General features: G+C 45.2%; 101 protein-coding genes, 1 tRNA gene and 1 other RNA gene (2 of these 103 running past the window's edge). 51 read left to right on the top strand and 52 right to left on the bottom strand.

Translation table 11 applies throughout. The features are described from left to right. Nucleotides 1-105, top strand: the final stretch of a protein-coding gene (gene fcrX, locus IX91_RS03975; protein WP_004744501.1) for a ferric iron uptake transcriptional regulator FcrX. Its footprint begins 345 nt before the window's first position; the window shows 105 of its 450 coding nt (coding positions 346-450); its start codon lies off the left edge, out of view; its stop codon occupies nt 103-105. A gap of 132 nt (nt 106-237) precedes the next feature. Here fcrX and glnS read toward each other — a convergent pair whose 3' ends face one another. Beyond that, complete coding sequence (gene glnS, locus IX91_RS03970) at nt 238-1,908, bottom strand: glutamine--tRNA ligase (protein WP_004744500.1); 1,671 nt, start codon at nt 1,906-1,908, stop codon at nt 238-240. Between the two features lie 246 nt (nt 1,909-2,154). Then, the gene (gene nagE / locus IX91_RS03960; RefSeq protein ID WP_004744498.1) at nt 2,155-3,729 is read right to left on the bottom strand and encodes an N-acetylglucosamine-specific PTS transporter subunit IIBC; all 1,575 of its coding nucleotides are present in this window, start codon (nt 3,727-3,729) and stop codon (nt 2,155-2,157) included. 482 nt (nt 3,730-4,211) lie between these two features. On the opposite strand from nagE, the gene nagA reads away from it, so the two are divergent. The 5 genes from nagA (at nt 4,212) to IX91_RS03935 (ending at nt 11,858) form a co-directional block, all read left to right on the top strand. Next, a complete protein-coding gene (nagA, locus tag IX91_RS03955; protein WP_004744497.1) occupies nt 4,212-5,348 on the top strand; it encodes an N-acetylglucosamine-6-phosphate deacetylase in 1,137 nt (378 codons plus the stop codon). A gap of 2 nt (nt 5,349-5,350) precedes the next feature. After that, nucleotides 5,351-6,565, top strand: a complete 1,215-nt coding sequence (gene nagC, locus IX91_RS03950) for a DNA-binding transcriptional regulator NagC (protein WP_004744496.1) — start codon at nt 5,351-5,353, stop codon at nt 6,563-6,565. 86 nt (nt 6,566-6,651) lie between these two features. Beyond that, nucleotides 6,652-8,235, top strand: a complete 1,584-nt coding sequence (locus IX91_RS03945; RefSeq protein WP_004744495.1) for a cation:proton antiporter family protein — start codon at nt 6,652-6,654, stop codon at nt 8,233-8,235. 214 nt (nt 8,236-8,449) lie between these two features. Then, a complete protein-coding gene (asnB, locus tag IX91_RS03940) occupies nt 8,450-10,114 on the top strand; it encodes an asparagine synthase B (protein ID WP_004744494.1) in 1,665 nt (554 codons plus the stop codon). A gap of 352 nt (nt 10,115-10,466) precedes the next feature. Next, the gene (locus IX91_RS03935) at nt 10,467-11,858 is read left to right on the top strand and encodes a peptide MFS transporter (RefSeq protein WP_004744493.1); all 1,392 of its coding nucleotides are present in this window, start codon (nt 10,467-10,469) and stop codon (nt 11,856-11,858) included. A gap of 69 nt (nt 11,859-11,927) precedes the next feature. Here IX91_RS03935 and IX91_RS03930 read toward each other — a convergent pair whose 3' ends face one another. Continuing rightward, nucleotides 11,928-14,579: a beta-N-acetylhexosaminidase gene (locus IX91_RS03930; protein WP_004742980.1), complete on the bottom strand. Its 2,652-nt coding sequence runs from the start codon at nt 14,577-14,579 to the stop codon at nt 11,928-11,930. Between the two features lie 405 nt (nt 14,580-14,984). On the opposite strand from IX91_RS03930, the gene IX91_RS03925 reads away from it, so the two are divergent. Both IX91_RS03925 and IX91_RS03920 read left to right on the top strand, forming a co-directional pair. After that, on the top strand, nt 14,985-15,848 hold the full coding sequence (locus IX91_RS03925; protein ID WP_004742981.1) for a TraB/GumN family protein: 864 nt from the start codon (nt 14,985-14,987) through the stop codon (nt 15,846-15,848). A 114-nt stretch (nt 15,849-15,962) separates the two neighbouring features. Continuing rightward, nucleotides 15,963-16,391, top strand: a complete 429-nt coding sequence (locus tag IX91_RS03920) for a hypothetical protein (RefSeq protein ID WP_004742982.1) — start codon at nt 15,963-15,965, stop codon at nt 16,389-16,391. A gap of 422 nt (nt 16,392-16,813) precedes the next feature. On the opposite strand, the gene IX91_RS03915 is transcribed toward IX91_RS03920, so the two are convergent. Then, nucleotides 16,814-16,890: transfer RNA gene (locus IX91_RS03915), tRNA-Pro, on the bottom strand. Between the two features lie 358 nt (nt 16,891-17,248). Between IX91_RS03915 and IX91_RS25620 the strand changes: the two genes are divergently transcribed. The 3 genes from IX91_RS25620 (at nt 17,249) to rluF (ending at nt 19,258) form a co-directional block, all read left to right on the top strand. Then, entirely contained in the window at nt 17,249-17,389 is a 141-nt protein-coding gene (locus IX91_RS25620) for a DUF3149 domain-containing protein (protein WP_004742983.1), read from the top strand. 158 nt (nt 17,390-17,547) lie between these two features. Continuing rightward, nucleotides 17,548-18,129 carry a DNA endonuclease SmrA gene (smrA, locus tag IX91_RS03905; protein ID WP_004742984.1) on the top strand — a complete coding sequence of 194 codons (582 nt, stop codon included), beginning with the start codon at nt 17,548-17,550 and terminating at the stop codon, nt 18,127-18,129. Nucleotides 18,130-18,223: 94 nt separating this feature from the next. Further along, nucleotides 18,224-19,258 (top strand): 23S rRNA pseudouridine(2604) synthase RluF, encoded by a 1,035-nt coding sequence (rluF, locus tag IX91_RS03900; RefSeq protein WP_004742985.1) that lies wholly within the window; start codon nt 18,224-18,226, stop codon nt 19,256-19,258. Between the two features lie 350 nt (nt 19,259-19,608). On the opposite strand, the gene upp is transcribed toward rluF, so the two are convergent. Next, nucleotides 19,609-20,235, bottom strand: coding sequence for a uracil phosphoribosyltransferase (gene upp / locus IX91_RS03890; RefSeq protein ID WP_004742987.1), 627 nt, complete (start codon nt 20,233-20,235; stop codon nt 19,609-19,611). Between the two features lie 178 nt (nt 20,236-20,413). Here upp and purM point away from each other — a divergent pair, with 178 nt between their 5' ends. From purM to IX91_RS03865, 5 genes are all read left to right on the top strand, one after another. Continuing rightward, entirely contained in the window at nt 20,414-21,454 is a 1,041-nt protein-coding gene (gene purM / locus IX91_RS03885; RefSeq protein ID WP_004742988.1) for a phosphoribosylformylglycinamidine cyclo-ligase, read from the top strand. Nucleotides 21,455-21,456: 2 nt separating this feature from the next. Beyond that, nucleotides 21,457-22,098 (top strand): phosphoribosylglycinamide formyltransferase, encoded by a 642-nt coding sequence (gene purN / locus IX91_RS03880; protein ID WP_004742989.1) that lies wholly within the window; start codon nt 21,457-21,459, stop codon nt 22,096-22,098. 119 nt (nt 22,099-22,217) lie between these two features. After that, nucleotides 22,218-22,871 carry a tellurite resistance TerB family protein gene (locus tag IX91_RS03875; protein WP_004742990.1) on the top strand — a complete coding sequence of 218 codons (654 nt, stop codon included), beginning with the start codon at nt 22,218-22,220 and terminating at the stop codon, nt 22,869-22,871. Nucleotides 22,872-22,989: 118 nt separating this feature from the next. Further along, nucleotides 22,990-23,196 carry a YaeP family protein gene (locus IX91_RS03870; protein ID WP_004742991.1) on the top strand — a complete coding sequence of 69 codons (207 nt, stop codon included), beginning with the start codon at nt 22,990-22,992 and terminating at the stop codon, nt 23,194-23,196. Next, nucleotides 23,196-23,387: a DUF4250 domain-containing protein gene (locus IX91_RS03865; RefSeq protein WP_004742992.1), complete on the top strand. Its 192-nt coding sequence runs from the start codon at nt 23,196-23,198 to the stop codon at nt 23,385-23,387. Before IX91_RS03870 ends, IX91_RS03865 begins: the two co-directional genes overlap by 1 nt. Before the next feature lie 63 nt (nt 23,388-23,450). On the opposite strand, the gene IX91_RS03860 is transcribed toward IX91_RS03865, so the two are convergent. Together IX91_RS03860 and purL are read right to left on the bottom strand one after the other, a co-directional pair. Then, nucleotides 23,451-23,801, bottom strand: coding sequence for a DUF3622 domain-containing protein (locus tag IX91_RS03860; protein ID WP_004749861.1), 351 nt, complete (start codon nt 23,799-23,801; stop codon nt 23,451-23,453). 439 nt (nt 23,802-24,240) lie between these two features. Then, nucleotides 24,241-28,137 (bottom strand): phosphoribosylformylglycinamidine synthase, encoded by a 3,897-nt coding sequence (purL, locus tag IX91_RS03855; protein WP_004743066.1) that lies wholly within the window; start codon nt 28,135-28,137, stop codon nt 24,241-24,243. Between the two features lie 315 nt (nt 28,138-28,452). Here purL and mltF point away from each other — a divergent pair, with 315 nt between their 5' ends. Both mltF and IX91_RS26935 read left to right on the top strand, forming a co-directional pair. Next, nucleotides 28,453-29,985 (top strand): membrane-bound lytic murein transglycosylase MltF, encoded by a 1,533-nt coding sequence (mltF, locus tag IX91_RS03850; protein ID WP_038197892.1) that lies wholly within the window; start codon nt 28,453-28,455, stop codon nt 29,983-29,985. Between the two features lie 207 nt (nt 29,986-30,192). After that, entirely contained in the window at nt 30,193-30,327 is a 135-nt protein-coding gene (locus IX91_RS26935; RefSeq protein WP_004743068.1) for a hypothetical protein, read from the top strand. Nucleotides 30,328-30,370: 43 nt separating this feature from the next. On the opposite strand, the gene tadA is transcribed toward IX91_RS26935, so the two are convergent. From tadA to IX91_RS03815, 7 genes are all read right to left on the bottom strand, one after another. Further along, nucleotides 30,371-30,922, bottom strand: a complete 552-nt coding sequence (tadA, locus tag IX91_RS03845; protein ID WP_050809756.1) for a tRNA adenosine(34) deaminase TadA — start codon at nt 30,920-30,922, stop codon at nt 30,371-30,373. A 93-nt stretch (nt 30,923-31,015) separates the two neighbouring features. Next, nucleotides 31,016-32,572 (bottom strand): AbgT family transporter, encoded by a 1,557-nt coding sequence (locus IX91_RS03840; protein WP_004743070.1) that lies wholly within the window; start codon nt 32,570-32,572, stop codon nt 31,016-31,018. A gap of 335 nt (nt 32,573-32,907) precedes the next feature. Further along, entirely contained in the window at nt 32,908-34,467 is a 1,560-nt protein-coding gene (locus IX91_RS03835; protein WP_004749853.1) for an AbgT family transporter, read from the bottom strand. A 271-nt stretch (nt 34,468-34,738) separates the two neighbouring features. Continuing rightward, entirely contained in the window at nt 34,739-35,158 is a 420-nt protein-coding gene (locus tag IX91_RS03830; protein ID WP_004743235.1) for a prepilin-type N-terminal cleavage/methylation domain-containing protein, read from the bottom strand. Continuing rightward, nucleotides 35,148-36,392 (bottom strand): hypothetical protein, encoded by a 1,245-nt coding sequence (locus IX91_RS03825; protein ID WP_050809757.1) that lies wholly within the window; start codon nt 36,390-36,392, stop codon nt 35,148-35,150. The genes IX91_RS03830 and IX91_RS03825 overlap by 11 nt, the downstream gene beginning before the upstream one ends. Then, on the bottom strand, nt 36,389-37,039 hold the full coding sequence (locus IX91_RS03820; RefSeq protein ID WP_004743233.1) for a PilW family protein: 651 nt from the start codon (nt 37,037-37,039) through the stop codon (nt 36,389-36,391). The genes IX91_RS03825 and IX91_RS03820 overlap by 4 nt, the downstream gene beginning before the upstream one ends. Next, a complete protein-coding gene (locus IX91_RS03815) occupies nt 37,017-37,526 on the bottom strand; it encodes a GspH/FimT family pseudopilin (protein WP_004743232.1) in 510 nt (169 codons plus the stop codon). Before IX91_RS03815 ends, IX91_RS03820 begins: the two co-directional genes overlap by 23 nt. A gap of 151 nt (nt 37,527-37,677) precedes the next feature. Here IX91_RS03815 and IX91_RS03810 point away from each other — a divergent pair, with 151 nt between their 5' ends. Then, a complete protein-coding gene (locus IX91_RS03810) occupies nt 37,678-38,061 on the top strand; it encodes a type IV pilin protein (RefSeq protein WP_236642851.1) in 384 nt (127 codons plus the stop codon). A 44-nt stretch (nt 38,062-38,105) separates the two neighbouring features. Here the strand turns inward: IX91_RS03810 and dnaJ are convergent, their stop codons facing one another. After that, nucleotides 38,106-39,248, bottom strand: a complete 1,143-nt coding sequence (gene dnaJ, locus IX91_RS03805; RefSeq protein ID WP_004743230.1) for a molecular chaperone DnaJ — start codon at nt 39,246-39,248, stop codon at nt 38,106-38,108. A gap of 246 nt (nt 39,249-39,494) precedes the next feature. Continuing rightward, nucleotides 39,495-41,414 (bottom strand): molecular chaperone DnaK, encoded by a 1,920-nt coding sequence (dnaK, locus tag IX91_RS03800; RefSeq protein ID WP_004743229.1) that lies wholly within the window; start codon nt 41,412-41,414, stop codon nt 39,495-39,497. 96 nt (nt 41,415-41,510) lie between these two features. Here dnaK and IX91_RS03795 point away from each other — a divergent pair, with 96 nt between their 5' ends. Both IX91_RS03795 and IX91_RS03790 read left to right on the top strand, forming a co-directional pair. After that, the gene (locus IX91_RS03795) at nt 41,511-41,849 is read left to right on the top strand and encodes a hypothetical protein (protein ID WP_038550281.1); all 339 of its coding nucleotides are present in this window, start codon (nt 41,511-41,513) and stop codon (nt 41,847-41,849) included. A gap of 26 nt (nt 41,850-41,875) precedes the next feature. Beyond that, entirely contained in the window at nt 41,876-42,217 is a 342-nt protein-coding gene (locus IX91_RS03790) for a four helix bundle protein (RefSeq protein WP_004749172.1), read from the top strand. Nucleotides 42,218-42,325: 108 nt separating this feature from the next. On the opposite strand, the gene IX91_RS03785 is transcribed toward IX91_RS03790, so the two are convergent. Next, on the bottom strand, nt 42,326-43,603 hold the full coding sequence (locus tag IX91_RS03785; protein WP_004744364.1) for a dicarboxylate/amino acid:cation symporter: 1,278 nt from the start codon (nt 43,601-43,603) through the stop codon (nt 42,326-42,328). Nucleotides 43,604-43,887: 284 nt separating this feature from the next. After that, nucleotides 43,888-44,484, bottom strand: coding sequence for a nucleotide exchange factor GrpE (gene grpE / locus IX91_RS03780; RefSeq protein ID WP_004744365.1), 597 nt, complete (start codon nt 44,482-44,484; stop codon nt 43,888-43,890). A 144-nt stretch (nt 44,485-44,628) separates the two neighbouring features. On the opposite strand from grpE, the gene nadK reads away from it, so the two are divergent. The 3 genes from nadK to bamE all read left to right on the top strand — a co-directional run bounded on the left by nadK (nt 44,629) and on the right by bamE (nt 48,124). Then, nucleotides 44,629-45,513, top strand: a complete 885-nt coding sequence (gene nadK, locus IX91_RS03775; protein WP_004744366.1) for an NAD(+) kinase — start codon at nt 44,629-44,631, stop codon at nt 45,511-45,513. A 412-nt stretch (nt 45,514-45,925) separates the two neighbouring features. Further along, nucleotides 45,926-47,590: a DNA repair protein RecN gene (gene recN, locus IX91_RS03770; RefSeq protein ID WP_004744367.1), complete on the top strand. Its 1,665-nt coding sequence runs from the start codon at nt 45,926-45,928 to the stop codon at nt 47,588-47,590. A gap of 174 nt (nt 47,591-47,764) precedes the next feature. Further along, nucleotides 47,765-48,124 carry an outer membrane protein assembly factor BamE gene (gene bamE / locus IX91_RS03765; protein WP_004744368.1) on the top strand — a complete coding sequence of 120 codons (360 nt, stop codon included), beginning with the start codon at nt 47,765-47,767 and terminating at the stop codon, nt 48,122-48,124. Nucleotides 48,125-48,457: 333 nt separating this feature from the next. On the opposite strand, the gene IX91_RS03760 is transcribed toward bamE, so the two are convergent. Further along, nucleotides 48,458-48,811 (bottom strand): RnfH family protein, encoded by a 354-nt coding sequence (locus IX91_RS03760; RefSeq protein WP_004744369.1) that lies wholly within the window; start codon nt 48,809-48,811, stop codon nt 48,458-48,460. After that, nucleotides 48,801-49,244 carry an SRPBCC family protein gene (locus IX91_RS03755; protein WP_004744370.1) on the bottom strand — a complete coding sequence of 148 codons (444 nt, stop codon included), beginning with the start codon at nt 49,242-49,244 and terminating at the stop codon, nt 48,801-48,803. The genes IX91_RS03760 and IX91_RS03755 overlap by 11 nt, the downstream gene beginning before the upstream one ends. A gap of 118 nt (nt 49,245-49,362) precedes the next feature. Between IX91_RS03755 and smpB the strand changes: the two genes are divergently transcribed. The 3 genes from smpB to IX91_RS03745 all read left to right on the top strand — a co-directional run bounded on the left by smpB (nt 49,363) and on the right by IX91_RS03745 (nt 51,693). Next, on the top strand, nt 49,363-49,848 hold the full coding sequence (smpB, locus tag IX91_RS03750) for an SsrA-binding protein SmpB (protein ID WP_004744371.1): 486 nt from the start codon (nt 49,363-49,365) through the stop codon (nt 49,846-49,848). A 67-nt stretch (nt 49,849-49,915) separates the two neighbouring features. Continuing rightward, nucleotides 49,916-50,282: a transfer-messenger RNA gene (gene ssrA, locus IX91_RS25615) on the top strand. Nucleotides 50,283-50,448: 166 nt separating this feature from the next. Continuing rightward, a complete protein-coding gene (locus IX91_RS03745) occupies nt 50,449-51,693 on the top strand; it encodes an integrase domain-containing protein (RefSeq protein ID WP_004744372.1) in 1,245 nt (414 codons plus the stop codon). Nucleotides 51,694-51,974: 281 nt separating this feature from the next. On the opposite strand, the gene IX91_RS03740 is transcribed toward IX91_RS03745, so the two are convergent. Beyond that, nucleotides 51,975-53,240, bottom strand: a complete 1,266-nt coding sequence (locus tag IX91_RS03740; protein ID WP_004744373.1) for a NupC/NupG family nucleoside CNT transporter — start codon at nt 53,238-53,240, stop codon at nt 51,975-51,977. Nucleotides 53,241-53,303: 63 nt separating this feature from the next. Further along, a complete protein-coding gene (locus tag IX91_RS03735; RefSeq protein WP_004744374.1) occupies nt 53,304-54,512 on the bottom strand; it encodes an adenosylhomocysteinase in 1,209 nt (402 codons plus the stop codon). A 181-nt stretch (nt 54,513-54,693) separates the two neighbouring features. Between IX91_RS03735 and IX91_RS03730 the strand changes: the two genes are divergently transcribed. The 3 genes from IX91_RS03730 (at nt 54,694) to IX91_RS03725 (ending at nt 57,113) form a co-directional block, all read left to right on the top strand. Further along, nucleotides 54,694-55,575 carry a LysR family transcriptional regulator gene (locus IX91_RS03730; RefSeq protein ID WP_004744375.1) on the top strand — a complete coding sequence of 294 codons (882 nt, stop codon included), beginning with the start codon at nt 54,694-54,696 and terminating at the stop codon, nt 55,573-55,575. A gap of 176 nt (nt 55,576-55,751) precedes the next feature. Beyond that, the gene (locus tag IX91_RS27010) at nt 55,752-55,958 is read left to right on the top strand and encodes an FHA domain-containing protein (RefSeq protein WP_138922201.1); all 207 of its coding nucleotides are present in this window, start codon (nt 55,752-55,754) and stop codon (nt 55,956-55,958) included. A 144-nt stretch (nt 55,959-56,102) separates the two neighbouring features. Continuing rightward, nucleotides 56,103-57,113 (top strand): exonuclease/endonuclease/phosphatase family protein, encoded by a 1,011-nt coding sequence (locus IX91_RS03725; protein WP_236642849.1) that lies wholly within the window; start codon nt 56,103-56,105, stop codon nt 57,111-57,113. A gap of 106 nt (nt 57,114-57,219) precedes the next feature. Here IX91_RS03725 and IX91_RS03720 read toward each other — a convergent pair whose 3' ends face one another. The 12 genes from IX91_RS03720 to IX91_RS03660 all read right to left on the bottom strand — a co-directional run bounded on the left by IX91_RS03720 (nt 57,220) and on the right by IX91_RS03660 (nt 67,611). After that, the gene (locus tag IX91_RS03720; RefSeq protein WP_004744377.1) at nt 57,220-58,092 is read right to left on the bottom strand and encodes a GIY-YIG nuclease family protein; all 873 of its coding nucleotides are present in this window, start codon (nt 58,090-58,092) and stop codon (nt 57,220-57,222) included. A gap of 1,030 nt (nt 58,093-59,122) precedes the next feature. After that, complete coding sequence (locus IX91_RS03710; protein WP_004744379.1) at nt 59,123-59,872, bottom strand: hypothetical protein; 750 nt, start codon at nt 59,870-59,872, stop codon at nt 59,123-59,125. Further along, entirely contained in the window at nt 59,859-60,605 is a 747-nt protein-coding gene (locus IX91_RS03705) for a hypothetical protein (protein WP_004749171.1), read from the bottom strand. Before IX91_RS03705 ends, IX91_RS03710 begins: the two co-directional genes overlap by 14 nt. A gap of 1 nt (nt 60,606) precedes the next feature. Continuing rightward, nucleotides 60,607-61,530 (bottom strand): ABC transporter ATP-binding protein, encoded by a 924-nt coding sequence (locus tag IX91_RS03700; protein ID WP_004744381.1) that lies wholly within the window; start codon nt 61,528-61,530, stop codon nt 60,607-60,609. A 1-nt stretch (nt 61,531) separates the two neighbouring features. After that, nucleotides 61,532-62,287, bottom strand: a complete 756-nt coding sequence (locus tag IX91_RS03695) for a nucleotidyltransferase domain-containing protein (RefSeq protein ID WP_004744382.1) — start codon at nt 62,285-62,287, stop codon at nt 61,532-61,534. Then, a complete protein-coding gene (locus tag IX91_RS03690) occupies nt 62,262-63,002 on the bottom strand; it encodes a CPBP family intramembrane glutamic endopeptidase (RefSeq protein ID WP_004744383.1) in 741 nt (246 codons plus the stop codon). Before IX91_RS03690 ends, IX91_RS03695 begins: the two co-directional genes overlap by 26 nt. Further along, nucleotides 62,999-63,253, bottom strand: coding sequence for a PqqD family protein (locus IX91_RS03685; RefSeq protein ID WP_004744384.1), 255 nt, complete (start codon nt 63,251-63,253; stop codon nt 62,999-63,001). The genes IX91_RS03690 and IX91_RS03685 overlap by 4 nt, the downstream gene beginning before the upstream one ends. A 237-nt stretch (nt 63,254-63,490) precedes the next feature. Continuing rightward, nucleotides 63,491-63,817 carry a MazG nucleotide pyrophosphohydrolase domain-containing protein gene (locus tag IX91_RS03680; protein WP_004744385.1) on the bottom strand — a complete coding sequence of 109 codons (327 nt, stop codon included), beginning with the start codon at nt 63,815-63,817 and terminating at the stop codon, nt 63,491-63,493. A 2-nt stretch (nt 63,818-63,819) separates the two neighbouring features. Next, the gene (locus IX91_RS03675) at nt 63,820-64,338 is read right to left on the bottom strand and encodes a hypothetical protein (protein WP_004744386.1); all 519 of its coding nucleotides are present in this window, start codon (nt 64,336-64,338) and stop codon (nt 63,820-63,822) included. Then, on the bottom strand, nt 64,328-65,344 hold the full coding sequence (locus IX91_RS03670) for a pyruvate kinase (RefSeq protein WP_004744387.1): 1,017 nt from the start codon (nt 65,342-65,344) through the stop codon (nt 64,328-64,330). The genes IX91_RS03675 and IX91_RS03670 overlap by 11 nt, the downstream gene beginning before the upstream one ends. Next, nucleotides 65,341-66,453, bottom strand: coding sequence for a radical SAM protein (locus IX91_RS03665; protein ID WP_004744388.1), 1,113 nt, complete (start codon nt 66,451-66,453; stop codon nt 65,341-65,343). The genes IX91_RS03670 and IX91_RS03665 overlap by 4 nt, the downstream gene beginning before the upstream one ends. Nucleotides 66,454-66,462: 9 nt before the next feature. Beyond that, nucleotides 66,463-67,611, bottom strand: coding sequence for a radical SAM/SPASM domain-containing protein (locus IX91_RS03660; protein WP_236642848.1), 1,149 nt, complete (start codon nt 67,609-67,611; stop codon nt 66,463-66,465). Nucleotides 67,612-68,272: 661 nt separating this feature from the next. Between IX91_RS03660 and IX91_RS03655 the strand changes: the two genes are divergently transcribed. Next, nucleotides 68,273-69,511 (top strand): zinc-binding metallopeptidase family protein, encoded by a 1,239-nt coding sequence (locus IX91_RS03655; RefSeq protein WP_004744390.1) that lies wholly within the window; start codon nt 68,273-68,275, stop codon nt 69,509-69,511. Nucleotides 69,512-69,537: 26 nt separating this feature from the next. Here IX91_RS03655 and IX91_RS03650 read toward each other — a convergent pair whose 3' ends face one another. The 6 genes from IX91_RS03650 to IX91_RS03630 all read right to left on the bottom strand — a co-directional run bounded on the left by IX91_RS03650 (nt 69,538) and on the right by IX91_RS03630 (nt 73,830). Then, nucleotides 69,538-69,876: a TIR domain-containing protein gene (locus IX91_RS03650; RefSeq protein WP_004744391.1), complete on the bottom strand. Its 339-nt coding sequence runs from the start codon at nt 69,874-69,876 to the stop codon at nt 69,538-69,540. Between the two features lie 498 nt (nt 69,877-70,374). After that, a complete protein-coding gene (locus IX91_RS03645; RefSeq protein ID WP_456243274.1) occupies nt 70,375-70,782 on the bottom strand; it encodes a YagK/YfjJ domain-containing protein in 408 nt (135 codons plus the stop codon). Nucleotides 70,783-71,170: 388 nt separating this feature from the next. Then, nucleotides 71,171-71,344: a helix-turn-helix transcriptional regulator gene (locus tag IX91_RS25705; RefSeq protein WP_004744393.1), complete on the bottom strand. Its 174-nt coding sequence runs from the start codon at nt 71,342-71,344 to the stop codon at nt 71,171-71,173. Nucleotides 71,345-71,352: 8 nt separating this feature from the next. Beyond that, nucleotides 71,353-71,568: a helix-turn-helix transcriptional regulator gene (locus IX91_RS03640; RefSeq protein ID WP_004744394.1), complete on the bottom strand. Its 216-nt coding sequence runs from the start codon at nt 71,566-71,568 to the stop codon at nt 71,353-71,355. Nucleotides 71,569-71,677: 109 nt separating this feature from the next. Continuing rightward, complete coding sequence (locus IX91_RS03635; protein WP_004744395.1) at nt 71,678-72,598, bottom strand: hypothetical protein; 921 nt, start codon at nt 72,596-72,598, stop codon at nt 71,678-71,680. 224 nt (nt 72,599-72,822) lie between these two features. Beyond that, nucleotides 72,823-73,830, bottom strand: coding sequence for a tetratricopeptide repeat protein (locus tag IX91_RS03630; protein WP_038197384.1), 1,008 nt, complete (start codon nt 73,828-73,830; stop codon nt 72,823-72,825). Between the two features lie 477 nt (nt 73,831-74,307). Between IX91_RS03630 and uhpT the strand changes: the two genes are divergently transcribed. From uhpT to IX91_RS03590, 8 genes are all read left to right on the top strand, one after another. After that, a complete protein-coding gene (uhpT, locus tag IX91_RS03625; RefSeq protein WP_004744397.1) occupies nt 74,308-75,705 on the top strand; it encodes a hexose-6-phosphate:phosphate antiporter in 1,398 nt (465 codons plus the stop codon). 137 nt (nt 75,706-75,842) lie between these two features. Next, entirely contained in the window at nt 75,843-76,451 is a 609-nt protein-coding gene (uhpA, locus tag IX91_RS03620) for a transcriptional regulator UhpA (protein ID WP_004744398.1), read from the top strand. Further along, complete coding sequence (gene uhpB, locus IX91_RS03615) at nt 76,451-77,950, top strand: signal transduction histidine-protein kinase/phosphatase UhpB (RefSeq protein WP_004744399.1); 1,500 nt, start codon at nt 76,451-76,453, stop codon at nt 77,948-77,950. The genes uhpA and uhpB overlap by 1 nt, the downstream gene beginning before the upstream one ends. 5 nt (nt 77,951-77,955) lie before the next feature. Then, on the top strand, nt 77,956-79,296 hold the full coding sequence (gene uhpC, locus IX91_RS03610; protein ID WP_004744400.1) for an MFS transporter: 1,341 nt from the start codon (nt 77,956-77,958) through the stop codon (nt 79,294-79,296). A 105-nt stretch (nt 79,297-79,401) separates the two neighbouring features. Then, entirely contained in the window at nt 79,402-80,610 is a 1,209-nt protein-coding gene (gene manA, locus IX91_RS03605) for a mannose-6-phosphate isomerase, class I (protein ID WP_004744401.1), read from the top strand. A gap of 375 nt (nt 80,611-80,985) precedes the next feature. Further along, the gene (locus IX91_RS03600) at nt 80,986-82,590 is read left to right on the top strand and encodes a BCCT family transporter (protein WP_004744402.1); all 1,605 of its coding nucleotides are present in this window, start codon (nt 80,986-80,988) and stop codon (nt 82,588-82,590) included. A gap of 120 nt (nt 82,591-82,710) precedes the next feature. Next, nucleotides 82,711-83,136, top strand: a complete 426-nt coding sequence (locus IX91_RS03595; protein ID WP_004744403.1) for a VOC family protein — start codon at nt 82,711-82,713, stop codon at nt 83,134-83,136. Between the two features lie 97 nt (nt 83,137-83,233). After that, a complete protein-coding gene (locus IX91_RS03590) occupies nt 83,234-84,385 on the top strand; it encodes an amidohydrolase (RefSeq protein ID WP_004744404.1) in 1,152 nt (383 codons plus the stop codon). On the opposite strand, the gene lhgO is transcribed toward IX91_RS03590, so the two are convergent. Continuing rightward, nucleotides 84,369-85,601, bottom strand: coding sequence for an L-2-hydroxyglutarate oxidase (lhgO, locus tag IX91_RS03585; protein WP_004744405.1), 1,233 nt, complete (start codon nt 85,599-85,601; stop codon nt 84,369-84,371). The two genes, IX91_RS03590 and lhgO, sit on opposite strands and share 17 nt — an antisense overlap. A 198-nt stretch (nt 85,602-85,799) precedes the next feature. Here lhgO and IX91_RS03580 point away from each other — a divergent pair, with 198 nt between their 5' ends. Then, complete coding sequence (locus tag IX91_RS03580; RefSeq protein ID WP_004744406.1) at nt 85,800-86,759, top strand: L-threonylcarbamoyladenylate synthase; 960 nt, start codon at nt 85,800-85,802, stop codon at nt 86,757-86,759. A gap of 212 nt (nt 86,760-86,971) precedes the next feature. Here IX91_RS03580 and IX91_RS03575 read toward each other — a convergent pair whose 3' ends face one another. Together IX91_RS03575 and IX91_RS03570 are read right to left on the bottom strand one after the other, a co-directional pair. Further along, entirely contained in the window at nt 86,972-87,310 is a 339-nt protein-coding gene (locus tag IX91_RS03575; RefSeq protein WP_004744407.1) for a hypothetical protein, read from the bottom strand. Between the two features lie 9 nt (nt 87,311-87,319). Then, nucleotides 87,320-89,674 carry a S8 family serine peptidase gene (locus IX91_RS03570; RefSeq protein WP_004744408.1) on the bottom strand — a complete coding sequence of 785 codons (2,355 nt, stop codon included), beginning with the start codon at nt 89,672-89,674 and terminating at the stop codon, nt 87,320-87,322. A 449-nt stretch (nt 89,675-90,123) separates the two neighbouring features. Here IX91_RS03570 and IX91_RS03565 point away from each other — a divergent pair, with 449 nt between their 5' ends. Next, nucleotides 90,124-91,779, top strand: a complete 1,656-nt coding sequence (locus IX91_RS03565) for a mechanosensitive ion channel family protein (protein ID WP_004744409.1) — start codon at nt 90,124-90,126, stop codon at nt 91,777-91,779. Between the two features lie 116 nt (nt 91,780-91,895). Beyond that, complete coding sequence (locus IX91_RS03560) at nt 91,896-92,879, top strand: nuclease-related domain-containing protein (RefSeq protein WP_004744410.1); 984 nt, start codon at nt 91,896-91,898, stop codon at nt 92,877-92,879. Here IX91_RS03560 and IX91_RS03555 read toward each other — a convergent pair. Further along, nucleotides 92,862-94,553 carry a class I SAM-dependent methyltransferase gene (locus tag IX91_RS03555; protein ID WP_004744411.1) on the bottom strand — a complete coding sequence of 564 codons (1,692 nt, stop codon included), beginning with the start codon at nt 94,551-94,553 and terminating at the stop codon, nt 92,862-92,864. The two genes, IX91_RS03560 and IX91_RS03555, sit on opposite strands and share 18 nt — an antisense overlap. A 168-nt stretch (nt 94,554-94,721) precedes the next feature. Here IX91_RS03555 and IX91_RS03550 point away from each other — a divergent pair, with 168 nt between their 5' ends. Together IX91_RS03550 and IX91_RS03545 are read left to right on the top strand one after the other, a co-directional pair. Further along, entirely contained in the window at nt 94,722-95,492 is a 771-nt protein-coding gene (locus IX91_RS03550) for a 1-acylglycerol-3-phosphate O-acyltransferase (RefSeq protein ID WP_004744412.1), read from the top strand. 136 nt (nt 95,493-95,628) lie between these two features. Continuing rightward, a complete protein-coding gene (locus IX91_RS03545; RefSeq protein ID WP_004744413.1) occupies nt 95,629-96,960 on the top strand; it encodes an MBL fold metallo-hydrolase RNA specificity domain-containing protein in 1,332 nt (443 codons plus the stop codon). 59 nt (nt 96,961-97,019) lie between these two features. Here the strand turns inward: IX91_RS03545 and IX91_RS03540 are convergent, their stop codons facing one another. Further along, nucleotides 97,020-97,880, bottom strand: coding sequence for an MBL fold metallo-hydrolase (locus tag IX91_RS03540; protein WP_004744414.1), 861 nt, complete (start codon nt 97,878-97,880; stop codon nt 97,020-97,022). Nucleotides 97,881-97,989: 109 nt separating this feature from the next. On the opposite strand from IX91_RS03540, the gene IX91_RS03535 reads away from it, so the two are divergent. Beyond that, entirely contained in the window at nt 97,990-98,883 is an 894-nt protein-coding gene (locus tag IX91_RS03535; protein WP_004744415.1) for a LysR family transcriptional regulator, read from the top strand. Nucleotides 98,884-99,005: 122 nt separating this feature from the next. Beyond that, a complete protein-coding gene (locus tag IX91_RS03530; protein WP_004744416.1) occupies nt 99,006-100,283 on the top strand; it encodes a hemolysin family protein in 1,278 nt (425 codons plus the stop codon). 254 nt (nt 100,284-100,537) lie between these two features. Here the strand turns inward: IX91_RS03530 and IX91_RS03525 are convergent, their stop codons facing one another. After that, entirely contained in the window at nt 100,538-101,806 is a 1,269-nt protein-coding gene (locus IX91_RS03525; RefSeq protein WP_004744417.1) for an O-acetylhomoserine aminocarboxypropyltransferase/cysteine synthase family protein, read from the bottom strand. A gap of 232 nt (nt 101,807-102,038) precedes the next feature. Here IX91_RS03525 and IX91_RS03520 point away from each other — a divergent pair, with 232 nt between their 5' ends. Then, a complete protein-coding gene (locus IX91_RS03520; RefSeq protein ID WP_004744418.1) occupies nt 102,039-102,764 on the top strand; it encodes a DUF3581 domain-containing protein in 726 nt (241 codons plus the stop codon). Nucleotides 102,765-102,912: 148 nt separating this feature from the next. Beyond that, nucleotides 102,913-103,452 (top strand): hypothetical protein, encoded by a 540-nt coding sequence (locus tag IX91_RS03515; protein WP_004744419.1) that lies wholly within the window; start codon nt 102,913-102,915, stop codon nt 103,450-103,452. 5 nt (nt 103,453-103,457) lie between these two features. On the opposite strand, the gene IX91_RS03510 is transcribed toward IX91_RS03515, so the two are convergent. Then, nucleotides 103,458-104,435, bottom strand: coding sequence for an ion channel (locus IX91_RS03510; protein WP_004744420.1), 978 nt, complete (start codon nt 104,433-104,435; stop codon nt 103,458-103,460). Between the two features lie 144 nt (nt 104,436-104,579). Then, nucleotides 104,580-105,464, bottom strand: coding sequence for a LysR substrate-binding domain-containing protein (locus tag IX91_RS03505; protein ID WP_004744421.1), 885 nt, complete (start codon nt 105,462-105,464; stop codon nt 104,580-104,582). A 104-nt stretch (nt 105,465-105,568) separates the two neighbouring features. On the opposite strand from IX91_RS03505, the gene IX91_RS03500 reads away from it, so the two are divergent. Together IX91_RS03500 and IX91_RS03495 are read left to right on the top strand one after the other, a co-directional pair. Beyond that, entirely contained in the window at nt 105,569-106,819 is a 1,251-nt protein-coding gene (locus IX91_RS03500) for a D-amino acid dehydrogenase (protein WP_004744422.1), read from the top strand. A gap of 314 nt (nt 106,820-107,133) precedes the next feature. Further along, entirely contained in the window at nt 107,134-108,672 is a 1,539-nt protein-coding gene (locus IX91_RS03495) for an alanine/glycine:cation symporter family protein (protein ID WP_004744423.1), read from the top strand. Between the two features lie 159 nt (nt 108,673-108,831). Here the strand turns inward: IX91_RS03495 and IX91_RS03490 are convergent, their stop codons facing one another. The 4 genes from IX91_RS03490 to guaB all read right to left on the bottom strand — a co-directional run bounded on the left by IX91_RS03490 (nt 108,832) and on the right by guaB (nt 114,776). Then, nucleotides 108,832-109,428, bottom strand: coding sequence for an acetate uptake transporter (locus IX91_RS03490; protein ID WP_004744424.1), 597 nt, complete (start codon nt 109,426-109,428; stop codon nt 108,832-108,834). A gap of 240 nt (nt 109,429-109,668) precedes the next feature. Continuing rightward, entirely contained in the window at nt 109,669-111,351 is a 1,683-nt protein-coding gene (locus tag IX91_RS03485; RefSeq protein ID WP_004744425.1) for a glycoside hydrolase family 19 protein, read from the bottom strand. A gap of 291 nt (nt 111,352-111,642) precedes the next feature. Further along, nucleotides 111,643-113,196, bottom strand: coding sequence for a glutamine-hydrolyzing GMP synthase (gene guaA / locus IX91_RS03480; RefSeq protein WP_004749243.1), 1,554 nt, complete (start codon nt 113,194-113,196; stop codon nt 111,643-111,645). A gap of 116 nt (nt 113,197-113,312) precedes the next feature. Next, entirely contained in the window at nt 113,313-114,776 is a 1,464-nt protein-coding gene (gene guaB / locus IX91_RS03475) for an IMP dehydrogenase (protein ID WP_004746284.1), read from the bottom strand. 231 nt (nt 114,777-115,007) lie between these two features. Between guaB and xseA the strand changes: the two genes are divergently transcribed. Beyond that, nucleotides 115,008-115,343, top strand: the start of a protein-coding gene (gene xseA / locus IX91_RS03470) for an exodeoxyribonuclease VII large subunit (RefSeq protein WP_004746283.1). 996 nt of this gene lie beyond the right edge of the window; 336 of the gene's 1,332 nt are visible here — the first part of the coding sequence; it begins with the start codon at nt 115,008-115,010; its stop codon lies beyond the right edge, outside the window.

Genomic DNA, 115,343 nt, shown 5'->3' with positions numbered 1-115,343 from the left:
GCCCAGTACAATGTTATTTTGACTAACCACAGCCTATACCTTTACGGTAAATGTGCTGACGGTAGCTGCAAAGACAACCCAGACGCGCATAAGTCGAAGAAATAATTTCGTCTTAACAGCCAACTTTAAAACGTCAGCCAAAAGCTGGCGTTTTTTATTGCCTGCTATTTAATACCAATCGCCATCAATAAAAAAGCCAGTCACGAGGACTGGCTTTCAAACTAGAGTGCAATACGATTACTTAGCTTCGATTTTCGCCCAAGTATCGCGAAGACCTACAGTACGGTTAAACACTAAAGTCTCTGGCTTCGAGTCTTTAATATCCGCACAGAAGTAACCCATACGCTCAAACTGGAAACCCTTCTCAGCTTGCGCTTGAGCGAGGCTTGGCTCAACAAAACCATTCAGCTTAACAAGTGACTCAGGGTTGATTGTCTCAGCAAAGTTATCCGCTGCTGCTGGGTTTGGCACAGTGAACAAGCGATCGTATAGACGAATCTCAGCTGGAAGACCTTTATCAGCAGACACCCAGTGAATAACACCCTTCACTTTACGGCCGTCAGCTGGGTTCTTACCTAGCGTGTCTGCATCGTAGCTACAGAAGATAGTGGTAATGTTACCCTCTGCATCTTTTTCGATACGCTCAGCTTTGATCACGTAAGCACCACGTAGGCGCACTTCTTTACCCAGAACCAGACGCTTGTACTTCTTGTTCGCTTCTTCACGGAAGTCTTCACGCTCAATCCAAACTTCGCGAGTGAACGGTACTTCGCGCTCGCCCATCTCAGGTTTGTTTGGATGATTTGCTACCGTCAAAGACTCTACTTTGCCTTCTTCGAAGTTCTCGATAACGATCTTAACCGGATCAAGCACAGCCATTGCGCGAGGTGCGTTTTCGTTCAAGTCATCACGAATACAAGACTCAAGAGAACTCATCTCAATCATGTTGTCTTGCTTGGTAACACCAATACGTTTACAGAACTCACGAATAGAAGCAGGCGTGAAGCCGCGACGACGTAGACCAGAAATAGTCGGCATACGCGGATCGTCCCAACCATTCACTAGTTTCTCAGTGACAAGTTGATTTAGCTTACGCTTAGACATCACCGTGTACTCTAGGTTTAGGCGACTAAACTCGTACTGGTGAGGTTGGCAATCAATAGTGATGTTCTCTAGTACCCAGTCATACAGACGACGGTTATCTTGGAACTCAAGCGTACACAGTGAGTGGGTAATGCCTTCTAGTGCATCCGAAATACAGTGCGTAAAGTCGTACATTGGGTAGATGCACCACTTGTCACCCGTTTGGTGGTGCTCAGCAAAGCGCACACGGTAAAGAACAGGATCGCGCAGCACAATGAAAGAAGATGCTAGATCAATCTTTGCACGTAGACACGCTTTACCTTCTTCGAACCCACCGTCACGCATCTTCTCAAATAGTGCTAAGTTTTCTTCAGGTGTGCGATCACGGTACGGGCTTGGCTTACCAGGCTGGGTAAGTGTGCCACGATACTCACGGATCTGCTCAGGACTTAGCTCTTCAACGTACGCTAAGCCTTTGTTAATTAATTCCACTGCGTAACCGTATAGCTTATCGAAGTAGTTTGATGAGTAACATACGTCCCCATCCCACTCGAAGCCTAACCAGCTCACATCATTCTTAATTGACTCAACGTATTCAACGTCTTCTTTTTCTGGGTTAGTGTCATCAAAACGTAGGTTACACTTTCCCTGGTAGTCCTGAGCAATACCAAAGTTTAAGCAAATTGACTTAGCGTGACCGATATGCAGATAGCCGTTTGGCTCTGGCGGGAAACGAGTATGCACGCTAGTGTGTTTACCATCCGCTAAATCTTTATCAATGATTTGGCGAATGAAATTCGATGGACGAGCCTCAGCTTCACTCATCTATAGCACCTCAATTGTTTTAGTATTGTTCAGATAATTCTTACTTAGACGATTCAAATGACCGTCAAGTACATAGCGTCTAATGATCCACAATTATGGTGGATTACACAACAATATCTCGAAGCAAAACGTCTTTTTTTTCTCTGTATGGTTAATAAGCTAGCAGGGATCAGTTTCGAAACCCTCAAAACGCAAGAAAGCCTCCCGAAGGAGGCTTTCATCACTTTCTTAGTTTACGTGTCGTAATTAAGGAAGTTTTACATCAGATAGGTCTTCGTTAGCACCGATTGCTTTCATTTCGCCAGCAACGATTTCAGCTAGAGGACCAAGGATAACTTGAAGGTTGTTCTCACCTAGCTTAACAACACCTTTCGCACCAAGCTTCTTAAGTACAACTTCGTCAGCTACAGAGCGGTCTTTTAGAGTAAGACGTAGACGAGTGATACAAGCGTCGATTGAAGTTAGGTTGTCATGACCACCTAGAGCTTTTAGGTATTGACGCGCTAGGTCGCCGTTTTTCGCTTCACCAGCAGGAGCAGCACCTACTTCTTCGTCGTCATCTTCACGACCTGGCGACTTCAGGTTGAATGCGCGGATTGCGAAGCTGAAAGTGAAGAAGTATAGAGCACCGAAACCTAGACCGATTAGTAGTAGAGTTACCGGCTTAGTTGCTAGACCCCAGTTAAGGATGAAGTCGATTAGACCTGCAGAGAAGCCGAAGCCGTGCAGAGTACCAAACATGTTAGCAACAACTAGAGATAGACCTGTAAATACTGCGTGCATTGCGTATAGCGCAGGTGCAAGGAATACGAACATGAACTCTAGAGGCTCTGTGATACCAGTTAGGAAAGAACAGAAACCTACTGAGAATAGTGCACCACCAACTTGGCTACGTTTTTCAGCAGGAGCTGCTAGGTACATAGCTAGAGCTGCACCAGGTAGACCGAACATCATTACTGGGAAGAAACCGTTCATGAATACACCAGCAGACTTATCGCCGCCGAAGTAACGGTGTAGGTCACCAGATTTAACTGTTTCAGTTACTTCTTTAACAGTTGCAGTGATTTCTGGAGTTACAGAGTTAGCAAACTCAAACGTGTGAGATTGACCAGCAACAAGAGTCTTAGCTAGAGCTGGGTCTACACAAAGTTGCTGTAGAGCAGGAAGTGCTTGACCAGCAGCTTGAGCGCCAGTTACTAGAACTTCTTGACACGTACCCATACCGAACCAGAAGTAAGAGTTAAGAACGTGGTGAAGACCTACAGGGATAAGTGCACGGTTAAGAGTACCGTATACGAACTGACCAATAGCACCAGAAGTAGAAACTGCGTGTGCTAGTGCGTCAAGACCACCTTGGATTGTTGGCCATACAACACCAGAGATAGCACCTGCAACTAGCGCGAATAGACCAGCCATGATTGGTACTAGACGTTTGCCAGAGAAGAATGCCAACCACTCAGGAAGACGTGTAGCATGGAAAGCGTTGTAAGAGTGACCAGCGATAATACCAGCGATGATACCACCGAAGAATGACATGTTAACGTCAGCGTTGATTGTTGTTGCTGTCGCCGTAAGTACGAAGTAAGCAACCGCACCCGCTAGACCTGCAGCACCTTGACCGTCTTTAGAAAGACCAATCGCGATACCTAGACCGAATAGTAGTGGAAGTTGACCAAAGATAGCGCCACCAGCTTGCGCCATAAATGGAATGTCTAATAGGTCACCTTGACCCAAACGTAGTAAGAGCGCCGCAACTGGAAGCGTTGCGATAGGAAGCATAAGAGCTTTACCTAACTTTTGCGCATATCCAAGAATATTCACCTTAAGTTCCCCCTATAGGATTTTGTATTTTGGCTGAGCCACTTTTTTTAGCCGCTCAATTTAGTCCTGCTCAGTTTATGACATTAATTTTGCTCCGCAAATTAAAACCTCATCATTTGTGATCATAATCACCAGAAACAGGTGATCCGGAAGGTTTTTGCTAGCGAGATCATAAAACTTATTTTACAATACAAAAAAATAGCATTCATTGAGTCAGTTTCGCGGTACTCTTACAGTACTAACAAGGCCAAAGTGATTGTCTGGCTTAGTAATAGCACCTAACGCCAATGCGACGTGAATCACTTACCATTGAAGCATTCACCATGATGCTTACATAATATTGAGAACTCATTTTTTCGTTTGCTAAAGATATTTTGCGATCTAATTGAAGCTTACAAATAAAGTACAACTATGTAGTGAAACGCAGCTTCAATAGATAACCGAAGGCATTAAGATTCTAAACTTATAAGGATTAGCTAACCATGTATGCGCTAACTAACTGTAAAATTTATACCGGCAGCGACGTCCTCGTTGAACATGCGGTAATCATTAACAACAACCTGATCGAATCAGTTTGCCCAATCTCAGAGCTTCCTTCAGACATTGAAAAAAGAGATCTAAACGGCGCAAACCTAAGCCCAGGCTTTATTGACCTGCAGTTAAATGGTTGTGGTGGCGTGATGCTAAACGACGAGATTACCGCTGAAACTATGCAAATCATGCATGAAGCGAATCTTAAGTCTGGTTGTACAAGCTTCCTTCCAACGCTAATCACTTCATCTGACGAAGACATGCGCCAAGCAGTAGCTGCTGCGCGCGACTATCACGCTCAGTATCAGAATCAATCTTTGGGTCTGCACCTTGAAGGTCCATACCTGAATGTGATGAAAAAAGGCATTCACAGTGTCGATCATATCCGTCCTTCTGAAGACAGCATGATCGACTTCATGTGTGAAAACACAGACGTCATTGCAAAAGTAACACTGGCTCCAGAACACAATGACCCGGCACATATCGAGCGCTTAAAAGCCGCGGGTATTGTGGTATCAATTGGTCACACAAACGCCACTTATGCCGAAGCCCGTAAAGGCTTTGACGCAGGTATCTCATTTGCCACTCACTTATTCAATGCAATGACGCCAATGGTAGGCCGTGAACCAGGTGTTGTAGGCGCAATCTACGATACCCCTGACGTTTATGCGGGCATCATTGCTGACGGCTTCCACGTAGACTATGCAAACATTCGTATCGCTCACAAAATTAAGGGCGAAAAATTAGTATTAGTGACCGATGCCACAGCTCCTGCAGGCGCTGACATGGATTACTTTATTTTTGTTGGTAAGAAAGTATATTACCGAGATGGTAAGTGTGTTGATGAAAACGGCACACTTGGCGGCTCAGCACTAACAATGATTGAAGCAGTTCAAAACACGGTTGAGCACGTCGGTATCGCACTGGACGAAGCACTGCGCATGGCTACTCTGTATCCTGCGAAAGCAATGGGGTTGGAAGAGCAACTAGGCCGAGTTAAAAAAGGCATGGTGGCTAACCTTACCGTATTTGATCGTGACTTCAATGTTCAGGCGACAGTTGTTAACGGACAATACGAGCAAAATTAAGAATGAATGGCGGACAAATAGGTAACGTAGATTTAGTAAAACAACTAAATAGTGCAGCTGTTTACAGGCTGATCGATCAGCAAGGTCCAATTTCGAGGATTCAAGTTGCTGATGTTAGCCAACTGGCGCCTGCCAGTGTTACAAAAATTACCCGCCAACTTCTAGAGCGCGGCCTGATTAAAGAGGTCGCGCAACAAGCTTCTACAGGGGGACGCCGAGCGATCTCTTTGACAACAGAAGTTGAGCCTTTCCACTCAGTAGCGATTCGACTCGGTCGTGACTACCTTCAGTTCAGTTTGTACGATTTGGGCGGCAAAGAGCTTGCCTCAGATTACAACGAGTTCTTCTATACAACCCAAGAAGAACTGGTCGAAGGGTTACTTTCCCAGTTAAAAGCCTTTATTCAAGATAACCAGACCAATATCAATCAACTTATTGCGATTGGTGTTGCCTTGCCTGGCCTCGTCAATCCAGAAACTGGCGTGGTTGAATACATGCCAAATATCTCGATTGACAACCTTGCGCTATCTGAGCTGATTCATAATACCTTCCATGTACAATGTTTTGTTGGTAACGACGTTCGTGGTATGGCGCTTGCTGAACACTACTTTGGCGCTAGCCAAGATTGCCAAGATTCCATTCTTGTCAGTGTTCACCGAGGGACAGGCGCGGGTATTATCGTTAACGGTCAAGTATTCCTGGGCTTTAACCGCAACGTCGGTGAAATCGGTCATATTCAAATTGATCCCCTTGGCGAGCAATGCCAATGTGGCAACTTTGGCTGTCTAGAAACTGTAGCCGCTAACCCAGCGATCGTTGAACGAGTCAACAAGCTGATCAAACAAGGTTATGAATCAAGCTTAACTGAACTTGAAACCATCAGCATCTCTGACGTCTGTGAGCATGCCAATATGGGTGATGAACTGGCTAAACAGAGCTTAGTACGTGTTGGTAACCAATTGGGTAAGGCAATTGCGATTACGATCAACTTGTTTAACCCGCAAAAGATTGTGATTGCTGGCGACATTACTCAATGTGAAGAGATTCTTTTCCCAGCGATTCGCCGTAACGTTGAGAACCAATCTCTCACCACTTTCCACACAGATTTACCAATTGTTGCCTCGCAAATTGATAAGCAGCCTACCCTAGGTGCATTCGCAATGATAAAACGCGCAATGTTAAACGGAGTTCTGCTACAAAAATTGTTAGAAGATTAATCTTCTCCCCCCAGTAAGCAACTAATTGAGTTAGAATAACGGGCTACGATATGTAGCCCGTTTTTTTAGGACGAAACAAAACTAATATGGAACTGATCTTGATTTCAGCGGCGTTTCTCGCCGGATTTATTGCACTGAAATGCAACCTCCCCCCACTGGTTGGCTTTTTATTGGCAGGCTTCGGGCTGCACGCTTTCGGCTTTCAGTCTAACGACACCATCATCACACTTGCTGATCTCGGTGTAACACTGCTTCTTTTTACTATTGGTCTGAAGCTCGATATCAAGACCCTACTCTCTAAAGAGATCTGGGCAGGTGCGACCTTACACAATCTATTGTCCACTGCACTCTTTAGTGTTGCGCTGTTCTGTTTCAAATTCTTAGGGGTCAGTTCGCTAGCGGCGATGTCTATCGATCAAATCGTCTTGCTTGGATTTGCCCTATCCTTCTCCAGTACCGTCTTTGCTGTGAAGTCACTGCAAGAGAAAGGGGAGATGAATGCTACCTACGGCACCATTGCGATTGGTATTCTGGTCATGCAGGACATCTTCGCCGTTGTGTTCCTAACCGCTTCAACGGGCAAACTTCCAGAATGGTACGCTATTGCGCTATTTGCCTTACCATTACTCAGACCTCTATTCTTCAAAATGCTTGATTGGGTCGGCCACGGAGAAATGCTGGTACTTCTAGGGATTTTCTTTGCCCTAGTTGCAGGTGCGGGTCTATTCGAATTAGTCGGCATGAAGCCAGATCTCGGCGCTCTTATCCTTGGCATGTTACTCGCCGGACATAAGAAAGCGTCGGAATTATCTAAATCTCTATTCAACCTAAAAGAACTATTCCTAGTCTGCTTCTTCCTAAATATCGGCTTATCCGCTCAGCCAACGCTTTCTGGCTTTGCACTCGCAATTTTGTTCATGTTGCTACTGCCACTAAAAGGGATTCTCTACTTCTTAGTGCTTAATGCATTTAAGTTTCGCGTGCGCACCTCTCTACTTGCGTCATTAAGCCTATTTAACTTCAGTGAGTTTGGTCTTATCGTTGGTGGATTAGCCTTTAAAATGGGCTGGATGAGCGGTGATATTCTGGTCGCCCTTGCCATTGCTGTTTCAATTTCGTTTGTACTAGCCGCGCCACTGAGTCGCCACGGTCACTCGCTTTATCAACGCTCAGGTCGTTGGTTACGCGAACATGCAGCAGAAAACCTCAACATCCGCGATCAACTGATCAGCCCAGGTCATGCTCAAGTTCTGATCCTTGGCATGGGTCGAATTGGTACTGGTGCTTACGACGAACTGAGAAATCGCTATGGAAAAATCAGCTTAGGTATCGAAGTTCGCGAAGATGCGGCCCATCAACACAAAGCTCACGGTAGAAACGTAATTGAAGGCGATGCTACCGACCCTGATTTTTGGGAACGCATATTAGACGTAGCCAACGTAAAACTCGTATTACTTGCGATGCCGCACCACCAAGGTAACCAAATCGCTTTAGAACAACTACAGCGTAAAAACTTCCAAGGTCAAATCGCCGCAATTGCAGAATACCCAGATCAGCTAGATGCGTTGGTTGAGGGTGGTGTGGACGCTGCATTTAACATCTACAGTGAGGCAGGTAGCGGTTTTGCGAGGCATGTCTGCGATCAACTCAAACCCAACTTCTCTAAATAATCTCAGTCAAAAGGCAGCAAATCGCTGCCTTTTTTGCCTCCACCGAACAAAAAAAAAGCAACACTTAGACTTCATTCACCAAAACTACCATTTAATTAAATAAAATTTAATAACAACCGAGTTCATTAAACTTTTTCATCAAACACGGTTGATTTTTTTAATCAGAATGGCAAATTGAACTCAACAAGTTAATTTTATTTTAAAGGGAAGTTGTATGTGTTCGATTTTCGGTATTCTTGACATAAAGAGTGATGCAGAAGCGCTACGCCCTGTTGCTTTAGAAATGTCGAAGAAGCTTCGCCATCGTGGCCCTGACTGGTCTGGTATTTATTCTTCAGAGAAAGCAATTCTAGCTCACGAGCGTTTGGCGATTGTTGGTCTAAATAGTGGTGCGCAGCCTCTATATAGCTCTGATAAAAAGCACATCCTTGCGGTCAATGGCGAGATCTACAACCACAAAGAAATTCGTGCGCGCTACGAAGGAAAATACGACTTCCAAACCGATTCTGACTGTGAAGTGATCCTAGCTTTGTATCAAGATCTCGGTGCAGATCTTCTAGAAGAACTTAACGGTATTTTCGCTTTTGTTCTATACGATGAAGAGAAAGATACCTACCTCGTTGGTCGTGACCATATCGGTATTATTCCTCTATACCAAGGTTACGATGAGCACGGCAACTATTACATAGCATCAGAAATGAAAGCGCTCGTACCAGTATGTAAAACAGTAAGCGAATTCCCTCCAGGTTGCTACTACAGTAGTGGGGATGCAGAGCCACAGCGTTACTACATTCGTGACTGGAACGAGTATGCTGCAGTTCAAGGTAACAGCACCAGCAAAGAAGAACTGACTGAAGCGCTAGAAGCTGCGGTTAAGCGTCAACTAATGACAGACGTTCCTTATGGTGTACTTCTATCTGGTGGTCTAGATTCTTCAATCACTTCTGCTGTTGCTAAGCGTTTTGCTGCTATGCGTATCGAAGATGATGAAAAGTCAGAAGCATGGTGGCCACAGCTACACTCATTTGCGGTTGGCTTAGAAGGTGCACCAGATCTGAAAGCAGCCCGTGAAGTCGCAGACAAGATCGGTACTGTTCACCATGAGATGACCTACACGATTCAAGAAGGCTTAGATGCCATCCGTGACGTTATCTACCACATTGAAACCTACGACGTAACCACCATCCGCGCTTCGACACCTATGTTCCTTATGGGCCGTAAGATCAAAGCAATGGGTATTAAGATGGTTCTTTCTGGTGAAGGTGCCGATGAAATCTTCGGTGGCTACCTCTACTTCCATAAAGCGCCAAACGCAAAAGAGTTCCATGAGGAAACAGTACGTAAGCTACTAGCACTCAACATGTTTGACTGTGCTCGTGCTAACAAATCGCTGGCTGCGTGGGGTGTTGAAGGTCGAGTACCATTCCTAGATAAAGAATTTATCGACGTGGCAATGCGTCTAAACCCTGAAGACAAGATGTGTGGCAACGGTAAGATGGAAAAACACATCCTCCGTGAGTGCTTCGAGCATTACCTACCAGACTCAATTGCATGGCGTCAGAAAGAGCAGTTCTCTGATGGTGTAGGTTACAGCTGGATCGATACGCTAAAAGAAGTGGCAGAAGCGAAAGTCTCTGATCAACAAATGGAAACAGCAGCCTACCGCTTCCCATACAACACGCCAACAACAAAAGAAGGCTATGTATACCGCGAGATCTTTGAAGAGCTATTCCCGCTTCCATCAGCAGCAGAATGTGTCCCAGGAGGCCCATCGGTAGCTTGTTCGTCAGCTAAGGCTATTGAATGGGATGAGTCATTCAAGAACATGGCCGATCCATCAGGTCGAGCAGTTCAAAGCGTTCATAACGACTCTTACTAATCAAAAACAAACTTAAAAGAGGCTCATAGAGCCTCTTTTTTTTCACCGCAAGCTTCTTCAATTGATGAAAATCAACCCATTTGGTTACTTACCAACCAACCCTTGTCAATATTGCCTACTTCTCATTACTCTTTGATGTGACAGCGTATTGTAAAAACAACAATCTCGATTTTGAAAACTAAGTTTGTAGCACGTCATTTTTTGAGCAATTAAAGGAAATACTTCTGTCAATTCAAGGATTTAAACAAAAACCATAAATGCCACTTATAGTTTAGAGCATTGCAGATAGATCCACTAAGGAGTATACGTAACAACAAATAAAAATCTTTAATAAATCACATTAGTAAAATTTATGACAAACCAACATCAACAAATCCTTGGCCACCCTCGTGGTCTATTCCTTTTGTTTGGTACTGAGCTGTGGGAGCGTTTTTCCTACTACGCAATGCGTGCCATTCTTGTTCTTTATCTGACAGATACAACCCTTAACGGCGGCTTGGGCTGGTCGACTAAAGATGCTCTCGATCTGTATGGCATCTATACTGGACTCGTTTACATTACGCCAATGATCGGTGGCTGGTTAGCGGATAACTACCTAGGTCAACGCCGCTCAATTCTAATGGGTGGTGCTCTAATGGCTATTGGCCAGTTCACGCTAGCACTGCCAGCTGAAATGGTCGGCATGAGTGCTGTTCACAGCTTCTACCTTGGTTTGGCACTGCTGATTGCTGGTAATGGTCTCTTTAAACCAAACATCTCAACTATGGTTGGTGACCTGTATGAAGAGGGAGACAACCGTCGTGACGGCGCATTCACTATCTTCTACATGGGTATCAACTTGGGTGCACTTATTGCTGGTGTTGTTTCAGGCTCTGTCACCAATGAATTTGGCTGGAAAGCGGGCTTTGTTGTCGCGGGCATAGGTATGGTCATTAGCCTTATCATGCAAATGACGATGGCGAAATCTTGGTTGGGCGAAATTGGTACTGTACCTGCTGCTGCTCGTGACTTAGAAAATAAAAAATCGGCACAAAAACAGCCTTTAACTAAGCAAGAAGTTGATCGTTTGAAGGTTATTCTAGTTATGGGGCTATTTGTCATCGTATTCTGGGCAGGCTTTGAGCAAGCTGGCGGCCTGATGAATATCTATACTCAGCAGTACACAGATCGCATGATCGGTAGCTTTGAAGTGCCTGCCGCTTGGTTCCAGTCACTTAACCCATTCTTTATCATTACTTTAGCGCCTTTACTTGCCGCTTTCTGGGTTAAGCTAGGTAAAAAAGAGCCGAATTCACCGGTCAAATTTGCCTTGGCTCTGTTCTTCTTGGCACTAGGCTTCCTATGTATGGTGGGTGCTGTTATGGAGCAAGGTGGCGATACAGCCGTTAAGACCTCTATGCTGTGGCTCGTCGGTGCATTCTTCTTCCATACTCTGGGTGAGCTTTGCCTATCACCAATCGGTCTATCACTGGTAACAAAACTAGCACCACTTCGCCTTGCATCACTGATGATGGGTGCATGGTTTGGTTTCAACGCCATTGCTAACTATGTCGCAGGTTTAATTGGTTCTCATGTAGGTGAGCTAGGTGCAATGTCTATCTTTGGTGGCATCGCCATTGCCGCAACCGTTTCTGGTGTCATCCTATTAATGTTCTCAAATACATTAGTTCGTTGGATGCACGGTGCTGAGTCTCCAATCAGCAATGCAGAACAAGTTGAAGAGCAACAAGCTCAAGTTGCTTGATAGTAAAAATAAAAAATGCCCGACCAAATCAATGGTCGGGCATTTTTGTTTTTATGGGAAATTAATCCGCTATTTCACGCTAGTCACACGACTGACCTTGTCACCCATCGCTGACACCGAGCGGATGAAGACTTCACCAGTTACATTTGGACGAGCATTGTCTGCGTAAGTTAGCCAGTTTTTGCCGTCTAGAGAGTATTGAAGCTTCACACCAGGGAACTGAACGTTCATTGAAAGCGTTCCATCTTCTACTTTCGCACCTGGTACAGGTAGGCGGTAGTCGATACCTGATTTCTCTAGCTTCGCCAGTTCACGTTGACCAAGTAGGTTGGCAAAGCGGTTGTAATCTTGGTTTAGCGCCGCTTTGTCGACTAAGTTAGAGTTTTGCGAGTACTCAACACCCACTTTGTAGTCGTTTTCCCAATCTGCACGGTGCCATGCACGCTCCGCCGCTGCAAGTACGCGAGGGAATACCATGTACTCGTATTGCTCGTCGTTACGTACTGTCTCAGACCAAAGCTGTGCCGATAGACCGTAGAAAGGTTTCGCTTCGATTTCACCTTTACCAGTAAAGCCGTTACCATCGCGGTCTACAGAGGTTTCTGCGTTCTGAGGCATGTTCTCTGGTGCAAAGCCAAACATCTTACGAGTATCAGTTGCACGTGTTGCCCAGTAGTAACCACGCTCTTTCGGGTCCACTTCGTATGGCATGTCCATGTAAACGTAGTCAGGGTTAGAAACGATCACGTCGTAACCTTTCTTAGACCACTCATACACTGATGATGTACCACCCCAGTAAAGAACGTCCCAGAAGTTAACACGTGTGTTTTCTGTTGCGAACGCTTTCTCACCTTCGCTGTACTTAAGACCATCTTGCCATGCTTGGAAGTTTGCAATGCCCTTCTCTGCCACAATCTTCGATACTTCTTCCGCAAAATGGCTTGGCAGATGAGCAAAGTCGCTTACCATACCGTCTGTAATTAGCGTCTGACATTGTGGAGACTGTGCGAATGGCTTGTCTTGTTTAGATAGGTCAATCGTACCCTTCCAGCTTACTTTGTCTTCAGCGTTCACATCTTGGAAACCAGCACCTAGCTTGATGTTCTTCGCTTCATCACCACCGAAGTGCCATGTTGTTAGTGGCGCACCAGCCTTGGCGTGCATTGCTGCCACTTCTGAAATCACCTTATCCACAAAGCGAGTTGAAGATTCCATACATGGGTTGATGAAGCTTTGCTTGTTGTAGAACTGAACCGTCGTTACGTTCGATGTATCTTGAGGATCCATCAGGCGGTACTCGTTCGCTTCCGCTTCTTTACCTTCTTCCATTAGGCGGTCGTAACGTGCTTCCATTGATACCACTGCTGCACGAGCGTGCGCTGGCATATCGATTTCAGGAATCACTTCGATGTTACGTGCTTTCGCGTACTTCAAGATATCCACGTAGTCTGCTTTGCTGAAGAAGCCAGAACCAAAGTTGTCTGATGTTGGACCAGAGCCAAGCTGAGGCAGTAAACAGCTTTTCTCTTCCAAATCGAAACAACGGTTAGCACCCACTTCAGTCAGCTCAGGCAGACCCGGGATTTCTAAACGCCAACCTTCATCATCCGTTAGGTGAAGGTGTAGTTTGTTCATCTTGTACGCTGCCATTTGGTCAAGCGTTGCGAGGATTGCGTCTTTAGAGTGGAAGTTACGAGCCACGTCCACCATCACACCACGGTAATCAAAACGCGGCGCATCTTTAATAGACAGTTGTGGTAGAGAATCAGCATTTTGGCTATCTACCAGGCCAAAGATAGATTGTACCGCGTAGAAAGCACCTGCTTGGTCAAACGCTTTAATCGCAATACCGTCGCCTTTGATGCTCATTTCGTAAGCACCAGATTTCGCTAATTCACCAGTGAAGTCTGCAGGAACAACAGTGATGCTTACAGGAAGATCACCACCAACGTCCACACCTACCACTTCTGCACGATCTTGAATTGCTGCGTATTGAGTCGCATCGAATGCGTCTTTAGGCAGCGCAATACCCGCCGCGATATCTACCGTACCTTTACCTGCTTCAACAGACATTGGCGTTGGTAGTAACGTGGTTGATACGTCTTGTTTTGCTAGGTCTTCGTTCTTCTCGAAACGAGACACAGCGTTTGCAAATACGTTGTTGTCATCTGGCGTACGTTTTAGGTTGTTAACCTCAAGGCCTGTCACGAAAGATGCAACGTCTTCTGTGTTAAGAGAAGCGATCATCTTAGGCTCTGCATTTGGTGCAGCAACGAAAGCGCCTGGCATGAAGTCAGTTTCAAATAGCTGCCAGTATTCAGCAACAAGAGGAAGCACAACCTCTTCACCCGCAGCAAAACCATCAAACTTATCGGTTGGTTCTAGTTTGTGTAGGTCACCCGTTACGCGAGAGATTTTGAACTGCTCGTTTTCAACATCCAAAATCAGACGAATGCTGTGGAAGTAAATAGCCCAATCTTTAGAGTCAACCGCTTCACCTTGGTTAACTAGCGTCATGTTTACTTTGTTACAAGACGCCCACTCAGCCCCCATGTCTTGACATGCAAGACCTTCATTTGCGCCGTGGTTAGTTAGCACTTCATATTGAATATCTAGATTGTTCGCCAGTGAGTTAACAACACTTTGCTCATTAGATTGAAACGAAGAACAACCTGATAATGTAGTGATAACCGACGCCGCGATCAGACTCTGTTTAAACATCTTACTTACCCCAAAACGTAAATTAAGCCGAAAAAAGTTGGCTCTAAAACTAAGATGCAAACAACATATCGCGAGTTATTTTTCATCGTAAAATTAATCATCACCGAAAGTGATCAGATTCAAACTTTACATTTTCAAGTTAAATTTAAGCGATAAAAAACATAAACTTATCCAACTCGTCAATTTCGACGTAGTTAATTTAACGAGATTACTGAGAACCAAATCACAGCTTTCGGGTGCAAAACACAATTTAAAGTGAAGAAAGATCACAACACGGCATTTGTTATCGTAATATCTAAAGATGACTTGGATACGAAAACGTGATGTTGTACTCACTTTTTCCTCGTCAAACTCCGTTGAAATAACGGATTTCAACAATTTTTCCGCATCGGTAAGGATCCATTAATGCGTAAATTACTTCTCTTACTATTGGTGTTGTCAGCAAGCATCCAAGCCGAGCCTCTCATCTGGAACATTGAAAAAGGTGGGCTGCAATACACAGTCATAGGCTCTGTTCATGTTGGCGATAAGAGTATGTATCCCTTACCTGAAATAGTCTTCAACCGACTTAAGACAAGCCAAGGCTTGATCGTTGAAACCGACGTTCGCCAAAACGGGGGGATTAAGTACCCGCCAACAACGCTACTATCTAAAGATGTGCTTTCAACAGCTCAACAAAACGAACTCATCGGTATTTCTAATTTGTTAGAGATGAACGCAAATGAACTGTTACACACTCCGCCATGGGCTGCTGCTCTCGCCATTCAGATGAGGCAAATTGAATACCTTGGTTACTCTGCCGCAGATGGGGTAGATGTTAGGCTCGCATACAAAGCTAACTTATGGGAAAAGCCTGTGATAAGCCTTGAGTCCCTGCAATTTCAAATTGATTTACTGACTGGGCAGAAAGAATCTGGCAAAGAGCTATTGATCAGCGCTATCGAGGAGTTCGATCATTCTGAAGATGCGACACATTGCCTAATCGAAAGCTGGAAAGCGGGTGATATGAGTAAACTAGAAGAATTTGCCTCACTAACACAAATGTCTCCGGATTTTGAAAAATCATTTCTTATCGACCGCAACCTTGATTGGGCAGAAAAACTTTCCAACCCCAAATGGTTACCTAAATCTAAAGGGTCATATGTCATTGTCGTTGGAACCCTACATTTATTAGGTGAACAAAGCGTGTTGAAGCTACTGAAAGATGAAGGTTTTAAAGTAACACAGCTATCAAAGAGCAAAACGTCAAACTGCGAGTTTAAATACTAAAGCTGCTTATTAACTGTGACCGATCGATACATTAATTTTGCAGCGTTTTAACATACTTAGGACGTGGCAAGATGGTACGCTTGAATCAAACTTACCAAATAAACTGAATCATCAATGTCGAAAGAATCAAAAGCTTTAGGCTACTTTCTTGCTTCCTTAAGCTTATTTTCCGCGCATGCCTTTGCCAAAGCCACATGTACCATAGAATATTACCAACCTATTGATATAGCTTCAGAGACAAAAGGTGGTGTTCTGGATAGAGAAAGTGGTCAAATTCTTATTAAAGAAAAGCCGCCCATGCGCTGTGCTAATGTGACTTTTACTACATCTCATACTCGTGATCGCGTTGCTAATCAAATGCAAGGCAGCTTTGAAGCCATCTATTTTGACAATCAGAAAGGCCAGTCACACTCCATCTCTTTTAACCAAGATGAGGTGCAAGCTGGCTATATTCGCATCGGGCCAAATAATCCCGTTGAGGCATACATCTGCTTTACGACGTCAGAAACACCAATCAAAGAGATCAGTTGTGATGTGAATTAGCGAGAAACGAGAAATCTTGGAGGGTTGGCATTCTGTGTCAGCCCTTTTTATTTCAATAAATTAAGCTGTCATCCTCAAGAGCGAAGAATGAGTGAGTTGGGGATCTCTTAAAGCAAGTCGATGACTCATGGAGATTCCCTACTCCTTCCTTCGTCACTCTAGGGAATGACGGATAACTGGATAACTGGATAACTGGATAACTGGATAACTGGATAACTGGATAACTGGATAACTGGATAACTAAATCTGCTCCACTTTCTATTCCGGAGTCAATTCTAGTTGTCCAGCAGGGCGCAGCCCGATCCCATTTTCCAAAAGCGCAGCGTTCCTTAGGACGCAGTCCGTTCCCGCTTTCCATAGGGCGTAGCCCGTTCCTAAATACGAAAAAGGCTCTGCATTTCTGCAGAGCCTTTTTCTATATATGGTCGGTGAAGAGGGATTCGAACCCCCGACCCTCTGGTCCCAAACCAGATGCGCTACCAAGCTGCGCTATTCACCGAAATGTTGACTTGGAAACTCGCGTTACGAGAGGGTCGCCCTCTGGTCCGCTATTCCAAAACCCCGAGATGCGTTACCTAGCACGCTCTTCACGAGATGTTTATTCGAGCTCATTGCCCGTCAACGAAGGCGTATAATACGGATTCTGATTTCTAACGCAAGCCATTTTAAGTAACTTTTTCAATTTTATTGTCCGTTTGTATAAAACATCATCTAACACGTATAAAGTGTGAGCAAAAACACATCAACAAGAACAAATCCGCAACCTAATAACAACAATTGATCCAGATCAGTGTTGCATATTTAACCGTGTTTTACCTTAACCCTTGTCATCTCACTTTGTACTCTTTGGAGGAACTATGGACTTTTGGCTTGATCTCCTATTTGGTAATGCGGTAGGTCTATCTTCAATGATTGTCATCTTTGGCGCCTTCGGTCTAATGCTGTTCTACGGCGGTTACTTCATCTACAAAGTGATGAACGACAAATCTCCTCACTAGAATCGCTTAGCCCTATTCATAGAATAGACATTCGCTATGCACCGAAGTAGATACCTTGTCTGCTTCGGTTTTTTATTTCTCATCTAGCAAACTCTTGATCCCCCCCTTACCTTCACAGGTATAATGTTGATATTGATTTACTACTCTGAGATGTAGCTATGTCTCATGATGATGACCTAAGCCTATTTCAACAAATGATGGGCGATGTAAAACCTCTTCAGCAAGATACGACCGAACATAAAAAGCAACATCAGGTAACCGATGCACAACTTGCTAAGCGTGAGGCCGCCATCTGGTTAACAGAAGAAGACCCTGAATATCTGTCCATCGATCATGCTGAGATGATAAAGCCAGACGATATTATCGAGTTCAAACGTGATGGCGTCCAAGACGGTGTGTACAAAAAGTTACGTCTTGCTAAATACCCAATACAAGCAAGACTCGATTTACACAAACGTACCCTCGAACAAGCACGCGATGAAGTGGTTAAGTTCTTAAAGCAATGTATGCGGATGGATATTCGTACCGTGGTCATTGTTCATGGCAAAGGTGAGCGTTCTAACCCACCAGCACTGATGAAGAGTTTTGTCTCTCAATGGCTGATGCAAATTAAAGAAGTGCAATGTGTTCACAGTGCCCAGCGCTTCCATGGTGGCACCGGTGCCGTGTACGTCTTACTGCGAAAAAGCGCCGAGAAAAAAATCGAAACTCGTGAACGCCACCAAAAACGACTGGGTTAACGCGTAGCACAGTGCTAGAATGCGCGCCCTCTATGTGCTGATTTATTGGTCAGCACACCTTTAAACCGCCGTTGTGAAACGTTAGGAGAACAACATGTCACAAGATAACGCTAAACGCCTCAATAAGTTTATCAGCGAAACAGGTTTTTGCTCACGCCGTGAAGCTGACCGCCTCATCGAGCAAGGCCGCGTCACCATTAATGGTAAAGTACCTGAAATGGGCACCAAGGTTCAGCTAGGTGATGACGTCCGAGTTGATGATAAGCCAATCGCAGCTGCCACTGATAAACCTGTTTACATCGCACTCAATAAGCCGACGGGTATTACCTGTACCACAGAACGTGATATTCCGGGTAATATCGTTGACTTCATCGGCCACAAGAAACGTATTTTCCCGATTGGTCGCTTAGACAAACCTTCAGACGGGTTGATCTTCTTAACCAACGACGGCGATATCGTAAACAAGATTCTTCGCGCCGGTAATAACCACGAAAAAGAGTATGTGGTTCGCGTAGATAAGCCGATCACTGAAGAGTTTATTAAGCAGATGTCTTCAGGGGTGAATATCCTCGATACCATCACTCTTCCTTGTACTGTGACTAAAGAGACTAAATTCTCGTTCCGCATTGTGCTTACTCAAGGTCTCAACCGCCAAATCCGTCGTATGTGTGAAGCATTAGGCTATGAAGTATTCAAGCTTCGCCGTGTACGCATTATGAACATCTCGCTTGATGGGATTCCTAATGGACAATGGCGTTACCTAACAGATGCGGAAGTAGCCGAGATTCTGGTAATGTGTGAAGACTCTAGCGGCACTGAAGAGGCATCCAAAGTAGATAGCAAGGGTAAACGCATTCGCAAAGCGACTGATGCTAAGCTGTTTGATAGCCGCGAAGAAAACCAAGACTCTAAAGCGCGTCGTAATCAAAAGAATCGTACTTTTAAAGGCCGTAACGCCGATGAGTTCCGCCATGCACCAAACTCGAAGAAAGGCCGCGATAGTGGTAACAACTCAAGCGACTCAAAAGCCAAGCCAAATAAAGGTAAGACTTTCTATAAGCCTTCCAGTGATAAATCACAGCGCCCTGCAAAACCACGCTCTGGCGGCACTTTGAGTTTGAAGAAGTAAGCTGGAGAGCTGGAGAGCTGGAGAGCTGGAGAGCTGGAGAGCTGGAGAAATTTTTCGAGGGTTGGCACTTAATGCCAACCCTTTTTTATTTCAAAGGTTAGCTTGTCATCCTCAAGAGTGAGGTACGAACGAGTTGGGGATCTCTTCAAGCTAGTCGCTGACTTATTGAGATTCCCTACTCCTTCCTGCGTCAGTCTAGGGAATGACGAAATATCACCTTGCTCTTCCCCTAGCAGGGCGAAGCCCGCTCCCGTTTTCCAGCAGCGCAGCGATCTAAAGGACGAAGTCCGTTCCATAAAACAAAAGAGGAGCCAATCGGCTCCTCTTGTCATTCACTTAGCATCTTCAGCTTATACTGTACCGAAGATCTTATCGCCTGCGTCGCCAAGACCAGGAACGATGTAGCCTTTGTCGTTTAGCTTCTCATCGATAGCAGCTGTAAATAGCTCAACATCAGGGTGCGCTTTTTCAAGTGCTTCAATACCTTCAGGTGCAGCAACAAGCACAAGAACTTTAATCGATTTACAACCTTTCTCTTTAAGCAGATCGATTGTTGCGATCATTGAACCGCCAGTCGCTAGCATTGGGTCAACAACAAGCGCAATACGCTCATCCATGTTTGATGCTAGCTTGTTGAAGTAAGGAACAGGTTCTAGTGTTTCTTCATCACGGTAGATACCAACAACACTGATACGTGCACTCGGCATATGCTCAAGAACGCCATCCATCATACCAAGACCTGCACGCAGGATTGGCACAACTGTTACCTTCTTACCTTTAATTTGGTCAACTTCAACTGGACCATTCCAACCTTCAATGGTTACTTTTTCTGTTTCAAAGTCTGCAGTCGCTTCGTAAGTAAGCAAGCTACCAACTTCTGTAGCTAGCTCGCGAAAGCGCTTAGTGCTGATGTCACCTTCTCTCATTAGACCAAGTTTGTGCTTAACAAGAGGGTGTTTTACTTCAACAACTTTCATTTCCATCTCCGGCTTATGTGATGATTTTTAAACAAACCTTCAGATTATAAACGATTTCGTTCTCAATTTCTTGTTCTATGACAAAAGAAAAAACTTGCGCAAACGTTTGCTATCTGTGTTTATCCACTGGTAGAATAGCGCCGTTTTCATATCCAACTTTAAACCAGAGGACTTCCCTGTGAGTGCTGATAACACTTCTCTTAGCTACAAAGACGCTGGCGTTGACATCGATGCAGGCAATGCGCTTGTTGACCGTATTAAAGGTGCAGTAAAACGCACACGTCGCCCAGAGGTAATGGGTGGTATTGGTGGTTTTGGCGCACTATGCGAACTGCCAACTAAATACAAGCAGCCAGTTCTTGTTTCAGGTACAGACGGCGTTGGTACTAAACTGCGCTTAGCTCTGGATATGAAAAAGCACGACACTATTGGTGTTGATCTTGTTGCTATGTGTGTAAACGATCTAATCGTACAAGGTGCTGAGCCATTGTTCTTCTTAGATTACTACGCAACAGGCAAACTCGATGTCGATACGGCTGCTGACGTAGTATCTGGTATCGCAGACGGCTGTGTACAAGCAGGTTGTGCGCTAATCGGTGGTGAAACGGCTGAAATGCCAGGAATGTACGAAGGCGAAGACTACGATGTTGCGGGCTTCTGTGTTGGTGTCGTTGAAAAAGAAGACGTTATCGACGGCACTAAAGTTGCCGCTGGTGATGCACTTATCGCTGTAGGTTCAAGCGGTCCACACTCAAACGGTTACTCGTTGATCCGTAAGATTCTTGAAGTATCTGGCGCAGACAAAAACGAAGAGCTAGCAGGCCGCACTATTGGTGAGCACCTACTAGAACCAACAAAAATTTACATCAAATCAGCACTTAAGATGATTGAGAAGCACGATATCCATGCAATCTCTCACATCACCGGTGGTGGTTTCTGGGAAAACATCCCACGCGTTCTTCCACAAGGCACTAAAGCCGTTGTTGATGGAAACAGCTGGGAATGGCCTGTTATCTTCAAATGGCTACAAGAAAAAGGCAACGTAACCACTCACGAAATGTACCGCACATTTAACTGTGGTGTTGGCCTTGTTATTGCTCTACCAAAAGATCAAGCAGATGCTGCTGTTAAGCTTCTTCAGGACGAAGGTGAGAATGCATGGGTAATTGGCGAAATCGCAAACGCTGAAGCAGGCGAAGAACAAGTAGAGATCAAATAAGCATGAAGAGTATTGTTGTTTTAGTTTCAGGAAATGGCTCCAACTTACAGGCGATTATTGACGCATGTAACACCCAAATTACAGGTGGCCGAGTCACTGCCGTATTCTCTAACAAAGCAGGCGTCTATGCTTTAGAACGAGCAGAAAAAGCAGGTTCAGCAGCACATTTCCTTGACCCTAAAGCATTCGATACTCGTGATGCCTTTGACCATGAGTTGATGAAGCAGATCGATGAGTATCAACCTGATGTCATCGTGCTTGCGGGTTACATGCGTATCTTAAGTGGCGAATTCGTTCGTCACTATATGGGACGCATGATTAACATCCACCCCTCTCTATTACCTAAATACCCTGGATTGAACACTTACCAACGTGCTATCCATGCTGGTGATGAAGAACACGGTACTAGCGTTCACTTTGTGACAGAGCAACTTGATGGTGGCCCTGTGATTCTGCAAGCGAAAGTGCCTATTTTTGACGAAGATACCGTCGAGACACTGACTGAACGTGTTCAAACTCAAGAACACCGTATTTACCCTATGGTGGTAAAATGGTTAGTGGAAGAGCGCTTGGTAATGAAAGATGAAAAAGAGGCCTACCTCGATGGTAAGCTGCTTGGAATCCACGGTCACGCAGAAGACTAATACACTGCTAAACCCAATCAAATCCAAAGACGAGCTCATGCTCGTCTTTTTCTTTGCGACTGTTAATCCTCCATTCATCTTCGCTACCTTATTCTGACAAAAAATGACGGAGGTAACGTATGGATCTTAAAAGCTTACTCAATCAAGCCCTTAGCTCAGACCTTGTCCAAAAAGGGCAACAGCAGCTTAAGCAACAATCCAATTCAAACACTCTGAAATCTTTGGGCGCTGGGGCCGTAGGTGGTGGCTTAGTGAGCCTATTAATGGGTTCGAAGAAGAATAAAAAGATGGGCAAAAAAGTCGGCAAAAACGTGCTAAAGATTGGTGGCGTTGCTGCGCTTGGCGCTTTGGCTTACAAAGTCTACAACGACTATCAAGACAAGCAGTCTACTTCATCTCCACAAGAAACCTTTAATTCAAATGACAATATCCATGACGAGTTGATCATCAAAGCAATGATTGCCGCCGCGAAAGCTGATGGCCACGTCGATAATGAAGAGATGGAGCGTATTGAATCCACTCTTACTCAAGCAGGGGCCAATACCCAACTTCAGCAATTGATTCACAGTGAGCTCAACAAGCCACTCGACCCAGGTGAAATAGCAAGGCTTGCTCAATCACCACAGCAGGCCTCAGAGGTGTATCTAGCCTCTTTGATTGTGGTTGATGAACAAAACTTTATGGAAAAGGCTTATCTTCAAGAGCTAGCAAAGCAACTCCAGCTCGCCCCAGAGGTCACCTTCCAGCTAGAGCAACAACTGCAAACCAATTAATTTGGTTAGGTTTTGAACACGTCGTCGTACGCTTTGCGTTAGGACAAGCTTACGCTTTGAGTTTCACAATTTGAGTGTGTATATTTGAGAGCAGTTATCATTTATCGGAGTATAAGCCATGCAAGTATACGGCTGTTGTGAATTAGTTCGCGAACTGTACGCACAGATTGGAAGCGGTGATCAAGCCTATGTCCCACAAGCTATTTCATGCGCAGTAAGAGCGTTAAACGACATCGCTGCGGATGAGTCTTTGCCTAAAGAGGCTCGTGAAAAAGCAGCATTTTCGGCAGCAAACTTGCTGATCTCAGATTTTGAGGATAAGTAATGAACTTAGCCAACTTTGAATCAATGGATCCTGTCATGTTGATGAGTATCGTCAACATGAAGCTACGTGATGACTTCGGCGGTGATTTAGACAAGCTTGTTGCTTTCTTTGACATTGATAAATCAGCGCTAGAAACCAAGTTGGCCTCTGCTGGATTTGATTTCTTACCTGAAGCTGGTCAGTTCCGGTAATCTGTCGTTGATTAGATACAAAAAAACCGCCTCGCTGGCGGTTTTTTACTGAATGACGACTTATCACTCTTCTTCGAAGAAATCGTCTTCATCGTCAAGTTCAGCTTGCGCTGCAGCTGCGCGTTTCGCTTCTTCGTAACGTGCTTTCTTCTCAGCGGCTTCTTGAGCTAGTCGCTCTTCACGTTCGATACGAACTTTACGTGCTTCACCTTTACGCTCGTTACGTACAGCTTGGTTTTGAATAAAACCTGCTAGTTCTTTTTCAGCCCACTCTTGTGCTGCTGATTCAGTTTCAAAGCCAGTTTCACGTTTTGATACTGACGTTTTACGTGAAGTCACTTGGCGAGTGATCTCTGCACACCAACCGTTACGCTTTTCAGTAACACGAATGGCAAATTTTTTGTTGTTCGACATTTTCATTTCCTAAGGGATTCTAATGGAATATTGAGGGATTTAGCCATCCCTTGGCAAGCGCGGTATTAGAGCGCAAAAAGTGGCTGTTGGCTATTAGTTTTTCAAAAATAGAGCCGGATAACTGGATAACTGGATAACTGGATAACTGGATAACTGGATAACTGGATAACTGGATAACTGGATAACTGGATAACTGGATAACTGGATAACTGGATAACTGGATAACTGGATAACTGGATAACTGGATAACTAAAGTTGCTCTGTTGTGGTTGAGGAGTCAACTCTCTTTTCCACAAGGGCGCAGCCCGATCCCGTTTTCCAGCAGCGAAGCGATCCATAGGACGAAGTCCGTTCCCGCTTCCCGATTCTAAAAAAGAAAGCGCTGGCCTTTCAACCAGCGCTTCACTATTTACAGTGTAGAGAACAAATCTCGGCTTAATTAGCCTACGTTCTTACGTGCGTTTTGGAACATACGCATCCAAGCACCGTTCTCACCCCAACCTTCAGGAGACCAAGAGTTCGCGACTGTACGGAATACACGCTCAGGGTGTGGCATCATGATCGTCACACGGCCATCTTGAGTCGTTAGACCTGTGATTGCGTTTGGCGAACCGTTCGGGTTGTTCGGGTATTGCTGCGTTGGGTTACCGTGATTATCCACGTAACGAACCGCAACCGTACCTGAAGCTTCAATCGCTGCTAGGTGGTCAGCATCACGCACTTCTACGCGGCCTTCGCCGTGAGACACTGCGATTGGCATACGAGAACCTGCCATGCCGTCGAAGAATACAGAGTCAGACTTCTGAACTTCCACTAGGCTGAAGCGAGCTTCAAAACGCTCAGATTCGTTACGCACGAATCGTGGCCATAGGTCTGCACCTGGGATTAGCTCTTTCAGGTTTGATAGCATCTGACAGCCGTTACACACACCTAGAGAGAAAGTATCTTCACGCTGGAAGAAGCCTTGGAACTGATTACGAGCTTGCTCGTTGAACAAAATAGATTTCGCCCAACCTTCACCCGCACCTAGTACGTCACCGTAAGAGAAACCACCACAAGCCACTAAGCCCTGGTACTCTTCTAGAACGGCTTGACCTGTTAGGATGTCGCTCATGTGAATATCAGTTGCTTCAAAGCCAGCACGGTCAAATGCCGCCGCCATCTCAACGTGAGAGTTAACGCCCTGCTCACGTAGAATTGCCATCTTAGGCTTAGCACCTTTAGCAATGTAAGGTGCTGCAATGTCTTCGTTCACATCGAAGCTTAGCTTAACGTTCAAACCTGGGTCAGAGTTGTCTTTCTTCGCTTCGTGCTCTTGGTCAGCACATGCCGGGTTATCACGTAGACCTTGCATCTTGTGCGTTGTCTCTGCCCAGATAGTACGTAGTTCAGTACGGTTACGCTCAAGAACTACTGTCTCACCAGAAGTAATCACTAGCTCATCAGACGCTTCTACAGAACCGATTACGTGTGAACACGCTTCTAGGCCATTTGCTGCTAGCGTAGACAGTACAGAGTCTAGGTAATCGTTCTTAACCTGAAGTACTGCGCCTAGCTCTTCGTTGAATAGCGTAGCTAGAGCATCATCACCTAGGTCAGCGATGTCAGCTTTAACGCCACAGTGACCTGCGAATGCCATCTCAGCTAAAGTAACGAATAGACCGCCATCACCCTTATCGTGGTAAGCCACTACTTGATCGTTCGCAACTAGAGTTTGAACGCCTTCGTAGAAACCTTTTAGCTGCGCAGCGTTATCTACGTCTGCTGGCTTATCACCAAGCTGCTTGTAAACCTGTGCTAATGCAGTTGCGCCTAGACGGTTTTGACCGTTACCTAGGTCGATAAGAACAAGGCTAGTGTCGCCTTTGTCGGTACGAAGCTGAGGAGTGATTGTCTTACGCACATCTTCAACACGAGCAAACGCAGTGATGATTAGAGATAACGGAGACGTGACTTCTTTCTGCTCGCCATTCTCTTCCCATTTGGTCTTCATCGACATTGAGTCTTTACCTACAGGGATAGTTAGACCAAGAGCTGGACATAGCTCTTCACCTACCGCTTTCACCGCTTCGTAAAGACCTGCATCTTCACCAGGATGACCTGCTGGAGACATCCAGTTGGCAGACAGTTTAATATGTTTGATATCACCGATGTTTGTCGCTGCGATGTTCGTGATCGCTTCACCAACCGCTAGACGAGCTGAAGCACCGAAGTCTAGTAGAGCCACTGGCGTACGCTCACCCATCGACATCGCCTCACCATGGTATGTGTCGTAACTTGCTGCTGTTACTGCGCAGTTTGCTACTGGCACCTGCCATGGACCAACCATTTGATCACGCGCTACTAGGCCTGTTACCGTGCGGTCACCGATCGTGATAAGGAATGTTTTCTCTGCAACCGTAGGTAGACGTAGAACGCGTTCTGCTGCTTCGTTTAGCTCAATGCCGTCACGGTTAACTGCAGGGTTATTCGCTTTTAGCGTCTTCGCATCACGGTGCATCTTAGGCGTCTTACCTAAAAGCACATCCATAGGCATGTCGATTGGCGTGTTGTCGAAGTGTGAATCTTCAAGTTTCAGTTCACGTTCTTCCGTTGCCACACCCACTACCGCGTATGGTGCGCGCTCACGCTTACAGATCGCATCGAATACTTCCATGTTCTCTGGCGCAACCGCCATTACGTAACGTTCTTGAGATTCGTTACACCAGATCTCAAGTGGGCTCATACCCGGTTCGTCGTTTGGAACATCACGCAGTTGGAAGATACCGCCACGCTCGCCATCGTCTACAAGCTCTGGAAGTGCGTTAGAGATACCGCCCGCGCCCACATCGTGGATGAATGCGATTGGGTTCTCGTCGCCAAGCTGCCAACAACGGTCGATCACTTCCTGACAACGGCGCTCCATTTCTGGGTTTTCACGCTGTACTGAAGCAAAATCTAAATCTTCTGCTGATTGACCAGACGCCATTGAAGATGCTGCACCGCCACCAAGGCCGATGTTCATTGCAGGACCACCAAGAACGATTAAGCTTGCACCGACTGGGATCTCTTTCTTCTGTACGTGCTCGTCACGGATATTACCCATACCACCAGCAATCATGATTGGCTTGTGGTAACCACGAACTTCTTCGCCAGCGTGAGAGTTCACTTTTTCTTCGTAAGTACGGAAGTAACCAAGTAGGTTTGGACGACCAAATTCGTTGTTGAACGCCGCGCCACCAAGTGGGCCTTCTAGCATGATATCTAGTGCGTTAACGATGCGACCTGGCTTACCGAAGTCTGTTTCCCATGGCTGTTCAAAACCAGGAATACGTAGGTTAGATGTCGTGAAACCAACTAGACCGGCTTTTGGCTTACCGCCAATACCTGTTGCGCCTTCGTCGCGGATTTCACCACCAGAACCTGTAGATGCGCCCGGCCAAGGAGAGATAGCTGTTGGGTGGTTGTGCGTTTCCACCTTCATTAGGATGTGCGCTTTCTCTTGGTTGTAACCGTACTGGCGAGTTTCTGGGTTCGGGAAGAAACGACCTACATCAGAGCCCACCATAACTGCTGCGTTATCTTTGTACGCAGACAGCACGTTTTCTGGTGTGGTTTCAAATGTGTTCTTGATCATCTTAAACAGAGACTTCTCTTGCTTAACGCCGTCGATAGTCCAGTCTGCGTTGAAGATCTTGTGACGACAGTGCTCCGAGTTCGCCTGTGCAAACATCATCAGTTCGATGTCTGTTGGGTTACGATCTAGCTTGTTGACGAACGCGTCGTAAAGGTATTCGATTTCGTCATCAGCAAGTGCAAGACCTAGGGTAACGTTTGCGTTTTCAAGCGCAGCACGGCCGCCTTTAAGTAGGTCAACATCCGCCACTGGTGCTGGTTCAGCCACTTGGAAAAGTGCTTGTGCAGATTCAAAATCAGTGAAAACCACTTCCATCATGCGGTCGTGAAGAATTGCTTTAAGCTCGACTAATTGAAGCTCTGTCAGTTCAGCAGACGTTTCAATGTAATAAGCCGTACCACGCTCTAGACGAACCACTTTATCTAGACCACAGTTATTAGCAATGTCAGTCGATTTTGAAGACCAAGGTGAGATAGTACCAGGACGAGGAGTAGCAAGCAGAAGAAGACCTTCTGGCTCGTGCTCTTCAATTGTTGGACCGTAAGTCAGTAGTTTTTCTAGTTTCTCAACTTCAGACGCATCTAAGTCTGTCGTTAGATCAGCAAAGTGTGCAAACTCAGCGTAAATACCTGTTACAGGTAGGCCTAGTTCACGACAAAGCTCTAGAAGCTTGTTAACACGAAATTCAGATAGAGCTGGGGAGCCACGAAAAATTCTCATGCGCTTAGGTCTCTTATGCAATTGATTAAAGTGATATTGGAATAAATTCAGTGGGTTACTGTATTTCCTTCGAAGCTATTCCCGAAGGTTTTTCAAACCTATGCCGATTCCACCTCTTTGATGCGAGCGCATTATATAGCAATTGTTTTTGTGATGTAACACCAAAAGCAACCGTTTGCGTCATTTTTTTTGTCAATTTTGAAATACAGCAAGATTGAGAATTTAAGAACTCTTATCTCGCCGAATCACTGATTGGCTTGCCTTGTTATGACACTTTGATATAAATGCCGTACTGGATGTATGAGATCGTCGTTAATGAAGAAGTATTATATAAGTCACTTTAAGTCACTGAGCCTAGTTATGTTTGCAGCTTTGCTACTCTCTGGCTGCCAAATAGAATCTGAACCTAAAAGTGAACTCGACTTAATTAAAGAGCGTGGCGTCCTGCGCGTGGGCACACTCAATAATCAACTATCGTATTACATTGGCCCAGACGGCCCAGCGGGTCTTGACTATGAACTGGCGCGCGAGTTTGCCAACGAATTGGGCGTTCAACTTGAAATGAAGCCTGCTTATCGTATCTCTAGCCTTTACCCTGCGCTAGAAAAAGGAGAGATCGACATCATTGCCGCCGGGCTTAGCCAATCTCCAGAAAGGCTTAAAAACTTCCGCCCCGGCCCTGCTTACTATTACGTAAGCCAACAAGTGGTCTACAAAAAAGGCAACTGGCGTCCAAGAAACTTAAAGCAGTTACTGGCAAAACAAGCTGAATTGATTGAGAAAAATGAAGGGAAAGACGTTCTGAGTATTGTTGGAGATTCTCACTTCAATAAGACTCTGACCGACATTCAGGCTCAGCATCCAGATTTTTCTTACTATATCGACCCAAATGCTGACGTTAACGATCTGCTTAAAGCCGTCTCTCAAGGCGAACTTAGATTCACGGTCGCGGACTCGGTCGAGGTTTCGTTATCACAGCGCATTTACCCTGACATTGCGTTAGCATTCGAACTGACTGAAGACCAACCTATCTCGTGGTTCTTGCGCCCTTCTCAGGATGAAAGCTTATATGGCTTATTGATTGAGTTTTTCGGTGCGGTTAATCAATCCGGCCACTTAGCTTCTTTAGAAGAGAAATACATTGGTCACATTGGCAGCTTTGATTACGTCGATACCCGTGCCTTCATTCGTGCGCTCGATTCCAAACTGCCTAAATGGTCGCCTTTATTTAAGAAGTATTCTGATGAGTTTGATTGGCGCTTAGTCGCGGCATTGGCTTACCAAGAGTCTCACTGGAATCCGGTGGCAAAATCGCCGACTGGTGTACGCGGTATGATGATGCTGACCTTGCCAACGGCAAAGAGTGTTGGAGTGACTAACCGTCTCGATCCTGAGCAATCGGTACGCGGCGGTGTTGAATACCTGCGTAGAATGGTCGATCGCATTCCTGATTCGATTGAAGAGCATGAAAAGATCTGGTTTGCGCTGGCTTCATATAACGTGGGTTATGGGCATATGATGGATGCGAGACGCCTAACCAAACGTCAAGGGGGTAACCCAGATGCGTGGTCCGATGTAAAAGATCGTCTGCCACTGCTGCGTCAAAAGAAATACTACAGCCAAACTCGCTATGGTTTTGCCCGCGGTGATGAAGCGCGTAATTACGTAGAAAATATCCGTCGCTATTACCAAAGTATCATTGGTCATGTTGAGCAGCAGACAACGTCTAGCGACGACGTAAGCATAGACGACCTTACTGTAATCCAAGTGCCTGAAACCGCACTCTCAGATGCAATGCCTATCTCAGCGGCAGAGCCTGTTTCTGCAAGTGAAAGCACCAACGAATAGTCACTCTTAAGAGCGCAATTTTGTTTAAAGATTGCGCTCTTGAATTTCCTCTCCTTCGCCCACATATAATATCGTGTCGAAGATTACTTGCGAACTTTCTTAAAATCGTAACAATGAGCAGGTATAAGACGTTAACCGTCTGAATATCAGTTACCTTCGATACCGTTCGTGATTGATTTTATTTTAACCACAATAGGAGGTTGTTTTATGCAAAGACGTAAAATGCAGTCAAAACGCCTTAATAAAACCGTTGCCGCAAACCGCCGTAAGCGTATGTTAAGCAACAATAAGAAAAAGGTGATTGCACGTCACCGCGCATTTATGCAGTTAATCGCTGTATAAACCCAGAGAGCAAACATCTTAGCTAAGATGTTTGCTTGAAAACCTACTGGCCCCTCTGCTGCAACTTTCTCGCTTTTTTACGCTGCGCTTTTTGCTCCTTACGACGACGTCTAAAAAATGTCTGTAACTGAATACGACACTCATCTTCTAGTAGGCCATATTCAACATCCGCATAGTGGTAAGCCGCTTGGTGTTCAAATAGATTCAACACACTTCCTGCTGCCCCTGCTTTGAGATCGCGCGCCCCAAATACGATTCGTTTGACTCGACTATGTAGAAGTGCGCCTGCGCACATAGGGCATGGCTCTAAAGTGACATACAGCGTCGTGTCCAACAAACGGTAGTTCTGCAACGCTTGCCCAGCTTTACGTAAGGTCTGCATTTCGGCGTGAGCCGTCGCATCATGCTCACCGATGGATTGGTTCCACCCCTCAGCAATCACTTCGCCCTCTTTTACCAGTACAGCGCCAACAGGCACTTCACCTTCAGCTTCTGCTTTTTCGGCAAGCTTAAGTGCCAAGCGCATAAAATGATGATCTTGTTCAGAAAATTGTGGGGCTTCTTGCTCAGTAGACACTATGTTTGCTCGCAGCATTAATTTGGGGGATGGATTATAGCGTTTCAAATCGAGTATAACAAAACGCCCAGCATTTTAAGCTGGGCGTTGTGAATAGAGAGCTCGGAAAGATTAAAAACCTAACGGTAAACCAAAGGTAAAGAAACCAATCAATACTGCCGACCACAGAGTCAAGAAAGCGACAGAGTATGGCACCATAATGGCAATCACGTCACCAAATGTCAGCTCAGGTTTGTACTTACGCATAAAGGCCAGTACCACACCCGCATAGCTCATCATTGGTGTAATGATGTTGGTTGAAGAGTCAGCAACACGGTAAGCCGCGGTGACTAAGTCTGGCGTCATGTTCGGGTTAACTTGATACAGCATAGGAACGAAAATTGGACCAAGCAGCATCCACTTTGATGTTAGGCCACCTACAAACAAGTTAATCACAGCAGTAGTTAGAATAAAGCCAAGCAGCATTAACGCTGGGAACTGTTGCAGGCCCAGTGACTGTAAGAAAGTCGCGCCTAGGTAGGTCACATAAGTGCCTAAACCTGAGTAGCTAAGTAGCGCTAAGAAGTTGTAACAGAAGAAGGTCAGCACTAACACATAACCCATGGTGTTCATCTGCTTAACCATCGCACTTACAACATCTTGCAACTTCTTGAACTTGCCTGTTGCCACACCAAAACACAGACCAACAACCGCAAACACTAAAGAGATAAGAAGGATGATGTTATCTAGGTAAGGGGTTACCTCTTTTCCTGCGTCATTGGTGTAAGTCGCTAATGGGCCAATCGCCAAGCCGTAGATCGCAGCTAGAGTCGCTACTAGGCCGACACCCGCCCAACGCAGGCCTTTTTGCTCTTTCTCCGTAAGTTCAAACTCATCAAAGTTTACCTCCTCAGGCAGTTGATAAGACATCTTTTCCAGACGAGGAGTGATAAAGCGAGTAGTCACCCAAGCACCTACTGCAGCAAGCAAGAAGGTGGACACTAAGACGAAGAAATAGTGCATCGTCGCAGGGTTGAGCTCTTCACCGTTGCGACCAACGAAAGGAACGTTTTGTGATTCAGCAAAGATCTTCGCGTTTACACCTAAAACGACATCGACAGGTGTCGCTGGAAGTAAGTTAGCACTAAAACCTGCTGATACACCTGCAAACGCCGCTGCCATACCAATCAATGGGTTTTTGCCTAGTCCTGCGTAAAGTAGACCCGCAAGAGGAATCAGCACTAAGTAGCCTGCATCCGCCGCAATAGAACTCATGATGCCAAGGAAGACAACCAACAGTGGAAGTAAGCGGTCACTAATCTTTAGACCTACTTTTTTAATGACCGCAGTCAATAGACCAGAGTTTTCCGCAATACCAACACCTAGCATCACAATCAAGATAACGCCAAGGACACCATGACCAAATGCTAGCCAGTTTTGCAGTAGAGCGTTCTCAAACATCCAACGGAAATTTTCCGCCGCTAACATGTTCTTAATTGAGAACTCAACGGCCTCCCCGCCCTTGCCGATGGTTTCAAAGCTTACGCCATCCATCAATCCGGTAATGACCAGAGAAAACGCAAACAAGAACATGAAAATAATCACTGGATCTGGGATTTTTTTACCAGCACGCTCAATGAAACCTAAAACCCCTGAAGGCTTGGTTTCTTGCGCTGCAACTTCACTCATAGATGACACCCTAAACTTTTAACTGAGTCACATTTAATAAATTGGGCGGGCACATTAACAAACAGAATATAGGGTGTAAAACCGCGCTAAGAAGAGTGAGCAAGATAAAAAACCATAGTAAATGGCTATAACAAGACAATAGGCCAACGCGCAACATTCAGATCTGTTATTAATGTTATACAAAATCGATTTAATAGAATTAACAACCAATAAAAATTAATTTTTACATTTCAAAAACCCAGGAAATAGACATTTGCTGGGTTTATATTCCACTACAAAAACAAAAGCCTCGCTAATTAGCGAGGCTTTGTCATTTAGTGGTCGGTGACCAACAATTACATCGTGTAAGTGTAAGGTGCTTGAATACCTAGAGGGATACCTAGCATCCAGTACGCAACTAGGAAGATAGACCAACCAATCAGCATTGCGATAGAGAATGGCATCATTAGTGAAGCTAGAGTACCGATACCAGTCGACTTCACGTAGCGCTGACAGTAAACCACCACAAGTGGGAAGAAGACCATCAGAGGAGAGATGATGTTCGAAACAGAATCACCAACACGGTAAGCCGCTTGAGACAGTTCTGGTGAAATACCAACTGCCATTAGCATTGGAACTAGGATTGGACCAATCAGAGCCCATTTCGCTGACGCAGAACCGATTAGAAGGTTAACCGCCGCGGTTAGAAGAATCATACCGATGATTGTTGCTTCACCTGGTAGGTTCATCGCTTTCAGGCCTTCAGCACCGTATAGCGCTAGAAGAGTACCAATGTTTGACTGAGCGAACGCCGATAGGAACTGAGCACAGAAGAACGACATTACGATGTAAGCGCCCATGGTCGACATAGTATCTGCCATTGCTTTGATAATATCGTTACTGGTTTTGAACGTACCCGACACTTTACCGTAAACATAACCAGGGATGATAAACAAAATGAAGATCAATGGAACAATCGACTTCATAATTGGTGCTGAGAACGCTGTAATTTCACCTTCTGGAGAACGCAGTGCTGATGTTTCTGGGATCAGAGCAACAACCAATAGAGCGATACCCGCAAGCATAGCCCAACCTGCGTAACGGAACGCTTTTGACTCTAGCTCAGTGAATGAACCTAGATCCGGTGCTTTTTCTGCATCTTCATCCACTGGTGTATTAGCTAGACGAGGTTCAATGATTTTCTCAGTAACATACCAACCAATCGCTACGATGATGACTGAAGAAATACCCGTGAAGAAAATGTTCGCCAGTGGGTTAACTACGTACTCAGGGTCAAGAACTTGTGCTGCTGTTTGCGTGAAACCTGCTAATAGTGGATCAATACCTGAAGGGATAAAGTTAGCAGAGAAACCACCTGATACACCAGCAAACGCCGCTGCGATACCTGCTAGAGGGTGACGACCAGCTGCGTGGAAAATGATACCACCAAGAGGAATAACCAGTACGTAGCCCGCATCTGCTGCAGTGTGCGATACGATTGCTACAAGGATTAGCATTGGTGTAAGAAGCTTAGCTGGTGTGAAGTTAAGCATTTTCTTCAGGCCAGTTGTAATGAAGCCAGAAGAGTCAGCAACACCAACACCTAGCATCGCTACAAGCACGATACCTAGTGGTGCAAAACCAGTAAAGGTAGTAACCATGTTCGCTAGAAAGCTTGCTAGAGATTCGCCAGTCAGAAGGTTGTTGATTGCAAGCGCTTCACCCGAACGTGGATTAATAAGGTCGAACGTGAAGTTAGAAAGAAGGGCAGATGCACCCCATGTAATGATCAGTGCCCAAAAGAACAGGATGGCAGGATCTGGGATCTTGTTACCCGCTCGTTCAATAAAGTTTAGGAAGCGGTCCATACCACTAGGCTTTGGTGACGGAGCTTTATTAATTGCTTGGTTACTCATGGTAACTCCATATGTGATGTTGTCGCGGTAGACCTTTATGCATTTATTATGTCGGTCTATTTTTCACCAAGTATTTTAGTGAATCCACTCTAATAAAGCACAACAATCTAGAGGTTTTTCCATAATTGGAGACATATTTTGCAAAAACGCCATCTACGTGCAACAAAGTCAAAACACAAACACTCGAGATTACTAAACAATAATGAAACCAAAATGCAAAATATAACGTATGCAGGTTAGTAAAATAGATCTACCAATTCACAATATGAATCTATCTGCTTATAAATTCACCATCTCTCGCAATCATTGTGTTAAGAGTTAATTGATGGGGCTCTCCTAGACGATCTTGCCACTGTGCGGTTATCGTTATCTGTTTAAGAGAAGAGGAAAGTTCAGCAGATGGCGTACTAATTTGCCAAACAAGCTGATATGAATGTAGAGAGTCTGAACCACTGCTTATCAAATCGAAATCTGCCACCGCGACGCCAGACTGACTTGGGTCTGCACCTCGGGTACGAAACCACTCCAGTTTATTTTCTATCAGGTTTAATCCTTCAATACTCTTAATCGCAAAATCACTTCTTTGCTCGATGTAAACCTGTAACTTAACCAAAGCTAGACTCGCAATACCGATCAGCAACAAGGCAATTAGCACTTCCAATAAAGTAAAGCCTCGCCGACTATTGCCCATACCAGCCTCCGGGATACCAAGCAAACGCTTTACGCCCCTCAATAGGGTTATTCGCCGCTGAATAATCTAAGTCATAGGAGCCTTTCAGTACAACTTCCCCACCCGGCGCATCAAAGTGCAACCCACCTTTGGGATGAAATGATCCGTTATCAAAATAGACAGTATGACTACTCAGCCAAGCCTGAATAGAACTTTTAAAACTGACTGCATTCCAATAATCATTCAGACTCGACACGCTAAAGTCTAATGACGACATGTCCACTAAGTGATAGAAAGATCCGGCAAATACATTTGAACCTGTCGAAGAGAAAATACCATTCTCTACCACTAGTGACGAAGGCCAAGCAATGTTCAAAGGAGTGGTGATGATGCAGTGCCCTTCTATCCATAGCCTGTTATTGGTCGATGTTAAGTGGCTATTAATCACATCAGCGCAGTTGTGGCCGTCAGAAACAGTCGCTAACGAGATCACCTGATATTGCAGCTTAGCGCGCGCAATATTTTCAGCGTTTTTCGCCATATTAAAGTAATTGTGAAACGTATTAAGCTGCGAGTCTTGCTGGTAATCGTTTTTAAACAAGTTGCCAGTTTCAGAGGTGCTTTGGTTGCTAGAAAGAGAAGTTTTGTACTCTGGAGCGCACTCGCCATTAAATCCTGAATAGGGGCCGTTAACCATAGGCGCGCTGGTCGACAATGTTCCTGTGCTTCCCCCGGTTTCATACGCCACTTTAGAGAGATACCTCACCGCCACGCAGTCATAAAAACCATCAGATCGAACCTCTCTTGGCGCATCTGGAGCAATATCGATGCTCCCAATCAAACGTAAATCCGCTGTCGATTGTATTGCGCCCATACCACTCACCTCACTGTGATGAAAACGGCGATTAATTCGATAGTTTTCACTGTCGGCGTGTACTAGGTAGTTGTCTTCGCTGAGCGGTTCGATATAAAGCGCTTCTAGTTGCAAGGTTTCTTTACATACATCATTAAGCAAGGTGTTAGCCGCAGAAGAAAGCGCGTTAAGCTGATCCGGAAATGCATTTACATAAGCGTAGGCGCATTCTACACCCGCTTCAGATTGCCAGTGAGCCTGCCTAACCTTCACTTCGTTTTGTGCTCGTTTAATCTGATAAAACAGAACTTTATAGCTAGTTAACCCGACTAACAAAGCCGTGACCAAAACAACGCTGGTAATAAGTAGAGTCGCAAACCCTCTTTCAATGGTGCGCCTCATTGCCAGTTCCTAAGTAACGCAGTGAGATTGGATTGATAAGTTATCTCAGTGTCAGAAAGAAGGTGCGCATGGATTGATATGGTCACCATTCGCGTCTCCGCCTCGCCACCTTTGACCACTTCTTTATTGAGCGAAAACTCTGTCACAGATATTTGTTTAGGGTTAAACAAATTAAAACAGTAACCTCCGAGCCCAGATGAAGAAGCGGAGGAAATTGAGAGAGGCTCGCTAGTGTGCTTTTCGCACAGCTTGAGTGAGTCTCCTAGCTCTATGGTTTCTGACTCTTCACGTTTATAGACGACATTGCGAAATGAAGCGCTTCCCGTAGAAGCGATGCGGTAAACATAGCCAAGTACCCCTAGCTCATTGTCGATATAAAGATGAGAAGTCGCTCCAGACAACTGGGCAGGGATAGCTGCAATGCCATTAAAACCTGCTCGGTGAATGTCCTCTTTTATTTGCAATAGGGTACTCGATAGGTTTTGCGCAAGCAGCAATTGCTTTCCTCTCTCGGTGGCGAGCTTTTGTCCGCTAGTAAATACCGTTCCGATAACTCCAATCGCCATAACTCCCATGATCGAAGCGATCAGGAGCTCGACTAGACTTGCCCCACGTTGACGACAATTACGCACAGTTGGGAAAACCATAACTACTTTCACTTAGCGCGCAGAGCATGATTCGGTTACCCGCGTAGGAACTTTTTACAATCAGCGCTTGGCTAGCGTGACCTTCGGGGTAGAAGCTCAAGCTACCATCTTTAATTCGACCGCGCAGACCATCGAATTTGATTCTATCTGCGGTATAAGTCCAATCGAGTTGTAAGTCTTTAAATGAAGTGCCCTGTAAGAATAGAATTTTGTTGCCCTCTCCTCTGGTGTCTGAATCTGTCAGTGTCACCGTCCAATCTTTGGCTAAAACTGGCGAAGAAGTGAAGGTAAAATGCGCCCATAAATCACGGTTTCTCCAAATCGCTTCAGAACGGGCTTGGTTTAAAAAACCATTGAGCTCGTTGGCTGCTCTGAGCATTTGACTATTGAGATGGAGATTATGAAAACTGGGTACAGCGACTGAAAGTATTACAGCCAACACCAGCATCGTGATTAATAGCTCTAACAGAGTAAACCCGCGAGACATTTCCCAAATTCCTATGCAAAGTCAAATGTAAAGAAGTTTCCAACTTGAAGACATGCTAGCAGCTTAGAAAAATAGGCGAACAACCTGATAGGAAGCATTCGAAATGATTCGAAAAAAGTTATGTAATTCAAGAAAATATCGAGTAAAAGCAATGACACTTGTCGAATTGATGCTCGCTTTAGCCATTATCTCGATAGTCGCGGCAATCGCGTATCCAAGCTATCAAAGCCACTTACTCAAGGCACATCGGACTGCTGCACTGGCGGATCTAGCCAAGATTCAGATCGAACTCGAACAGCACTATTCTGGGAGTTACCAATCGGCAGCAACATCGGTGTTATCTGGAGGGAGGTGTAGATTCTGCACCTTAGATACTGAGCATTTCACTGTGTCTATTTCTGCCACAGCGTCTGCATATACTATCAAGGCAGAACCTATCGGCGCGCAGTTAAAGGATCAGTGTTCCGACAATCACTATAACCAACTGACCATCAATCAAACAGGTGAAATGACGCCACCCAATTGTTGGCAATAAAAAAGCCTGCTGAGAAGCAGGCTTTCAAAATCTTAGTGCTAAAGTTAGCTAGTTAGGTCATCAAAGAACTTCTTCACACCGTTGAAGAAGCCTTCTGATTTTGGCTTATGTTTCGTTGCCGCTTCACCACCACAAGACTCTTCAAATTCTTTTAGCAGATCTTTCTGACGCGAGCTAAGGTTTACTGGCGTTTCGACAACTAGTTTAACAATCAGATCGCCAACACCACCGCCACGAACACCTTTGACACCTTTACCACGCATACGGAACATGCGACCAGTTTGGGTCTCTGTTGGAACTTTAAGGTTTACACGACCATCAAGTGTTGGCACTTCAACTTCACCACCCAGTGCTGCCATAGCAAAGCTCACAGGTACTTCACAGTAAAGGTTGTTGCCATCACGCTCAAAGATATGGTGCTCTTTGACATGAACTTGAACGTACAGGTCACCCGCCGGAGCGCCATGCTCTCCCGCTTCACCTTCACCAGAAAGACGAATACGATCGCCCGTATCTACGCCAGCTGGGATCTTAACGTTAAGGGTCTTAGTCTTCTGCTTACGACCTTGTCCATGACATACATTACATGGGTCTTTAATGATCTTGCCTTTACCATGACAGGTAGGACAGGTTTGTTGAACCGCAAAGAAACCTTGACGCATCTGAACCTGACCATGGCCATGACAGGTGCCACAAGTTTCCGCAGAAGTGCCTTTCTTAGCGCCGCTACCTTCACAGCTGTCACAGTGAACCAGCGTTGGTACTTCAATCTCTTTAGATACACCACGAACCGCTTCTTCAAGTGACAGTTCCATGTTGTAACGAAGGTCAGCACCGCGCTGAGCACGATGACCACCGCCACCACGACGACCGCCACCGAAGATATCACCGAACACATCACCAAAGATGTCACCGAAATCAGCACCGCCACCACCAAAGCCGCCGCCGCCCATACCGCCTTGTTCAAAAGCAGCATGACCGTATTGGTCATAAGCAGCTTTCTTTTGCGGATCGAGAAGAATTTCGTACGCTTCTTTTACTTCTTTAAACTTTTCTGCTGCGCTTTCATCGCCCTGGTTACGGTCTGGGTGGAATTTCATCGCTAGGCGCTTGTAGGCCTTTTTAATATCACGCTCTGATGCATCGCGGCTTACGCCTAATACTTCGTAAAAATCACGTTTTGACATGTTCTTCGTCACCAATGTAGTACTGCAAACGGAGGATGGGAATCACACCGCTTGGTGTTTGTATCATTCTAGATAAAGATTCGAGATTCGAGATTCGAGATTCGAGATTCGAGATTCGAGATTCGAGATTCGAGATTCGAGATTCGAGAACCATTATCTAGACTGACATCTTAGTTACAAACATACGGGCGTATGAGTTTCCTCAAACGCCCGCAAGAAATTAAATTAAGTATGTCGAATCAAGAATTACTTCTTGCCGTCTTCCTTAACTTCTTCAAACTCAGCATCAACTACGTCATCTTGTTGAGGCTGTGCTTGTTCTGCACCAGCTTCAGCGCCTTGCTGTGCTTGAGCTTGCTGTTGAGCGATTTCCATTAGCTTTTGAGCTGCTGCCATAAGTGCTTGAACTTTAGCGTCGATCGCTTCTTTGTCTTCGCCCTTACGTGCTTCTTCTAGCTCAGAGATAGCTGCTTCAATCTTCTCTTTCTCGTCAGCTGGAAGTGCATCACCTGCTTCTTCCACTTGCTTACGAGTACCGTGAATCATTTGGTCAGCTTGGTTACGTGCAGTAGCTAGCTCTTCGAACTTCTTGTCCGCTTCTTTGTTAGCTTCTGCTTCTTGTACCATTTTCTCGATATCTTCGTCGCTTAGACCGCCAGAAGCTTGGATAGTGATCTTCTGCTCTTTACCAGTCGACTTATCTTTCGCAGATACGTGTAGGATACCGTCCGCATCTAGGTCGAAAGTTACTTCGATTTGAGGCATACCACGTGGTGCTGGCTGAATACCTTCTAGGTTGAATTGACCTAGAGACTTGTTGTACATCGCCTGCTTACGCTCACCTTGAAGAACGTGGATAGTAACCGCATTCTGGTTGTCTTCTGCTGTAGAGAAAACTTGGTTCGCTTTCGTTGGGATAGTTGTGTTCTTCTCAACTAGCTTAGTCATTACACCGCCCATAGTCTCAATACCTAGAGACAGAGGAGTAACGTCTAGTAGAAGTACATCTTTAACATCACCAGCAAGTACACCACCTTGAACTGCAGCACCCATTGCTACTGCTTCATCAGGGTTCACGTCTTTACGAGCTTCTTTACCGAAGAACTCAGCAACTTTCGCTTGAACCATTGGCATACGAGTCTGACCACCAACTAGGATAACGTCAGTAATGTCGTTCACAGATAGGTCTGCGTCAGCTAGAGCAACTTTTAGAGGCTCAAGAGAACGTTGAACTAGGTCTTCAACTAGAGATTCTAGTTTCGCACGAGTCACTTTAACGTTCATGTGCTTAGGACCAGTCGCATCTGCAGTTACGTAAGGTAGGTTTACGTCTGTTTGAGAAGTAGAAGAAAGCTCAATTTTCGCTTTTTCTGCTGCTTCTTTAACACGCTGCATTGCTAGAGGATCGTTCTTAAGATCGATACCTTGCTCTTTCTTGAACTCTTCAACTAGGTAGTTGATCATGCGGTTATCGAAGTCTTCACCACCTAAGTGAGTGTCACCGTTAGTTGCTAGTACTTCGAACGTTTTCTCGCCTTCAACTTCGTCAATCTCGATGATAGAGATATCGAATGTACCACCACCAAGGTCGTATACAGCGATAGTGCGGTCACCGCCTTGCTTGTCTAGACCGTATGCTAGAGCTGCAGCTGTTGGTTCGTTGATGATACGTTTAACTTCTAGACCTGCGATACGGCCAGCATCTTTAGTTGCTTGACGCTGAGCATCGTTAAAGTAAGCAGGTACTGTGATAACTGCGCCAGTTACTTCCTCACCTAGGAAGTCTTCTGCAGTTTTCTTCATTTTCTTTAGGATTTCAGCAGAAACCTGAGGAGCTGCCATTTTCTGGCCTTGCGCTTCTACCCAAGCATCACCGTTGTCAGCCTTAACGATTTTGTAAGGCATGATTTCGATGTCGCGCTGAACTTCTTCGTCTTCGAAACGACGACCAATAAGACGCTTAATTGCAAATAGCGTGTTAGTTGGGTTAGTAACTGCTTGACGTTTTGCAGGTTGACCTACTAGCGTTTCACCGTCTGTGTAACCAATTACCGATGCAGTGGTGCGCTCACCCTCTGCGTTTTCAATTACACGTGGTTTGTCGCCGTCTAGTACAGCAACACATGAGTTAGTAGTACCTAAGTCAATACCAATGATTTTACCCATCAGGCTATCTCCGAATAAATTTCTATTTTCGTTTTGCTATATCCCCTATGTGGGGATGGAGAATCGGGTTTCAACCCTTGCTCACAAACAAAAATAATGATGTTTGCTTCTCTATGCCCAATAGATAAGGGCGGCAAATGGCTTTTCAAGGGACGAAGTGAAAAAAAGTTAAAAAAGATTTGGAGAGCTGGAGAGCTGGAGAGCTGGAGAGCTGGAGAGCTGGAGAGCTGGAGAGCTGGAGAGCTGGAGAGCTGGAGAGCTGGAGAGCTGGAGAGCTGGAGAGCTGGAGAGCTGGAGAGCTGGAGAGCTGGAGAGCTGGAGAGCTGGAGAGCTGGATTATTATCTCTTCCAGAGAACAAGTGTCGTCAACTAATTTTAAACTTGCTGAGTTTCTTCATACTATTTTCATGCGATAAAGCGCTCATCAAGGTTTAGGGTGTTTCATTTCTTCAGTGTTCAGAATGAAATATCAAAATTTACATGTGTGGCAAATCAGTTTTGAGCTATGTAAGCAAGTCTACCCAAAAGTTAATCACATAAGCGATTACTCGTTTCGAGATCAAATTAGGCGCTCTTGTATCTCTATCTCAAGTAACATTGCCGAAGGGATGGAAAGAGAAAGCAATAAAGAAACTGCATACTTTTTAAGTGTCGCGAAAGGATCTACAGGAGAATTGAACACTCAACTTCTACTTGCTGCGGAGTTTGGCTATATATCCTTAACTGACCGAGACAAATTATGCGAACAGTGCAATCGTATCGCAAAGATCCTTGCCTCTCTAATAAGAAAATTTCGTACCTAACAGCTCCTTAGTGCCTAGTTTTCTCGTTATCTAGCTTTCCAGTTCTCCATTCTCTTCAACAAAAAAGCGAGCCCTAAGGCTCGCTTTCAAATTCCGACACTTTAATGATTAAGCATTCGCTTGAGCGGGTTTCGCTTCTACTTCTGCTTCTTCTTTGCCGATTTCACCTTCTGTTTTTGCAACGATAGTGTTGACAGCGGTATCGCCCACTACGTTAGAAGATGTACAGAACATATCGTTGATACGGTCAACAGCTGCGATGATTGCAAGACCTTCTGGTGGAAGACCTAGTTGGTGAAGAAGAACGCCGACCATTACAACGCCGCCACCTGGAACACCACCAGCACCGATAGATAGAAGCAAGATAGTAAGACCTAGAGTGAACACATCAGCAGTGTTGATTGGCTGACCAAATGCGTTTGCAACGAAGATAGTCGCTAGTGCGATGTAGATAGACACACCAGACATGTTCATGGTTGCACCTAGTGGTACACCAAAACCTGCTACTGATTTTGAAACGTGTAGTTTCTCAGTCAGAGTACGCATTGTTACAGGGATCGTCGCGTTCGAGCTTGCAGTAGATAGAGAGAATAGGATCTGCTCACGAGTTGCACGTAGGAACGTCTTTGGAGAAGTACCTGTCGCAATGCCTACTGCCATTGGGTAGAAGAAGAAGATCCAGAACACTAGCATTGCCACAACAAGCGCTACATAGCCTGCTACAGACATTAGCGTGTTCGCGTCTAGCGTTGCACCTAGTTGAATCATCAGCGCAAATACGCCGTATGGAGCAAGGCTCATTACAAGACCAACCAGCTTCATCATGATTTCGTTAGCCATCTTGAATGTGCGAATAGCCGGACCACCGCGTGAATCAAGAGCTTGAATAGCAAGACCTGTCAGGATTGCCATGAAGATGATTTGTAGCATGTCACCATTAGCAAACGCTTGAACAGGGTTGCTTGGTACAATGTTAACTACTAGTGAGAAGATATCAGGTGTTTCAGTTGTTGTGAGTTTAACCGTTTCTGAAATCGTACCTGCTAGGTTCGCGTCAGCACCTGGTTGGAAAATCATACCAACTGTAAGCGCCGCAGTAATCGCGATGATGGTGTTAATAATGTATAGAGCAAAGGTTTTACCACCAAGACGACCAAAGGCAGTGATGTCTTTCAGGTCAACAATACCACATACGATTGAAACGTATACCAAAGGTACAACAAGTAACTTGATCAGTGATACGAACATACCGCCCGCGCCTTCAGCAGCGCCTAGAAGGTAAGTATCAAAGATTGCAATCCCGCTAAATAAGTACTGGATCGCAGTACCGATCAGTAGACCAGCAAACAAGCCTACAAAAATCTTGCTTGAAAGCGATTTATCCATCATCCATCTCCAGAATGTTGTGTTTTCAATTTATGGTTTTATAGTTTATTCCGCCAGTTTTTCCGACAGAGTTCGCACATAATACACACAAAGGTTACAAAATAAAGACTTTGTTTACGATAATGTTACAAGTTTCAAATCAGAAATTAATTTTCGGTTAAACTTCATACTAAGAATAATTCACCAAATCAATTATTTATTGAGAGATAACACAACTGGTCTGAGGGGATAAAAAAAGAGAGGCCTAAGCCTCTCTTCTGTTTAAAACACGTTAAGTGTGAAAATTATTTAGCAACCATTACCATTGCAGGGCGAATCACGCGACCGTTAAGCTCGTAACCTTTCTGCATAACAAACATAACCGTATTAGCTTCGTGGTCAGGGCTCTCTTGGATAGACATCGCTTGGTGCATTTCTGGGTTAAACACTTCACCTTCAGGGTTGATCTCTTTTAGACCAAACTTAGAAACCGTGTCTACAAACGTTTTGTGCGTCAGTTCCACACCTTCAAGCAGTGGCTTAACCACTTCGTTTTCAGTGTCAGCGGCTTGAATTGCTCGCTCTAAGTTATCGATAACTGGCAACAGTTCTTCCGCAAACTTGTTTAGAGCGTATTTACGCGCTTTATCGATCTCAGTTTCAGTACGGCGACGCATGTTTTCAACTTCAGCCTTCGCACGTAGCACACCATCTTGCTGTTCCTGAATTTTCGCTTCACTTGTTAGTAGCGCTGCTTCTAGTTGAGCAATCTTAGCGTCTTTCTCATCACCAATATCTTCAAGCTCTGCTTCCGCTTCTTGAGCAGCCGCTTCTACTTTCTCTGCTTCTTCGATGATTTGATCCAGCTCTTCTTCTGTAACTTTGTTTTCTTCGTTGCTCATGATATCTCCAGAATTCAACTTTATTGGTTCCCAACACATCACGTTTATCGTATTGGGATACACAAAAATTCGCATAAATAGCTAACTTGCCATTATTATGGGGATGAAGATTGTCGAATCAAGCCTATTTGGTGCGGAAAACCTATGAAAAAACCTTTTGAAGTGATCGCCATCATTGGTAAACCAAGAGATCAGCAAGCTATAGCGACTCATAGAGAGCTGTATACCTGGCTTCAAAGCGAAGGTTATAAAGTGTATATCGACGATCGATTGAGTGAAATCTTAGATGATATTCCTAGTGACGATTTCGCTAGCCTGATTCAACTTGGGCGCATTGCCGACTTAGCGATCGTCGTCGGTGGTGATGGCAACATGCTAGGCGCTGCGCGTGTCCTCTCTCGCTTTGATATTTCTGTCATAGGTGTAAACAGAGGTAATTTGGGTTTCCTTACCGACCTAAACCCAGAAGATTTCCAAACAGCCTTATCTGCCGTACTGAATGGCGAGTTTATCGAAGAAGAGCGCTTTTTGCTCGAAGCAGAAGTGCATCGACATGGGCAAGTTAAAAGCCACAATGCCGCGCTAAACGAAGCGGTGCTTCACCCTGGGCAAGTCGCCCATATGATTGAGTTCGAAGTTTACATCGATGATAGCTTCGCGTTCTCTTTGCGTGCGGATGGCCTCATTGTATCTACGCCAACCGGCTCAACCGCCTACTCACTCTCCGGCGGCGGCCCTATTCTGTCACCAAGTTTGAATGCCATTTCACTGGTGCCGATGTTCCCGCATACCTTATCTAGTCGACCACTAGTGGTCGATAGCGCGCGCCACATTAAGCTTGTCGTTTCTCCAGATAACCGCGGAATGCAAGAAGTGGGCTGTGACGGTCAAGTATCATTGCCAGTCTCACCTGGGGATGAAGTCCACATCTACCAAAGCCCGAATGTACTTAAGCTGATCCACCCGAAAGATTACAGCTACTACCATGTATTGAGAAACAAGTTGGGCTGGTCGAGTCGGTTGTTTTAAGAGCCGGAGAAGTTTCGAGGGGTTGGCGTACTGCGTCAACCCTTTTTAGTTTTGGCGCACTTTTCTAAGGAAGCGGGATGTGGGAACGGACTTCGTCCTATGGATAACTGGGTAACTGGGTAACTGGGTAACTGGGTAACTGGGTAACTGGGTAACTGGGTAACTGGGTAACTGGGTAACTGGGTAACTGGGTAACTGGGTAACTAACGTTGCTCTTTTGTGGTTGAGGAGTCAACTCTCGCTTTCCAGAAGGGCGAAGCTCGATCCCGTTTTCCAGCAGCGAAGCGATCCATAGGACGAAGTCCGTTCCCGCTCCTGATCACAAAATTTTCCCTTCGCCACTTTACTGTATAAAGAAACAGTATATACTGTTTTCTTATACAGTATTGTTCATTTAAACAGGTACGACAAAATGCTGGCTCATCTAAGTGTTAATAATTTTGCAATTGTTAAGTCTCTACAGCTAGAGCTATCCAAAGGAATGACAACCATTACCGGTGAAACTGGCGCAGGTAAATCCATCGCCATTGACGCTCTCGGTTTGTGTTTAGGCGGGCGCGCGGAAGCCAGCATGGTACGGCAAGGTGAAGAGAAAACTGAAGTAAGCGCGGCTTTCTCTTTAGAGAACAATATCAATGCTACTCGCTGGCTAGAAGACAACGATTTATTAGATGGTAGCGACTGTATTCTGCGCCGTATCATCAGTAAAGAAGGCCGCTCACGTGCTTTTATTAACGGTAGTCCTGTCCCACTTTCTCAATTAAAAACTTTGGGGCAACTGTTAATCAACATCCATGGTCAGCATGCCCATCATCAATTGATGAAAAGTGAGTACCAAATGGCAATGTTGGATCAATATGCAGGTCACTCTAACCAGCTTAAGAGCACGCGTAACGCCTACCAGTCTTGGCGACAATCAGACAACAACCTTAAGCAGTTGAAAGAAAACAGTGCGGCAAACCTAGCTCAGAAACAACTTCTTGAGTACCAAATCAAAGAGCTTAATGAACTCTCTCTTGGCGAGGATGAATATGAAGAACTCGAACAAGAACACAAGCGTCTCTCAAACAGTGGAGAACTTGCCTCTACCTGCCAACAAGCCATCGAACTTATTTACGAAGGTGAAGAAGTTAACGCGCTTGGTATTTTGCAATCGGCCAATCACTCCTTAATCCAGCTCGCTGAGTTGGATGAAAAATTGGCTGAGTTACCCAATATGCTTTCTGAAGCTATTATTCAAGTTGAAGAAGCGAATAGTGAACTTCGTAATTATTTGGACAACATTGATGTCGATCCTGCACGTATGGCTTACGTGGAAGAACGTTTCTCTAAAGTCATGTCGATTGCGAGAAAGCATCATGTTATGCCTGATGAACTTTACCAACATCATCAAGATCTACTCGGTCAAATAGAAGCACTTGATTGCTCGGACGAACGCCTAGAAGAACTTGAACAAGAAGTAGAAAACAAATATCAAAGCTTCCTAACAACGTCAGAAAAGCTCCATAAATCGCGCATTCGTTATGCCAAAGAACTCAATAAGCTGATCACGGCTAGCATGCACGAGCTTAGTATGGAAAAAGCGCAGTTCCGTATTGAGGTATCCAATGAAGGCACTCACCCATCCCCACTTGGCATGGACACAGTGTGCTTTGTTGTCTCAACTAACCCTGGGCAACCAATGCAACCTATTGCCAAAGTTGCCTCTGGTGGTGAGCTTTCGCGCATATCGCTAGCAATCCAAGTGATCACAGCACAAAAAGTCGATACTCCTAGCCTGATCTTCGATGAAGTCGATGTGGGTATTAGTGGCCCAACAGCCGCTGTGGTTGGCAAAATGCTACGTAAACTTGGCGAATCCACTCAAGTTCTGTGTGTCACTCACCTTCCTCAGGTCGCGGGTTGTGGTCACCAACAGCTGTTCGTCGCGAAACAAACCAAAGCAGGTAAAACCGAAACGCAGATGCACTGCTTAAACAATGAGCAACGCGTATCAGAATTAGCCCGACTACTAGGCGGAAGTGAAATTACTGATTCAACACTAGCCAACGCTAAAGAGCTGCTTATCGCCGCTTAATCCCCGCTTTTTCGAGTCAAAGTTCCTTTCAATGAAGAATTTTGACTCGACTTTGCAACCAAATTCAAAAATCATGGTCTGAATCAATTCAAAATGCTCTCAGCTTTTTACTTTAGCGCTTAGCTTGTTTATTATCGGCTGAGTTTGATTTTTATCAGTTACAAGAATTTAAGTATGCAATTAAAAAAGTGGCTTATCGCTGTACCACTCGCTATGACAATGCTGACAGGCTGCTCGCTATTAGAAAAGTTGGTATACCGCATTGATATCAACCAAGGCAACTACGTAGAGCAATCTGCAGTAGAGCAATTAAAGTTTGGTATGACTAAAGAGCAAGTCCGTTATGTAATGGGCTCACCTATGCTCGTAGAAAATGGTTATCCTGATACGTGGTACTACATCTACCACCATACCGAAGGTCACAACGACTCAATTCAGAAAAACCTCATCGTTGACTTCAACGGTGAAGGCCAACTCGTTAATGTCGCTGGCGATTTCCCGCCAAGCAAAGACTTTTTTGAGAGTATTAACTAAGAGCTGGAGAGCTGGAGAGCTGGAGAGCTGGAGAGCTGGAGAGCTGGAGAGCTGGAGAAGATTTGAAGGGTTGGCGTAATACGTCAACCCTTTTTTGTTTGGAACGCCTAGCTACGGAAACGGGATGCGGGAACGGACTTCGTCCTAGGAAAACTGGAAAACTGGAAAACTGGAAAACTGGAAAACTGGAAAACTGGAAAACTGGAAAACTGGAAAACTGGAAAACTAAGTTGATCCACTGTGGTTGAGAAATCAACTCTAGCTTTCCGGAAGGACGAAGTCCGATCTCGTTATCCAGAAGCGGAGCGGTCCATAGGGCGAAGCCCGTTCTATCTATCCTTCCTTCCTCAACGGGTTTTTCTTACCACCCGTGACCGGATCAGCAGAACCTGCGGCTTTGGCTTGCTCAGCTCGCTTGCGGCGGATCTCTTTTGGATCGGCTAGAAGTGGGCGATAAATCTCGATGCGGTCTTTATCATTGATCGTAGCATCCAACTTAACATTACGACTAAATACGCCGACCTTATTCTTCTTTAAGTCAATCTCTGGGTACAACTCAAGCACGCCAGACTGAGCAATGATCTCTTCGACGGTCATTGACTGATTAACCACTAGCGTAAATACGCGCTGCTCTTGCGGCAGAGCATAGACGACTTCAACATGAATCATTTCAGACTCAATACTCATAAGCTGGGTACACCTGTTTTGCGCGCTTCGTAAAAGCGTTGACCATATTACTGGTCAGTTCGTTAAAAACCTTACCAAACGCCATTTCAATCATCTTGCTTGAAAACTCAAACTCAAGCTTAAGCTCGACTTTACACGCCTGCTCATCAAGCGGAGTAAAGAACCATCCACCTTTAAGTGTTTTAAACGGCCCATCGACTAAATTCATCAGGATCGCCTCACCATCAACCAGCTCATTCGACGTAGTAAACGTTTTGCTAATCCCTGCTTTTGCAACATCAACAGAAGCCACCATCGCATCCGAGCTCGACTCAATCACACGTGAACCAGAGCAACCCGGTAAAAACTCAGGGTAGCTCGCGACGTCGTTCACTAGATTGAACATCTGCTGGGCACTAAACGACACTAAAGCAGAACGACTAACTTGCTTCATATTGACTCCTCGTAACATCTGCTTGAACTTCAAGCTTGGTGCAATTTTACTTTTATTTGCACTCAGCGCAAATAAAGGGATTTCCTAACTTAACTCCTAGCCGTATAATGCAGCCATTATGGCAAAGAAAAAATCTAAACAAAAAGCGGGTAGCAATACCATCGCTGTCAATAAGAAAGCTCGCCACGAGTATTTCATCGACGATGAAATCGAAGCAGGTGTGGAGCTTCAAGGCTGGGAAGTAAAAGCCCTTCGTCAAGGCAAAGCTAACATCGCAGAAAGCTACGTGTTTATGCGTGACGGCGAAGCCTTCGTGAGTGGCATGACCATTACCCCTCTTAACCAAGCATCGACACACGTTGTGGCGAACCCTACCCGTGTGCGTAAATTATTAATGAGCCGTCGCGAACTTGATAACCTGCTAGGTCGAATCAACCGCGAAGGTATGACACTTGCGGCCCTCTCCCTATACTGGTCTCGCTCCTGGGTGAAGATGAAAGTCGGCGTAGCGAAAGGTAAGAAGCTGCACGATAAACGTACTGATCTTAAAGAAAAAGATTGGGCTCGCGAAAAAGCGCGCGTAATGAAGAGTTCACTGCGCTAATATTGAGCACTTAAACGCACAAGTCTAGACAGGTTGCACTTTTCTGGTACTATGCGAAGAACACTTTGGGGCTGATTTAGGATTCGACAGGAATTTTGCAGTCTGAGGTGCATGCCGTGGGGCGGTTGGCCACGTAAAAAGCCGCAAAAAAATAGTCGCAAACGACGAAAACTACGCACTAGCAGCTTAATAACCTGCTCAGAGCTCTCTCGCCCTAGCTTCCGCACGTAAGACGGGGACCAACGAGAGATCAAACCCAAACGCGCTAGCCCGGATTCTCCCGCCTGAGAGATGAACGGCGAATTCTAATTCAGGATAGTCATTTACTAGCGTGTCGGTTCGCAGGTACTTGGTGAATTTAAAGATCGACTAAGCATGTAGTACCAATGATGAATGGTTTTTGGACGCGGGTTCAACTCCCGCCAGCTCCACCAAATATCATAACTAAGACGTCCTAGGGCGTCTTTTTTATTGTCTGCAATATAGTAAAATCAACAACTTACGATCCGTCAGTATCTTATCGCTTCCGAGGGTGACTTTGTGTTTTAGGTACACAAATGAATACACTGTGTACACAGCAAACAAATCTGTGTACCGATAATGGCGAAAACGACTTCATACCTAAGTGACAAGCAACTCAAATCAGCAAAACCTAAATCCAAGGAATACGTCCTTACCGATGTAAATAGCCTTCGCCTACGCATTACACCCAACGGAGTTAAACGTTGGTTGGTCAACTACAAAGATCCCGTTAGCGATAAACGCACCAACCTATCTTTGGGCACCTACCCGATCATTACCCTTGCAACTGCCCGAAAACTAACAATGGAAGTTCAAGAGCTGATTGCTCTAGGAATTAGCCCTAAAGAACACCGCGAAGCAAAGAAGCGTGAACAACAGAGTATTTCTGAGCATACTCTTTTTAATGTAGCCTCTCAGTGGTTCGAACTTAAGAAAGATGCCGTGACGGTAGATTACGCCACAGATATCTGGCGTTCGTTTGAAATGTATTTCTTCCCCAAATTTGGTGATACTCCAATCAGTGAGCTGACCGCTCCGAATGTGATCATGGCATTAAGACCAATTGAAGCCCGTGGCAACCTCGAAACGGTCAAGCGCCTGGTTCAACGGATTAATGAAGTGATGACTTATGCGGTTAACTGCGGGCTTGTGTTCTCTAACCCACTCGCCGGGATCAAAGAAGCATTTAAGAAACCGAAAAAGCAGCACATGGCCACATTAACTCCCGAAGAGCTCCCCGAACTAATGAATGCTCTAGCGACCGCCTCAATTAAGAAAGTAACGCGTAGCCTTATTGAGTGGCAACTACACACCATGACACGCCCAGCTGAAGCTGCTGGCGCCCGATGGGAAGAGATTAACCTAGAAGAACGAATTTGGACTATTCCACCAGCACGTATGAAAAAGGGCCGTGAACACCGTATCCCATTGACCGATGAGGCCGTTGCTATCTTGGAATACTTACAGCCAATTAGTGGCCATCGAGAGTTTATCTTCCCTTCAGATAGGGACCCGAAAAAACACTGCAATAGTCAAACGGCGAACATGGCTTTAAAGCGTATGGGATTTGCAAATAGACTAGTTAGTCATGGCTTACGCTCAATAGCCAGTACGACACTCAATGAACAAGGGTTCGAACCAGATTTAATTGAAGTAGCGCTCGCTCACGTTGATAAAAACCAAATACGCAGTGCCTATAATCGTACTGACTTTCTAGATAGACGCCGTCCCATGATGAGCTGGTGGAGTGGGCATATAATCACAGCGTCTCAAGGAAGTTTATCTGTTACTGGGACAAAGCAGCTAAAGGTAGTTACGAGCTAACCTGTATCATTAAGGGCGCGGAGCAACTAGCGCCCTTAAATGCCCCAATACAACTCAAAACCCAAGCACATGCGCTAATGCTACCTAAATTGCTTGCAACTCATTTTTGGACAGAAACGTGTCAGCGAGTTTCCTAAATTAGTGATTTATGAATGACTTCAAGTATTGCAAACCTCCAATCAAGTGGCCAAACTCACTCAGCCACTACAGTCCACTATATTTAGTGCCATACAAGAAATAGAGAAAGGCTTCTTGAGCCTCTCAAAGCCTTTCTCTATAGATTAAAAGGACAAAAACAGACCAGCGATTGTTGCACTCATTAAGTTAGATAACGTACCGGCGAGAATGGCATATAAACACAGGCTAGAAATCTCAGAGCGCCTTTCTTTTGCCATACTACCTAGGCCGCCTAACAACATTGCGGCTGCTGAGAAGTTAGCAAAACCACACAGGGCAAAAGTGATAATAGCGGTGGTACGCTCAGATAGCGGGTTGTTAATTAAGAACTCGGTAAAATTAACATAGGCAACAAATTCATTAAGAACTAATTTTTGACCAATAAACGTTGCAGCACTAAATGCTTCTTCTAGTGGAATACCGATTATCACGGCAAGAGGTGAAAAGAGGTAGCCAAGAATAAGTTCTAATGAAAGTTCAGGTAGCCCAACAAACCCACCGACTAAACCTAATAGGCCATTTAAAAGAGCAATTAAAGCAATAAATGCTAAAAGCATACCACCCACATTAATCGCCAAAGCAACCCCATTTGATGCTCCCTCAGCGGCAGCATCAATAACATTGCTTGGCTTGTGAGCTTCTATTGATTCACTTACCTCACTATTTTTACGGTCTGCCTCCAACTCTTCAGGTTTCTTAGTTTCTGGCAATAAAATCTTGGCAAACAACAAGCCACCAGGCGCTGCCATAAATGATGCCGCAATTAAGTACTCCATGTTTACACCCATTGCAGCAAATCCACCGAGTACCGTACCAGCGATAGATGCAAGGCCACCACACATCACTGCGAACAACTCTGACCGACTAAGTTTATTAATATACGGTGCAATGACAAGAGGTGCCTCGGTTTGACCAACAAAGATATTTGCCGTTGCCGACATCGACTCAAATTTACTTGTGCCTAGCAGTTTCTGAAGGCCTCCTCCAAGGAAACGAATGAAGATCTGCATAATGCCAAAATAGTACAAAACAGATACTAAAGCAGAAAAGAAGACAATTACCGGCAATACGCGAATGGCAAAGACGAAGCCGCCGCCACCAAATACTTCAAACATCTTATCACTGGCTAAACCACCAAATAAGAATCCAATGCCATCAGCAGAATAGCCAAGAACAGCATTGATTCCATTTGATACATGCTGGAGAAGGTCTTTACCTATGGGCACAAACAGAACGAACGCACCGATTAAAAATTGAATGACAAATGCGCCAAGCACCGTTCTTAAATTGATAGATTTTCGGTTCATAGAAAAGGCATAAGCGATACCGAGTAACGCTACCATGCCAAGTAGACTAAATAGGGTTTGCATAGAAATGTCCTTGTTCTTTCAAATAAAAACGGCAGACCTAAATGGCCTACCGCTCTGTTGGGATTAGTGATTGATCCAGTGCTCACAAGCCAGCTCAGCCACCATCATTTCAATGTCGTATGGTACCGGCTGCGGTATCTTAGAGAGCGATTTAGCATTAAGCGCGATACGCTCAAGACTTAGCGTTTGAAGTGCGAGCCCTAAATCCATAATTTCGATTGGGTTACCATCACCGGCAGATAGATTGACTAAGTTGGCATCAGAGAGCACAAACAACTCTTTATCTTCCCCTTCTATTTGATAGGCTGTTACGTGTGGGCGAATACGATTAATACCCTGACTCATATCTTTGAGTTCAGACAGATTAATTTCACGTTGGAAATGACCTGCGTTTGCAATAATTGTCTTATCACGCATGAGCTCGAAGTGCTCTTTTCGCAAAACATCATCACGGCCAGTGATAGTCACAACCATGTCAGCATCAGGCAATGCCTTTTCAAGTGTTGAGGTGTAGAAACCTTCCATATGCGCTTCAAGTTTCGTGAGCGAGTTACTTTCAACGACTGTGACATGAGCGCCCATGCCACGTAGACGTTGAGCAGTACCAGATCCACAGTAACCATAGCCGATCACAACCACTTTCTTGCCATGAAGCATCACGTTTGTTGCTCGCATCATGCCGTCAACAACAGAAGAGCCAACGCCAAAGCGATTTTCGATGATACGTTTAGACATGGTGTCGTTAATGATTAACGTTGACCACTTGTCAGACTTAAAATCTTCACGTAGACGGTTAGCCCCTGTGGTCGTTTCTTCTGTTGCACCTAACAGTGAACTTTGTAGATGCTCAAACTCAGGGTGCGTAAACACAAGCTCATGTAAATCGGCACCATTGTCAGCAATGATGTCTGGATTAAAACTAAGAACATTTTCACAATAGCGAATGTGGTCTTCAAATGACTCATTACGATGAGAAAATACGTGAACGCCGTAATCTTTCACCAGTGCTGCTGCGGTTTCATCTTGAGTTGAGCCGGGGGAACCGGTCAAAACGACTTTGGCTCCACCTTTTGTTAAAGCTTCCATCCATACGCCAGTTTTAGCTTCTACGTGAAGGCAAATACCGATGGTTAATCCCTTAAATGGTTGTTCTTTCTCTAAGCGTTCGATAAGACTTCGCATAATTGGCATGTGTGCACGCGCCCAGTCAATCCGCTTCGTACCTTCTGGTGCAAGAGTTAGATCTGCTACGTCATGGGTGATATTCGTCATTTCTGTATCCTTTTGTGGAAATTGGTATGAACACAGAATGAGTGAAATTGAGGTTTAGAAAAACAAAGCTACGTGGAAAGATTGTTCTCATAGAGAAACTATAATGTGAGGTGTGCAAAGGAACTCGTGAGCTCTTTTAGTAGTAATACATTAGAATAGAATGACTACTAGAGGTACTCCGATGAAAAACCTGAACCTAAACTTGGTCACTACCTTTTACACCGTAGTGAAGCATAATTCGTTCTCACAGGCTGCTGATGAATTGGTACTGTCTAAGTCTGTTGTCAGCAAGCAAATACGCCAGTTAGAGAATGAGTTGCAATGTACGCTTATTCAGCGAACAACCAGAACATTATCTTTAACGGAGCAAGGGCAATACCTCTATGAACGATACTCAAAGGTTCTCGATGACATTAAAGAAGCTCATGACGTCATCGACCAACGAAATGACACTCTGAGCGGCTCTTTTAGGATACGCCTGCCAATTGTTCTTGAGCACGATTTGAATCTCATGCAAAAGATCAGCTCGTTTGCTCAAATTTATCCCAATGTAGAACTAGAGGTCATGTATGGCTATACACTGGATGACCTTGTTTCAGAGGGTATAGATCTCGCCTTTCATATCGGCGATATGCCCAATAGCAGCTTTCGGTGTAGGAAGATTAAGAGCATCGGCACAAAGGTTGTCGCTTCTAGAGACTACTTAGAGAAAAATGGGACACCTAATATCCCATCAGACTTAAAAATGCATCGCTGTATGAACTACCGAAGTTGTCTAACAAAGGATAAATGGCGATTTAACTTTGCAGATGAATCGCATGAATTTGTCGAGTTAAATTCAACGATTCGATCAGATTCAGAAGCTATGTTGGTCGAGATGGCCAAAAATGGAGTGGGCATTGCGTGTGCTTTGGATTTTTTGGTCGGTGATTATATTGAACAAAAAGAACTGGTGAATCTACTCACTGATTATACTTGGTCCACCGAGCTTTATTTTGTCTACCCAAGTGCGGCGATCACCCCCCATAAAGTACGAACATTTATTGACCACATGTTGAAATAATCTCACCTGTCGTGAAATTACAATTCGCTTGGAGAAACAATAGAGTGATTGGCTTAGCCTACCCCTACAGATCCATGCTTTACTTATTACTTTACGACAAAGTAGAACTTTCTTGTTGACTCAGAGATACGTTTTGAAACATGAGTGAAAGTAGGTCGAATGAACAATCTTAGACCTTGATACTTATCAAGTTTAACTCGCTTTGGGGCAGAAATGATTTAGACAACTATCGATATACCCGTTCTCATCACCACTATCTCATTAGTTATGAGTCAGGGAAAAACTGGCAACTCTCTACTCTTTCTCAGACTAACCAAACCTTCATAAATAGATATAGGTCCCACCGCATATCAAGAGCTCCTACCTATACTTACTACTTCTAGAGATTTCTTAAAATCCATTAACAAGTTGGTACAGGTAACACAATGAACACAAAACACATTATCACAATGATGCTATTGATAGGGTACTCTGGCCTTGTTTCTGCAGCTCCTTTAACGTTAACGACATGGAACACTGAGCATTTAATGTCTGAAGAAAGGTTTAAAGAATGGAAGGACTTCTGTGGTCCCCTAAATTGGCCGGATAACCGTGACACCACATTACCAGATGAAATAAGGGATAAGCTAAGTAAAAAACCACCGAGACTTACATACTGCAACGCGCTTAGTTGGCCTAAACCAGTTAGAACTATTAATGATCACAGAGAAAAGGTGTCATCCCTCCAGAGCCTAGCCCAACAGCTGAAATCAGACATTTACTTCTTTCAAGAAATATCTGATGCGAAAGCTATCGAAGAACTACTAAGTGACAAAGCCTATACATCAATAAGTTCATTTGAGCTCTTAAAAGATACTGTCATGCCACAAAATGTAGGTATTGCGTACCGCAAAGGACTCTTCGACAAAGAGCCTTTAATTTCGGTCAACACAGATGTTATGGTTCTGCATGAAAGCAGCTCTGGCCACAAACGCCCTGTACGCCCAGGCATTGAACTACATGGTTCAATCAACGGGAAAAAGCTCGCATTCTTAAATCTGCACATGAAGTCGTCATGTCATGAATACGAACTCGACAATAGTAAAGCAGACTGTCAAACATATGCTAAACAGGTTGTGAAAATCGAAGAGTGGATAGAAAAAATGACAGAGGATGGCATTGACTTTATCCTACTTGGAGACTTCAACCGAGTCTTCAAAGTTGACTGGAGCTATGACGCGCGTTCAGATGGAAGCGATGCTCAATCAAGTCCAACAAAAGACTCAAAAACTCGCTCATTCTTGCATGAAATTAATGATAACAAGCCTGAAAATCTAGCTATCTACTATGCGCCAAACGTATTTCTTAGGAAGTTCTCAGACTGGAACTGCTATGAAAAGATAGACCGATTCTTCCTCAGTAAAGCTTTTGCTGAAACCCTTATTTGGAAAACTCCAGTATTAGGCTTAGAAGCTCATGGGAAGAACTACCCTAATTTCAGCAAAGATAAAGTCAAACCCTCAGATCATTGTCCAATCACTCTAACTTTACCCCTGTAACTATGCCCCTGACTGTGCATTCAACTTGCTTAGGATGCACAGTCTTGGACTAATCGGGCTACATTCAAGGGCGTGCCATATCAGCGCCCAAAATGATGCGGGACTTCTAGAGCTGTCGGGCAATTTTCTTGTACTGAAACTCAGGAACACGCCCATGCTCTTCAAAAAATGCTCCAATCAAGTCAACTTCAATTTCATGCCTTAAAAAGGATTCAGTAAGATTAATAGCATCAACATAGGAAAAACAGACAGACCTTCTACCCCACTCTTTTCTAGCATGACTCTTTAATCGGTCACGACCTTTTTTAGTTTCCCCTATGTAGATAACTTCCAACGTGTTCGTATCTTGTATGCGATAAATGATAGGGTGCTGAGGTACAAGGCCAATACATTGATTGTCGAGAGGTTTTATCTGAGACCAAAGTAAGCCCATCCAATTGTCATCAGAGCTACCACCTGAAGGCTTTAAAGGGGAGCTACTACTGAGTCCTGAAGGGTTAAGTTTGCCATCACTTAACTTTCCACCAGCCATAGCTTGCTTTCTATTACTTGGTTTCATCCAAAGGCGATGAAAACGACCATAGTTACACAGCGTAGAACTTCCTGTCTCACAACGGTGCCTCCAAAGGAAGTAATCTTCTAATCCCTGTCTTTGCTGTGTGTCTAGGCTGGTGAGAATGAAAGAGAACTCATAATCAAAATGTTCCTCCTGCATCCAAACCCAAAGATTAGGTGCCGCTGTATGAGGATCGTTCCAAGGCATAGTATCTGAGTATACTCCTTTACTTAAAGCTCGTAGACGCTGTCTCAAGCAACGTCCCGTTTGACCAATGTAAATCAACTTTTCCAGCTTACGAGCACGAATCCGATATACCCCAGCGTGCTTAACAGGTATCTTATGATAAACATTCAAACCGCCATTAAGTGGGAGCCAATCAGACCAATTATCAGGCATATCAACTTTTTCGGCTATTATCATTGGTCTTTTCCAAGACATTGCTTAACTTTTGTACTCGAATATCGTGCTACCAACCTCCCATTAACTGATTAGATAGCACATCAATACATCTTCCAATTTTCTCTAAAATCTACTAGAACCCTAACCATTAACCCCTTGTGTCTTGAAGTTTCATTAATTGGATGAAACCAACCACCTTTACTTTCTCGATACACATAACGATGAAAATGAGCAACGTGCAACATACTATCTAGTGCGTTCTGTGCAAGATGGGGCCTCGCAGTGTTGTACGCAATTCCATACTTTGCGCAAAACTGCTTTTTGGTTATTACTAACCTAGCTGACTCGAATACCCATAAAAGCCGTATTGTATGCCAATCATTTTTAGCAGCAAGAGTATCTAGCGTCTTGTTTATAAGGCTACTCTGGTACAAACTACCGCTTATTTCTCCACTCATCGCCCATGTAACACCGCGAGAAAAGCGTCTAGAAACCGTTGACAATGGTAATCCAAAATATTCTGAAAACTCCCTCAATGAACAGTTGGGGTACCACCACCTAAACATGTGCCAGATATTAAACATGTTTGCCCAAAACTGGTCTTTTTGGTATGACTTTTCCGCTCTGTATCGAAGCCGAAATCTTCTAGTATCAACTCGCGTTGTAGCATTATTCGTCATTACAAACGTCCGCCAGGCTGCCCAGTATTATCAATAGTGTTGAATAAATTTAATATAAACAAAATGATAGGGTAACCGCCTGTTCCATTATATGTCCCACACAACTGTCCTTTGGGAGATCTAAATATGATAAAAGCAAGAGTACGACGATGGAGTCTAGCTATATTTATGTGTCTATAGAAATGCAATACATCTCAGAGATTGTGCTAATTTAGTCACTTTACTTACGACACATAGGGGCGACCTGAAAGAATGGAAGGGCTCAAAGCCATGAACTGCTGGATTCTATCGGCCTGCTCCTAGTGCTCAACATCGCCCACAAGGATTCATCACGCCAAGCTATCAGCCTCAGAGTCGCGCGATGAGAACTCTCACTCCGCCAGTATCCACCTTTTCGCTTGGTATACCACTCGCGCCAACAATAGATACACCGCTGACTTTATCCCACTAATGCTAGCGATCTCACCGTAAGGCAATTGACTCAGATCGCCTTTTGCGATCTCGACAAAGTAGTTAAGGGGCAATACTGCTGTGACCAATTTACTGTACTCCCCGTCAAACGTTAACGTCGACAGGATCACCACTAAAGTAAAAGCAAGGTTCACAACGATCAGCCCATCCTCAAGCAAGGAAAAACTCAACGCCAGCAGCAACCCAAAAAACACTAAGGAAAGGGAAGCGCAAACCAGTATGTAGGTTAAATTTAGGACATCGGTGAAACTGAAGGCCGACGCTAATAACCCATAGTTGAGTGTGACCAACCAAAACACCGACACCATAACCACTTCCAGCAACGTAAACAGCTGGACAAGCAACTTAGTCATGAATAACCCGGTTGGCGAAATCGCCAATATGTCCACCGTCCCATAATACTTGTCATCATTGATTGACCGCGAGATATAGTAAATACAGGTAAACGCCGGAATGATCAAAAACACGGTGACCAAGCCTTCTTTCTGCATAGCGCTGGGATAAGACACGTATTTCACCGACACGTAAAACAACATGGTAAACAGAGGGGTCAGCATTGCAGAAATGATGAACTCTTTGAATTTCAATGGATGGATAGTCGCTTTATACCCCAACATCGCCGCGAATAGGACACTCTTAATTGAGTTCATGAATGCTCTTCCTCAAGAAATACACCGTGGCAACCAGCATCATTACACTCGACATAACAAACACTGGCAACACTGCCACATCCAGCTTGTCCAACACCGATACCAAACCAACTCGCTCTCTCAGCAATTCCAATAACAACGCATGAGGGAACACTACCGAGAGCCAAGCCAAGGCATCGGGCAAATAAAAACTGGAAAAACCAAACGCCGAGACAATCACGATAGGAAAGTTGACGAAATTCATTAAGATCCGACCCTCGTCGTATTTCGTGATAAAAACGGCCAGCAACAGACTGAACCACCCGACCAGCAACCAAACCAGCGTCCACCACCCCAATACAAGCCACGGGAACCCATTCATCACTGGTAACGCAATGACCCCTCCCCCTAGCCCGACCGCGAGCAACAAGATGCCAGAGAGATACGCCAACATTGTATTGACAAGAGTCCTCGACAACAGAATCGCCACATACCCAAGCGGCGTGATCTTCAAATAGGCAAAGGTGCCCACCATCCGATCGCGATCGATGTCCGAAATCGACGTGAACACCAAGATACCCCATCCACATGCAAACGGGGCATGCAAGGCAATAAACCAAAACAACGCCTCCCCTGTTAATGAGGTCGCTTGGGTAAACAGCAACAGAAATAACAATGGTTGCACCAAGCAACAGTATTGCACCATCGGCCTTTTGAGCGACGACAGCAAAAAACAGCGCGATAAACCCAACATCTCAACTCACCTGCGACAAATAAAAGTGCTCTAAGGAGCAGTTTTCTACTGTATAGTGCGCGATACACACCTGCGATCTGTGCAGTGCTTCTAACAGAGAAAAGACGCTAGACTGACCTGTAGCGATCTTTATGGTGACGCAACTGGATGAGCATGGTGCGATCTCTAAAATAGACCCAGCTCCCAATAACTGCTCAACCGCCGAGATCTGACTTGCGTCCACCCTCACATGCAACACCGCACTGTACTGCTCCGCGAGATCACTCAAATTAAAACACCCTTTACTGATCCCTTGATCAATGATCTGAATGTTGTTGCAGCTTCTCTCAATATCAATAATGTTATGCGAGGTGAGGACGATGGTTTTACCCAAACCACAAATGTCTTTGATCAATTGGCGCGTACTTTCTACTCCTTCGACATCTAAGCCAATAGTCGGCTCATCCATAAACACGACTTCGGGATGGTTCACCAAACCACGCGCAATATGCAACCGCTGCTTCATGCCCTTCGAATACTTATGAGTGGGACGATGCCAGCAGTTCGGCTCCAAGCCGACTAGGGTCAATAGATGCTCGATATGCCGTTTGCGACTAACCTCTTTCATGCGATACAAATGATAAAAGTAGTCCAGCGTCTCATACCCACTTAACCATGGATACAAACCGTGCTCTCCCCCATTCACAATATTGATTTTCCCTCGAATCCTCCCTGGCTTGTTGATTGCCATCCCCAGGATAGAGACTGTGCCAGCACTTTTCGGGAGCTGGGTTGACAGAATTTTAATCAATGTACTCTTGCCAGCGCCATTTCGGCCCAACACGCCATAACACTCACCCTGTTTGACGTGTAAATCAATGTCCCGAAGCGCGAAGTCTTGACCACGGTACGACTTGCTGATCTTATGCCCTTCAATTGCTAACATGTTAACTCAACACCTCATCGGCCAGACGCAGCACCCCATCGACTCCATCTCCTAGAGGCAGCTCCCTCAACGCCTCTAAATAGCGAAGATAATCATCAGGTCGATGCCGTGATAAAAAGAAAGGGACCCACTTCTGACGGTCAATATAGATCTGCTGGGCCAGGAGTTTGGTCATGTATATTTGATCGAGCAGTTGGAGACTTTGCTTCCCCGCCGACACCGTGTCATTACTGTCTAAAAAACCCAACACGTCTTCGTACAAATTTTCCGAGTACAAGCGGGATAAGTGACCAAGATACCGATACATCCCTTGCTGACCTATCGCCTCTGTCGTCCTATTCGGCTTCAGTGCCCGCCCATTCAACATTCGACCAATACACTCCAACACCCCCTCCTTTCTAAGCCCAGGCCCGACATCAATCTCTTGAAAGTTCTGGTGGATATCCTCGAAGTCCATCGTCTCTAGTACTCGCTGTATGCGATCCACCACACGTTGGTTGATGAATTCTATATCCACCCTCACTGACTGAAAGAAACGGTTTCTGACCTCAAAGTCCGTTGGGTTCGACACAGGCAACACGACCGTGATATCCAAGTCAGAGCTAATGGTCCCATGTCCTTCCGCGATGGAGCCTGTCACATACGCCCCTTCCACCCTCGTCAAATCAACGAGCTCATCCAGATAAGCGGTAAGTTGAGATAAAGACAATGACTTGGTCGCTAGGTAGCCATCAAGATCCAGATATTGAGTCGGCATAATGCGTGTTCCTTGAATAGATATAAATAAAAAAGGGAAGACAAACACCTAAGTTATAGGCTAGGTGCAAAGCCAAAGAGGGGTAGATCGAGTCAGTCATCACTAACAAGGACGATGAGCTCAAAGCCAACATCGCTTGCTTCACATAATCACAGCGTTGATAAGTACGGCGAGCCCAAGGCATCAAAGCGTGCCAAAAGTAAAACATCAAGGAACTCAAGAGCAAAAACGCCCCCCAATGGTGACTCAACAGGCGATAAAGGACACCGCGAAACAACAATTCTTCCCCAATCGCGCATAACAATATAAAGCTAACGTATGTCCAACGCTCCCGAAGATCGCACTCGGCAAAGATCATCTGCGTCAGCACCGGGGTTTTGAGGAGAGCACGACATTGAAACGCTTGCCATGCCAGCACCAACACAAACACGACTGTGGTTACCCCGCACTGCACCCAGCCCGTGGCCCACAGTGGCGAAGGGTCAGGGCTCCATAACACCCAGCCACTGAACCCCAGCGGCACAAGCGACAAGCACGCCTTTCTTAACTCATTGGATGCCTGAAACCACTCTAGCCGCCAGTAATTTGCGACAAAGCAGACATACAGGCAGACAAAAGCGATAAAGCCTATCAGTGCTGGAAATACAAACACACTGATGGCACACACCAGCGCAAACATAAGCAGTGTGTTTTCTTGCCGTCCATAGATGTTCATAAGGTATGGATTGCACCATACGCCATCAAGGTGGACAAGTACTCGTCAACATCCTGATCGGCATGGTCAAAAGCAATACTGTAATGGCTCGCGATGTCGCGCTTGATTTCAGCCACACTCGTCTGATTTTTTAGTCCAAGCCAAATTTCTGCGCCGACCTCGTTGATTTCAATGGCTTCCGCCATTGAGATCAGCAGATGATTGCCACCGAACTTTCGGTAGCGGAAAAGCGGGTTCGTGGAATAATTCATGCGTCACACCTTTGTCACTCTCAAAAATTTGGGCCTATACAATAGGCCCAACGTCTTTACTCGTTTGCCATCGCTGCTGGCAGAGTAATTTTTTTCGCACTTGGTTTTTGGTATGGTTTCATAATGATTCTCCATTAAATGAAAGTTAGTGTTACATTGATTAAAAATAGCTATCATTAGCTAAAAGTATTCGCCCACCTTTTGTTCCAAAACACAGGCAAATATTCACCGGAGGCCTCAAACTTTACGCCAATGCCGACGCATATTAATGGTTTCCTTCTCCACGAAGGCGGAGGTGAGGTCGATGTCCAGCTTGTTGGCGATAGCCAACACAAAAATCAGCACATCCACCAGCTCGTGCGCCACTTCATGCTCATCCGAATCTTGTGCCGTCGACAAGTTAACCTGTTTACGAATCGCCTTGAACAATTCCCCTACTTCTTCACCTAACAGCAGACAATTTTGCTCTAGCGTCACGTCCTCAAACTGCCGCTCAGTCACAATCTGTCTCACGTAGGCTTGATAGTCTGCTAAAGATCCCAACTCTGGTAACTTCTTATTCATGGCTACTCCCAATAAAAGTATTCATCTGGCCGTCCAATCGACTCAAACAGTCGCGGACACAACGCCGATAAATGAATGTTTTTGGCGCGACTGCTGTCGACGTCAATGCCGTAATGGAAACACAAAAAAAACACAGCAAGTTCCGCTTTGTGAGCCCCCAGTCCACTGATTTTTTTCAACGCAACCTGAAGCGCCTGGACGGTCGGAACCCCTGACCAGATACAGCGCGGATCACCACCGTATTCCGTTTCAATATGGGCGATGAGCTCAACTACATAACGGCTGATTTTCTTCGGATAGCGATGAAGTGCAGGGGTAGCTTGCATCAGCGCTACCACTTCACTCAACGACATCCCCCTCAAATCGCCGCCGCGTTCCTCCACTCGACGCTGCAATTGCGTGGGCAAATCCCATGCTTTGCTGGCTTTGACCCCTTGAGTCGACAACAACCCAATCAGAAAGCTCATCGCGCCTTCTCTTGACACTATCTCAGGGAGATAATCCAACTGTTTAATGTTCATTCATATCCTGTATGATTTTTTGTGCAAAATGGACAAACTTTAACGGCTGCTTCGAACTGCTAGTCTCCGAGGAAAACATGATTCCATCAATCTCCAAAGCTAGTAGCCCATACAATGATGAGATCTCCGCACGCGAGGGTAACGCTGTCACATCGCGATAGTTAAAAATTTCCGTCGCTACAAACACTTCCTTGTCGACTTCACGCTGAACGGTCTCGATCAGAGAGCGCTCCAGTCGTCCCATTTGTTCAAACGGCACATGCAACGCTAGATCCCCGCGCGCGACGATGATGCCCGCCACGTGGGCCAGAATCGCCTCAATGTGGTCAATGCCCGCCTGGTTCTCTATCTTAGCCAAGAGCTTCGGGCGCCAACTCGACCCCGCCGTGTATTCCGCCAACACACGCTGAATCATTAAGACATCTTCTGCTGACGAGACAAACGACAAAGCAATGTAGTCCGGCTTTGAATGGCGCAACTGTTGAAAAATGCGATGAAACTCATTCGTTAGTTCTGCGTAGATGTGCTTTCGCGAAAGACTGATCCCCTTACGCAGTTCGACCTCTCCAGGGTACGTGACCACCGACACGATCTGCTCCCCATCCACCGCCTCAATGGTCAGCTCCACCGCCCCGTCGGCGATATACACTTTCTGCCCAATGGCGACAGAGAGGTTCTCAATCGGCGCATCAATACCACACCAGACATCGGTCTCGCCTTCGGCCAAGGTCCCCTGCTCGACAATCCTCACCGTTTGCCCAAGCGCCAGTTGTGGTGAACTGATCGCACAAACGCGCACCTTGCCACCCGGTAAGTCCGCCAACGATTGTGCGTGCGGGTAAGCCTGGGTTTGCTGCTGGTAGTCGAGCATAAACTGATTCATTTCTTGATGGCTAAAAATCCCCACCCCAAAATTGAAGCGCATGATTGCCACTCCACTGTCGACCAACGCTCGTCGCACGTCCGCCGTCGACGTGGCTGCCCCATTTGTTGCGATGATTTTCATTGCTTCCTCTCGATCAAAGACGATACCGCGCCTAACACTTTTTCTTGTTGCCCACCGCGCCCTTTGCAGCCTGCGCAGACCGGATTATCCAGCGTGAACCCAGCCATCTTGCCCACAATCTCGCGCAAGGACTGATGATGCACGTTGCCCTGAGCCAACTGACCAAAGGTAAACGAACACGGGTAGACCGTGCCATCAGCATCAACCTCAAAACTATCTTGTCCCGATCGGCATAAACCAACCAGCCCTTCTTTCGCCACATACTTTTGCGACGGCACTTCGACCCGAATATTCTGTAACTGACCCGCATCGTGCAACGATTGACGGATAGCGAGATAGTCTTGATTGTCCAGTACTTTATCCATCAGGTGGCGTGCTCGACCGTACGGATTCAGCGCGTTCACCTTGATGTGCCCTATATTAAATTTCGCTGCCACATCAATCAGTCGATCGATGTGGGATGTGTTGTCAGTATGTAACGTGGTTCTTAGCGACACATCAAAAGTAGCGTGACGACTCAACTGCGCCAATCCCTGACACGCTTGGTTAAAACTGCCTCGTCCTCGCACATGATCGTTGGTCGCTGCATCGACCCCATCAAGGGATACGGTCACTCCCCGAAAATACGGCAGGGCATTTAAGCCAGCAATAATACGCTCGTTAAACAACGCCCCATTCGATACCAAAGAAAAACTGAGCTGGCGGTGTTGCAATGCCTCGATCAACGCCGACCACTCTGAATGATACAAGGGCTCCCCACCCGATATCGTGACATGAAAGATATGCAGCGCTTCCAGTTGATCAAACAAGTCATTTAAGGTCGCTATATCCATTTCAGCCGCATCACGCTTGCCCGAGTCGTTGAAACAATGGGTACATTTGAAATTGCATCGCTTGGTGATATTGATAAATGCCTTCATAGGCAGCGGCATCGCTCCCTCCCAAGGGTCAGAAGGTGTCAACTCACACCAATCTTCACCAAACTCTAACGAGATCTTCGCGCGTTCAGGTTCCGTTAACGCACCACCGAGCGTTGGAAAGTCCACGTATTTCGCTCGCTCAAAGTCGAAACCTCTTATGCCTTGGGCACTCTTCCACACGTACTTCATATCACACTCTTATACCGTGGTAATGGCAATCGGCTGGACATCGTGTTCGAAACAATACGGATCCAACCCGTCAAGCTTGCCCGTCGCGTACAAACTTCTTAAATGGCAGCCCCCTTTGCATGCCGAATACGAAGGGCATTCATGGCAACTCTCATCCCCAGTCAGAGCACGAAACGCATTGAGCGCGTTCCCCTCTCGCCATACCTCTTGTATACTGTGCTCTGTCACCAAACCGTCCGAGTAGTTACCAGGGCCAAAGGCGGAGCAAGGTTGAATCTCCCCAATCGGGCTAATGCAAAAACTTTCCTTCCCGGCATAACACCCGAAGCCAAGACTCTCAATCGAACTGGTACTTTGAATCCCCCCTTCCTCACTGTAAGAGTATGGATTCACTGGTAACGATAAAGTGATCCCGAGTGACGACTCATCCTGCTCATATTCATACTTGATCTTGGCCAGTTCTTGCATCGCTTCAATGTATTCAGCCCGACTTGGCACAAGACTCGAGTTGTCCTCTGCGCGTCCCGCTTCTCGGACACAGTTGAACTTCACAACATCCAGCTCCATCTCCCTGGCGGTATGAATAATGTCTCGCAAATTGTGGATGTTGGTCGTCATCAAGGTCACCTTCGCCGCTAACTTGCCACGGTAGTGCTTTCTCAGCGTCGCCACTCTTTTTCTCATCAAGTCAAAACGCCCTTCCCCCCGCACACAATCGTACGAGGCCGCGTCCCAACCATCCAAACTGATATTAATTGTTCTCACGTCCAACGCGCTGAGCTCGTGCGCCAGACTTTTGGTACTGGGGATCCCACTAGTCGACAACGACACATCGACCCCCTTCTCTTTGCAGTATCGAACAAATGAGATAAAGGTTTTGTCCGCTAAAGGCTCCCCCCCTGCGACAGAGATCCGATAACAGCCGATTTCCACCAATTGATCGACGATCGCTGTTTTCTGTTCAAAGCTCAACTCTTGCTCACGCTTATAGCCTGAGTTCGTGAAACAATGCTTGCATTTTTCTGGGCAGTAATACGTGTAATCAAAAAACACACGTGTAGGCGCCGATAGGCTCCCTTCCACCACCTCATTATTAAGCGACTCAACCGTTTCGCTTGAAATGCCCATTTCATGGAAAAATGAAGTGATATAGTCCACGTCACTCGGCTCCGCTGTGGGATCAATCGCCGCATAAAAGGCGAACGGTTTCTCCGGGTTAGCTAGCATGGCGACGGATAAATGATCTAAATGAATATACTGCATGGTTGTTCTGTCATACAATAATCCGCCAAAGAATTCATTTCTAAGAATATATCTCAACATATTTTTCTCTTTTTTATTTTTAAAATATGAAAGCAGGTAAAACCTGCTTTCATTTATTTTCTTAGTGGTGATCAGTCGCCACGAAGAAAATACGCTTCTTAGGTGCTTGTTTTACTTTTTTCATCTTTATTTCCTTTAGATTTAATTTCGAGACAGTTACATACATTCGTCTGTGTAACTGTTTTTTAAACTACTATTATTTTCACCAATGAAACAATACCCATATTTTACCAATGGTTTATAATGACATTAACTTCGCATTTTTATGCAAAATGTATTCATTTAATTAAAAACACAAATAAGAAAAGTCACATTAATAAAATAAAAAACTTGACCTCATGGTGATTTGACAATCTATAAGTTGAATGTTTTATGAATTTTTATGTCGTACGTTTGATGTAGATCAAACGTAGAAAATGGCGTTTTTTGTAGTAATTAATAAATTTTAAAATTAGATCAATTGATATTTCTAACAGAAAGCAAGGGAGTTTAAAAAATGGATTTACCATCTGATTTATTAGCATTCATTAATAAATCCCCGACCCCATTCCATGCGGTAAAAACATGTCGAACAATATTATTGAAACAAGGTTTTGAGGAGCTTAAAGAAGAAGATAATTGGATTATTGATGACAACAAAAAATATTTTTTAATAAAAGGCGGGGCGTCGATTGTTATTATCAACAGCAGCAATGAGTGTACGCTTAACGCCAAAGGCGGTCGTCTATTGGTAGCTCATACTGACAGCCCAACACTGAAACTCAAGCAGCACTTTTCCATCCCCCATCAGACGGCTTTGTATCTGGACGTAAATACGTATGCGTCCCCTTTGATCTCGACCTGGCTTGATCGGCCTCTCGCCCTCGCTGGGCAGGTCTTTGTCGAAGAAGCTAAGGGGATCCGCCATTGTTTAGTCGATTCCATTCACCCAAGTTGCACTATCCCCTCCTTTCCCATTGGCCTACATCAACATCGCAAACCAGATCAGGCACTTGAGCACTTAGTGGCTCTCTCCTACCACGCGAATCCCGATAACTGGTTTAAAGACACATTCCAGATCCCCCATACCGTTGTCCACCATAACGTATCACTCTATCCGGTGGCCGATCCCAGCACACAGAACCCAACCACACCCTATCTCACCAGCGCCAGACTCGACAATTTGATCAGTTGTTACGCCGCAGTCCTCGCTGCTATCCATTCGGATGCGAAGAGCCCGCTCGTCGTCGCGCTGTTTGATAAAGAAGAAGTGGGTAATAAAGGTTATAATGGCTGTGCCAGCCCCTGGCTCTCGAATACGTTGAAACGTATGTGGCGATCACGCGCTCACTATCATCAAGTGTTAGCCCGCTCCATCGCTTTGTCTCTTGATACCGTTCAGGCCAGTCAGCCGGATCTCGACGCATATCTAAACCCAGATCACGCCCCTTCACTAGGTAACGGAATCGTGATGAAAGTCAGCGAAAGCAATCGCTATTGCAACGATCCAGAGGCACTCAATCTGTTTCTTAACTGGTCTCACGAAGCAAATATTCGCTACCAAGTGTATGCGGCGAAATTAAACCAATCGAGCGGTTCCACACTTGGTCCCCTCTTAGCCACCACACTCGGCATCCCTTGCATTGACGTCGGGATCCCTATCTTAGCAATGCACGCTAGCCAAGAAATTGCCCACCAAGAAGACTTTCATCACTATGTGCAATTAGCGCAGCAGTTTTCTTATGTCAACCACTAAGGCCTGTTAGATGCTCACGCGTTGGCCTATTCCGATAACAAGCTAATGAGAGAAGAAGGGGAAAGGACGCCATCGAGCAAGTGGGTGATATCCGGATCAGTTATCGGCTCTAGCGCATACACCATTTTGCTCAAACCGAGAGCGTATCCAATGTCCATAGCCACACTCTTACCGACATAACCGTCATAGTTCAGTACATAAAGGATATCAGCTTGTTTTATTCGTGTAAGACAACCATCAATTCCATTGGATTGCAAAGGCTCCGATATCGTCGTCACTATCCCAGCCTCCATCAGCTGCGCATAAACAGCTTTCAATTTGTCATATTCCTTGAAACTGCCTGCTAAATAGACACATTGATTCATCATGTGGTTCCCTTCACGTGAAAAGTGGAGTTCTGGCGACTCACGGTGAGTCCCCGTTGAAAGCGCCAAATTATATCACATAGTCTATCTGGAATAGTAGGCTGGCACAGCTCTCCCACCAGCCTAACCAAAGTTCTGATTCCCAAAAGCGAAGCTGGTGGCTCTAGATGCTAAGGACCAACGTGCTTAGCTGGTTTCTTTTTATTGATAAGTACTTCTTCAATAAGTAACACACCACTGGGAGACTATAACCAACCCAATCTGCAAACATTGGTTTTGTTATTGTCTTCATGTAGAGTTTGCTTAGTGTGCACCTCAAGTTTATCGGGGCCTCAATCGTCTCTTGTAGCACCTTAACTAAAGTACTATTACCCGACAGGAAAATAGGCTAACAATTCATTGAACCAAACTGATGAACAATGTCAGCAGTTTCACTTATGTCTAGAAAAATTATATCAAGGAGAGCTGCAAGTGGAGCTTATGACTAAGGTATGGAGTCTATTGTCCAACTGATTTTAGCCTACTACAACCATAGTCATTAGTTAGTCCCTCTCTGCTTTGCTTAGTATTCACCTTAGCTAGATAAGAGATTCGATAAGTAACCTCTGCTCTTACCATTTCATCACCTCGCTTAAGAAGATAAAAACAGTTATTTAGCCGCTGAAGGTGCCCCCCATTTGAGCATGCATACCAGATTTCTCTGAGAATACGTAGCAGCTTCTTGGGATGTTGTACTTTTGAACCATCTATCATCAGCACGAAGTGATAATGTTGATTATCAGCATTGTTACGCTCTCTGCACCAGGTATAGCCTAGTCGAGTCAGCTTATAGTGCTTGCTCAGATCATATCTGACCTTGTTTAGAAACTTAGTCATGACTTGGTTCCCTATAGTGTAAAAAGGCATATGCAAGTTAAACAGGACCACTAGTACTCTATAATGATGACTTTCCAAAGCATCGAGCTGTTCTAAAATCTTTCTAAGTTGATGAGTAAATATGGGCTTTTGGGGGCCAGAATTCACTTTATAAACTCTGTCCCTATGTCTAATAAAAGGTGAATTGGTTTGGTGTTTTTTCATAGTCTCAGGAGGAAAGGATCGGCACCTATTATCCAAGTTAGGTTGCTTAGATAATAAGAAATACCCACCTGTTATTATCATTCTTCATACACCTGCCCCCTTAACTAAACTGGGCCGACACACTGAAAATCTGATATTTTCTCAATAACGAAAGTGGGTATAGAGTTCTCAAATTCAATCAATCTCAATCAAATGAAATAACTTAAATGCAAATTCACTCAGATTGGTGTTTTAACCAGTTGTCCACTGCATCTTTGTCCCAGCCATAAGCTCTACCATTATGTCGGAGTGGTCTAGGAAATCGGCCGGATTTCCACCAGCGATACAAGGTTGCCGGTGTGCGCTTTATCAGTCGGCACACTTCACGAGTTGTTAATATCGGATTCATAGCTTCCCCTACAGACTCTTACTGTATAGCGGCTTATTCGACTGTGAGTCTCGATTCTGAATGCGAGATTCAATCCACTTACAAACTTCCGATTCCAACCAACCTACCGCACTACCACCGAGGTTGATACTTGCCGGGAACTCTTCCATTGACATACGTTCATAGATAGTCGAACGCGATAAACCCGTCATTTTAATGACTTCCTTTAGGCGGATAATTCTCATTACTGCTCCTTTAAACTCATACCGCTTAAGATGGAATGAGATTACCTAAAATCTGTTCGGACTGGCGCGCATCGCTACGACGTGCGCGCGCATTGGGTTGGAGTGCGCGTTACTTCCCAAACCGTCGAATACACTCACGTATATCTTCTCCCTGGAACCAGCGGCGTATAGTACTCTCATGAGGGAAATAACTTCCTAGGCTAATACCTTCACTCGCAAAATGCTGTTCTAATACTTCAGCTAGACTAACTTTTGAACTAAAAATGTCTTTACCAAGCTTAGGGTTAGTCGCAATTAAAGCTGCAATTACTGCTGCCATTTTTTGTGACGGTTTTGCCTCTCTATTTATACTCACTTTTGGCTGTACCGGCCGCCCATAAAAGTTAGGTTTATTTATAGGAGTCCCTTTTAGATATGCTTCCTTCAAACATTTAACGTCACAGTGACTGAGAACAATACTTTCTGCTTTAACATCAACTGAAAAGCCAGCTACTCTTATCATTTCCTTATCGAACACTTGTTCTTGATACCAACCATTGTCAACAAATGGAACTACCTCGATGTTAAGCATTTCTTCTGAAGACATTAGCTGAACTGCAATTTCAATTTCAGAGACCTGCCAAAAACCGAATAGGTAACCTTCGACAATACCTTCACCGTTTTCAAGTTCTTGATAATCAGTCGCGTTCAACTGAGACATTGATGTTGATAGCAGATGATCAATATTGGAAGACAGTGGTCGGGTGAACTGTGAGCTGCCAAACATAGCGTCATGTGACAATTGGTCCGAAGAGCTAAAGATTTCAATATTATCTAGGATCTTGTTATCTGAACATACTGCCGAATAGGTATGCTGTGGACCTATATCATCAAAGCAAATACAAGGACGAACAAGACCACACTTTATGGCATAACGAATATAATCTTCAGAGACGCCGATTTGCTCAGCAGCTTGAGAGATCGAAAAATAAGGAAGAGGAAATAGACTTAATTGACTTGATTGGCCAAAAGAAGATTTAGCTATTGTCATGAGATGTTCCGTGCCCTGGCTTACTGGTTGTGATTTTCCTCACACTTTCGCATTAAACCAAAATAAAGTCGAGTTTATCGGTACACTACTGAATACACAGACACAATTTTAAACTGAAGATTGGCATTTAAAATCAGATATTTATATGTTCGGTTCAACTTGCGCCAGCCCACCAAACGTTTGGAAAGGCGCTAGCTCTTAGAGTTAGCGCCTTTTTTGTATGTTTACCAAATTTCGTCGATGATTTCGTTTTTGTACTGCTGTGCTTTAGCGAGTTCATCGTTAGACATATATTGCTTCACATTAAGGATTTCTTTTTCGGCATCCTCATCGCCATTTTCCTGAGCAATCTCGAACCATGCTAATGATTTGGCAAAATCACTGAATACACCATGACCATTTCGATACGCGTATCCCACCATATATTGGGCGTAAGTATCATCTCGCATTGCTGCTTTTTGGAAGTGCTCAAAGGACTTAGCGTAATCCGTCGTTTTGAAACCGCAACGCTGTTTGTATTTCGGGTAGTAGTAAATATCACCAAGTTTCGCCACCGAGCGAGTATGATCTTCAAGTTCAATTGCGTGCTCGAAGTGTTGTATCGCTTTTTGGCAGTTCATCTCAACGCCTTCACCATTGAGGTAAGCGATCCCTAAGTTATAGATCGCACTAGCATTCTGTTGTTTTGCCGCTTGCTCAAACCAATATGCAGCTTTGGCGTAGTCCTTTTCGACTCCAACACCATCGTTGTAGGAAAAAGCGAGTTGGTACATAGCGTCATCATCGCCAAGTTTTGCTGAGGCTAAGTAGTACTCGTTGCCTTTTTTTACGTCTTGTTCTGTACCTTCACCATCAAAATACATAACACCTAAACTATACAGTACATAGGGATCTTGTCCGTCTTCAGCTTTGTGATACCACGAGAGTGCTTCTTCATAGTTACCATCCGAATACTCTAAATCTGCTTTGAGAGTTTCAGCGCCATCATGACCTGACTTTAGTGCTTGTTCTAGATATTCATGAGCTCTGTCTATATTCGCTTGCATAACAGACTCATCTATCAACAAGTTAGCCGCTTTATAGAGTACGTCTGGGTCGCTTGAAGTTTCAGCCTTTTTTAGCAGCGCGAGGTCATCACCTTCAAACAGCTCCCAACTAAGATCATAAGAAAACGCCTGAGTGGACATTAATAACGAGAAACATGTGAGGATAGTGCATCGGCTTTTATTCATAACAACCTAATTTAACCTATTGATTAATTGTATTTATCTTTCCAAACACATCCTATATTTCATTAATTGCAAAAATCTAAAGCCAGTAAATTTTATGCAAACAAACTCACACTATAGTTCAGTTCCATCTAATGCAATCGTTCTCATAAAACCAAGATAAGAGCAGTCATATAGGGAACCTCTTTGACTTTGCCTCTGTCGAAAACGTGCATCTCTGCAACTAGTGCATACACTAGAATTGTTGCTTTAGAGGCTATCCCTCTACCGAAATCTGTTCAGTTTCCACTCCTTCCGACAAAACACTCACTAAGAACGTGATGATTTTCACGCTTTCTGCGCTATTCAGTCGTTACTAGGAATTTTTCCTAGCCGATCTAAGCCCCCCTCTCATGTGGTTAACAAAGCGACTCTATAAAATCGCTGGCAGAAAAAAGAATAGAGCACTCTGTGCATCACCCAAATAGAAGAGAGTTGATGATGTTAAAATTCCTGGAACAAGTCCGGAAACCTACCCTCGACCTTCCCGTCGAAGCCCGCAGAAAAATGTGGTTTAAGCCATTTATCCAATCTTACTTGGTGGTATTTATTGGCTACTTAACCATGTATTTGATCCGTAAAAACTTCAATGTCGCGCAAAACGACATGATTTCAACTTACGGCTTGTCGATGACTGACTTAGGCTTGATAGGTCTTGGCTTCTCAATTACTTACGGTATTGGTAAGACAGTCGTTTCTTACTACGCTGACGGCAAAAACACCAAGCAGTTCCTTCCTTTTATGCTTATCCTCTCTGGTTTGGCTATGCTTGGTTTCAGCTTCAGCATGGGTGGTGGCAGCGCAAGCCTTTTCTTAATGGTGGCCTTCTACGCTCTAAGTGGTTTCTTCCAAAGTACGGGTGGACCATCAAGTTACTCAACCATTACCAAATGGACGCCTCGTAACAAACGCGGTTCATACCTAGGCCTGTGGAATATGTCGCACAACGTTGGTGGCGCGGGCGCTGCAGGTGTGGCTCTATTTGGTGCGAACTACCTATTCGATGGTCATGTAATCGGTATGTTCGTCTTCCCTTCTATCATTGCCATCATCGTGGGTTTCATCGGTATGCGCTATGGTAACGACTCTCCTGAAGCCTACGGCTTAGGTAAAGTGGAAGAATTATTTGATGAAGCAGTGAGCGAAGAAGACGAAGCGGCTGAAGAACATCAAATGACCAAGAAAGAGATCTTTGTTGAGTACGTTCTGAAAAACAAAGTCATCTGGCTACTTTGCTTTGCCAATATCTTCCTTTACATCGTACGTATTGGTATCGACCAATGGTCTACCGTTTACGCTTACCAAGAACTTGGTCTATCCAAAGAAACGGCTATCTCTGGCTTCACCCTGTTTGAGGTCGGTGCTCTAGTCGGTACGTTGATGTGGGGTTACCTATCCGATCTCGCAAATGGTCGCCGTGCTTTAGTGGCTTGTGTTTCTCTGGGCTTAATCATTGTTTCACTAGAATTTTATCAACACGCTACTAGCGAGTTTATGTACTTAGCGTCTCTGTTCGTCCTTGGTTTCTTGGTGTTTGGTCCACAACTTTTAATCGGTGTTGCAGCGGTTGGTTTTGTCCCTAAGAAAGCCATCAGTGTGGCAGACGGTGTGAAAGGCACATTTGCCTACTTAATCGGTGATAGTTTTGCCAAATTAGGTTTAGGCATGATAGCCGATGGAACCCCAATTTTCGGCTTAACAGGTTGGAAAGGTACCTTTGCGGCCCTCGATACTTCAGCGTTTATCTGTATCACTTTGCTTGCTTTCGTTGCGATTGCAGAAGAGAAAAAGATCCGCCAAAACAAGAAGAAACTTGAACTGGCAGAAAGCCAAGCATGATCACAAAGCGCGCTTTGCCAGCCAAGGCGCGCAAGATCATTAAATTAAGCAGTTCAATTTAGTATCATGGCGAATTTTTCTTTGAGCTCTTTGAGAGCTCATTTTCGTTTGCTTATCACGATGTTTGGGTATTTATAATGATTAACGTAGCGCTAGTTGATGACCATATCATTGTTCGTTCTGGTTTCGCTCAACTATTGAGTTTAGAAACAGACATGAACGTTGTGGGCGAATTTAGCTCAGTTGCGGAGGCTCGCATTGGCTTGCCTAGTTGCAAGCCTGATGTAGTCATTTTAGATATCTCGATGGCAGACGAAAGTGGGCTTACCCTACTAGACGAAATTCCCTCCGGCATCGCTTGCGTAATGTTAAGCGTTCACGACTCTCCAGCTATGGTAGAAAAGTCACTAAAGCTTGGTGCGAAGGGCTACCTTAGCAAACGCTGTAGTCCCGATGAGCTGGTTCAAGCAGTTAGAACCAGTGCTTCTGGTGGCTGCTATCTGACACCTGATATTGCCCTAAAATTAACCACTCCAAGTGATAAATCGACCACGCTGACTCAACTCACGCGTAGAGAAAGCGAGGTGTGCCAACTACTTACCCGAGGGTTAGATGTGAAATCTGTCGCGGTTGAGCTTGGACTTAGTCATAAAACGGTTCACGTTCATCGTTCTAATGCTCTCGACAAGCTTGGGGTTAAAAATAACGTCGAGCTGGCAAAGCTGTTTTCTAAAGAGCCACTGTAATGCGTAGTTACCTTGCGACATCCATTTGCGGCCTATTCATGACAGCTTGTGCATGGTTTTGCCTGTGGGTCATCGCCTACTATTTTGTCAACGATGCTGAGCTTGCGATCTTGCTGTTTCCGTTTGCGCTTCGTCTAGGCATTACTCTGCACACTCGCTCTAAATACTGGGTGACGATATACCTCGCAGAGTGGGGGCTAACTATCGCGCTGGCGATGCTTTTAGAACAGCCGCAATGGTTGATGGTTCTTGTCGCCAGTGTGTTAAGCATTCCAGTGGTTCACCTCGCAAAGAAATACTATACCGGCAATCAAAACCAGCACCTTGCTGTAATGGCGGTTGTTATCCTGATCACATCTTGTATCAATGTCGCCGCGGTCGGCTTTCATGTTGAATCGGTCTACATGCTCTGGCTAGCGAGTATTGCTGGAGGGTTAATGATCTTGCCGATGTGCTATCTGCTTTGGAATTATCTATTTCTAAGCCCATGGTCACCGATCACGTCTAATTTGCTGGCAAACAATGTTGAGTTCAAAGTGCGTCATATCTTGTTGTACGCCGTACTTCTAATTGCCAGTATTTTGATTCAAACCAGTTTGCCCGACGAACTAAAAAGATTTGCCCCTTTCTGTATGGCGATTCCGATCATAGTGCTCGCTCTGCGTTATGGTTGGCAGGGAGCACTGCTTGCCACCATGCTCAATAGTATTGCACTCATTGCTGCGAAAAGCGGTGTATCTAACTTAGAGATTACCGATCTCCTTTTATCTATTTCAGCTCAAACTCTAACTGGAATTATGCTCGGTCTAGCCGTGCAAAAGCAGAAAGATCTCAACCAAAAACTACGTGGAGAATTATCTCGCAATCAGACGCTGTCTCGCCAACTAATACAAGCCGAAGAATCAGTCCGTCGTGATGTAGCGCGAGAACTGCACGACGAAATTGGTCAAAACATCACCGCCATTCGAACTCAAGCCAGCATTATTAAGCGAGTCGATAACGCTGAAATCAATACTCGCTCTGCGGATATGATAGAGAGCCTTTCATTGAACGTGTATGACACGACCAAACACTTACTTAGCAAACTAAGACCGAAAATGCTCGATGATTTGGATCTCAAAGAATCTGTCCAACAGCTAACTCGTGAAATGGAGTTCGATAATCACGGTACTCGCGTCGTACTTGATTGGAGCGGTGATTACGGCTCGTTAAGTGACACATTAAACGTGACCCTTTTCCGCCTATGTCAGGAAGCGTTAAACAACGCCGCCAAATACGCCAACGCAACGTCAATCGTTATCGAACTATCAATCGAAGATGACTTGTCACTGAACATCGCAGACAACGGTATAGGCTTTAAAGCTGAAGACTGTATGAAAGGAATGGGTGTCCGTGGTATGCAAGAGCGACTTCAAGCACTTGGCGGCAAAATGTATATCTACTCCTTAAACGATCATGTTGATGGTACACAAATCGCCATCACATTACCTAAGGAATAACCAGCATGTTTGGCCTATTTCAATCGCCGAGCTATAACCAAGCTCCGCTTAGTAAAATTCGAGTTGATGAACGCTATCGTTACTGGCGTCTGCATATCATGGTTGGTATGTACCTTGGCTATGCGGGCTTTTACTTCACCCGTAAAACATTCAACTACGCTGCACCTGCAATGATTGTCGACTTGGGGCTAGATAAAGGTGATATAGGCTTAATTGGCACCCTTTTCTACATCACTTACGGGCTGTCAAAGTTCATTTCAGGCACCATTTCTGACCGTTCTAACCCACGCTTTTTCATGGGAGTCGGTTTGATTGCGACCGGATTGATCAACATCGCTTTTGGTTTCTCAAGCTCTTTGGTGACATTAGCGGCATTATGGGTAATGAACGCATGGTTTCAAGGATGGGGATGGCCTTCGTGCTCTAAACTTCTCACTACTTGGTATTCCCGTTCTGAACGTGGCTTTATGTGGGCAATCTGGAATACCGCACACAACGTCGGCGGCGCACTGATCCCACTGCTTGTTGGCTTTCTCATCCTCCACTATAGCTGGCGTGAAGGCTTTATCATTCCAGGTATTATCGGGGTTATTCTCGGTATTATCGTCTGCTGGCGTTTAAGAGATAAGCCCACCACACTCGGTTTACCGACCGTGGGGCAATGGCGAAACGACGGATTGGAACTCGCCCAAGAAAATCACGGACATGGCCTTAGCTACAAAGAGATCTTGCAGCAATACGTATTCAGCAATAAATACATATGGTTGCTCGCTTTTAGCTATGTGCTGGTTTACATCGTTCGAACTGCGATTAATGACTGGGGCAACTTATACCTTACAGAGCAACACCATTACAGTTTAATTAATGCCAACGCTGCGCTGTCTATGTTTGAAATCGGCGGCTTTGTCGGCTCTCTTGTTGCGGGTTGGGGCTCTGACAAACTGTTCGGTGGTAATCGCGGCCCTATGAATCTGCTGTTTGCCGCGGGTATTTTCTTGTCGGTTGCCGCTTTATGGTTAATGCCTTTGACTAATTTCGCCTTTCAAGCAGCTGGGCTTTTCTCCATTGGCTTCTTTGTGTTTGGTCCGCAGATGTTGATTGGTATGGCTGCAGCGGAATGTTCACACAAAGACTCGGCAGGCGCCGCAACAGGTTTTGTCGGATTGTTCGCCTATATGGGAGCAGCATTATCGGGCTACCCATTAGCACTGATTCTTGAAGAATATGGCTGGACCGGATTCTTTATCACTATATCGGTGTGTGCCGCCGTTATTGGCTTACTGTTACTGCCCTTTCTTCAGGCGCAGCCTTCACGCAAACCTCTGGCGCCAAAGCTTCGATTATAGCGACCGCCACGCTACACATCTTAGGGTGAGTTAACCGCTCACCCAACTACCTCCACTCTTTTTTGCTTCCGATTCAGTTCGGAGGGTTTTCTACGGGTAAAATTTATGATTTTGAATACTATTTCACCAAAAAGCTTCTTCAAAATGGACAACAAGATCCAAAACTACGACTGGGGAAGTCGTACTGCCATCCAAGGTTTGTTTGGTTTCGCCAACGACAAGCAGCAACCGCAAGCCGAAGTCTGGATGGGCACCCACCCAAATGGTTGCTCGATGATCAAACAAGGAGGTGACAGTATTTCGCTGTCAGATTTGATCAAACCAAACCCATCAGCATTCTTATCGCAAAACACGTCAAACATTTATGGCGACTTGCCTTTTCTGTTCAAAATTCTTGCGGCAGATAAAGCCTTGTCGATCCAAGTACACCCTAACAAGCAAGATGCAGAGCAAGGCTATGCGAACGAACAAAAGCTTGGTATCCCGCTAGGCGCTTTCAATCGTAACTACAAAGACGCCAACCACAAGCCTGAGCTCGTTTACGCACTCACCGACTACCAAGCGATGAACGGTTTTCGCCCATTCAATGAAATCATTGACGCTTTCAAGCAGTGTGACATTCCTGAGATCAGCGAATATTTAGCTCAGTTTGAACGCAATCCAAACCAAGAGGGTTTGTCTACTTTCTTTGTAGAGCTACTATCGATGCAAGAAGAGCGCAAAACCAATGCTCTTGATCATCTACTTAGCTATGCAGCATCGAACAATACCTGTGCGACTTGTGAACTCATTTTGTCTCTTTCACAGCAATACCCGAATGATGTCGGCTTGTTCGCACCATTTCTGCTTAATGTCATTACTCTTAAGGCCGGGGAAGCCATGTTCTTAAGTGCCAGAACCCCTCACGCCTACATCAAAGGTACTGGCCTCGAGATTATGGCGAACTCCGACAATGTGTTGCGTGCTGGCTTAACCCCTAAACACATGGATGTTGAAGAACTGGTCAAATGTACGGATTTTATTCCTAAGTCAATCAACTCTTTGCTTACACATGCTGAGGTAAAAGGTTGTGAGCATCACTTCCCTGTTCCTGTACAAGATTTCAAGTTCTCAATCTACCGCGATCCACAACAGCAACCAGTGCAAATGTCGAGTGCAGAAATTCTCATGCCAATTGATAATGATCTAACGCTACATGCTGACAGCGGAGAAACTCTGATACTGGGTAAAGGACAATCTGCTTTCGTACCTGCTTACGTTAAGCAATACACCATCAGTAGTGAAGGTCGAGTAGCTCGTGCTTTTAATGGTTAAAATCACTAAACATTAACGATTTCAACCAGCTAAACCAAAGACCAAACGCGCCTATTTTGCTCAATAGGCGCTTTTAGTGCTGCAACAGCACCTGTGTCACGATAGTTCAGCCAAAAAACTGTCTTCTTCCTTGGAGCTTAACTGACGTCATCAATCCATTATTGAACAGCCTATAAAACTTACACATCAAAACATTAGAAAACTAACCAAGATAAAAGAGGTTACTGATCATTTCCGCAGCAAATTTGCAGTTAAATACACTAAAGGTTATAGTTGCGCCGCAAAAATTACTTTGAACTCAAAACAAATGGAGGGCGCTTTTAGTGTTTTTCTTGAAAAAGTGAAACACATTATAAAAACGTAAACCTTGTATTTATGGAAAATGCATTAAAAAAATACAGTATCGAAACCACTGATTATCAAGTTGGACAAGACAACGTACAAAAGTGGGGATTCGATATCCACAATCCGGTATTTGGGATTAGTGCTGGCCTTGTGATCCTTTGTCTACTGACTCTTTTAATTGTTGACCCAACTACTGCTCGAGACGCTCTGAACGGTCTTAAAAACAGCATTATTGTAGATTTTGACTCCTTCTTTATGTGGTCTGCAAACTTCTTCATTTTGTTCGCCGCAGTGCTCCTACTCTCCCCTCTAGGCAAGATCCGTATTGGTGGGATCGATGCCAAAGCCGAGCACTCAACCATTTCATGGCTATCCATGCTGTTTGCAGCTGGTATGGGAATAGGGTTACTTTTCTGGAGCGTTGCCGAGCCAACGGCATACTTTACTGATTGGTACGGTACGCCGCTTAACGCGGAAGCATATAGTGAAGAAGCGAAAGCGCTTGCTATGGGTGCCACTATGTTCCACTGGGGTATTCACGGTTGGGCAATCTACGCTATTGTGGCGCTATCTTTGGCCTTCTTTGCCTTTAATAAAGGACTACCACTTTCACTACGATCGGCTTTTTACCCACTGTTTGGCGATAAAGCTTGGGGCTGGCTAGGTCATGTAATCGATATTCTCGCCGTCCTCGCTACTTTGTTTGGCTTAGCCACTTCTTTAGGTTTAGGCGCACAGCAAGCCACCAGCGGAATCAATCATGTATTTGGTCTTGATGGTGGCATCGGCATGCAGATGATCGTGATCACTTTCGTGACCTGCATTGCGGTGCTCTCTGTTATTCGCGGTATCGATGGAGGCGTTAAGCTTTTAAGCAACATCAACATGGTGATTGCTTTTGCTTTACTTGCGTTTGTATTGTTCATCAGTTTTGACACTGCAATGCTGTCACTTTGGGACACGACCATTGCCTATGCACAAAACATTATCCCGCTAAGCAACCCTCACGGCCGCGAAGATACTGGCTGGATGCACGGTTGGACGGTGTTCTATTGGGCTTGGTGGGTTTCTTGGTCACCATTTGTTGGTATGTTTATCGCGCGCGTATCAAAAGGTCGAACTGTACGTGAATTCCTGTTTGCAGTGATAATTATTCCAACCACAGTGACGCTTATTTGGATGTCGGTATTCGGTGGTATTGCTCTTGATCAGGTCGTCAACCAAGTCGGTGAGCTTGGTGCGAATGGCTTAACCGATATTTCGCTGACCTTGTTCCAGGTTTATGATGCTCTGCCATACAGCTCAGTCATTTCTGTACTTTCAATTGTCCTAATTTTGGTTTTCTTTATTACCTCATCAGACTCTGGTTCACTCGTTATCGACAGTATCACCGCTGGTGGCAAAATTGATGCACCTATCCCACAACGTATCTTCTGGGCATGTATCGAAGGCTCGATTGCAGCGGTTATGCTTTGGATTGGTGGTAAAGAGGCATTGCAAGCGCTTCAATCTGGGGTTGTTGCAACAGGTCTTCCTTTCACTCTTGTCCTACTCGTAATGTGTGTCAGCCTGATCAAAGGCTTGCGCTCAGAGCTACCGGCTTATCAGTCCTCGACTCGACAAGTAACGGCCTAACTCTAAGCGAAACAAACTCAATGGGCGCTATTTCTGGCGCCCTTTTTTATTTTTCTCAATCGATCACCTCTTCCACAACTGCGTATACTAAATTTATGGCTTTAGAGGAGGCAGCAATCAATGAGTAAACGGCCTATCAATATCATCGCACTCGATCATATTGTGCTGCGAACGAGCCAGCTCGATAACATGGTGCACTTTTATCAAGAGATTCTTGGCTGCGTGATTGAACGAGAAAAGCTCGATATTGGGCTTACCCAACTCAGAGCGGGGAGCGCATTAATTGACATAGTGACAGTCGATAGTGAACTAGGTCGAATGGGAGGCAAAGCGCCACAACAAAACGGTAGAAACGTTGACCATTTCTGTCTGCAAGTATCCGCATTTGAGGAAGAGGAATTACTCGCCTACCTAAAGCAACACAATATAACTACATCAAGCTTTGCCGAACGATACGGCGCACAAGGATACGGTCGCTCTGTTTACGTTGATGATCCTGAGGGCAATGTTGTGGAACTTAAACCCTTTAAAATTACCACCAATTAGAAAATCACTCGAATTTAGATAGTTAGAGCCTCATCAACATACTGTTTTTAGCCTCAGCGTATAGTATTTCACTGGTTAAAAAGTGTATGGATAGCGCATGTTAGATCTCCCCCAACTTACTCAGCTTAGAAAAAACATTCATCAGCACCCCGAACTTTCACATCAAGAGCAACAAACGGCTCTGCGGATAACTCGCGTGTTTGAAAGCTTCTCGCCGGATGAAGTCCACACTCAGCTTGGTGGTCATGGCGTCGCATTTGTCTTCCACGGTCAAGAAACAGGGCCTTCAACCTTAATACGCTGCGAATTAGACGCCCTACCAATACAAGAACAAAACACCTTTGACCATCGCTCTATCCTTGATGGCGTGTCACATAAATGTGGCCACGATGGTCATATGGCGATTATCTCTGCTTTGGGCACCACACTCGCGACTCGCAAACCGCAATCTGGAAGAGTGATACTTTGCTTTCAGCCAGCAGAAGAAACAGGGGCTGGCGCAATTGATATGGTCAACGATGAGAAATTCGCTCCCCTAAAGCCAGACTACGCCTTTGCACTACATAACTATCCAGGACTAAAACTTGGCTCGGTAGCAGTACGAGCAGGGACTTTTAATTGTGCTTCCCGCGGAATCATCATTAAACTCAGCGGCAAAACATCACATGCCGCACACCCTGAGGATGGTATCAGCCCCGCTAGCGCAATGTGCCAGATCATCGAAAAACTCAACCAGCTTCCAGAAGAGCTAGCCGAACAAGGCGTCGAAGATAAACTATGGGTTACCGTCATCCATGCCAAGCTTGGCGAAGTGGCTTTTGGTACTGCCCCTGGAGATGCAGTTGTCATGGCAACACTTCGTAGCGAGACCAATCAAGCAATGGATACCTTAGTAGAGATCACACAAAAGTTCGCGCGCGATTGTGCTCACAAGGCCGGATTAGAAATAGAATTCGGTTTTGATGATGTTTTTCAGGCAAGTGTTAACTCAAATGAAGGCTGTGATCGCGTCGTTCAGGCGTGTCGCAACACGTCCACGGAATACATCTTGCTGGATGAACCTATGCGCTGGTCTGAAGATTTTGGCCAATTCACCGCAGTAGCAAAGCAAGGAGCAATGTTTGCTTTGGGAGCCGGTGTCGACACACCTCAGCTACATAACCCTGACTATGACTTTGAGGACGAGCTAATCCCTATTGGGCACGCTTTGTTTCTCGACCTTATTAAGCAAATTAATGGTCTTGAATAGTCTTAGCTTGCTTGCTCGCAATCTTGTCGCAAATATAACTACCTATTGGGATAGAAGAGGTCGCTGCGGGTGAAGGGGCATTGCACACGTGCAAGCTACGCGGGCTTTCTGCAAACAGAAAATCGTGTACTAGCGTGCCATCTTTTAGCACAGCTTGAGCTCTAATCCCTGCTGGATAGGGCTCAAGATCTTCAACTCGAATTTTTGGGCAGTACTTATTTACCAATTTCAAATAGCCAGCTTTCCACCAAGAGTTTTTCGTCTCAATCAACCCCGTTTTTAGATGCTTAGCCGTCAGTTTCCAGAAACCACTGAACGAGAGCATTTCGCACACGTCACGAAAACTAAAGTTAATGCGTGCGTAACCTTCCCTTTTCCATCCTTGCACCGCATTCGGTCCAACTGTAACACTGCCATCAATCATACGAGTGAGATGAACACCAAGAAAAGGTAAATCAGGATCAGGAATTGGGTAAATTAGATGGTTGACGATCTGGTTGTTCTTAGGCGCTAGGCGGTAATATTCACCGCGATAAGGAATGATCTGAAAATCCGTTTGTAGCCCCATCATCTTGGTCATGCGATCGGCCATTAACCCCGAACAGACGACCAGAAACTGACCTCGAAGTAATTGCGCCTGGCCGTCACTGACAACCGAGACCTCAACCCTATCTGAGTACTCTTGTAAGTTCACCACAGGTGTTCCAAGGCACACCTGTCCGCCCGCTTGGCGAAACTCTTGTGCCATCGCCTCGGTGACTTGGCGATAATCCACAATACTGGTGGCTGAAACGGCAATAGCCCCCAACCCAACAATGTTAGGTTCGCGCCTTTTAAGCTCTTGCTGATCAATTAGCTCAACCTCTATGCCATTTTGCTGACAACGGGTATACAATGCTTGCATACGCTCTACTTCAATTGGGCTTGTTGCAACCAGCAATTTGCCACAATTCTCGACCTTAATATCATGCTTGTTACAGAAGTCCATTGTAGCGGCAACTCCGGCCTTACAAAATTCCGCTTTCAAACTTCCCGGCGCATAGTAAACACCAGCGTGAATCACACCACTGTTGTGCCCGGTTTGATGAGATGAGAGTTGCTGCTCTTTTTCTAGCAAGAGAATGGACTTGTCCGGATAACGATTTTGCAATTGCCAAGCCGTCGAGACACCGACTATCCCACCACCTATCACAATGTAATCGTAACTCTGATCCACTCTATTGCTCCTTGCCACCAAACTAATCCTAGCCACCAATATTAATCGTGACGTTAAGCGATTGAAAGATCGACTGATATAGAAAAAACTTATCGATAGATACAATTCATACTCAATTAAACGTCGAAACTTTGTGAAACATGGTTAAAATAGCCCGCTTAGATTTTCTAACCCTATTGGTTGTTTGAGGAAGAGACATTGAACACGCAACACCTTTTGGCAAGTGACAGCAAAGATATCGAACAAGCTAAAGACATTCTCGCATCTGGCGAGCTTGTTGCGATTCCGACTGAAACCGTTTATGGCCTTGCTGCAGATGCATCAAACCCAGAAGCGGTGAAAAAGATCTTTGCCGCCAAAGGTAGACCAGCGAATCATCCACTGATCGTTCATATTGGAGAGGTCGAGCAACTGTCTGAGTGGGCAAAAGACATTCCTCAAGAAGCGTACACCATTGCCAAAGCGTACTGGCCTGGGCCTGTGACTGTACTGCTCAATAAAGCTGACCAAGCGACACCAGTGGTAACCGGTGGTTTGGACACCATAGGCATTCGCATGCCCGCTCATGAAGTGTTTGCTACTTTGCTGAAATCTTCAGGTATGGCTGTTGCAGCACCTTCAGCAAACCCATATAAAAAGCTCAGCCCAACTTCAGCCGAGCACGTACTCAACTCTTTAGGGGGCAGAATTGCGGCTGTACTCGACGGCGGTAACTGTGCTCATGGTTTAGAGTCAACCATCATTGACCTAACCCAAAAGCCTTTCCGTATTTTGCGCAGCGGTCCGGTGACAGCAGCGCAACTATCAGAAACGCTGGGCGAAGAAGTTCTGTCACCGAAGGCACACACTGTTGCCGTTCCGGGAAATGTGACTAGCCACTACCAACCTAATACCAGAGTACGTTTGGTTGACCTTGCTGAGATTGAAAACGCTGAAGGGAGTAACATTGCCTGCCTGCATATTTCTGCGATTGAAAACCAAAGCTTTAAGTCGAAGCAAATGCCATCAGATGTGGCTGACTATTCTCACGACCTTTATCGCGCGTTAGATGAGGCAGATAAATGGGGCTGCGAAGAGATCTGGGTTGAACACCCACCTATCTCAGACGAGTGGTTGGCTGTTCATGATCGATTAAGTCGTGCACAGTCTAAGCTTTAAGCTCAGGCCTAAATACAAAAACGCCCCATCTCTCGATGGGGCGTTTTGTTATACCAATCAGGATAAATAGGTGCTCAGATAATTGCGCAGGAAAAATCGCTTAGAGCAAGGCATGGATTGCAGCTAGCTAGTTGACCTACCTACAAAATCCATAACGCAGCTATCAGCGATTTTAACCAGCAAGCATGACCAGATATTTATTCTGGTTGGTATTATTGTGAGTATAAGCTTCGAATCGGTTCTGGCTCAACATAGTCGATGTATTGACTGGATGTCAGTTTATCGACTTGCTGCTGGCTACCCGATACTACCAGCACTTGTTGGCTGTCTAACGTTTCGACAATGTCTAGCTGGTAAGATTGAAGAAGCTCGCGAGTCTGCTGCTCAGTGCCTTTATGATACTTCACAAAGAATCGGGTTGATTGAGCCTCTGCTTCTGCCTGCCTTTCATCAACAGGTGGAAACGCTGGGTTATCAGCATGGCTCAATGTAGCAACCGCGCTCATCACTAAGACAACTAAACCAACACCATAAAACACTTGCTTCTTCATATTCACTCCTTATTGAAATGACAGTGACCAGCTGTTGATCGTACCTGTATCTTGGCGAGCACTATCTACCGCTTTTAGTTTCCAGTTACCTTTTGACTCAAAGCCAGTAAAGTTGGCTTGGAAGCTGGTACGAATGTCATTTGCTGAACCGCCTGTATTTTCATGCAGTATAACTTGACCACCAGTTGGTGAAGTCAGCGTGACTTTAAGGTCACCCACATAGCTATGGCTAATATCAACTGCAACTGTCACTGTACCAGAATCACCAGAACGCAGTACATCGATCTCACTCGTTGCACCTAGCGCGCTGTTGTCTGGAATCGCCATTGCATTTTGGTTGCTGTAGTTCGATGGTGCTTGACCACCATTGTCAGAACCGTTGTGAGTAGCAACAAGCGAAGCACCTGAGTACGCCGAGTAGCCATCGATCAATACTTGGTATGTGCCTGCTTGAGAGACATCCAGAGAACAAGATTCGTTGTTACCGCTTTCCCATGAACGGCAATCGTATGTTCTTGTTGTCGGTGTACCGTCAAAACGGACATACATATCCGCATCACCGCTACCGCCAGTTAGCTTAAATGTCGCTTTAGTTGCACTTGCAGGGACTTCAAAGGTGTAAACCGTACCTGATTTGCTTGCGCCAGATAGAGGGCCTTTCGCCACACCGTTTTCTAGTACAGTGCTTGTATCTACAGGACCATTACAACCCACATCTAGGTAAGTTTTTGCAGCATCTGCATTCACCAGACCATGACCCGTGCGATCATCGCGTCCTGCTACATCAATATCTGTCGCACTTGCGTTTAGTGCTTTACGTACTTGCGCTGCTGTACAAGTTGGGTGGTAACTCCACACTAGCCCTGCAACACCTGCTACGTGTGGCGTCGCCATAGAAGTACCATTGTAGTACTCGTAGTCTTTACCCGTTTCCGTAGAAACCGTCACGGTATCACCAACTTTACCTGCTAGCTCTAAACCAAATGCTCGGTCAACAGTAACTGAAACCATACGGTAGCTATCGTTGTCATCCAGAACAAATGGGTTCTGAAGACCAGGTAGATCTTGATTACTGTATACAATCGCCGCTTTAGCGCCCGCATCAGAACATGCTTTCACTGGGTTTATTTCAGGTCGAACACCCGTTCTTTGGTTTTCGATACGTTCAGTTAGACAGATCTTGTCCGTCATATCACCACAGTTGTAGCTACCGGAAGAGATATCACATGCAGCGATAGGAGCGGTAAATGAACCTGCCACTGGTGCTGACTCGTAACTGCCGGACGTTTTGATTTTACGGTTATGTGGCACAACGCCGCGATCAAAGCTGCTCGCACCGTTGATGGTAATATCAGACAGAACACCTTCACCTACTGTCACAGTTGAAAGTACCGCTACACCTGGCGCTGCAATATCTACTTGGTCAGTTGCCTGAGAGAACGCAGCGTGGTCGTTGTTTGTATCAACTGCTGCAACTGACATTACCGCATCATAAGATGCTGGGTAGCTGTGTGCCGTGTTACCTGAGTTACCTGCCGCTGCGATAAGCAGCACACCCTTGTCGTAAAGGTCTTGCATCGCGTTTTGTTCAGTAATACTTGAACGGCTACCACCCAAGCTCATGTTAACCACGTTGGCGCCATTATCCGCACAAGTTTGAATTGCTTTAACTAAGCTCGATGAGTAACCCCAACCAGATTCGTTGAACACTTTAACAATGTGTAAGTTCACATTCTGGTTCGGCATTACCCCTTTAACACCTTCGGTATTGGCAATCGCCGCAATCGTACCAGCCACGTGCGTACCGTGGGCATTGTTGTTGCCCGGAGAACTCCATGAGCCTGTGCCGCTATCGTTGGTACCGTTAACACGGTTACCACTTAGGTCATTGTGGCTGATGTCATAGCCAGAATCGATAATACATACCGTGCGATTACCAGCATTTGAATCATTCAAAAGCTGAGCATTTACAGCATTGTAGCCCCACGGCGTCGTTTCACTTAGCAGGTAACGTGGGGGATCGACCTCCACGTATTCCACTTGCGCGTTAGTACGCAAAGAAGACAACTCGTTGTCATCCATTTCTACACTGTAGATTGGCTCAGATCCTAGTTTTTCGACCTTACGAGCTTTAACTTGCTGAAGCACCGATTCGCGAACTTCACTAGCAGCCATAACTGGCTCACCAGCACGAGTAAACGGCATAGGTGCGTCTTGTTTAAATTTAACGATGTACTTAGTTGGTAGATCAGCCTCATTGAATCCCATTGAAGGCGAAGCGTTCGCCACTGAGATTCCAGCCATAGCCACTGCGATAGTTGAAAGGGTAAATAACCCTTTGGTTTTACTTGTTATGTTATGCATCTGCTCTATTCCTCATTGAGCTATTTTTATTCATTTTCCACTCATGAATCATCATTTCTAGTGATGATTCACAAGCTATCTAGCTATAAAGAATGATTATAAAACAGCCAACATTTTATAAAGTTAATGCTCTATTTTTACGCTAAGGCTCACCCTTTACATCTAAAAAGTGAACACTCATTAGAAAAATTATTTCCTTAAAAAGCAATTACTTAATAACACTTATTATGCTTAGACACCTCTTAAATAACCAGCTAACCTTAATCCAAGAACTCAAAATCTAAGGGCCAGTTGCACGCCACATAACTAAACGAAAGTACCAATCAAACCTGACTTGATGAACAGCACGAAATCCAGTGAAAAAAGGCTGAGAGCAAAAAGCATAGGTATGCAATCAAAAGGATATGAATTAGCTTATAAATGTCAGGGAAAGACTAGGTTTATCAAACATGTTTAAAGCAGCTATTAATGTATTTATTTCAACCTTGTTATTGGTGATCACTACAGGGGGTTACGCACAAGATCGGTTCCCCCTCGCTCCACCAGACACCACTAGCCCCAAAGCCACATTTGATAGTTTTCATCAGCTCGTCGACGCGGCAAACAACCAACTCGCACAGTTACCAAACTTACCAAGCGAGCAGCAAGAAGGCGCTCGGCAGTCTGTCTACGCGTTGTTCAACAAAGCAGTGCAATGCTTTGATTTTTCGCAGCAACCTAAATCTGAGTACCCACGTATCTCTCTAGAATCCGTCATGCTGATGAAAGAGATCCTCGACCGAATTCCAGCGTTTGATCTTAACTCTATTCCCGCTACAGATAGCATTGAGCGATGGACGATCCCCAATACTCAACTGTCGATTGAAAAGCAGCCAAACGGACAATTCCTTTTTTCTGCTCAAACTGTCGAAGCACTGCATTCCAACTATCAATTAGTCAAGCACCTACCCAATCGTGATGGCACAGTAAAAGATTTCTACCGCTACTTCTCGCTGTCTGCTGGTAAGCTCGTGCCTCCAAATTGGTTTACTTGGGTTGAAAGCTTACCGCCGTTCTTCATGCTAGAAGTTGCCGATCAAGCGGTATGGCAATGGATAGGTTTAGCGGTGTTATCTGCCGGATTGGCACTTTATGCCTTGCTCGTTTATCGCGCCAACAAACTAGTGCTATTACGGCCGCTACTTATGGCAGCAGGTATTGGTTCGCTTGTCTATTTGAGCAACCACCAGCTCAATCTAACGGGTAAGTTAATGTCTGTTATGTCGATCTCTGGCGAACTCATTGTTTGGTTATTGGTCGCACAGGCCGCCTACATACTTGGCTATAAAACGTGCAGTGCCATGGCAAAAACTCGCAACGCCTCCAACCTGCGCCAAAGCATTACTCAAATTATCGGCACACTAGTTGGTTCAGCATTAGCTGTCAGCATTTTCGGCTATGGATTGCACCGAATCGGCGTACCTGTGTATGGCATCGTTACTGGACTAAGTTTAGGCGGGATGGCGATTGCACTTGCCATTCGACCAACGATGGAAAACCTGATTGGTGGTGTGATTCTATTCTTAGATAAGTCACTCTCGGTCGGTGATTACTGCCAGATGGGAAAAGTCTCAGGTGTTGTTGAGCGTGTTGGTGTGCGTTCAACCCGAATCCGCGCCAAAGACCGTACGCAAATCACCATCGCCAATGGTGCATTAGTTAAAATGGAGATCGTTAACTACAGTCGCCGTGATCGGTACCCGTTTAAAGCTGACATCGCGTTGCGAATTGGTACCCCAACCACCGTAGTTACAAAGATCACGCACGAAATTGAAGCGATGCTTGTCGCTCATCCAGACACGCTAGAGTCCCCCGTTCGCGTGCATTTCTCGACATTCGATAACTATCGCATCAACTTAGAGATTCTTGCTCATCTAGATACCACCAACCGAGAACGCTTCTTGGAGCTGCAACAAGAACTTCTGTTTAGCGTCGAACGCATCATCAAACAAAACAACGCCGAGTTCGCCATCCCAGTTCAAGCCACGATTTTGCAGATGGAGAAAGCAAGAGACTCTCATTCTAAAACGCAGTTGGATAGCAATAGGATCACTATAGAGAACTAAAATATCAGACTTAAATAAGTTAGTGATTCACATCTCTTTCCTTAAGAGCGAGTCATAAGAACACTTTCTAAGCAAAATACACATCTGGTAGCATAAAAAGAAAAAGGCCAGTTGTTATGATAGTTAAAAACCGAGATGGAAAATCCGCGAACAACAAGAGACAGAAAAGCGGAGAAAAGGTAGAAAAAGATGTTTCTTTCTACCTATCCAGAGAGTTTGCAGATAGAGAAGACATTTTTGTCTTCAATGATTTAAGAGTTGAGCACAATGAGCAGTTTGCCCAAATTGATCACCTAATCCTGTATAAAAAAGGCTTTATTCTAATTGAATCAAAGTCGATCAAAGGCAAGGTAAGAGTAAACAAGCAACTAGAGTGGCAAAGAACATTTAACGGCCACTGGCAAGGTATGGCATCTCCTATTGCTCAAGCACATCTACAGAAAAAGCTTTTAAAGCAGTTACTTAATGAGAATGCAGACATCATGCTCAACAAGCTCGCTTTGATAGGAATACAAGCGTATTTTGGCGGAAGATGTTGGGATCTCGTTTGTGCCTCTTCAAATGAGACTTTGATTGAAAGGGATTCAATGCCTAAATCCATTTCTAATCAGATAGTTAAAGCGGAACAAATAGCGAACAAAGTTAGTTCTCTGATTTCTTCAAGCAGCACAATGTTTAATACTAACCCTAATTTTTCACCCGAAGAAATGATGAAAGTACGCAATTTCTTGCTTGGTCAACATAAGCCATTAGGATCCGCACAAAACCAAACATCACCTAGTTGCCCAGAAGAGTCTTTAAGCCAAAACCTTGAAACCAAGTCAGATCTTCAACCGCAAAAAATCTCTTCTAACAAACAAAACTCATGGTTTAAGTGCCGAGCTTGCGGCAGTTACCATACAACAGAAAAATCGGGACGATTTGGTTACTATGTCCAATGTGAGAACTGCCAAACAAATACATCAATGAAGCAAGTGTGCCTCTCGTGTGGGGGAAAAGCTGTAGGTGTCTCGAAAAACAAAAGTGTCTATACACTAACCTGCGAATGTGGTTATAAGACTCAATACACATCGCCAAAGGCATCACCACTCACCAACTAATAATCGACTCTTAACCCCTCTTACTTGAAGGCCAAGAGCTTCAAAGACTTGCTCAAAGTCGCGGCATTGGTTTGGGACATTTGGTAAGGCAAGCGTGGCTTCCGAGAAAAAGCATTGTTGTAACTGCTCGTTCTCGCCCCAAGCTAATTGCCACCACTCTAAAATCCTTTGGCGAGATGAGCAAAGACGGTAATGAGTAGGAATACGATCTTTTTTATCAAGATTCTCTTTTGCCGTGGTTGGCAGTAAATTCCACTTATCGTTATTCGGCCAATGAGCAAAAGGTAAGCAGTGATCAATGTGGTAGTCATTTTTGAGGGACTTACCACTCCAAACACTTTTCATCACTAAACTGTCTCTACGTAATGCCTCAATCCTAGTTCGAACATCACGCGTATTGTGTTTGTGGTCTATCCAGACAAGGCAGTCATGGTAAGTTTGCAAAGAAATATTGCGCTGCTTATTCCTCTCAAAGCGCTGCATTTCTAAGATCCATTGATTTACAACTAGTGGCTCTATCCAAGAATGGTACAAACGGAAACAGTCCCACAGACTCTCGTCCAAAACAAACTCACCGTAACTTTCTAGGAAATCCAAATCGATAATATACGAGCTAGTTTTCTTATACTTTCTACGGTGCATATGAAAATAGGGATTTGAAATATCACTTTGGTAAGTGTATTTGACCGGACCACTCTTCAATGTAGCTAAAGTGTCGCGAATGGCCTTGTCTAAAGCTTTTGCCTCTTCACCCGTAAAGAGTGAACCAACCGCGAGATCTTCAGCAGCTAAGTGAGTTAGCTTTCCCCACCCTTCGGGCTTTACAAAACCAAGTCCAGCCGAAGAATTGGCACTTTGCTGAATATCTTCAATGTCTATCAGGCGCTTAAACTGACGGTTCCAGTAAAGAGCAACCAAACCTAATGGGATAGCGACCTTGCCGTCACTTCGATCTATAACCGCCCCGGAGTGTGCGTCAGCGATACGTAACAAAGTACGTAGTAACGCCAATTTATACGTAGCTGACTTAGTGTCATTAACGATGATATGGCGGACTTTATTTAAGTCACCAGAACCATCATCAGGTAATGTCATGACAACCGTTTGCCATGAAACATCAGAGCGATTGAGTTGATCCGATTGGTCAGTAACGTCGCGCACCAATAGAGCACTGTCTTTAGAGAGTTGTTCCAACTCCTCAACCGAGACGTCATAGCTCACCCGACCATCATCAAATTCACCGTGACGGAGAGTAATGATCAACTTTCCATTGGGTGCGAGAAGGTTGGCGAGCTTTCTGAATGCGCGCTTTCTGTGTGTCGGAGCAAGATGCATCCAAACAGCACTGACCAGAATCACATCAAACCGAATACCTAAGTTGGTTGTACGAGACAAAGCGGGTAACGAATCATCAAGCCAAACAACAGATTCCCCTGTGTGTTCATTGCCTAGATTGCGTAAAGCCTGACAAGGTTCGATGGCATACACTTCACAACCAGACTCCGCCATCCACTTCGCATCACGCCCACACCCTGCACCGACATCAAGGACTTTATCCCCCGAAATAGGCCAATAGAGGCGCCAAGCGCTATTCACTGATTCCGCTTGGAGAGCGTTATATTGAGCGCACAGTTGTTCCGCATTTTGCTCGTAAAAAGAAGAACTTGAAGACATAGTTTTGCTACCGAATTGGAACTTACTGCATAGTAATTGGCTTTATAATTGATTACCACCCAAGTGCCAGCAAAACTTGTTGCAATTTGGTTAAATAGAATTAAAACTCTAACTGTATCAACCAGATTGACCACTCATACGTGGGTTGGATAACGGAAGGAGCGCGTTTTGTTAAGTATTCTTCGCCTTGTATTGGCTGCTATTTTTATCGTGTTTATGACCCTCTTCGCTATGGTTTATTGCCTGTTTAGCCCCAGAAATCCGCGGCATGTGTATTTCTTTTGTCGTTGGTTTAACCAACTGCACAAACTGGTAGGTTTAAAACTGATTCAGCGCGGGTTAGACCGAGCGCCTACGCCGAAAAACAGTGTTTATATTTCTAACCACCAAAGCGTATATGACTTTGTTACTTCACCGGGAATGCTAAGACCACGTACCGTTTCATTAGGTAAGAAAGAACTGATTTGGGTACCTTTTTTTGGTCAACTATATTGGATCACAGGCAATATTTTGATTAACCGCCAAGATAAGTCCAAAGCTCGCGATACGATTAAGCAAGTTGCGGAAGCCATCCACCAGCGCGACCTGTCCGTTTGGGCCTACCCGGAAGGTACCCGCAGTAAAGGGAGAGGATTGCTACCGTTTAAAACCGGTGCCTTTCGTATGGCAATTGAAGCCGGTGTGCCCATTACACCTATGGTAGTGAGCACCACGTACAATAAGATTGACCTTAACCGTCGCAACAATGGTGTGGTGATCACTGAAATGCTTGAGCCAATTGATACCACTCAATACAACCTGAGTGATGCCCGCGCTCTTGCTGAGCATTGTCACCAATTAATGGAAGCGAAAATCGCAGAGCTGGATAAAGAAGTGGCAGCGTTCGAAGCGCAACAAAGCTGTGGCGTAAATACACAGGATAATACGATCAAAGAGTAACTCAGTCGCAGATAAACAACTGAGTACTCTATAACTTACTGCCAAAAGTGTTCAATCCTCGCAAATTTGGCTGGGCTAGTTGTCGTAAAATAGCTTTGTCGGCACAGTCAGCTTGAAACGGTTGCGAGGATTTAACATGAAGATCATTCACCATGGCGGCAAACAGACGATTACTGGCTCTTGCCATGAGCTCAGATCAGAGGCTCAAGCCATTCTTATCGACTGCGGGCTGTTTCAAGGCGCTGATGCTCGGCCATTGGATATTGAATTTGAAACCTCTCACTTGACCGCGATTGTCATTACCCACGCCCATATTGACCACATAGGTCGACTACCATGGATACTCGCAACTGGCTATAACCAACCTATTTACTGTACGACCGCAACAGCCGAACTGATCCCGTTAATGCTCGAAGATAGCCTAAAGCTGCAACTCGGTTTAGACCGCAAACAAACCGAGCGCGTGTTAAACAAGATACGTCGCCTAATTAAGCCATTGGACTATAATTGTTGGCATTGCCTAGACGAGTTTAATCCCCTTGGTTCGATGACGATACGTTTTCAACCCGCGGGGCATATACTTGGTTCCGCCTATGTGGAAGTGCGCTTGGCGAATCAAGAAGTGGTGGTCTTTTCTGGCGATCTCGGTCCAAATAACACCCCACTCCTACCTGATCCTAAATCTCCACAACGTGCCGATTGCCTGCTGATTGAAACAACCTATGGCGACAAACAGCATGAAGATATCGCCACACGCGGTGAGCGGTTAAAAGCCATCATAGATCGCTCTCTTGAAGATGGAGGAGCAATCTTAATTCCTGCGTTTAGTGTTGGACGTACTCAGGAATTACTGTTCGATATTGAGCAGCTCATCCACCACCATCAAATTGATGTTTCTATCCCTATCATTCTCGATTCTCCCATGGCCCAGCGTGTCACTCGTTCCTATCGCCATTTCAAACAGTTATGGGGCAAAGAAGCGAAACAGCGGCTAGAGAGGCATCGCCACCCACTCGCGTTCGAGCAATGTATTACAGTCGAAGATCATCGCACTCATCAGCGCTTGGTTAATCGTCTCCAATCCACCCAAGAGCCTGCGATAGTCGTTGCTGCCTCTGGAATGTGCCAAGGTGGTCGTATCATGGACTATCTGAAAGCGTTACTGCCTTTGGAAACAACCGATGTTCTTCTAGCAGGTTATCAAGCGCAAGGGACTTTGGGCCGAGAAATTCAATCTGGCGCGATGAATGTGGAGATTGACGGTGAAGAGATCGAAGTCAAAGCGCAGGTTCATACAATGTCAGGCTACTCTGCCCATGCAGATAAACACGATCTACTGCGCTTTATCCATGGTATTGCTGACAAACCAAAGCAAATTCACTTGATTCATGGCGAGCCCGATACACAAGCGCAGTTTACATCTGAACTTAAAGCACTCGGGTTCGAAGTAAAAAGCGACTCCGACTAACAAAAGCGAACAGCCTTAACCTGTTCGCTAAGTCGCCATTGATATCGGCTAAGAGACAGTTACCAGCTCGCCTCCTTCATGTGGACCTGAGCACCAAGTTCTAGACTAAAATCTGAACCGAGTTTTGGGTAATGGTTAGTCATCATCTTAATCAGTTGAGCACTGTTTTTACTCTGCTTTTTCGCTTCAACAAAGCGCTCTATCCATGTATGAGTATAAGCAATGGTGCTGGCATCCAATCGACCTGATTTTTGCATATGTCCAGGCACAACAAATTCTGGGTTTAGTGCCTGCATCTCTTCCAACTGCGCCAACCATGTTTTAACTTCTCGGTCGGTTTGAGTATCGGCCATCCACACATGCATACCTTGAACAATGCCAACGTTACCTAATACGGCTTTTTCACTTGGCACCCACAAATATGGTCGATGCGCTAGCACTCCCTCTGTACCACGTATTTCGATCTTTTCACCATCAATCGTTAACTCGTTACCTTTAACCACCTCTGGCAGAACAGGATCCTTCGGCGCATTTAAGCCCATTTTCGGCCCCCAGAAGCTGACTTTTTTCTCTAGTTTTTTCGCAATCGCCTCCCTTACCGCGGCCGTGGTGACCACATGCGCATCAGGGAAGATGGTGAGCAATTCAGACGCGCCAAAGTAGTAATCCGGATCAGCCTGACTGATGAAAATGGTTTTTAGTGGTTTACCTGCATCCAATACTTTAGCTGCAATACGGAGTGCGTCCGCGCGGGTGAAGCCAGTATCAATAAGTAAAGATTCTGTTTCTCCAACAACCAGAGTCGAAGTGACGTTGAAGCTGTGCTCATCAGCGTTGTAAACCTCAAAGTTCAAATCGGTTGCCGCCATCGCAGCTGAAGAAGTGGTAAGTAGTAAAGCAAGTGTTGTTAAGGCTTTCATGCTGTCTCCTAGTGGATTGCTTGTTTTGTTGCTAAGCATGTTAGCCTCTGGTTTTATTTCTAAATAGAGCCTATTCTTTTCATCATTATTTCGTAAAACGATCATATCAATGGACAAATTAACCGCAGCAAAAGTGCTACTGGATGTGGCCCAAACAGAGAGCTTTACCGCCACTGCCGACCGTTTAGATATCTCTCGCCCTATGGTTACTCGCCATGTTGAAGCGGTAGAAAACTGGCTCGGTGCGCGGCTCTTGCAACGCACCACTCGCAAAGTCTCCCTGACCAATACCGGGGAACAAATGCTGCCAGACTTACAGCGCTGGGTAGAACAAGCGCAACAAATTGAAGAAAGCTTAATGCCTACCCAGGCAATACAAGGCTTTGTGCGCGTATCAGTCAGCATGTCGTTTGGATTTTCAGAACTGATGCCTGCGTTGACGGTTTTTCGCCAACAATATCCGGGAATAAGGCTCGATATAGATGCTCAAGACAGAGCCGTAGATATGGTCAGCGAAAGAATCGATCTTGCTATTAGAACCACCAATGATCCGAATCCTGCCTTAATAGGACGCCCGTTTGCGGTTTGCCACTCTAAGTTGGTGGCATCTAAAGCCTACTTAGATGCGCGAGCCGCTATTACCCACCCAGCAGACTTGGAGCAGCATGCTTGCCTCGGCTACAAAAACTTTGGTCGCCATATCTGGCAATTGACGAAAGGTGAGCAAAAACATCAGGTCGAAGTGAATTGTGATATCACTGCTAACGAAGCCACTGTGTTACTCCATGGCTCACTCTCTGGGTTAGGAATATCCATGCAGCCAACCTACCTAGCCGATAGCAAAATAGCCAATGGCGAACTGGAATGGATACTGCCAGACTGGCAACTGAATACACTGCAAATGTATCTGCTCTACCCTTCTCGCAAACACTTATCTCATCCTGTCAGAGCCTTGATAGATTTCCTTGTGAATCATTTTGAACAGCAGCAAAGTCTGGGATAAAAGAGTCTCGCTTAGGCATCACTCTTTTTAATCGAAACCACAAAAACTATTCGCTGACATGTCGATATCTTTTCCTCTCCAGTGGCGCTATTCTGAGCAGGTGTTTATCACTGGAACTCTCAATGGACATATTCATACTGGTGGGGCTTATCACCCTTAATGGCTTGTTTGCCATGTCAGAACTGGCGCTTGTTGCCGCTAAATCGAGTCGTTTAAAAGGCCTAGCTCAGACTCAACCTTCCGCACAGCTCGCTCTTGAGCTAAAGAACAACCCAACCCGATTTTTATCAACCATTCAAATTGGTATCACGGCTATTGGTATTTTGAGTGGTATTTTTGGTGAAGCGACCCTTTCTGCACCTTTTTCTTTGTGGCTCACACAGCAAGGGCTTGATACTGAGTTGGCTTCTATCGTCGCAACCGCCAGTGTCGTTGTATTAATCACTTATTTTGCGATTGTGGTTGGTGAGTTGGTGCCAAAACGTTTTGCTCAGCGAAATGCAGAGAAGATTGCGGTTATTGTCGCCTACCCGATCCATTGGCTAGCTATTATCACCACACCTTTTGTGGTTCTGCTGAGTGCCTCTACCGATGCGTTACTTAAGCTATTTCGTCAAAACGGCGGCGATAATGACCAAGTCACCGAAGAAGATATTTTTGCTGTGGTCAATGAAGGCTCTGAGTCCGGTGCAATTGAACCGCAAGAACAAGAGATGATCCGTAATATTCTGCATTTAAATGACCGATTAGTGACCTCTTTGATGACGCCGCGTTGCGATATGGATTATCTCGATATTGAGCAGCCCATTGAGTCTTGTTTAAAGCAGATTCGTCAGACTCAGCACTCGGTTTGGCCGGTTTGTCATGGCGGCTTAGACAATATTATCGGGACGATTTCCTCTAAGGTTCTGCTCGACCAATATGAATCGCTTTCGATTGAAAAGATCGCTCGCTTAGTAAGAAAGCCGCGATACTTCCCCGAGTCAATGAAAGGCTTGCCTTTGCTCAATCAAATGCAGCAAAACAACTGTGAGATGGCGTTTATCGTCGATGAATATGGAGACATCCAAGGACTAGTCACCCACTACGACATTCTTGAGTCAGTCGCAGGAGAACTCGGCTTAGCGCCCCAACACACATGGGCAAGGCAACATCAAGATGGTAGCTGGTGGATGGATGCACTGATTCCACTCAATGAGCTAAAACGACGTTTAGACATCAGCACATTCGAAGGGGAAGAGAGCGAAGGATTCCAAACCCTGAATGGCTTTCTAACCTGGTTAATCGGCCGAGTCCCTGAAGTGAGCGAAGTGATTGAGTATCAAGAGTGGCAATTTGAGGTTTTGAAGGTACAAAACAACCGGATATTGCAGGTTAGAGTGGTTAGGATAACTGGATAACTGGATAACTGGATAACTAAAGTTGCTCCACAGTGGTTGTGAAGCCAACTTTAGTTTCAAAAAATTTACCTTGTCATCCTCAAGAGTGAGGCACGAACGAGTTGGGGAGCTCTTGAAACGAGTAGAAGACCTTATGAGATTCCCTACTCGCTCCTTCGTCACTCTATGGAATGACAATGTATTCCTTCAAGGCGAAAGCCCTATCTAGTTTTCCAGAAGCAGAGCGATCCATAGGACGCAGTCCGTTCCTACCTCTAGGCATTTAGCGCCTGCTCCAAATCAGCAAGAATATCGTCGATATGCTCAATACCTACAGATAGGCGGATCATCTCTGGTGAGACGCCTGCTTGTTTCTGTTCGGCTTCACTTAGCTGACGGTGCGTGGTTGAGGCAGGGTGGCAAGCGAGTGACTTAGCATCACCTATGTTGACCAAACGCTTAAAGATCTGCAGTGCATCATAGAAACGCACACCGGCATCGTAACCGTCTTTAAGACCAAAAGATAAAATCGCTGAAGGTTTACCTTTCATGTATTTTTCTGCAAGTGGGAAAAACTCTGAACTTGGCAGACCTGCGTAGCTCACCCAGTTCACTTTCTCGTGCTGCTGTAAGTACTCGGCTACTTTCATTGCGTTCTCAGTGTGACGCTCCATGCGCAGAGATAATGTTTCTAGCCCTTGCATCAGCATAAAGGCATTCATCGGTGACAAGGCTGAGCCTGTATTACGCAATGGTACGGTGCGCGCACGACCAATAAAGGCCGCCTCACCAAAGGCTTCTGAGTAAACAACACCATGATATGAAGGCTCAGGCTGATTAAATACAGGGAAACGATCTTTGTGCTGTGCCCATGGGAACTTACCGGAGTCGATAATGATTCCACCAAGCGTCGTACCATGACCACCAACATACTTAGTCAGTGAGTGTACGACAATATCAGCACCAAACTCGATTGGCTTACAAAGCGCTGGCGTTGCAACGGTGTTATCGACGATAACAGGTACACCCTGAGCATGAGCAAGCTCTGCTACTCGCTCTAAATCAATGATGTTACCGGCTGGGTTACCGATACTTTCACAATAAACAGCCTTGGTATTTTCGTCGATCAGCTCGGCAAGGCTCTCTGGCTTATCATCTTTGGCAAATTTAACATTGATACCCTGACTTGGCAGCATGTGCGCGAATAGCGTATAAGTGCCACCGTAAAGCTGAGGTGTCGAAACAATATTGTCACCGGCTTGAGCCAAAGTCAGGATTGCGTAGTTGATTGCCGCACTACCCGCACTCACAACAAGACCAGCAATCCCGCCTTCTAAAGCTGCCATGCGTTTTTCCAACACATCATTGGTTGGGTTCATGATGCGCGTATAAATATTGCCCGGAACTTCTAAGTTAAACAGGTCGGCGCCATGCTGGGCATTATCAAACTCATAAGCGACCGTTTGATAGATGGGTGTGGCAACAGATTTTGTTGTTGGGTCAGTTTCATAACCAAAATGGATTGAGAGCGTTTCGTCTTTCATTTGCCTTCCTTGCGTGAGTAACGTGAATTATGTGTATTGTCATATCAGCAATCATCCCTAACTTGTTTATTAATTGCGCAAATATGTGGATTCATTCACATTCAGGGGCGCATTATTTTCAAAGTCACTTTCACTGCAAAGGTTAAGCTTTGGTCAATATCATCTGGATAGACCATTTAATTGCATAGCTTCATGTATACTGCGCGGCAGTTATAGCCACATGAATAAAAGTATGTTTCTGACACCGTATTTTTCACAAGATAACAATCAGTTCCAGTTCACTCGCCAACAAGCAAGCCACTTTGCTAAGAAGGTCGCAGGTGACTTTAACCCTATCCATGATGAAGACAACAAACGCTTCTGCGTACCTGGCGATCTGCTATTTGCGGTATTGCTAAGCAAAGAAGGCATTAGCCAAAAAATGCGCTTTGACTTCTCTGGCATGGTTAACGATGGAATTTCGCTATCAATTGAGAATAAGTGTGAGAAAGAAAGCGCGTTGGTCGATGAGAACGCGAAAGAATACCTGCACATGTCGCGCGAAGGTGAAGTTAGCCGTGATGCTGCATTTATCGAACATGTTGTTACTAGCTATGTTCAATTCTCTGGCATGAACTTCCCTCACATCATGGTGCCGCTCATGGAAGAAGCGCAAATGATGATTAACTGCCAACGTCCATTAGTGATTTACGAAAGCATGGAAGTGGAGTTTGATCGTCTTGATCTGACTCACCCTGAAGTTGAGTTTGCGGGCGCGACCTTTGACGTAGAAGGCAAGCGTGGTGTTGTTACACTAAACTTCAGCTTTAAAGAAGATGGCGAAGTGGTTGGCAAAGGCATTAAGCGTATGGTGGCAAGCGGCTTGAAACCTTATGACCAAGATGCGGTTGACGATCTTGTCGAGCGTTTTAACGCGCGCAAAGAGTGCTTCTTAGCCGAGTTTGCAAACGCCGCTTAATCAGCAAAAATTTCTGCATAAAGGGTTACCCTCGGGTAACCCTTTTTGTTTTCCGCGACACTAAGTTCAAACAATTTTGCTAACTCGCTAGCATCACTACATTATCTTGGTTAGCCTCTGCTTTTCGCTTATTTGCCAATAAACCAAGATGACGTTACAAGCCCAATATTCCGCTTCCATTCTCGATTTTGTCCAATCTGAAAACTCAGACATCTGCGCGCAGCTTTCACACTCGACTTCAGACTGGCAGACAAAAATTGACCTACTTAAACAGCAATTAAATCTACTGCCACATTTGGCGGGCGATATTGTGTTGGGTTTGTCGCAAGCAGATTCTAATGTGGGTATCGAGGTTGTGATTCTTTATCGAGGTTTGGTGTTTCCAGTCGCCATTGACCTTGTTCACCAAGACTATACTGAAGAGTTAAAAGCCAATATCCACCAGCAAGCTAGGCGACTAAAAGAGTGCCATCTTGAAAGTAAGTCGAAGTTTATTGTCCCTGTGCAGATAGCGACAAATGCTACTCCTCTAGGCGGCGCGATTACCGTCTCTGAAGATTTAGTTGCTGACACCATGTGCGACACAGGCGAGCACCTTGCCGCTTTAATTGAGCACTTTTCTAACCAGTACAAAGACGACCAAATAATCCTCTCTGACTGGCTAGATAGTGACTACAAAGCAAAGTAGTTGGTTTAACGAGTCATCTTCTTAACAAACACCACCACAAACAACGCCATGGTAAAGCTGCCTAAGAAGGCTTCACAGGCAGCGATAAACCTCGCGACCCCGACGGGCGATATATCTCCATAGCCTAAAGTGGTAAAGGTCACGACGCTGAAATAGAGCGAATTGAAAAACTCTAAAGCGTAAAACTTCCACCCCGTGACCCCTTCATAAATAGGATGTGCTCCGGTCGTGTCTAACAAGAAATAAGCCAACGCACAAACTAGTATCAAGAATATAGAAAAGCCGACGACTCGCACAGGATCTTCACCATATCCACAAAAGACGTCCACCAACTTGGAAATCATTCTTTTCAAACTGAACAATGGCATTTGATAGCGCCGATATCGCATTTCGCGCTTAAAGAAGTCACCAGCCATTTCAAATAGCCCCTGCTTCTCACACTGCTTGCGAATGTTACGGCACACCTCTTCGGCTTCCTGACACAGCATGACAGACTTCTTTCGGTCCCTCTGCTTTAACGCTTTCTTCGCTTCAAGTTCTTGCTTTAAACAACCACCCCATTCGATGTTTTCTAACTTGGCTCGAGAAAGCTCTGCCCCAAGTAAGTTGCAATTGTCTAACTTGGCACAATGTAAATTCGCGCCAATAAGCTTGGCTTTCATCAAAGATGAGCCACGTAAATCTAAGCCAAAAAAGTGAGCATCGGTTAAGTTTGCTCGATAAAAATCAACATCTCGACATAGATAACCTTCTTTACAGCCTCGGTTTACTAAATCTATGTCTTCGAGGTTTGTTTTTGCCAACTGAAATCCGTCTAAAGGTTTACCCGCTGCGGCCCATTCTTCAACCTGGTCTTTTATATCATCTTTGCTTTTATCGACTTTTGGGTCATGCCAGTAACACAAGCCTGACTCCCCACACGGTTGATCGCAGCACCAGCCATCAGGATTTTGATAGCTGCATTTGCCTTGGTGAGATTCCATATGCGCTGCCCCTAACATTATCTATCTCGGCAGAAGCCAACATAGACACATTACTAAGTGTAGTGGGTGCATATGGTCGCGCCATTGTTATTTACAATTTAATTAATAACACTTAGGCTTAATGACTGACTTTACGTAAGAAATTTAGTTGACCTGCTCTCTCAACCATTGTTTGAACAATCGAGTGTAGGGATCATCGATATGAGTAAGAACAAAATAGCCCGCATTGGCTTCGATAGCGGGAAAAGGCGCAACCAATTTCCCCTGTTCAATCTCATCACCTAATAGAGCAACCCTTGCTAGCGCTATCCCTACTCCGGCCTCTGCTGCTGACATCGCCATATCGGTACGATTAAAAAAATGGCCGCGATTGGTTTCAAAATCTAGCTGCTGATGAGACGCCCAATAGAGCCACTCATAATCTTTCGGCGCACCATGCCAAGGCATCACATCATGTAATAGTGTCACTTGTTGCCATTCGGTGTTTCCCTCCGTTAGCTGCGGATGTGAGCGCAAGTAGTCACGGCTCATGACCGGGATCAGCGACTCCTCCATCAACAGCTCGGCATCTGAGTGCTTGTAAGGGAGCGGCCCGTAATCAATCGCAATATCGAAGTTGCGCTTGTCACTGTCAACGAGCGCCCCTTCTGCAAAGGTATGAATTTGAATGTCTGGATACTGTTTGTGGAAGTTTTCTAGTCTTGGCACCAGCCATTTAAAAGCAAAAGAAGGTGTTAGTTTGAGGCGGATCTGCTTACGCTCTGAAACCTGTGTCAGCTGAAAGACATTTTCTTCAATCGAAGCCAGATGATGGCTAGTCGCATCAACCAATTTCGCGCCCTGCTCTGTTAAACGGATTCCACGAGCATGACGTTCAAATACACTAAACCCTAACCGTTGTTCGATTTGCTGTAGTTGTTGGCTGACAGCACCGAGTGTAAGGTTCAGCTCCTTAGCAGCGCTTGTTAGGCTCTGATGGCGAGCAACAATGCAGATTAAGTTCACCCCGTGCAGCAAGGTCGATTTCATATTAAGCCTTTAGAAAAACTAAAACCTAATATCAATTCTTATCGATTGTTAAGCAGATGTAAATTATTCATCCTTAGCAAAATTTCAAACTGTGAGTAGCGTTCGTGAAGGTTATTGTGTTAGGGAGTGGGGTCATCGGATTAACCAGTGCTTGGTACTTAAATCAAGCTGGATTCGATGTCACTGTGATAGACAGACAAGCTAAAGCGGGAGAAGAAACCAGCTTTGCCAATGCAGGTCAAATCTCATATGGTTACTCTTCACCTTGGGCAGCGCCCGGCATTCCCACTAAAGCCATTAAGTGGTTATTTGAACAACATGCCCCGCTGAAAATTAAGCCCTCCCTCAACCCTGATTTGCTCCATTGGGCGAGCCAAATGCTCGGCAATTGCCAGTTGGATAAGTACCGTGTCAACAAATCTCGCATGCTTACCATCGCCAATCGTAGCCGTGAGTGTTTAGCCGCATTAAACCAACAGTTTGAGCTCGATTACCAAGGACGTACTCAAGGCACGCTGCAAATATTCCGCACTTCTACCCAGCTTAAAGCCGTAGAAAAAGATATGGCGCTGCTCGAAGAGAGTGGCACCCAATTCAAATTACTCGATGCCAAGCAATGCCTCAATCAAGAACCTGGGCTGGCTAATATGCAAGGTGAATTGGTTGGCGGGCTTTACCTGCCCGATGACGAAACCGGAGATTGCTATCTGTTTTGCCAACAGCTGCATAAGATGGCAGAGCAAGCCGGAGTTGAGTTTATGTTTAACACCGATGTTGAGGCTCTGCTGACGGAAAGCACTAAGGTGGTGGGTGTTAAAACCTCTCTAGGGACGTTAAGTGCCGATCACTTTGTGGTCGCATTAGGCAGTTACTCGAAAGCTCTACTTAACCCGATCGGTCTCGATATTCCGGTTTATCCGGTTAAGGGCTACTCATTGACCCTGCCAGTCACTAACGAGCAGCAAGCCCCTTCGTCCACCATTATGGATGAAACCTATAAAGTGGCACTCACCCGCTTTGACCAAAGGATCCGTGTCGCGGGCACCGCGGAGTTAGCAGGGTTTGATCCTGCTTTACCTGACAAGCGCCTCGCAACACTGAATCACGTCGTCAGTAACTTGTTCCCACAAGGCGTTGATTTCTCTCAGGCTGAGTACTGGACAGGCTTTCGCCCCATGACACCTGATGGAACGCCAATCATAGGCCAAACAAAGTTCAGTAATTTGTTCACCAACACAGGGCATGGAACATTGGGCTGGACGATGGCGTGTGGTTCAGCTGATATCTTAGCCGAGTTGATGGCATCAAACGGTCAGAAGCCTCTTTCAGAACTCAGCATGGAGAGGTATGCCTAAAAGCTAAGCTAAAACGCACTTTTCATATCAACACAATTAACTCATTTACGTTCTATTAACAAAATATATAGCAACGTAACTGGGTTATTTGTCGTACATATAATCCACCGCTAAACCTCCCCAATCGACCATATAGCGTTCCAATTGAAGCTCAGTAAGTAATCAATCGCTACTATTTAACAATTTTTTAGCACTTTGTGTTTTGGGTCACGCTAATTAACACTAACAAATAAATAAATTAACAATTACATTACAGAAAGGGTAATATCCTGTTCAGAAAACAACCACTACAAAACAAAACAGGGAAAATACTTATGCAGTCATTAGTTGATTTTCTGAATGGAATTATCTGGAGCCCGGTATTGATTTACCTTTGCCTTGGCGCTGGTTTGTTCTATTCGATCATGACTCGATTTGTTCAAGTTCGTCACTTTAGCGAAATGTGGCGCTTACTTCTTTCAGGGAAAAGTTCTACTAAGGGTATCTCATCATTCCAAGCTTTAGCGGTTTCGCTATCTGGTCGTGTGGGTACAGGTAATATTGCAGGTGTTGCGGCGGCTATCGGTTTTGGTGGTCCTGGCGCAGTATTCTGGATGTGGGTTGTTGCCTTCTTTGGCGCAGCAACAGCATACGCAGAGTCAACACTGGCACAGATCTACAAGGAAGAAGACGAAGGTCAATTCCGTGGTGGTCCGGCTTACTACATTGAAAAAGCAATGGGTCAAACTTGGTACGCATGGATCTTCGCAATCGCGACTATCTTTGCTTGTGGTTTCCTACTACCAGGCGTTCAGTCAAACAGTATCGGTAATGCGGTTGAAGCAGCATTTGGTTCTGGTGAAATGATTGAAACAGCTATCGGTACATTCAGCTTTGCGAAGATCTTCACGGGTACACTGATTTCAGTCATCCTAGCGTTTATCATCTTCGGTGGCGTTAAACGTATCGCTAACTTCACGCAGATTGTTGTTCCTTTCATGGCGCTTGCGTACATCGTGACGGCGTTCATCATCATCCTTCTCAACATCGGTGAAGTACCACGCGTATTCTCTATGATCATTGGCGACGCATTCACACCTATGGCGGGTGTTGGTGCTGCTATCGGTTGGGGTGTTAAACGTGGTGTTTACTCAAACGAAGCAGGCCAAGGTACTGGTCCTCACGCAGCGGCAGCAGCGAGCGTTGATCACCCTGCGCAACAAGGTCTAGTACAGTCGTTCTCTATCTACATCGATACACTACTAGTATGTTCTGCAACTGCATTTATGATCATCATCACTGGTGCATACAACGTTCATGGCGCTGAAGGCTTCCTAGTACAGAACGTTGCTGCTGATATTGCTGCAAACGGCCCTGTATTCACTCAGATGGCGATTGAAAGTGCACTACCAGGCATTGGTAAACCATTCATCGCAATCGCACTGTTCTTCTTCGCGTTTACTACGATTCTTGCTTACTACTACATCGCAGAAACTAACGTGGCTTACATCCGTCGCCACATCAAAGTTAATGGCCTGATGTTCCTACTAAAAGTGGCACTAATCGCAGTCGTGTTCTACGGTACAGTTAAGACAGCAAACCTTGCATGGGCAATGGGTGACGTAGGTGTAGGTCTAATGGCGTGGCTAAACATCGTTGGTATCTTAATCATCTTCTTCATGTCTAAGCCTGCTTTGAAAGCTCTGAATGATTATGAAGAGCAACAAAAACAAGGTGTTACAGAGTACACGTTCAACCCAGTAAAACTAGGCATCAAAGGTGCTGACTACTGGGAAGACAAGTACCGCCGTAAGACAGGCAAAGAGCCTTCGGCTGAAACTGAGTCTAAACCGGTTGAACAACCTTCAACCTAATAGCGACACGCTATAAAAAATAAGAAAATGCAGTGGTAAAAAAAGGGGTTAGCCAATGGCTAACCCCTTTCATCTTATCGTTCCCAAAAATTTACTAAGTTAGATAACTTAGGTTTAGTCAATGTTGCTTCAGGCACACCATCAACCAAATTCTTTTAATTATGCAGCTACCTGTTCTAGCGGCATTTCTTGGACTGGCTTCTTCTCACCAATTGGCAAAATAGTACGACCGTATTCGTTGTTTAGTACTTGTGCCATAGCGAAGTAAATCGCACTCGCGCCACAGAAGATACCTTCAAAACCAGCAATCGTACCGATAAGCTGACTTCCAGTGAAATCACGTGCTGCCAGTAAGAAGAATAGGATTGTTAGTGAGCCAAATACCACTTGCTTTGCTACTGGGTAGCACAGTGAGCCAATAAACATAAAGCCTGTGAAAATACCCCAAAGCGCTAGGTACCAACCCATAAAGCTTGCTGGGCTTGCAGGTAGCCCCATGTAAGGCATAACAAGAATTCCAACCAGTGTTAGCCAGAACAGGCCGTAAGAAGTAAACGCCGTAGTACCAAAAGTATCACCACGCTTGAAACACATCATGCCGACAAAAACTTGGCTCAGACCACCATAGAAAATACCCATTGCTAGGATCATTGAATCAATAGGGAAAAAACCTGCATTGTGGATGTTTAGCAGGATGGTTGTCATACCGAAACCCATTAGGCCCAGTGGAGCCGGGTTTGCCAGTTTTGTTGACATTTTGCGCACCTTTAAAAAAAGTTAATAAAATTTACGCGCAAATTTTAGTGACGTTCAATAAAAAAGATAGTGTTCGGAATCGCAATCTAAGGTTGCGCAAATCATTAAGTTAGAACTTTGACCGTATTTGAGCCGATAAGGGATGTAAAACACGTGAAATCCGTACAACATCGAGCAATAAAAAATAGGCCCTGAAATAAATTCAGGGCCTATTCAATCGATTTAGCTTGTTTTAAAGACTTACTGGCAAGAAATTTCGTCCCAGAACCAGTTTGCTTGAGTTGGTGTATCCCACGTTCCTGGACCATTTTTAGCAATAAAGCACTTGCCGTTGTAGGTCACTTTATCGCCATTCGCGACCTGAGAAACACCCGGTTGCCACTGAATAAACGTATTTGGATCCGGTGTTGGTTCTGGGTCTGGAGTTGGTGTCGGTTCCGGATCAGGCGTTGGGGTTGGGTCTGGAGTAGGATCAGGCGTCGGCTCTGGTGTACCAGCCACTAGCTCCCATGGGCCACCTAAGCTTGGATCATCACCTTGCGTCCACCATTTCGCTTTATAAGTTGCCCCATTGAATGTCACTTGATCGCCCGTGTTATATACCTTAGTCGCGCTCCAGCCTGTTCCATTGTCTGGGTTAGGATCGACGGGGTCTAACTTGTCGACAACTCGGACTTCAGGCCAGCTAGCGTGTGAGCCGTAGAGGTTGGTTACACACTTCTCGTAGTCACCCGGAACCAGTGCTGAATACGCAGTCTGGAAGCCCACCAGTTCACACTCAAACGAGTACCCACCCGGTCTGTCTGCATAGTATTTCCAGTTACCATCCCAGTTGGTGTAAAGCACATCCGTTGCGCCATTAAGATTCAGGCTGCCGTAAGGCGTTTGCTGCCAGCAAGTGTTCTTTTCATCGGCTTCAATAGGAATCTGATAGTGCGCCGACAAACCTTCCCAATAGCGGATACGGTTAACTGGCTGACCTTTGTCTCTGTTTTGCTCACCACACTCAATACCACCGTTAATAATGTTGATAGTGGTACCAAAACCGTAACCAATACCAGCGTCAATTTCGCGCTGAGAAGGCGTCCATGTTTTATCAATGACATGCAGCATAGCTGGCTTAGGTGCTTGTGGTGTCAAAAAGAACCAAATCGCAGAAGCTAGGTTTAACCAAGAGTCGGCAACTAAGCCAGGATTGTTAAGCAATACTGACGCGTCCCCGTCAAACATGACTTCAGAGAATGCACCATAGTTGAAGTGATAAGAAAGCTGTTTAGCCCCGCGGCCAAAATAGCCCTGCCCTGTAGCACACGGCCATTTTTTGTTTTGCCAATCGTTTTGACCACACCCGGTTGTGTAGCCTTCCTGACCTTCAGACCAGCCCATTTCACGCACATGTACTAGGGCTTGTTGCCACTCTTCCAACGCTAACGGGTTATCAGAGGTATTATCTTTAGCGATGTGGCCACCTGTTTCTTGCGCAAAGTGCGCAAAAGCGGTCACGATCGAACGTTTACAGATGGCATCAGAATCACGCCCATCGGTGTACTCGGCACAAAATGCCGGGAACTTACCAATCGCACGTAAGAAGCGCGTATAGGTGTATTCCGGTGCGGCCATATGGGTCAGAAAATCCCATTCCGCTCTTGGGAAGACACGTTCGGCCCTTTTGACGTTATCTGGGTTGGTGGCTAACCCAGAATCAATCGCTTCAACAACCGAGTTGGGTGCAGTGCGCAGCGCTTGAGACCAGATTTGATACATAGGGTTCGCCGTCTTTTGATTCTCTGCTGCTTGGATATCAGCACGTGAAACGACATAACCAGTAGGGTTTTGAGGATCGGGTTGGATATTCATCGTAGCCCAAGAGGTAGGTGCCGCAGATAGCATAGCCATTGTGGCGAGGTAGCTTGTTTTCTTCATCAGACAAGTCCTTATGTGAATTTCTGATGAAAAGACTAGAAAACTCGAGCACTAACTTCACGGCTAGTGTGATGTGGCAAGGTCAACTTGCGAGTGACTCTTAAGTTGCAACGGAATTTGAAACTATAGGTTTAGTAAAAAGTGTCTAGTGGGTTCAAAAACCGAAAATACTAAAACTGCTCACCTAAATAGTGTGATCATTCGGTAAAATAACAAAAGCCACACTTTAAATCTTCCAAAATAAAAAAAACCAGTCTGATGACTGGCTTAGCTTATCTATTCAAACAGGGGTTATTCCCATTCGATTGTCGCTGGTGGCTTACCTGAGATGTCGTAAACCACGCGAGAAATACCGTCAACTTCGTTGATGATGCGGTTAGATACCTTACCTAGGAAGTCGTATGGCAAGTGTGCCCAGTGCGCTGTCATAAAGTCGATAGTTTCTACTGCACGTAGAGAAACAACCCAGTCATACTTACGACCATCACCCATTACACCTACAGAACGTACAGGTAGGAATACCGTGAACGCTTGAGATACTTTGTTGTATAGGTCAGCAGCGTGCAGCTCTTCAATGAAGATAGCGTCAGCACGGCGTAGCAAATCACAGTACTCTTTCTTGATTTCACCAAGAACACGAACACCTAGGCCAGGACCTGGGAATGGGTGGCGGTAAAGCATGTTGTAAGGCAGACCAAGCTCTAGACCAATCTTACGAACTTCATCTTTAAACAGCTCACGTAGTGGCTCAACAAGACCCATCTCCATATCGTCTGGCAGACCGCCAACGTTATGGTGAGATTTGATTACGTGTGCTTTGCCTGTCTTAGATGCTGCAGATTCGATTACGTCTGGGTAAATCGTACCTTGAGCAAGCCATTTCGCGTTTTTCAGCTTCTTCGACTCTTCATCGAATACGTCTACGAATACGTGACCGATTGTCTTACGCTTCTCTTCTGGATCAGACTTACCCTCAAGAGCTGCAAGGAAGCGCTCTTCTGCGTCAACCTTGATAATGTTTAGGCCGAACTTGTCGCCAAACATATCCATTACTTGTTGGCCTTCGTTTAAACGAAGTAGACCGTTATCAACAAATACACACGTTAGTTTGTCGCCAATTGCACGGTGAACAAGCATCGCAACAACTGATGAGTCAACACCACCAGAAAGGCCTAGGATAACTTCGTCATCACCCACTTGCTCTTTAATACGTGCTACCGCGTCTTCGATGATAGATTCTGAAGTCCATAGACGCTCACAGCCACATACGCCAAGAACAAAGTTCTCTAGCATTTGTAAGCCATTCTTAGTGTGCGTTACTTCTGGGTGGAACTGAACGCCGAAGTATTTTTTCTCTTCGTTCGCCATAGCAGCGTAAGGACAGGTGTCTGTCTCACCGACTTTCACAAAGCCTTCAGGGATCTCGACAACTTTGTCGCCGTGGCTCATCCATACATCTTGAGAAGCTTCAAGATCTTTAAAGATTGATGATTCGCCAGAAACTTGTACTGCAGCGTAACCGAATTCACGCTCATCAGACGTTGATACTTTACCACCTAGCTGCTCTGCCATTGTCTGCATGCCGTAACATACACCAAGCACAGGAACACCTGAGTCAAATACATATTGAGGAGCGCGAGGAGAGTTGTCCTCGGTAACACTTTCAGGGCCACCAGATAGGATGATGCCATCTGGGTTGAATTCACGAATATCCGCTTCTTCTACATCCCAGCTCCAAAGTTCACAGTAAACGCCGATTTCACGTACGCGGCGCGCTACAAGTTGAGTGTACTGAGAACCGAAGTCCAAGATCAGAATACGTTGGTCGTGGATATTTTTAGTCATTTTGAGCAGTCTTATAAGCTAGGTTATTAAAACGGAGGCGAGTTTACTCGCCTCTTATTAATGCTTCAAGGAAAAAAGCAAACGTTTCCGTCAGGTTTGTACTTATCGCGTTGCGATTAACCTAAACGGTAGTTTGGTGCTTCCTTCGTGATCTGAACGTCGTGTACATGAGACTCTTTCATGCCAGCGCCTGAAATACGTACGAATTCAGCTTTAGTACGCATATCTTCAACCGTTGCACTGCCTGTAAGACCCATGCTTGAACGTAGACCACCCATCTGTTGGTGAACGATCTCTTTTAGGCGGCCTTTGTATGCGATACGACCTTCGATACCTTCTGGTACTAGCTTGTCTGCTGCGTTATCTGACTGGAAGTAACGGTCAGAAGAGCCTTGAGACATAGCACCTAGTGAACCCATACCACGGTAAGCTTTGTATGAACGACCGTTGTATAGAATCACTTCACCCGGAGCTTCTTCAGTACCCGCGAACATTGAACCAACCATCACACAAGATGCGCCAGCAACGATTGCTTTACAGATATCACCTGAGAAACGAATACCGCCGTCAGCGATAACAGGAATGCCGTACTCGCCAGCAACTTCTGCTGCATCTGCAATAGCAGTAACTTGAGGTACACCAACACCAGTAACGATACGAGTTGTACAGATAGAACCAGGGCCAATACCCACTTTTACTGCGCTTACGCCAGCTTCAATTAGAGCCTTCGCGCCTGCACCTGTTGCTACGTTACCGCCAATGATGTCTAGATCTGGGTATGCCGCGCGAGTTTCGCGAATACGGTTTAGAACACCTTCAGAGTGACCATGTGAAGAGTCGATAAGTAGAACGTCTACGCCAGCTTCGACTAGAGCTTTTACGCGCTCTTCGTTACCCGCGCCTGCACCAACAGCTGCACCCACACGTAGGCGACCTTGCTCGTCTTTACATGCGTTTGGTTTACGCTCTGCTTTATGGAAGTCTTTTGCGGTGATCATACCGGTTAATTGGAACTCATCGTTCACAACCAGTACTTTCTCTACGCGCGCTTCGTGCATTTTCTCTTGAACTTCTTCACGAGTTGCACCTTCTTTAACAGCCGCTAGACGCTCTTTAGGCGTCATCACAACTTCTACTTTCTTAGAAAGGTCCGTTACGAAACGAACGTCACGACCAGTGATGATACCAACCAATTCGTTGTTATCCGTCACTACAGGGAAACCTGCAAAACCATGCTTTTCAGTAAGAGCAACCACATCAGCAATTGATGCATCTGGACTAACTGTCACAGGGTGAGAAACCACACCTGCTTCGTAAATCTTAACCTGATGAACCATTTCTGCTTGCTGCTCAATCGACATGTTCTTGTGGATAAAGCCAATGCCACCCTCTTGCGCTAGTGCAATTGCTAGGCGCGCTTCAGTAACGGTGTCCATAGACGCCGAAATCATTGGGATGTTTAGGGTGATGTTCTTAGTTAGCTGAGTGCGAAGATCAGCTGTGTTTGGGAGAACAGTGGAGTGTGCTGGCACAAGTAGTACGTCATCGAATGTCAGCGCTTCTTTGGCAATTCTTAGCATTTGCAATATCTCACAATTAGAGGAGTAAAAAGAACAATCCAATCTCATCGTTTCGCATAATGAGGGCAGTAAGCGGAGATGCTTGGCTGCATTTGGATTAGATATTGCGGACGGATTATACGGCTAACGCAATCGCTTGACCACAAATTTTTTAATTTTTTTCTTGCATTTACCCCCTTGCTATGTATTATATTGCCGCTAATTTCCATACCCACGTCCACGGGATTAGCTGTGTCTTCTCTGACCAATCAAAACATCTTCACCGTTTCTCGTCTTAATGCTGAAGTCCGTCTGTTACTAGAAAATGAAATGGGCATTGTTTGGTTAGTGGGAGAAATCTCTAATTTCTCTGCGCCTGTTTCTGGGCACTGGTACCTCACTCTAAAAGACTCTCGCGCCCAAGTTAAATGTGCCATGTTCCGTGGTAACAATCGTCGCGTTACTTTCAAACCGCAAAACGGCAATCAAGTCTTAGTCAAAGCACGCTTATCTCTTTATGAGCCTCGCGGCGACTATCAATTGATCATTGAAAGTATGCAGCCTGAGGGTGATGGCAGACTTCAACAG

This window comes from Vibrio tubiashii ATCC 19109, assembly GCF_000772105.1.
GTDB lineage: Bacteria > Pseudomonadota > Gammaproteobacteria > Enterobacterales > Vibrionaceae > Vibrio > Vibrio tubiashii.
The sequence above is the reverse complement of the archived record's forward strand: the minus strand, read 5'-3'. Positions and strand labels throughout refer to the sequence as shown.

Bases quoted from the DNA above. Each gene is read 5' to 3' on its own strand.
- IX91_RS03510 (WP_004744420.1), bottom strand. From the start codon at position 104,435: ATGGAATCTCACCAAGGCAAATGCAGCTATCAAAATCCTGATGGCTGG.
- IX91_RS03705 (WP_004749171.1), bottom strand. From the start codon at position 60,605: ATGTTGGGTTTATCGCGCTGTTTTTTGCTGTCGTCGCTCAAAAGGCCG.
- IX91_RS03790 (WP_004749172.1), top strand. From the start codon at position 41,876: ATGAAATATCAAAATTTACATGTGTGGCAAATCAGTTTTGAGCTATGT.
- IX91_RS03720 (WP_004744377.1), bottom strand. From the start codon at position 58,092: ATGATAATAGCCGAAAAAGTTGATATGCCTGATAATTGGTCTGATTGG.
- IX91_RS03665 (WP_004744388.1), bottom strand. From the start codon at position 66,453: ATGAAGTACGTGTGGAAGAGTGCCCAAGGCATAAGAGGTTTCGACTTT.
- uhpC (WP_004744400.1), top strand. From the start codon at position 77,956: ATGTTTGGCCTATTTCAATCGCCGAGCTATAACCAAGCTCCGCTTAGT.
- IX91_RS03630 (WP_038197384.1), bottom strand. From the start codon at position 73,830: ATGAATAAAAGCCGATGCACTATCCTCACATGTTTCTCGTTATTAATG.
- IX91_RS03840 (WP_004743070.1), bottom strand. From the start codon at position 32,572: ATGAGTGAAGTTGCAGCGCAAGAAACCAAGCCTTCAGGGGTTTTAGGT.
- uhpT (WP_004744397.1), top strand. From the start codon at position 74,308: ATGTTAAAATTCCTGGAACAAGTCCGGAAACCTACCCTCGACCTTCCC.
- asnB (WP_004744494.1), top strand. From the start codon at position 8,450: ATGTGTTCGATTTTCGGTATTCTTGACATAAAGAGTGATGCAGAAGCG.
- IX91_RS03495 (WP_004744423.1), top strand. From the start codon at position 107,134: ATGCAGTCATTAGTTGATTTTCTGAATGGAATTATCTGGAGCCCGGTA.
- IX91_RS03860 (WP_004749861.1), bottom strand. From the start codon at position 23,801: ATGTCGAACAACAAAAAATTTGCCATTCGTGTTACTGAAAAGCGTAAC.
- IX91_RS03590 (WP_004744404.1), top strand. From the start codon at position 83,234: ATGTTAGATCTCCCCCAACTTACTCAGCTTAGAAAAAACATTCATCAG.
- IX91_RS03655 (WP_004744390.1), top strand. From the start codon at position 68,273: ATGGATTTACCATCTGATTTATTAGCATTCATTAATAAATCCCCGACC.
- IX91_RS03710 (WP_004744379.1), bottom strand. From the start codon at position 59,872: ATGAACTCAATTAAGAGTGTCCTATTCGCGGCGATGTTGGGGTATAAA.
- IX91_RS03795 (WP_038550281.1), top strand. From the start codon at position 41,511: ATGATGTTTGCTTCTCTATGCCCAATAGATAAGGGCGGCAAATGGCTT.
- IX91_RS03505 (WP_004744421.1), bottom strand. From the start codon at position 105,464: ATGAAATCGACCTTGCTGCACGGGGTGAACTTAATCTGCATTGTTGCT.
- IX91_RS03560 (WP_004744410.1), top strand. From the start codon at position 91,896: ATGATAGTTAAAAACCGAGATGGAAAATCCGCGAACAACAAGAGACAG.
- IX91_RS03695 (WP_004744382.1), bottom strand. From the start codon at position 62,287: ATGCCGACTCAATATCTGGATCTTGATGGCTACCTAGCGACCAAGTCA.
- glnS (WP_004744500.1), bottom strand. From the start codon at position 1,908: ATGAGTGAAGCTGAGGCTCGTCCATCGAATTTCATTCGCCAAATCATT.
- IX91_RS03565 (WP_004744409.1), top strand. From the start codon at position 90,124: ATGTTTAAAGCAGCTATTAATGTATTTATTTCAACCTTGTTATTGGTG.
- IX91_RS03740 (WP_004744373.1), bottom strand. From the start codon at position 53,240: ATGCAAACCCTATTTAGTCTACTTGGCATGGTAGCGTTACTCGGTATC.
- IX91_RS03670 (WP_004744387.1), bottom strand. From the start codon at position 65,344: ATGAAAATCATCGCAACAAATGGGGCAGCCACGTCGACGGCGGACGTG.
- IX91_RS03810 (WP_236642851.1), top strand. From the start codon at position 37,678: ATGACACTTGTCGAATTGATGCTCGCTTTAGCCATTATCTCGATAGTC.
- IX91_RS03640 (WP_004744394.1), bottom strand. From the start codon at position 71,568: ATGAGAATTATCCGCCTAAAGGAAGTCATTAAAATGACGGGTTTATCG.
- recN (WP_004744367.1), top strand. From the start codon at position 45,926: ATGCTGGCTCATCTAAGTGTTAATAATTTTGCAATTGTTAAGTCTCTA.
- IX91_RS03785 (WP_004744364.1), bottom strand. From the start codon at position 43,603: ATGGATAAATCGCTTTCAAGCAAGATTTTTGTAGGCTTGTTTGCTGGT.
- IX91_RS03595 (WP_004744403.1), top strand. From the start codon at position 82,711: ATGAGTAAACGGCCTATCAATATCATCGCACTCGATCATATTGTGCTG.
- dnaK (WP_004743229.1), bottom strand. From the start codon at position 41,414: ATGGGTAAAATCATTGGTATTGACTTAGGTACTACTAACTCATGTGTT.
- IX91_RS03760 (WP_004744369.1), bottom strand. From the start codon at position 48,811: ATGAGTATTGAGTCTGAAATGATTCATGTTGAAGTCGTCTATGCTCTG.
- IX91_RS03825 (WP_050809757.1), bottom strand. From the start codon at position 36,392: ATGAGGCGCACCATTGAAAGAGGGTTTGCGACTCTACTTATTACCAGC.
- upp (WP_004742987.1), bottom strand. From the start codon at position 20,235: ATGAAAGTTGTTGAAGTAAAACACCCTCTTGTTAAGCACAAACTTGGT.
- IX91_RS03935 (WP_004744493.1), top strand. From the start codon at position 10,467: ATGACAAACCAACATCAACAAATCCTTGGCCACCCTCGTGGTCTATTC.
- bamE (WP_004744368.1), top strand. From the start codon at position 47,765: ATGCAATTAAAAAAGTGGCTTATCGCTGTACCACTCGCTATGACAATG.
- IX91_RS03520 (WP_004744418.1), top strand. From the start codon at position 102,039: ATGTTTCTGACACCGTATTTTTCACAAGATAACAATCAGTTCCAGTTC.
- IX91_RS03600 (WP_004744402.1), top strand. From the start codon at position 80,986: ATGGAAAATGCATTAAAAAAATACAGTATCGAAACCACTGATTATCAA.
- nagA (WP_004744497.1), top strand. From the start codon at position 4,212: ATGTATGCGCTAACTAACTGTAAAATTTATACCGGCAGCGACGTCCTC.
- IX91_RS03490 (WP_004744424.1), bottom strand. From the start codon at position 109,428: ATGTCAACAAAACTGGCAAACCCGGCTCCACTGGGCCTAATGGGTTTC.
- smrA (WP_004742984.1), top strand. From the start codon at position 17,548: ATGTCTCATGATGATGACCTAAGCCTATTTCAACAAATGATGGGCGAT.
- IX91_RS03530 (WP_004744416.1), top strand. From the start codon at position 99,006: ATGGACATATTCATACTGGTGGGGCTTATCACCCTTAATGGCTTGTTT.
- IX91_RS03675 (WP_004744386.1), bottom strand. From the start codon at position 64,338: ATGAACATTAAACAGTTGGATTATCTCCCTGAGATAGTGTCAAGAGAA.
- manA (WP_004744401.1), top strand. From the start codon at position 79,402: ATGATTTTGAATACTATTTCACCAAAAAGCTTCTTCAAAATGGACAAC.
- IX91_RS03820 (WP_004743233.1), bottom strand. From the start codon at position 37,039: ATGGTTTTCCCAACTGTGCGTAATTGTCGTCAACGTGGGGCAAGTCTA.
- IX91_RS03835 (WP_004749853.1), bottom strand. From the start codon at position 34,467: ATGAGTAACCAAGCAATTAATAAAGCTCCGTCACCAAAGCCTAGTGGT.
- IX91_RS03635 (WP_004744395.1), bottom strand. From the start codon at position 72,598: ATGACAATAGCTAAATCTTCTTTTGGCCAATCAAGTCAATTAAGTCTA.
- nadK (WP_004744366.1), top strand. From the start codon at position 44,629: ATGAAAAAACCTTTTGAAGTGATCGCCATCATTGGTAAACCAAGAGAT.
- IX91_RS03645 (WP_456243274.1), bottom strand. From the start codon at position 70,782: ATGCCTTTTTACACTATAGGGAACCAAGTCATGACTAAGTTTCTAAAC.
- IX91_RS03575 (WP_004744407.1), bottom strand. From the start codon at position 87,310: ATGAAGAAGCAAGTGTTTTATGGTGTTGGTTTAGTTGTCTTAGTGATG.
- IX91_RS03685 (WP_004744384.1), bottom strand. From the start codon at position 63,253: ATGAATTATTCCACGAACCCGCTTTTCCGCTACCGAAAGTTCGGTGGC.
- IX91_RS03680 (WP_004744385.1), bottom strand. From the start codon at position 63,817: ATGAATAAGAAGTTACCAGAGTTGGGATCTTTAGCAGACTATCAAGCC.
- IX91_RS03730 (WP_004744375.1), top strand. From the start codon at position 54,694: ATGAAAAACCTGAACCTAAACTTGGTCACTACCTTTTACACCGTAGTG.
- IX91_RS03555 (WP_004744411.1), bottom strand. From the start codon at position 94,553: ATGTCTTCAAGTTCTTCTTTTTACGAGCAAAATGCGGAACAACTGTGC.
- IX91_RS03755 (WP_004744370.1), bottom strand. From the start codon at position 49,244: ATGAAGCAAGTTAGTCGTTCTGCTTTAGTGTCGTTTAGTGCCCAGCAG.
- IX91_RS03945 (WP_004744495.1), top strand. From the start codon at position 6,652: ATGGAACTGATCTTGATTTCAGCGGCGTTTCTCGCCGGATTTATTGCA.
- rluF (WP_004742985.1), top strand. From the start codon at position 18,224: ATGTCACAAGATAACGCTAAACGCCTCAATAAGTTTATCAGCGAAACA.
- IX91_RS03725 (WP_236642849.1), top strand. From the start codon at position 56,103: ATGTCTGAAGAAAGGTTTAAAGAATGGAAGGACTTCTGTGGTCCCCTA.
- IX91_RS03535 (WP_004744415.1), top strand. From the start codon at position 97,990: ATGGACAAATTAACCGCAGCAAAAGTGCTACTGGATGTGGCCCAAACA.
- IX91_RS26935 (WP_004743068.1), top strand. From the start codon at position 30,193: ATGCAAAGACGTAAAATGCAGTCAAAACGCCTTAATAAAACCGTTGCC.
- IX91_RS03485 (WP_004744425.1), bottom strand. From the start codon at position 111,351: ATGAAGAAAACAAGCTACCTCGCCACAATGGCTATGCTATCTGCGGCA.
- IX91_RS03875 (WP_004742990.1), top strand. From the start codon at position 22,218: ATGGATCTTAAAAGCTTACTCAATCAAGCCCTTAGCTCAGACCTTGTC.
- IX91_RS03815 (WP_004743232.1), bottom strand. From the start codon at position 37,526: ATGTCTCGCGGGTTTACTCTGTTAGAGCTATTAATCACGATGCTGGTG.
- dnaJ (WP_004743230.1), bottom strand. From the start codon at position 39,248: ATGTCAAAACGTGATTTTTACGAAGTATTAGGCGTAAGCCGCGATGCA.
- IX91_RS03865 (WP_004742992.1), top strand. From the start codon at position 23,196: ATGAACTTAGCCAACTTTGAATCAATGGATCCTGTCATGTTGATGAGT.
- tadA (WP_050809756.1), bottom strand. From the start codon at position 30,922: ATGCTGCGAGCAAACATAGTGTCTACTGAGCAAGAAGCCCCACAATTT.
- IX91_RS03540 (WP_004744414.1), bottom strand. From the start codon at position 97,880: ATGAAAGCCTTAACAACACTTGCTTTACTACTTACCACTTCTTCAGCT.
- IX91_RS03830 (WP_004743235.1), bottom strand. From the start codon at position 35,158: ATGGGCAATAGTCGGCGAGGCTTTACTTTATTGGAAGTGCTAATTGCC.
- purN (WP_004742989.1), top strand. From the start codon at position 21,457: ATGAAGAGTATTGTTGTTTTAGTTTCAGGAAATGGCTCCAACTTACAG.
- IX91_RS03515 (WP_004744419.1), top strand. From the start codon at position 102,913: ATGACGTTACAAGCCCAATATTCCGCTTCCATTCTCGATTTTGTCCAA.
- IX91_RS03925 (WP_004742981.1), top strand. From the start codon at position 14,985: ATGCGTAAATTACTTCTCTTACTATTGGTGTTGTCAGCAAGCATCCAA.
- IX91_RS03700 (WP_004744381.1), bottom strand. From the start codon at position 61,530: ATGTTAGCAATTGAAGGGCATAAGATCAGCAAGTCGTACCGTGGTCAA.
- guaA (WP_004749243.1), bottom strand. From the start codon at position 113,196: ATGACTAAAAATATCCACGACCAACGTATTCTGATCTTGGACTTCGGT.
- IX91_RS03745 (WP_004744372.1), top strand. From the start codon at position 50,449: ATGGCGAAAACGACTTCATACCTAAGTGACAAGCAACTCAAATCAGCA.
- IX91_RS25705 (WP_004744393.1), bottom strand. From the start codon at position 71,344: ATGAATCCGATATTAACAACTCGTGAAGTGTGCCGACTGATAAAGCGC.
- IX91_RS03570 (WP_004744408.1), bottom strand. From the start codon at position 89,674: ATGCATAACATAACAAGTAAAACCAAAGGGTTATTTACCCTTTCAACT.
- IX91_RS03690 (WP_004744383.1), bottom strand. From the start codon at position 63,002: ATGAACATCTATGGACGGCAAGAAAACACACTGCTTATGTTTGCGCTG.
- IX91_RS25620 (WP_004742983.1), top strand. From the start codon at position 17,249: ATGGACTTTTGGCTTGATCTCCTATTTGGTAATGCGGTAGGTCTATCT.
- nagC (WP_004744496.1), top strand. From the start codon at position 5,351: ATGAATGGCGGACAAATAGGTAACGTAGATTTAGTAAAACAACTAAAT.
- IX91_RS03920 (WP_004742982.1), top strand. From the start codon at position 15,963: ATGTCGAAAGAATCAAAAGCTTTAGGCTACTTTCTTGCTTCCTTAAGC.
- smpB (WP_004744371.1), top strand. From the start codon at position 49,363: ATGGCAAAGAAAAAATCTAAACAAAAAGCGGGTAGCAATACCATCGCT.
- IX91_RS03545 (WP_004744413.1), top strand. From the start codon at position 95,629: ATGAAGATCATTCACCATGGCGGCAAACAGACGATTACTGGCTCTTGC.
- IX91_RS03870 (WP_004742991.1), top strand. From the start codon at position 22,990: ATGCAAGTATACGGCTGTTGTGAATTAGTTCGCGAACTGTACGCACAG.
- purL (WP_004743066.1), bottom strand. From the start codon at position 28,137: ATGAGAATTTTTCGTGGCTCCCCAGCTCTATCTGAATTTCGTGTTAAC.
- uhpA (WP_004744398.1), top strand. From the start codon at position 75,843: ATGATTAACGTAGCGCTAGTTGATGACCATATCATTGTTCGTTCTGGT.
- IX91_RS03735 (WP_004744374.1), bottom strand. From the start codon at position 54,512: ATGACGAATATCACCCATGACGTAGCAGATCTAACTCTTGCACCAGAA.
- guaB (WP_004746284.1), bottom strand. From the start codon at position 114,776: ATGCTAAGAATTGCCAAAGAAGCGCTGACATTCGATGACGTACTACTT.
- IX91_RS03930 (WP_004742980.1), bottom strand. From the start codon at position 14,579: ATGTTTAAACAGAGTCTGATCGCGGCGTCGGTTATCACTACATTATCA.
- mltF (WP_038197892.1), top strand. From the start codon at position 28,453: ATGAAGAAGTATTATATAAGTCACTTTAAGTCACTGAGCCTAGTTATG.
- uhpB (WP_004744399.1), top strand. From the start codon at position 76,451: ATGCGTAGTTACCTTGCGACATCCATTTGCGGCCTATTCATGACAGCT.
- grpE (WP_004744365.1), bottom strand. From the start codon at position 44,484: ATGAGCAACGAAGAAAACAAAGTTACAGAAGAAGAGCTGGATCAAATC.
- IX91_RS03525 (WP_004744417.1), bottom strand. From the start codon at position 101,806: ATGAAAGACGAAACGCTCTCAATCCATTTTGGTTATGAAACTGACCCA.
- IX91_RS03650 (WP_004744391.1), bottom strand. From the start codon at position 69,876: ATGAATCAATGTGTCTATTTAGCAGGCAGTTTCAAGGAATATGACAAA.